The organism is Rhodospirillales bacterium, assembly GCA_023898765.1.
Lineage (GTDB): Bacteria > Pseudomonadota > Alphaproteobacteria > Micavibrionales > Micavibrionaceae.
The window spans coordinates 798,215-913,557 of the sequence record CP060238.1 but is presented as its reverse complement, the minus strand read 5'-3'; the positions used below and the strand labels follow the sequence as shown (position 1 = coordinate 913,557).

At 54.5% G+C, this 115,343-nt stretch carries 110 protein-coding genes and 2 tRNA genes (2 of these 112 running past the window's edge); 46 read left to right on the top strand and 66 right to left on the bottom strand.

Annotated elements, in window-relative coordinates:
* The 13 genes from H6853_04420 to H6853_04360 form a co-directional block, all read right to left on the bottom strand.
* Window positions 1–126 carry the 5' end (the start) of an AAA family ATPase gene (locus H6853_04420; GenBank protein USO04514.1) on the bottom strand. The gene continues 1,116 nt to the left of window position 1, outside the view, so only the first 126 of its 1,242 coding nucleotides appear in the window; its start codon is at window positions 124–126; its stop codon lies beyond the left edge, outside the window.
* A 51-nt stretch (window positions 127–177) separates the two neighbouring features.
* Window positions 178–834, bottom strand: coding sequence for a hypothetical protein (locus H6853_04415; protein ID USO04513.1), 657 nt, complete (start codon window positions 832–834; stop codon window positions 178–180).
* Window positions 835–845: 11 nt separating this feature from the next.
* Window positions 846–2,282, bottom strand: coding sequence for a type II and III secretion system protein family protein (locus tag H6853_04410; protein ID USO04512.1), 1,437 nt, complete (start codon window positions 2,280–2,282; stop codon window positions 846–848).
* 39 nt (window positions 2,283–2,321) lie between these two features.
* Window positions 2,322–3,182 carry a Flp pilus assembly protein CpaB gene (gene cpaB, locus H6853_04405; GenBank protein USO04511.1) on the bottom strand — a complete coding sequence of 287 codons (861 nt, stop codon included), beginning with the start codon at window positions 3,180–3,182 and terminating at the stop codon, window positions 2,322–2,324.
* A 192-nt stretch (window positions 3,183–3,374) separates the two neighbouring features.
* Complete coding sequence (locus H6853_04400) at window positions 3,375–3,926, bottom strand: prepilin peptidase (protein ID USO04510.1); 552 nt, start codon at window positions 3,924–3,926, stop codon at window positions 3,375–3,377.
* A 127-nt stretch (window positions 3,927–4,053) separates the two neighbouring features.
* The gene (locus H6853_04395) at window positions 4,054–4,221 is read right to left on the bottom strand and encodes a Flp family type IVb pilin (protein ID USO04509.1); all 168 of its coding nucleotides are present in this window, start codon (window positions 4,219–4,221) and stop codon (window positions 4,054–4,056) included.
* A gap of 497 nt (window positions 4,222–4,718) precedes the next feature.
* On the bottom strand, window positions 4,719–6,197 hold the full coding sequence (locus H6853_04390) for a hypothetical protein (GenBank protein ID USO04508.1): 1,479 nt from the start codon (window positions 6,195–6,197) through the stop codon (window positions 4,719–4,721).
* Window positions 6,198–6,234: 37 nt separating this feature from the next.
* A complete protein-coding gene (locus H6853_04385) occupies window positions 6,235–6,786 on the bottom strand; it encodes a pilus assembly protein (protein USO04507.1) in 552 nt (183 codons plus the stop codon).
* A gap of 9 nt (window positions 6,787–6,795) precedes the next feature.
* Complete coding sequence (locus H6853_04380; GenBank protein ID USO04506.1) at window positions 6,796–7,281, bottom strand: pilus assembly protein; 486 nt, start codon at window positions 7,279–7,281, stop codon at window positions 6,796–6,798.
* Window positions 7,282–7,478: 197 nt separating this feature from the next.
* Window positions 7,479–8,015: a hypothetical protein gene (locus H6853_04375; GenBank protein ID USO04505.1), complete on the bottom strand. Its 537-nt coding sequence runs from the start codon at window positions 8,013–8,015 to the stop codon at window positions 7,479–7,481.
* Window positions 8,016–10,106 carry a hypothetical protein gene (locus tag H6853_04370; protein ID USO04504.1) on the bottom strand — a complete coding sequence of 697 codons (2,091 nt, stop codon included), beginning with the start codon at window positions 10,104–10,106 and terminating at the stop codon, window positions 8,016–8,018.
* 141 nt (window positions 10,107–10,247) lie between these two features.
* The gene (locus H6853_04365) at window positions 10,248–11,543 is read right to left on the bottom strand and encodes an adenylosuccinate synthase (GenBank protein ID USO04503.1); all 1,296 of its coding nucleotides are present in this window, start codon (window positions 11,541–11,543) and stop codon (window positions 10,248–10,250) included.
* A gap of 5 nt (window positions 11,544–11,548) precedes the next feature.
* Window positions 11,549–12,640, bottom strand: coding sequence for an ATP phosphoribosyltransferase regulatory subunit (locus tag H6853_04360; GenBank protein USO04502.1), 1,092 nt, complete (start codon window positions 12,638–12,640; stop codon window positions 11,549–11,551).
* 277 nt (window positions 12,641–12,917) lie between these two features.
* Here H6853_04360 and H6853_04355 point away from each other — a divergent pair, with 277 nt between their 5' ends.
* From H6853_04355 to H6853_04345, 3 genes are all read left to right on the top strand, one after another.
* On the top strand, window positions 12,918–14,024 hold the full coding sequence (locus H6853_04355; protein ID USO04501.1) for a hypothetical protein: 1,107 nt from the start codon (window positions 12,918–12,920) through the stop codon (window positions 14,022–14,024).
* Between the two features lie 110 nt (window positions 14,025–14,134).
* Window positions 14,135–14,899 carry a hypothetical protein gene (locus H6853_04350; GenBank protein USO04500.1) on the top strand — a complete coding sequence of 255 codons (765 nt, stop codon included), beginning with the start codon at window positions 14,135–14,137 and terminating at the stop codon, window positions 14,897–14,899.
* A gap of 122 nt (window positions 14,900–15,021) precedes the next feature.
* The gene (locus H6853_04345; protein ID USO04499.1) at window positions 15,022–15,963 is read left to right on the top strand and encodes a M23 family metallopeptidase; all 942 of its coding nucleotides are present in this window, start codon (window positions 15,022–15,024) and stop codon (window positions 15,961–15,963) included.
* 6 nt (window positions 15,964–15,969) lie between these two features.
* Here the strand turns inward: H6853_04345 and mdh are convergent, their stop codons facing one another.
* From mdh to H6853_04330, 3 genes are all read right to left on the bottom strand, one after another.
* Window positions 15,970–16,920: a malate dehydrogenase gene (gene mdh / locus H6853_04340; GenBank protein ID USO04498.1), complete on the bottom strand. Its 951-nt coding sequence runs from the start codon at window positions 16,918–16,920 to the stop codon at window positions 15,970–15,972.
* A 79-nt stretch (window positions 16,921–16,999) separates the two neighbouring features.
* Window positions 17,000–17,503 (bottom strand): L,D-transpeptidase family protein, encoded by a 504-nt coding sequence (locus H6853_04335; protein ID USO04497.1) that lies wholly within the window; start codon window positions 17,501–17,503, stop codon window positions 17,000–17,002.
* Window positions 17,503–18,768 carry a DUF2336 domain-containing protein gene (locus H6853_04330; GenBank protein USO04496.1) on the bottom strand — a complete coding sequence of 422 codons (1,266 nt, stop codon included), beginning with the start codon at window positions 18,766–18,768 and terminating at the stop codon, window positions 17,503–17,505. Before H6853_04330 ends, H6853_04335 begins: the two co-directional genes overlap by 1 nt.
* Window positions 18,769–18,947: 179 nt before the next feature.
* On the opposite strand from H6853_04330, the gene H6853_04325 reads away from it, so the two are divergent.
* Together H6853_04325 and H6853_04320 are read left to right on the top strand one after the other, a co-directional pair.
* Complete coding sequence (locus H6853_04325; protein USO04495.1) at window positions 18,948–19,817, top strand: transporter substrate-binding domain-containing protein; 870 nt, start codon at window positions 18,948–18,950, stop codon at window positions 19,815–19,817.
* Window positions 19,818–19,951: 134 nt separating this feature from the next.
* Entirely contained in the window at window positions 19,952–20,653 is a 702-nt protein-coding gene (locus tag H6853_04320) for a hypothetical protein (GenBank protein USO04494.1), read from the top strand.
* Between the two features lie 71 nt (window positions 20,654–20,724).
* Here H6853_04320 and H6853_04315 read toward each other — a convergent pair whose 3' ends face one another.
* The 10 genes from H6853_04315 to H6853_04270 form a co-directional block, all read right to left on the bottom strand.
* The gene (locus H6853_04315; GenBank protein ID USO04493.1) at window positions 20,725–21,825 is read right to left on the bottom strand and encodes a cell division protein ZapE; all 1,101 of its coding nucleotides are present in this window, start codon (window positions 21,823–21,825) and stop codon (window positions 20,725–20,727) included.
* Window positions 21,822–22,562, bottom strand: a complete 741-nt coding sequence (gene tatC / locus H6853_04310; GenBank protein ID USO04492.1) for a twin-arginine translocase subunit TatC — start codon at window positions 22,560–22,562, stop codon at window positions 21,822–21,824. Before tatC ends, H6853_04315 begins: the two co-directional genes overlap by 4 nt.
* Window positions 22,555–22,848 carry a twin-arginine translocase TatA/TatE family subunit gene (locus H6853_04305; GenBank protein USO04491.1) on the bottom strand — a complete coding sequence of 98 codons (294 nt, stop codon included), beginning with the start codon at window positions 22,846–22,848 and terminating at the stop codon, window positions 22,555–22,557. Before H6853_04305 ends, tatC begins: the two co-directional genes overlap by 8 nt.
* Before the next feature lie 3 nt (window positions 22,849–22,851).
* On the bottom strand, window positions 22,852–23,040 hold the full coding sequence (gene tatA / locus H6853_04300) for a twin-arginine translocase TatA/TatE family subunit (protein USO04490.1): 189 nt from the start codon (window positions 23,038–23,040) through the stop codon (window positions 22,852–22,854).
* Window positions 23,037–23,696 (bottom strand): SMC-Scp complex subunit ScpB, encoded by a 660-nt coding sequence (gene scpB, locus H6853_04295; GenBank protein ID USO04601.1) that lies wholly within the window; start codon window positions 23,694–23,696, stop codon window positions 23,037–23,039. The genes tatA and scpB overlap by 4 nt, the downstream gene beginning before the upstream one ends.
* Before the next feature lie 7 nt (window positions 23,697–23,703).
* Complete coding sequence (locus H6853_04290) at window positions 23,704–24,573, bottom strand: segregation/condensation protein A (GenBank protein USO04489.1); 870 nt, start codon at window positions 24,571–24,573, stop codon at window positions 23,704–23,706.
* The gene (locus H6853_04285) at window positions 24,533–25,504 is read right to left on the bottom strand and encodes a glycoside hydrolase family 3 protein (protein ID USO04488.1); all 972 of its coding nucleotides are present in this window, start codon (window positions 25,502–25,504) and stop codon (window positions 24,533–24,535) included. The genes H6853_04290 and H6853_04285 overlap by 41 nt, the downstream gene beginning before the upstream one ends.
* Window positions 25,488–26,444, bottom strand: coding sequence for an SPOR domain-containing protein (locus tag H6853_04280; GenBank protein ID USO04487.1), 957 nt, complete (start codon window positions 26,442–26,444; stop codon window positions 25,488–25,490). The genes H6853_04285 and H6853_04280 overlap by 17 nt, the downstream gene beginning before the upstream one ends.
* A gap of 258 nt (window positions 26,445–26,702) precedes the next feature.
* Entirely contained in the window at window positions 26,703–27,218 is a 516-nt protein-coding gene (locus H6853_04275; protein ID USO04486.1) for a hypothetical protein, read from the bottom strand.
* A 41-nt stretch (window positions 27,219–27,259) separates the two neighbouring features.
* Complete coding sequence (locus tag H6853_04270) at window positions 27,260–28,492, bottom strand: deoxyguanosinetriphosphate triphosphohydrolase (protein USO04485.1); 1,233 nt, start codon at window positions 28,490–28,492, stop codon at window positions 27,260–27,262.
* Between the two features lie 21 nt (window positions 28,493–28,513).
* Here H6853_04270 and erpA point away from each other — a divergent pair, with 21 nt between their 5' ends.
* Entirely contained in the window at window positions 28,514–28,840 is a 327-nt protein-coding gene (gene erpA / locus H6853_04265) for an iron-sulfur cluster insertion protein ErpA (GenBank protein USO04484.1), read from the top strand.
* 11 nt (window positions 28,841–28,851) lie between these two features.
* Here the strand turns inward: erpA and H6853_04260 are convergent, their stop codons facing one another.
* Together H6853_04260 and H6853_04255 are read right to left on the bottom strand one after the other, a co-directional pair.
* Entirely contained in the window at window positions 28,852–29,103 is a 252-nt protein-coding gene (locus H6853_04260; protein ID USO04483.1) for a hypothetical protein, read from the bottom strand.
* Window positions 29,104–29,138: 35 nt separating this feature from the next.
* Window positions 29,139–29,834, bottom strand: coding sequence for a hypothetical protein (locus H6853_04255; protein USO04482.1), 696 nt, complete (start codon window positions 29,832–29,834; stop codon window positions 29,139–29,141).
* Between the two features lie 56 nt (window positions 29,835–29,890).
* Here H6853_04255 and xth point away from each other — a divergent pair, with 56 nt between their 5' ends.
* Window positions 29,891–30,655, top strand: coding sequence for an exodeoxyribonuclease III (gene xth, locus H6853_04250; protein USO04600.1), 765 nt, complete (start codon window positions 29,891–29,893; stop codon window positions 30,653–30,655).
* On the top strand, window positions 30,652–31,275 hold the full coding sequence (locus H6853_04245) for a hypothetical protein (protein USO04481.1): 624 nt from the start codon (window positions 30,652–30,654) through the stop codon (window positions 31,273–31,275). Before xth ends, H6853_04245 begins: the two co-directional genes overlap by 4 nt.
* On the opposite strand, the gene H6853_04240 is transcribed toward H6853_04245, so the two are convergent.
* Window positions 31,272–32,840 carry a sulfotransferase gene (locus tag H6853_04240; protein ID USO04480.1) on the bottom strand — a complete coding sequence of 523 codons (1,569 nt, stop codon included), beginning with the start codon at window positions 32,838–32,840 and terminating at the stop codon, window positions 31,272–31,274. The two genes, H6853_04245 and H6853_04240, sit on opposite strands and share 4 nt — an antisense overlap.
* Before the next feature lie 51 nt (window positions 32,841–32,891).
* Window positions 32,892–32,966, bottom strand: a tRNA-Thr gene (locus H6853_04235).
* 117 nt (window positions 32,967–33,083) lie between these two features.
* Between H6853_04235 and H6853_04230 the strand changes: the two genes are divergently transcribed.
* From H6853_04230 to H6853_04185, 10 genes are all read left to right on the top strand, one after another.
* A complete protein-coding gene (locus H6853_04230; protein ID USO04479.1) occupies window positions 33,084–33,221 on the top strand; it encodes a hypothetical protein in 138 nt (45 codons plus the stop codon).
* Window positions 33,199–33,831, top strand: a complete 633-nt coding sequence (locus tag H6853_04225; GenBank protein USO04599.1) for a dCTP deaminase — start codon at window positions 33,199–33,201, stop codon at window positions 33,829–33,831. Before H6853_04230 ends, H6853_04225 begins: the two co-directional genes overlap by 23 nt.
* A 61-nt stretch (window positions 33,832–33,892) precedes the next feature.
* Window positions 33,893–35,164: a UDP-N-acetylglucosamine 1-carboxyvinyltransferase gene (murA, locus tag H6853_04220; protein USO04598.1), complete on the top strand. Its 1,272-nt coding sequence runs from the start codon at window positions 33,893–33,895 to the stop codon at window positions 35,162–35,164.
* Window positions 35,165–35,235: 71 nt separating this feature from the next.
* Window positions 35,236–35,901 carry a hypothetical protein gene (locus H6853_04215; GenBank protein ID USO04478.1) on the top strand — a complete coding sequence of 222 codons (666 nt, stop codon included), beginning with the start codon at window positions 35,236–35,238 and terminating at the stop codon, window positions 35,899–35,901.
* A gap of 72 nt (window positions 35,902–35,973) precedes the next feature.
* Entirely contained in the window at window positions 35,974–36,627 is a 654-nt protein-coding gene (locus tag H6853_04210) for an ATP phosphoribosyltransferase (GenBank protein ID USO04477.1), read from the top strand.
* A gap of 6 nt (window positions 36,628–36,633) precedes the next feature.
* Window positions 36,634–37,125: a UPF0262 family protein gene (locus H6853_04205; protein ID USO04476.1), complete on the top strand. Its 492-nt coding sequence runs from the start codon at window positions 36,634–36,636 to the stop codon at window positions 37,123–37,125.
* Between the two features lie 97 nt (window positions 37,126–37,222).
* The gene (infA, locus tag H6853_04200; protein USO04475.1) at window positions 37,223–37,441 is read left to right on the top strand and encodes a translation initiation factor IF-1; all 219 of its coding nucleotides are present in this window, start codon (window positions 37,223–37,225) and stop codon (window positions 37,439–37,441) included.
* 961 nt (window positions 37,442–38,402) lie between these two features.
* A complete protein-coding gene (maf, locus tag H6853_04195; protein USO04474.1) occupies window positions 38,403–39,002 on the top strand; it encodes a septum formation protein Maf in 600 nt (199 codons plus the stop codon).
* Window positions 38,999–40,234 carry a ribonuclease E/G gene (locus tag H6853_04190; protein ID USO04597.1) on the top strand — a complete coding sequence of 412 codons (1,236 nt, stop codon included), beginning with the start codon at window positions 38,999–39,001 and terminating at the stop codon, window positions 40,232–40,234. The genes maf and H6853_04190 overlap by 4 nt, the downstream gene beginning before the upstream one ends.
* A gap of 99 nt (window positions 40,235–40,333) precedes the next feature.
* Window positions 40,334–40,409: transfer RNA gene (locus H6853_04185), tRNA-Phe, on the top strand.
* A gap of 30 nt (window positions 40,410–40,439) precedes the next feature.
* Here the strand turns inward: H6853_04185 and H6853_04180 are convergent.
* Both H6853_04180 and H6853_04175 read right to left on the bottom strand, forming a co-directional pair.
* Window positions 40,440–41,369, bottom strand: coding sequence for a hypothetical protein (locus H6853_04180; GenBank protein ID USO04473.1), 930 nt, complete (start codon window positions 41,367–41,369; stop codon window positions 40,440–40,442).
* Window positions 41,370–41,376: 7 nt separating this feature from the next.
* Entirely contained in the window at window positions 41,377–42,027 is a 651-nt protein-coding gene (locus H6853_04175; GenBank protein ID USO04472.1) for a hypothetical protein, read from the bottom strand.
* Between the two features lie 123 nt (window positions 42,028–42,150).
* Between H6853_04175 and H6853_04170 the strand changes: the two genes are divergently transcribed.
* Complete coding sequence (locus tag H6853_04170) at window positions 42,151–42,582, top strand: hypothetical protein (GenBank protein USO04471.1); 432 nt, start codon at window positions 42,151–42,153, stop codon at window positions 42,580–42,582.
* Window positions 42,583–42,854: 272 nt separating this feature from the next.
* Here the strand turns inward: H6853_04170 and H6853_04165 are convergent, their stop codons facing one another.
* Genes H6853_04165 through rsmI form a run of 4 tightly spaced genes read right to left on the bottom strand, consistent with a single transcriptional unit; the run spans window position 42,855 to window position 45,660 of the window.
* Entirely contained in the window at window positions 42,855–43,691 is an 837-nt protein-coding gene (locus tag H6853_04165) for a transglutaminase family protein (protein ID USO04470.1), read from the bottom strand.
* Window positions 43,688–44,359: a BON domain-containing protein gene (locus H6853_04160; protein ID USO04469.1), complete on the bottom strand. Its 672-nt coding sequence runs from the start codon at window positions 44,357–44,359 to the stop codon at window positions 43,688–43,690. Before H6853_04160 ends, H6853_04165 begins: the two co-directional genes overlap by 4 nt.
* 57 nt (window positions 44,360–44,416) lie before the next feature.
* A complete protein-coding gene (locus H6853_04155) occupies window positions 44,417–44,788 on the bottom strand; it encodes a YraN family protein (protein USO04468.1) in 372 nt (123 codons plus the stop codon).
* Window positions 44,785–45,660: a 16S rRNA (cytidine(1402)-2'-O)-methyltransferase gene (gene rsmI / locus H6853_04150; GenBank protein ID USO04596.1), complete on the bottom strand. Its 876-nt coding sequence runs from the start codon at window positions 45,658–45,660 to the stop codon at window positions 44,785–44,787. The genes H6853_04155 and rsmI overlap by 4 nt, the downstream gene beginning before the upstream one ends.
* Window positions 45,661–45,687: 27 nt before the next feature.
* Here rsmI and H6853_04145 point away from each other — a divergent pair, with 27 nt between their 5' ends.
* Window positions 45,688–47,001, top strand: a complete 1,314-nt coding sequence (locus H6853_04145; protein ID USO04467.1) for a penicillin-binding protein activator — start codon at window positions 45,688–45,690, stop codon at window positions 46,999–47,001.
* Between the two features lie 9 nt (window positions 47,002–47,010).
* Here H6853_04145 and H6853_04140 read toward each other — a convergent pair whose 3' ends face one another.
* The 3 genes from H6853_04140 to aspS form a co-directional block, all read right to left on the bottom strand.
* Window positions 47,011–47,802, bottom strand: a complete 792-nt coding sequence (locus H6853_04140; GenBank protein USO04466.1) for an alpha/beta hydrolase — start codon at window positions 47,800–47,802, stop codon at window positions 47,011–47,013.
* Between the two features lie 65 nt (window positions 47,803–47,867).
* A complete protein-coding gene (nfsB, locus tag H6853_04135) occupies window positions 47,868–48,533 on the bottom strand; it encodes an oxygen-insensitive NAD(P)H nitroreductase (GenBank protein ID USO04465.1) in 666 nt (221 codons plus the stop codon).
* Window positions 48,534–48,555: 22 nt separating this feature from the next.
* Window positions 48,556–50,379 carry an aspartate--tRNA ligase gene (aspS, locus tag H6853_04130; GenBank protein USO04464.1) on the bottom strand — a complete coding sequence of 608 codons (1,824 nt, stop codon included), beginning with the start codon at window positions 50,377–50,379 and terminating at the stop codon, window positions 48,556–48,558.
* 63 nt (window positions 50,380–50,442) lie between these two features.
* Between aspS and rnd the strand changes: the two genes are divergently transcribed.
* Window positions 50,443–51,600, top strand: coding sequence for a ribonuclease D (gene rnd / locus H6853_04125; GenBank protein ID USO04463.1), 1,158 nt, complete (start codon window positions 50,443–50,445; stop codon window positions 51,598–51,600).
* Here the strand turns inward: rnd and H6853_04120 are convergent.
* From H6853_04120 to H6853_04110, 3 genes are read right to left on the bottom strand one after another with little or no spacing between them, the layout of a single operon-like run.
* A complete protein-coding gene (locus H6853_04120; protein USO04462.1) occupies window positions 51,597–52,274 on the bottom strand; it encodes a DNA replication protein in 678 nt (225 codons plus the stop codon). The two genes, rnd and H6853_04120, sit on opposite strands and share 4 nt — an antisense overlap.
* Window positions 52,267–53,370 (bottom strand): AI-2E family transporter, encoded by a 1,104-nt coding sequence (locus H6853_04115; protein USO04461.1) that lies wholly within the window; start codon window positions 53,368–53,370, stop codon window positions 52,267–52,269. The genes H6853_04120 and H6853_04115 overlap by 8 nt, the downstream gene beginning before the upstream one ends.
* Window positions 53,371–53,393: 23 nt before the next feature.
* Window positions 53,394–54,560, bottom strand: a complete 1,167-nt coding sequence (locus H6853_04110) for a DUF2066 domain-containing protein (protein USO04460.1) — start codon at window positions 54,558–54,560, stop codon at window positions 53,394–53,396.
* A 44-nt stretch (window positions 54,561–54,604) separates the two neighbouring features.
* Between H6853_04110 and H6853_04105 the strand changes: the two genes are divergently transcribed.
* Complete coding sequence (locus H6853_04105) at window positions 54,605–55,711, top strand: phosphoribosylformylglycinamidine cyclo-ligase (GenBank protein USO04459.1); 1,107 nt, start codon at window positions 54,605–54,607, stop codon at window positions 55,709–55,711.
* Between the two features lie 180 nt (window positions 55,712–55,891).
* The gene (locus tag H6853_04100; protein ID USO04458.1) at window positions 55,892–58,915 is read left to right on the top strand and encodes a response regulator; all 3,024 of its coding nucleotides are present in this window, start codon (window positions 55,892–55,894) and stop codon (window positions 58,913–58,915) included.
* A 12-nt stretch (window positions 58,916–58,927) separates the two neighbouring features.
* On the opposite strand, the gene ndk is transcribed toward H6853_04100, so the two are convergent.
* The 3 genes from ndk to alaS form a co-directional block, all read right to left on the bottom strand.
* Window positions 58,928–59,350 (bottom strand): nucleoside-diphosphate kinase, encoded by a 423-nt coding sequence (gene ndk / locus H6853_04095; GenBank protein ID USO04457.1) that lies wholly within the window; start codon window positions 59,348–59,350, stop codon window positions 58,928–58,930.
* Between the two features lie 546 nt (window positions 59,351–59,896).
* Complete coding sequence (locus tag H6853_04090; GenBank protein USO04456.1) at window positions 59,897–60,175, bottom strand: hypothetical protein; 279 nt, start codon at window positions 60,173–60,175, stop codon at window positions 59,897–59,899.
* 397 nt (window positions 60,176–60,572) lie between these two features.
* Window positions 60,573–63,236: an alanine--tRNA ligase gene (gene alaS, locus H6853_04085; protein USO04455.1), complete on the bottom strand. Its 2,664-nt coding sequence runs from the start codon at window positions 63,234–63,236 to the stop codon at window positions 60,573–60,575.
* 58 nt (window positions 63,237–63,294) lie between these two features.
* Here alaS and H6853_04080 point away from each other — a divergent pair, with 58 nt between their 5' ends.
* Window positions 63,295–64,056 (top strand): histidinol phosphate phosphatase, encoded by a 762-nt coding sequence (locus tag H6853_04080; GenBank protein USO04454.1) that lies wholly within the window; start codon window positions 63,295–63,297, stop codon window positions 64,054–64,056.
* Here the strand turns inward: H6853_04080 and H6853_04075 are convergent.
* Together H6853_04075 and H6853_04070 are read right to left on the bottom strand one after the other, a co-directional pair.
* Window positions 64,046–65,977, bottom strand: a complete 1,932-nt coding sequence (locus H6853_04075) for a lytic transglycosylase domain-containing protein (GenBank protein ID USO04453.1) — start codon at window positions 65,975–65,977, stop codon at window positions 64,046–64,048. The genes H6853_04080 and H6853_04075 overlap by 11 nt on opposite strands.
* Before the next feature lie 147 nt (window positions 65,978–66,124).
* A complete protein-coding gene (locus tag H6853_04070; protein ID USO04595.1) occupies window positions 66,125–66,946 on the bottom strand; it encodes a uracil-DNA glycosylase in 822 nt (273 codons plus the stop codon).
* 124 nt (window positions 66,947–67,070) lie between these two features.
* Here H6853_04070 and H6853_04065 point away from each other — a divergent pair, with 124 nt between their 5' ends.
* From H6853_04065 to H6853_04055, 3 genes are read left to right on the top strand one after another with little or no spacing between them, the layout of a single operon-like run.
* Complete coding sequence (locus H6853_04065) at window positions 67,071–68,669, top strand: electron transfer flavoprotein-ubiquinone oxidoreductase (protein USO04594.1); 1,599 nt, start codon at window positions 67,071–67,073, stop codon at window positions 68,667–68,669.
* Window positions 68,670–68,684: 15 nt separating this feature from the next.
* Window positions 68,685–70,451 carry a tetratricopeptide repeat protein gene (locus H6853_04060; protein ID USO04452.1) on the top strand — a complete coding sequence of 589 codons (1,767 nt, stop codon included), beginning with the start codon at window positions 68,685–68,687 and terminating at the stop codon, window positions 70,449–70,451.
* 18 nt (window positions 70,452–70,469) lie between these two features.
* Entirely contained in the window at window positions 70,470–71,342 is an 873-nt protein-coding gene (locus H6853_04055) for a 4-(cytidine 5'-diphospho)-2-C-methyl-D-erythritol kinase (protein USO04451.1), read from the top strand.
* Here the strand turns inward: H6853_04055 and H6853_04050 are convergent.
* The gene (locus H6853_04050) at window positions 71,332–73,272 is read right to left on the bottom strand and encodes an SEL1-like repeat protein (protein ID USO04450.1); all 1,941 of its coding nucleotides are present in this window, start codon (window positions 73,270–73,272) and stop codon (window positions 71,332–71,334) included. The two genes, H6853_04055 and H6853_04050, sit on opposite strands and share 11 nt — an antisense overlap.
* Before the next feature lie 167 nt (window positions 73,273–73,439).
* On the opposite strand from H6853_04050, the gene H6853_04045 reads away from it, so the two are divergent.
* Entirely contained in the window at window positions 73,440–73,673 is a 234-nt protein-coding gene (locus tag H6853_04045) for a SlyX family protein (GenBank protein ID USO04449.1), read from the top strand.
* Here H6853_04045 and H6853_04040 read toward each other — a convergent pair.
* Window positions 73,667–73,912, bottom strand: a complete 246-nt coding sequence (locus H6853_04040) for a GIY-YIG nuclease family protein (GenBank protein ID USO04448.1) — start codon at window positions 73,910–73,912, stop codon at window positions 73,667–73,669. The two genes, H6853_04045 and H6853_04040, sit on opposite strands and share 7 nt — an antisense overlap.
* Window positions 73,913–73,988: 76 nt before the next feature.
* Here H6853_04040 and H6853_04035 point away from each other — a divergent pair, with 76 nt between their 5' ends.
* A complete protein-coding gene (locus tag H6853_04035) occupies window positions 73,989–75,836 on the top strand; it encodes an ATP-binding cassette domain-containing protein (GenBank protein USO04447.1) in 1,848 nt (615 codons plus the stop codon).
* A gap of 5 nt (window positions 75,837–75,841) precedes the next feature.
* On the opposite strand, the gene H6853_04030 is transcribed toward H6853_04035, so the two are convergent.
* From H6853_04030 to H6853_04020, 3 genes are all read right to left on the bottom strand, one after another.
* The gene (locus tag H6853_04030; protein USO04446.1) at window positions 75,842–76,873 is read right to left on the bottom strand and encodes an ROK family protein; all 1,032 of its coding nucleotides are present in this window, start codon (window positions 76,871–76,873) and stop codon (window positions 75,842–75,844) included.
* Between the two features lie 169 nt (window positions 76,874–77,042).
* Complete coding sequence (locus tag H6853_04025) at window positions 77,043–77,852, bottom strand: hypothetical protein (protein USO04445.1); 810 nt, start codon at window positions 77,850–77,852, stop codon at window positions 77,043–77,045.
* A 78-nt stretch (window positions 77,853–77,930) separates the two neighbouring features.
* The gene (locus tag H6853_04020; GenBank protein USO04444.1) at window positions 77,931–79,151 is read right to left on the bottom strand and encodes an AGE family epimerase/isomerase; all 1,221 of its coding nucleotides are present in this window, start codon (window positions 79,149–79,151) and stop codon (window positions 77,931–77,933) included.
* 137 nt (window positions 79,152–79,288) lie between these two features.
* Here H6853_04020 and H6853_04015 point away from each other — a divergent pair, with 137 nt between their 5' ends.
* From H6853_04015 to H6853_03970, 10 genes are all read left to right on the top strand, one after another.
* Window positions 79,289–80,503, top strand: coding sequence for a class I SAM-dependent methyltransferase (locus tag H6853_04015; GenBank protein ID USO04443.1), 1,215 nt, complete (start codon window positions 79,289–79,291; stop codon window positions 80,501–80,503).
* Between the two features lie 182 nt (window positions 80,504–80,685).
* On the top strand, window positions 80,686–83,550 hold the full coding sequence (locus H6853_04010; GenBank protein ID USO04442.1) for a hypothetical protein: 2,865 nt from the start codon (window positions 80,686–80,688) through the stop codon (window positions 83,548–83,550).
* The gene (locus tag H6853_04005) at window positions 83,547–86,501 is read left to right on the top strand and encodes a hypothetical protein (protein USO04441.1); all 2,955 of its coding nucleotides are present in this window, start codon (window positions 83,547–83,549) and stop codon (window positions 86,499–86,501) included. The genes H6853_04010 and H6853_04005 overlap by 4 nt, the downstream gene beginning before the upstream one ends.
* A complete protein-coding gene (locus H6853_04000; GenBank protein USO04440.1) occupies window positions 86,498–89,509 on the top strand; it encodes a hypothetical protein in 3,012 nt (1,003 codons plus the stop codon). The genes H6853_04005 and H6853_04000 overlap by 4 nt, the downstream gene beginning before the upstream one ends.
* Before the next feature lie 190 nt (window positions 89,510–89,699).
* A complete protein-coding gene (locus H6853_03995; protein USO04439.1) occupies window positions 89,700–91,385 on the top strand; it encodes a TolC family protein in 1,686 nt (561 codons plus the stop codon).
* A complete protein-coding gene (locus tag H6853_03990; GenBank protein ID USO04438.1) occupies window positions 91,382–92,233 on the top strand; it encodes an efflux RND transporter periplasmic adaptor subunit in 852 nt (283 codons plus the stop codon). Before H6853_03995 ends, H6853_03990 begins: the two co-directional genes overlap by 4 nt.
* A complete protein-coding gene (locus tag H6853_03985; GenBank protein ID USO04437.1) occupies window positions 92,233–93,627 on the top strand; it encodes an HlyD family efflux transporter periplasmic adaptor subunit in 1,395 nt (464 codons plus the stop codon). The genes H6853_03990 and H6853_03985 overlap by 1 nt, the downstream gene beginning before the upstream one ends.
* Before the next feature lie 16 nt (window positions 93,628–93,643).
* Window positions 93,644–95,791 (top strand): efflux RND transporter periplasmic adaptor subunit, encoded by a 2,148-nt coding sequence (locus H6853_03980; GenBank protein USO04436.1) that lies wholly within the window; start codon window positions 93,644–93,646, stop codon window positions 95,789–95,791.
* Between the two features lie 93 nt (window positions 95,792–95,884).
* Window positions 95,885–97,087 carry a 5-demethoxyubiquinol-8 5-hydroxylase UbiM gene (gene ubiM, locus H6853_03975; GenBank protein USO04435.1) on the top strand — a complete coding sequence of 401 codons (1,203 nt, stop codon included), beginning with the start codon at window positions 95,885–95,887 and terminating at the stop codon, window positions 97,085–97,087.
* 138 nt (window positions 97,088–97,225) lie between these two features.
* The gene (locus tag H6853_03970; protein ID USO04593.1) at window positions 97,226–98,209 is read left to right on the top strand and encodes a fatty acid desaturase; all 984 of its coding nucleotides are present in this window, start codon (window positions 97,226–97,228) and stop codon (window positions 98,207–98,209) included.
* Here H6853_03970 and H6853_03965 read toward each other — a convergent pair.
* From H6853_03965 to cysQ, 3 genes are read right to left on the bottom strand one after another with little or no spacing between them, the layout of a single operon-like run.
* Window positions 98,206–99,369: an NnrS family protein gene (locus tag H6853_03965; GenBank protein USO04434.1), complete on the bottom strand. Its 1,164-nt coding sequence runs from the start codon at window positions 99,367–99,369 to the stop codon at window positions 98,206–98,208. The genes H6853_03970 and H6853_03965 overlap by 4 nt on opposite strands.
* Window positions 99,353–100,678 (bottom strand): oxygen-independent coproporphyrinogen III oxidase, encoded by a 1,326-nt coding sequence (gene hemN, locus H6853_03960; protein ID USO04433.1) that lies wholly within the window; start codon window positions 100,676–100,678, stop codon window positions 99,353–99,355. Before hemN ends, H6853_03965 begins: the two co-directional genes overlap by 17 nt.
* Window positions 100,678–101,496 carry a 3'(2'),5'-bisphosphate nucleotidase CysQ gene (cysQ, locus tag H6853_03955; GenBank protein ID USO04432.1) on the bottom strand — a complete coding sequence of 273 codons (819 nt, stop codon included), beginning with the start codon at window positions 101,494–101,496 and terminating at the stop codon, window positions 100,678–100,680. The genes hemN and cysQ overlap by 1 nt, the downstream gene beginning before the upstream one ends.
* 233 nt (window positions 101,497–101,729) lie before the next feature.
* Between cysQ and H6853_03950 the strand changes: the two genes are divergently transcribed.
* Window positions 101,730–102,083, top strand: a complete 354-nt coding sequence (locus H6853_03950) for an Hpt domain-containing protein (GenBank protein USO04431.1) — start codon at window positions 101,730–101,732, stop codon at window positions 102,081–102,083.
* A gap of 6 nt (window positions 102,084–102,089) precedes the next feature.
* Window positions 102,090–102,485 (top strand): response regulator, encoded by a 396-nt coding sequence (locus H6853_03945; GenBank protein ID USO04430.1) that lies wholly within the window; start codon window positions 102,090–102,092, stop codon window positions 102,483–102,485.
* A gap of 10 nt (window positions 102,486–102,495) precedes the next feature.
* On the opposite strand, the gene H6853_03940 is transcribed toward H6853_03945, so the two are convergent.
* The 11 genes from H6853_03940 to fabD all read right to left on the bottom strand — a co-directional run bounded on the left by H6853_03940 (window position 102,496) and on the right by fabD (window position 112,742).
* Window positions 102,496–102,951: a response regulator gene (locus H6853_03940; protein USO04429.1), complete on the bottom strand. Its 456-nt coding sequence runs from the start codon at window positions 102,949–102,951 to the stop codon at window positions 102,496–102,498.
* A 118-nt stretch (window positions 102,952–103,069) separates the two neighbouring features.
* Window positions 103,070–104,212 carry a glycosyltransferase family 4 protein gene (locus H6853_03935; protein USO04428.1) on the bottom strand — a complete coding sequence of 381 codons (1,143 nt, stop codon included), beginning with the start codon at window positions 104,210–104,212 and terminating at the stop codon, window positions 103,070–103,072.
* Entirely contained in the window at window positions 104,202–105,128 is a 927-nt protein-coding gene (locus H6853_03930; GenBank protein USO04427.1) for an NAD-dependent epimerase/dehydratase family protein, read from the bottom strand. The genes H6853_03935 and H6853_03930 overlap by 11 nt, the downstream gene beginning before the upstream one ends.
* Entirely contained in the window at window positions 105,125–107,080 is a 1,956-nt protein-coding gene (asnB, locus tag H6853_03925; GenBank protein ID USO04426.1) for an asparagine synthase (glutamine-hydrolyzing), read from the bottom strand. Before asnB ends, H6853_03930 begins: the two co-directional genes overlap by 4 nt.
* A 29-nt stretch (window positions 107,081–107,109) precedes the next feature.
* Window positions 107,110–108,114, bottom strand: a complete 1,005-nt coding sequence (gene mltG / locus H6853_03920) for an endolytic transglycosylase MltG (GenBank protein USO04425.1) — start codon at window positions 108,112–108,114, stop codon at window positions 107,110–107,112.
* A gap of 2 nt (window positions 108,115–108,116) precedes the next feature.
* Complete coding sequence (gene fabF, locus H6853_03915) at window positions 108,117–109,391, bottom strand: beta-ketoacyl-ACP synthase II (GenBank protein ID USO04424.1); 1,275 nt, start codon at window positions 109,389–109,391, stop codon at window positions 108,117–108,119.
* Window positions 109,392–109,465: 74 nt separating this feature from the next.
* Window positions 109,466–109,705, bottom strand: coding sequence for an acyl carrier protein (locus tag H6853_03910; protein USO04423.1), 240 nt, complete (start codon window positions 109,703–109,705; stop codon window positions 109,466–109,468).
* 120 nt (window positions 109,706–109,825) lie between these two features.
* Entirely contained in the window at window positions 109,826–110,497 is a 672-nt protein-coding gene (locus H6853_03905) for an HAD family phosphatase (protein USO04422.1), read from the bottom strand.
* 52 nt (window positions 110,498–110,549) lie between these two features.
* On the bottom strand, window positions 110,550–111,287 hold the full coding sequence (gene fabG, locus H6853_03900; GenBank protein ID USO04421.1) for a 3-oxoacyl-[acyl-carrier-protein] reductase: 738 nt from the start codon (window positions 111,285–111,287) through the stop codon (window positions 110,550–110,552).
* A 35-nt stretch (window positions 111,288–111,322) separates the two neighbouring features.
* Complete coding sequence (locus tag H6853_03895) at window positions 111,323–111,745, bottom strand: GNAT family N-acetyltransferase (GenBank protein ID USO04420.1); 423 nt, start codon at window positions 111,743–111,745, stop codon at window positions 111,323–111,325.
* Window positions 111,746–111,785: 40 nt separating this feature from the next.
* On the bottom strand, window positions 111,786–112,742 hold the full coding sequence (fabD, locus tag H6853_03890; GenBank protein ID USO04419.1) for an ACP S-malonyltransferase: 957 nt from the start codon (window positions 112,740–112,742) through the stop codon (window positions 111,786–111,788).
* A gap of 338 nt (window positions 112,743–113,080) precedes the next feature.
* Between fabD and H6853_03885 the strand changes: the two genes are divergently transcribed.
* From H6853_03885 to H6853_03865, 5 genes are all read left to right on the top strand, one after another.
* On the top strand, window positions 113,081–113,383 hold the full coding sequence (locus H6853_03885) for a hypothetical protein (protein ID USO04418.1): 303 nt from the start codon (window positions 113,081–113,083) through the stop codon (window positions 113,381–113,383).
* 231 nt (window positions 113,384–113,614) lie between these two features.
* Window positions 113,615–113,983 (top strand): 30S ribosomal protein S6, encoded by a 369-nt coding sequence (gene rpsF / locus H6853_03880; protein USO04417.1) that lies wholly within the window; start codon window positions 113,615–113,617, stop codon window positions 113,981–113,983.
* The gene (locus H6853_03875; GenBank protein ID USO04416.1) at window positions 113,983–114,300 is read left to right on the top strand and encodes a 30S ribosomal protein S18; all 318 of its coding nucleotides are present in this window, start codon (window positions 113,983–113,985) and stop codon (window positions 114,298–114,300) included. Before rpsF ends, H6853_03875 begins: the two co-directional genes overlap by 1 nt.
* Before the next feature lie 35 nt (window positions 114,301–114,335).
* Entirely contained in the window at window positions 114,336–115,094 is a 759-nt protein-coding gene (gene rplI, locus H6853_03870) for a 50S ribosomal protein L9 (GenBank protein USO04415.1), read from the top strand.
* A gap of 174 nt (window positions 115,095–115,268) precedes the next feature.
* Window positions 115,269–115,343, top strand: partial view of a replicative DNA helicase gene (locus H6853_03865; GenBank protein ID USO04414.1) — the 5' end (the start) only. The gene runs 1,410 nt beyond the window's last position; only the first 75 of its 1,485 coding nucleotides appear in the window; it begins with the start codon at window positions 115,269–115,271; its stop codon lies off the right edge, out of view.

Sequence of the window (115,343 nt, the reverse complement as noted above, 5' to 3'; positions counted from 1 at the left end):
GCGGGCGAAGCGCCAGTCTTTCCCCATCTCTTTCGCAGACTCGGTCGTCTCCGCATCACGGATAAACAAATCCACTCCCGCAGAAGGAAGAAGGATATCCGTTTCTTTGTTAACCTGCTCACTCATACCTTTTTTGCCCCGTGTTTTTCATTCACACGAAAGCTTCCCCCTCTCTTTTTATTCGCCAGAGATCTCTTCGCGACCAAAAACCTCCAGCTCGGACCTCACACGCTCCGGATCGACCGTTCTGTGAACCTCCACGATACTTGTCGCCCGGCGCGCATCGGCGCTGCCTGTCGTTTCTTTTCCACGCAAATCGCCGGGACGCGATATCTGGCGCGCCAGCATGGTTTCAACGCCGCACCCGAAACGGTATCCGTTAATATCCCGCGACGTATTATGATCTCTCAGTGCGGGCATTTCACCGCAATCCGACGGCGCCTGCGCGTGAACGGTATCAAAGGACACCATCAAAACGGGCTCCTCCCCCTCAACGGGCATCGTCGCCGTTTTGACGTTTACAATACCCTTTTGAGCCAACGTCCTGTTGATCCTTGCAAGTTCCGAAACGGCCTTCATCGACGTGAAGGATTTCGATTTCGGGTTATAGGTCATGGTCAGATCTATCGGCCCGTCTCCATACCGGTCGTACTGCGCCGCCAGAGACGACAAATAGCCGTCATCCACCCCGGACAGGGGAACCTGTTCCATGCTGGTCTGACTTACCAGTTCCGCGCGGGACGTATTCATCATGGACGGGGTGCTCTGGTGGATGCACCCTCCCAAAACGAGGCATCCCGTCAAGGCCGTCAAAAATATTTTTGTTTTTTCCATCTTCCTGTCCCCTAATCGATAATATATCCAAAGCTACCGGTTTCCTGCAGAAGGTCTTCCGGCGCAGAGGCCCCGTAAGTCCGGCGAATATTATTGCCGAAGATCCCTGTCATCTGACTGCTTTCCCGGGAAGGTTCTTCCGGAACGTCCTGCTCCTGCGAATTGTTTTGCGCAAAAGGCTCTACCAGATACGGTGTAATCACGACAACCAGTTCGGATTCATCCCGTTGGAACGTGTCGGATTTCAAAAGATCCCCCAGAACCGGAACGTCGCCGACACCGGGAAGCTGCGTCAGGCCGGAAATCGTATTGGACTCCAGCAAGCCCGCAATCATCAGGGTCCCGCCGCTCGGAAGCTCTACCGTCGTTTTCGCGCGGCGCACATTGAAGGTCGGCACGTTAATACCGTTAAGCTGCAGGTTCTGTTCGAAAGAGGTGGTCGAAACTTCCGTCGTAAGCTCCAGATTGATCCGGTTGGACGACATCACGATCGGACGGAAATTCAAAGATACCCCGAACGGACGAAATTCATAGACGAGGTTTCCGTTGCGGTCAATTTCCGTTGGAATCGGGAATTCACCCCCGGCGAGGAATCCTGCCTGTTCACCGGAAATAGCGGTCAGGTTCGGCTCCGCCAGCGTGTTGACAATCCCTTCTTCCTCCAGCGCACGCACGAGGAAATTCAGCGGCCCAAAGCCGTTTCCGGCATAGGTCAGGGCCATGACGCCAAGCTGGGCCGGCGCGGTCAGTCCAAGGGCCGTCGCGGCGGTCGTCGCAATACTGGTCGCATTGTCAATGTTACCCGTGTAGCTCGTTTCCACGCCCAAATCCTTCAGGGCGCTGCGCGCGGCTTCGACGATTTTCACACGGAGCATCACCTGCTGCTCTCCGCGCACGGACAGCATATTGGTGACAATTTCATCGGTCGTTCCCTGGGCGCCCGAAACTTCCGCCGCGTATTGCGCAACCAGAGTCGCAATCGAATTGGCAACGGACGGCGTCGAAACATCCCCGGTCAACACAACCTGATCGCTCAGGATGTTTAGCTGGACCTCTTCGTTCGGATAGAGTTTGCCCAACATGACTTCCAGTTTTTCGATATCCATCTGGACGTGGACATTCAGGCGCTTCACAATATTTCCCGCCGCATCCAGCGCCATAATATTCGTGTCCCCCAAAGCCGTCCCGACCAGATACAGGCGGTTGGAGCGCACAGCCATCACATCCACAATGGAAGGATTGGCCACCAGGATATCGGAAACAGGGCCGGAGATTTCAACCATCTCGGCCTTGCCCAGCATGATGTCCACCGTTGGATCATGCGGTATGCCAACCAGACCGGCGAAATCCGCCTTGCCCGCCAGCGCCTGACCGCAGGGCATCAGCACAAAAAGCGCCAAAGCCATCAAGCTTAAAACCGTTTTTCTGTTTCTGAATGTATGTTCCATGGTGCTCACCTTGGGTTCTTTCAAATCTTCTTTTTTTGGTTACGGGCTCGTCCGGCGAACAGCCATATTGGTCGCCGTGCCGCCATTATAAATACGGACCATTCCACTTGCGCCGCCTCCGCTGTCCTGCGCTTCGGCAAGACCTTTGAGAACGCGGCTCATACTTACATCTGTCGTCATTTGTTCATTTCTGGAGGACCCGTTGTCCCCGATTCCGCGCAGGGACAAAACGAGATCTCCCATTTCAGCGGCCAAGGCCAGTTTCTCGGCCCCCGCCCCGTCCACTTCCAGCGTCACCGTACGAGCAACCTTTGCCTGATCCTCTTCCCGTTTGGCTTTCTGGTCGGCCGCCAGAACGCGGACATTCTCCAGAATCGTTTCCGTGGCAAACTTGCTCACCATGGCCTGAACGGCGGGATTATCCTTGTCCTGAACTTTGACCTTGTACGTCACGATGACGTCCACACGGTCTCCCGGCCCGACAAACCCGCCGGCCATCGTCTGGGCTTTCACGGAAACCGCAACGGCCCGCATCCCTTCTTTCAACGTCGCCGCCAGAAAATTCCCCTTGTCTTCGCTGACAATAAAGGCGGGATGGATAGGCTGCCCCGCCGAAACGGCCTGCAACATCCTGCCGGATGCCGCGTCGCTTGCTTTCTGATCGTCTTCCCGCACAATCGCGCCGGAGAACATCGCGTCTTCCGGCCATTTTTGCCACTTCAGGTCACTTGCCCCGATTTCTTTTCCAACGGCCAGATCCCGCGCCGCCACAAGAATTTGAATCTGCGAGCCTTCCGCGCCTTCCGTTTTTTTGCCGCCTAAAGAAGCCTGCACGAGCACAGCCACGAGAATGGCAATCAAAAACCCGCCGCCCAGAACTATCAAAACATTTTTATTCATTTCAAAACCTCTTAAAAGCTTTGGCAAAACCTTGTCTGGTTTGCTCGCGTAAAATCCCGCAAAAAGCAAAAAACTTCAGGAAAACAGAGAAACTCAGAGTGAAACTCGGACGGTAAAAGAAACGTAGAAAGAAACTCTACCTTCCAAAAAATACGCTGTAAGCCTTAACAAATCGTGAACGACCGGAAAGCTTTATTGCCCCTTTGCAAGGGCCGCGAGTGCCGCAAGGTCAAAATACCCCACCTGATAAAATGCAACAACCGCGCCAAAAATGATGGCTATTCCATAAGGCACGGCGCTCACGCCTTCCTGCGCCCTGGCAAGCCAGCTCCCCTCCGGCGGGGCCTTGAAAGGCTTTGTCTTCTGGACCATAATGGTGACAAGCCCCAGAACGCCGCCAAAGAGCGTCATAAAGAATAAAAACGACAGCAAGCCGCCCATTCCGACCCACAGCGCATAGACGCTCGCCAGCTTCGAATCTCCGGCCCCGAGAACATTCGTAAAAAACAGCAAAAAACTGACGCCAAACACAAGGAAAGCCGCCAAAAGATGCGATTTCCACGAGGCAAAATATGCCACCTCCGGCGCCATCCAGTGCAAAATTAAAAAGGCCGGCACAAAGGCCACAACAATGGCCACGGAATAAAGATTGGAAATGGTAAAGCCGTTAAAGTCGGACCAGGCCGCCGCCAGCCCAAAGCCCAAAGCCACAAGAACACAAAAAATGACGATAAAAACGAGCATGGGGAAGCACCATCCTTTTTGCATTTGTATATTTTACGGAATCAAAACAGGGAGAAAAAGAAATCCCGCCAGAACGTATGAAACGTATGACCGGCGGGATTTCCGAATAAATTATAACCCGAGAATCTTAGCCACCGGCCAAGGCGGTGCTCATGTCTTCAAACAGGCCTGACAAATCAGCGCCGAATGCAAATACCGCAGCCATAATGACAAGAGAAATTCCAGCGGCAATCAGTCCGTATTCAATAGCTGTCGCCCCGTCTTCTTTTTTTAGATATGAGAGAAGTTTTAACATATATTGGTCTCCTTCGTTTCCTGCTAAGTTTCTTTATTTTGGTTACCCACACTTCAAATGAGAGAGATGAAGCGAACCGTTAAGTTTAGAATATACCATAACCTTTTAATAAGGGGTTAAAAAAAGTGCCTTTTTACTACATTTTTTAAAGAAAACAGCGGTTTATCCATAATTATTACTTCGAATTTTATCTTTCCGCCTATAATATTATGGTAAAGACAGGGTGATTACTTCAAATTTTACGTAAATTATTGAATATCGCCCTTTTTATTAAGAATAACCTCCGTTTTTTAACACCCCTCAATTTCGTCATCGCGAGCGACCATCGGGAGCGCGGCGATCCAGAATCTGCGGAAAACACAAATATTCTGGATTGCTTCGCGGAGTTTATCCCCGCGAAAGCGGGGGCTCGCAATGACGGAAGGAGCGAGATTCTTCGCTGCGCTCGGAAGGACAGGATGGAACCGGCCTTAAGCGATGAACGCTTTAGATAAACGCTACTGCTTGATATGCAGGTTGCTGAGTTCGCGGCTGATTTGCTCGAAAACCTCGATCAAATCCTCCTGCGAAGGCGCATCGTGATATTTCGTGATGTCCGTCGCACACGCCCGGTAGAAATCCTTCGTCTCTTCATCCACACCGGAATAGAAGGTGACGGTGTAGATAATAATCCCCTCTTCCTTGATCGCATCGCAGACTTCGGCAAAACGGTCGTTCAGATCGTCCGGCGAAATGCTGTGCTGGTTTGTCTTGCCATAGGCCGTATACGCATGGTTCATCGTGTTGACCCCGTCGGTCATCATCAGGATGGCTTTATCCCACTCATTGTCATCGTATTCTGCGCCTTCGGTAAAAGGCTCCTCCGGCGAGATCACGCGCCACCCCCAGACCATGCCGTAATTCCCGAGGGTAAAGCCGTCCGCCGTCATATTGTTAATAGAATCCACCAGCAAATCCTGATCGCTGCTCAGCGGCACAATCGGCTGCACCGGACAGTGATATTTCGGACCGTAATAGGTGTTGTAGTAATCCGCATAGGTCATGTACGGACTCCATTTGTACACATTTCCGGTGTAGTAGCTGCTCGTGGAGCCATTCCAGTCATAGCGGTACATCTCCCACGGGCCGCTGTGATCGGTCGTGTCGGCAGGGTAGTCATGCGCCAGAACGCAGCCGTGCCACTGGCCTTTTGCGGAAGGATCATATTCCAGATCTTCCGCCGCAATCCCGTAATTGCTGCCTGCATAAGGGCCGTACGAACTCGTGTAGGCCGTATACACATCCGATGCAGGGTTCGTTATAAAAGGCGTGCCGTAATTATTCCCGTCCAGATCAACACCCCAACCGTAAGGGCCGACATTCACCGAAGAGCTGTAAGGCACCAGGCCAATCCGCACATCCTCGGGATCGTTGACCCGCTCGAAAAGAATATTGACGAAATTCTCCGAGGCGTCCTTTAACGCCCCGATATTGTTATTGGTGCTCATAGACCCCGTATTATCCAGAACCAGCACCACTTCAAGACCGCGGATTTCCCTTTGGACAACCGTTTCGGCCATCACGTCAACTTCGTCTATGCCGAAAATGCGCATAAAGGCCGTATCAAGCTGCGCATAGGCTTTCACGTAAAGCTCGTTTCCGTTCACTTCGACCACAATCCCGTAAGTCGCCCCGATTTCATCGGTCGGATAGTTGATATCCATGAAATCGTTCACCTTCTGCTCGATCTCCGTCTGATCGTTCGAAGCCATCGCGGCAGCCGCCAAAGCGGCGGCATCCAGCGCACGGGACAAACGTTCATGCACCAGATAACTCTGCGCCATATCGACAGAAACACCGACCGCGCTCACCACAACGGGAACGGTCAAACCAAAGATAAGCGCCATGGCGCCCCCCGCGCCTAAAACGTAAAGCCTGACACGGCTTGCGATTTTCCCGGAGAGTTTATCGACTGTGTTTCTTATCTTGTTTTTCATTTGGTACACCCACATGTTTTTTGTTATGACTTTTTTGTTACGATGGACAATCCGTACAGGCAATCGTCGCGCTCTTACGGCCACGCAGAAAAGCGACTTCCCGCATATCAATCTGGTCTACGACAAAATCGGCAAAAAACGGGGTGTATTCATAAGCGACGCTTACGACTACAAGCCCCTCCCCTTCCTCGGCAAAGCCCGCAGTGCTCGCCACGGCGGTATCGTTGGCGGGCATGCCTTGCGTCACGCGCCACAAAACGACCGGGTCGCCGTCCTCGTCAAACTCAATGCTGGCGATATCGTACCCGAATGTCCCGGTCGGATAAGGCTCCAGAGCCATTTTCCCGGCCAGAATGATATCGTTGACAAGATCCATATTGACCACTTCGTAACGCGTAATCAGATCTCCCACCACCTGCGAAGCCGACATGACTTTCTGGTTGACGACAACCCCCTGCCCCAGATCGTAAACCCCCATCAAAAGAGACAACAAAACCGGGAAGAGAATGGCAGCCTCCGTGAGCGCAACAGCTTTGTCTTCGACCCACCAGGCCAAAATTTTCGTCCGCATCAGAAAACTGTTCAACATATCCATTTTTTAATTCTCAAACTGATAGGGCTCTGTTTGCAACACGATCGTAGACAGCATCGTCCGGGTGCTCCCGCCCGTATTGGTCAAAACAGGCTGCATCAACGGCGTCACAATATTGTAATTATATGCCACGCGGATCAAAACCACGTCATTCACCCCGCCCGGCGAAAAGCCCTGATTTTGAAGATTGCCGTTTTCGTCAAACGTCGCATCCGGCAAGTCGTCCGCCGCCCCGAAATCCTCCAGATCAAGCACCTGAAACTGGATATCGTCACACGGAATTAAAATCGCCGCAAAGTCACAAACGGCATTTCGAAACGTTTCTTCCGGATCGCCGGCCCCTTGCTGAATCTGGCCCGTACGGATCAAACGGGCCGCCGTCGCGGTCGAAGCCGACAAAAGGCTTTGGGATGTAAACATCAGAGCCGTCTCGATCGTGCCGATAATCATAAAGATAAAAGGAAGGGACACGAAGCTGAATTCCACAGCCATCGAGCCATTTTCCTTTTGAAACCAGGATCTTAATAATTTTAGCAAAATAAGAGCCTCTTTTACTTGGTATTTAATTACAATTTTTTCTTTTTCCTAAACGTAAAAAAGCATGCCCGTTTAATCCATTGAGCATGCTTTTATCCACCCTCCATCATAGAACATAAGTCTTAAAGACGGCTTAAAATCAAAGGCCGGTCCTAAGCATCCTCTTCCTTGTCTTCTTCTTTGTCTTCTTTGGTTTCAAGAGGAAAACCGTAGGGATCGAGCGGAATTTTTCCGGTAACGGATTTTCCCCATCTCCGGATCAAATCCTCGCTGATTTTATCAATTTCCTTCAGCCGCATCTTTCCTTTTTCTTTCATCACCGCCATAACGATACCGATCATGGCCCACTCAATGAGATAACCGATCGCCGCCGCAAAATACATGACCACAATCGTCCGGGGCTGCATAATATAGTCCATCGCCGTTTCAACCGTATGGCCGCGAATCCAGACCTCCAGAACGAAAGGAACGCACCCGGCCAGATTCATGGCCCCGACGGTAAATGTCTTCGTCTTTCCTTTCGTCCGGTCCACCAGAAGGACGACAAAAGTCGGCAGCATTCCAACCGAAAGCAAGAGCGTCGTCGGATGAAAAACGACGGCCAGAATGATAATAAACACCAGAAACAGGTTTCTTTTAAACCCGAGCTTTTTGGTTTCCTGTTTTTTCTTTTGAGTCTTCTTCGCCACTTAAAAAATCGTTCCCCCCTTTACGAAAGCCAGAAAAGCGGAAGCCAGAATAACAAAAGCGGCCACAACCGCCGAAACAAGCGCCCCTGCCCGCTGCCCCGTCGCCTGCCCAAAATTATCGCTCCGGGTCAGTTTCAGGTTCAGAGCGACAGCCTCTTTTTCCAGATCAAAAAACATTTTTTGCGCACGCACGAAGCCCTGATGATCCTTCTCATACCGTTTTACACTGTCAAACTCGGTCGCAATTTTAACCAGGTCCCCCGTTTTTTTGAGTTTTTCAACCCGTGCCTTTACACTTTCCCGCAGTTCAATATCGTGAAAGCGCAGATAGACGGGATCCAGATTTTCAGCGATCCAAGACGCAATCCCCGGAAATTTCCCCATGCAGGATCTTTTTTGAATCGTCGCAAGCGTTTTAAGCTCCCCCATAACCCGTCTATAGGGCTCCTCGGCCCTCAAATCCACAAGATACGGATCTATGTTTTTACGGTCCTTGACGGAGAGGAACGCAATAATATGCCGATCGAAAAGAGACACCGGCCGATCGGAAGAAGCCGAAACGCCTTCAAGGGCATGCATCATGTCTTCCGGCGTGCGGACAAAATAATCTTTTACCTTTTCACTTAAACATTTGCTTTCCGGATTGAGAAAATAAATACAGCGCTCGATTCCAAATCCGATGGCATCCTGACGCAAAAAATTACGGCAGCTATCCGACTTTCCTAAAATGGCTCCCACGTCCAAATACTGATGGGGACACATGTCCACCCACTGCCCGACAAAGTACCGTTCAAAAACCTGCTGGTAGTCCTGAACGTTTTTTTTCAAAAGGTAAGCCTCGGTGAACGCTTTTCCAAGCCCTTCAGGGAAAACGCACACGCCCTTGTAGCGCAAGGGCGCGTCAGGATACAAGGCAATGGAAAGACGCGTGGCCAGATTATCAGGAGACCCGGTTCCCCCTCCCTGCACAATTAAAAGCGCTTTTTCCACTCTCTTTTTGAGATCCTCATTATCAATGGCCCGCTGAAGCCAGTTGTCCAGTTCTCCACTGTCAATCATATGGGCGCACTCGGCCGGGTTTTCTTTCAGGGCATACGCCAATAGCTCAGGACGCACGTATTTTTTTCCATTAAAAATAATAGGCCTGTTTGCCTTGATCCTCTTTTGACCGCGTTTGGGAGAAAGCCGTTCCCCTGCCAGCCACTCTTCGACTTCACTGAGCGTCCAGCGTTGCGAGAGGTCGTCCTGCAAGAGTCCGCGCAGCAAATCCAGAATAGATCCTTTAAAACGATCCTGTCCGATTAAAGCGGGAAAACTTCCATGTTCCATTTTATATTCAAGGATTTTCCTGTCGCTTTTTCCCTCCAGAGGATTATGCGTTCGCAAAATAACGGCCAGCGAAGCGCCAAAGGCGTACAAATCATCCGAAAAAAGCCCCTCTCCTCTGCCCACCGGATCGGCAATCCCCCGCTCAATCGTTTCATATAGAACAGGCTGCGCAAGAGAAGCGGGACAGGACAGGCAATCACCCAGAATAACGCGGTCCGGATTCTTCGATCCCCCGTTAAAGATGTTCGAGGGTCTAATATCTCCATGAATAATGGATTTATCCCTCAAATCCATGAGAACGCCGATCATGGGACGGATAATGCTTTCCATGGCGACATCCACTTTCCAGCCGAGCCCGCCGGAAAGATCATTGGGCATGATGGACTTTCCCAAATTGTTTTCATAAATAAAAACATAGCGTTCCCGCCGCTCCGGAGGCCAGTAGACCGGCCCGGAAGCTACGAGTTTTGCCATCGCGAGATTAATAATGGAGGAATATTTTGCGGAGACGAGACTCCGGGGCGTTAAATGATCCTCGCAAAGAAGGGCGAAAAGATTGTGGCTGACCTTTCCGCTCCCGCGGGCAACATATGCCTGAACAGGCCCTTTATCGAGATGTTTCAGGCGCTTGGTTGCGTCTATATAAATACTGTCGTTAAATACGGCTTCTGTTGAGACGGGACCGCTTTCCCTGGAAGGAGAAGCTCTTCTTTCTTCTGTTTCGTCCTGCGGTTCATCCTGAACCTTGTTTTTGTCTTCCATCGTCAAAAAACCATCCTGAAAAAACCCAAAAAGACTGATAGTCCGTATAAGAAAGAAATACGCAGCAGAAAAACAGGCCGAACGGCCTCCTTCCCTATTGTAAAGGCGTTTGAAAGGAAAGTAAAACCGAAGAAGGCTTTGTTATCCCGCAAAGGGGTCATGTACAAGAATCGTGTCTTCCCGCTCCGGACTTGTGGAAAGCAGGGAAACGGGCGCTTCGATCAGCTCTTCCACCCGCCGGACATATTTAACGGCCGCCGCCGGAAGATCGGCCCAGCTCCGCGCACCCTGCGTACTTTCACGCCAGCCCGGAATGGTCTCGTAAACGGGTTTCAGCAAGGCCTGCTCTTTCTGAGAGGCCGGGATATAGTCTATTTTTCTGTTTTCCAGCTCATAGCCCACACAGATTTTAAGCTCATCGAACCCGTCCAGCACATCCAGTTTTGTCAAAGCGATTCCATCAATCCCGCCAAGCTTGATCGACTGGCGGACCAGCGCGGCGTCAAACCATCCGCACCTGCGCTTGCGCCCGGTGGTCGTGCCGAATTCGTGCCCGCGCTCGCCAAGCCGGTCCCCGTCCGCATCCTTCAGCTCCGTGGGAAAAGGCCCTGTTCCGACACGGGTGGTGTAGGCCTTGGTAATGCCGAGCACATAGCCGATGGATTTGGGACCGACACCCGCACCGGTCGCCGCCTGCGCCGACACAATGTTGGAGGAGGTCACAAACGGATAGGTTCCATGATCGACATCCAGCATCATGCCCTGCGCCCCTTCGAACAGGATTTTCTTTCCCGCCTTGCGGGCGTCATCCAGCGTTTTCCAGACCACATCCGCATAGGCCAGAAGGCGCGGCGCAATCTCCATCAAATCCCCATACACTTTTTCAGGATCAATCGGCGCGGCATCCAGTCCTTTCAGCAGAGCGTTATGATGGACCATAAGCCGCTCCAGTTTTTCTTTCAAAAGCTCCGGGTCACGCAAATCGCACAGCCGAATGCCCCGCCGCGCGACTTTATCTTCATAGGTCGGGCCAATGCCGCGTTTGGTGGTTCCCAGCTTGTCTCCCCTGCCTCTGGCGGCCTCCAGCGCGACATCCATCGCCGCATGGCAGGGTAAAATCAGGTTTACATTCTCGGCGACTTTCAGATTTTCCGGCGTAATTTCAATCCCATGATCCTGAAGATTTCCTATTTCTTCCAGCAACGCCCAGGGATCCACGACAACGCCGTTCCCGATAATCGAGAGTTTTCCTTTCCGCACAATGCCGGAGGGCAGGAGATGCAGCTTATAAACATTCCCGTCAATGACGAGCGTATGGCCGGCGTTATGGCCGCCCTGAAAGCGCACCACGACATCCGCACGGCTGGAGAGCCAGTCCACAATTTTTCCTTTTCCCTCGTCGCCCCACTGGGACCCGATCACCGCAACATTCCCCATATTTCCTACCCTTCTTCTCTGAAAACCTTCCACCCCTGATCCTGCAACGTCTTTACCTCTTTCCAATTCGCATCGGCGGAAACCGTTTTTATTTTTTCCTCTTCCGCTTTTGGCAGCGCCGGTAAAATACTATCCATGTAAAGCGTAAAACCGGTCGCCGTATCGTCTTCCCCCCCGGCTTTCTTCATGCCGAGTTTGTAACGCCCGCCGCCGCCGACCTCTCCCCGCACACCGGCAGCATACAGGGTGAAGCTGACGCCGGTTTCATAAGTCAATCCGCGATGTTCGAGCGGGTCCACCGTGATGTTCGCCTTCAGCCCGTAAACCGCCACAGCCTCTTTCAGGCTTTCATAGACGCAGATCAGGGAAGACACCTCCTCCTCCGCCGCTGCGCCGGAAAAACGCATTTCGCGCAGGCAGGAAACAGCTTTTTCCGCCTCTCCCGCCGCTTCCAGCAACGGCGCAAAGCACCGGACCGCGCCGTCCCGACATTTCTCAAGCGCTTCACGGTCCCGCTTTTTAAGAATTTCAAGGATCTCCGCACGATCTTCTTTTGCAGTTTTTTCCGCGTCAAAAATATGGCCGGCAAGCGCCGGAAGGGACAAATCAATGGTCAAATCTTCAAGACCGACCGCAGACAGGGACTTTAGGGCCAGAAGCGCAACTTCGGCATCGTTCTTAGGCGAAAAAGCGCCGATAAATTCGCACCCGACCTGGCAAAACTGCCGCGCCGGACGAAGCTGCGTCCCGTTGACCCGCAGCACATCCGCCGCGTAAGACAGGCGCAAGGGACGTTTTTCCCCGGAAAGGCGGGAGGCCGCGATGCGCGCGATCTGGGCCGTCGTATCCGCGCGGACCCCCATCATCCGCCGGCTGACCGGATCCATCAGGCGAAAGGTCTGCGATGCCATCGCCTGCCCCGGCCCGGCCGTCAAGAGAGAGTCTTCAAATTCGACCAGCGGCGGTTTCACCTGACGGTAGCCGAAAGCGGCAAATTCCCGCATCAGCATATGGGTGGCCGCCGCCTCTTTTCCCGCCTCCGGCGGCAAAAGATCGGACAGTCCGTTCGGAAGCAATGCGGGATGTATGTCACTCATAATCCAGCTGTTTTAACCGTCAAAAGCCCCCCTGTCCACCGAAGCCTCCCGCAAGGCAACAACGAAACGAAGCAAAACGACAACCGGTTGATTTTACTTCGTTTTTTGAAAAAATGGTGCCCGCAGCCATTTGAACCAAAACACATATGGAACAAGGGAAGCTCCCCTTTTTGAATTTTTTTACCCGCTTATGGTAGAATCTATTCATGTTGAAAAGTGTGCGTAGAAAGGCCTTTATTTGAGCTTCCATCAGGAAATTGCCGCTTTAAAAAGCGAAATGTTTCGACCGGTTCCGCCTGTTCCGGAAGAATTGGCTATGGACTCCGGCCTGCCGCCGCACGCGCTTTTTGCCGAAAATGCGCAGCACGTTTCCCAGCCCTCCCCTTCCTCTTCTTCCAGTTCTCCCAGAGAAATGTCTTTTCAGGAGCACCAGCTTCGCGCCGGTTCCGGTGAACAGGACGGCGGCGGAAAATACGGCAACCATTATCTGCAGCAGGGAAATAACGGCAACGGCCCCCGGGGCGAGGAAGAAAAAAAGAAAGAGCGGGAAAACCAGCAAACCTACCGCAGGATGATGGTCGCCATGGGCGGCTCCATCACCATGGAGCAGTATAACAATCTGCTGGAAGCGACGGACGAAACGATCCAGGAGCTGGAAGCCAAACAGAAAGAGCTTGAAGTCAAGATTGAAGAATCGGACAAAAAAATAGCCGTCTATGAACAAAAAGAACTGACCCATGAAGAGAAACTGGAACAACTCAATTCGGAAATGGAAGAGCGCCAGGAAGCACTGAAGACAGAATCAGAACTACAAAGAGCTCTGGGAAACTCGGGACAAAAACAACATTCCGGTCCACTCAAAGAATTGATGGAACGGGATAAGAAAGAGATTGAAAGAATCGAAAAAGAAAGAAAGGCCACTGAAGAGGCTTCAAAAGAGAATTCCGAAAACCTCCAAGAGAAAAAAGGAAATAACAGGCAGCTAAGGCAGAAACATCGGCATGGCGAAAACGATGTGAAACATGCAAGGCAGTTTCGCGAGAAAATACACGAACTTAGAGAGAAGGCAGAAAACGGAACGCTCACGGCAAAGGACGTAGAAGATGTTCCCGAAAGAGCGCTGGAAAAGCTGAGAACAAAAGATCCCGAATTCTATCAGCAAATTAAAGATGCGCGGCAACAATCCCCCGCCGTCGAAAATTCAGAGCGAACGGCAAGCCTGACACAAGACGGGCAGGGCGTTCAATCGGACAAAAAACTCGGAAATTCTTTCGCCGCCGCAACGCAGGGACAGCAGCCTTCGGCAGATCCTGCTCCCGATATGGACCAAACCTACCGCCCCTCTATTCCCAGTGGCACGGGGGGCATGGCGCTCCATAGTTAACCCGCCGTTTTTGCGCCGTACGGTTCTATGGAAAGCATTTGGCGTTTGCGGAAATCTCTGCTATACTCCGCGCATATTCAGAACATAGAAGAGCGCATATAGAAGAGCATATGGACACGTCCGAAAAACAACCGAACAAACCGCTGACCTTCCAGCAGGAACAGCTCCTCGTGGCATCCGGGCAAACCGGTTACACCCGCGTCCATCATTACCTTCACCCGGAAAATCTCGACGAAGACGGGGACGGCGTTCCCGACAGAAAGCAAAAGAAAAACAAAAAAGGGTGTGCTGCAAGCTTTCTCTTCGCGACCCTGTCGCTTCAGAAAAGCATGGAAAATATAAGGACATTTGGAAAAATGCTCTCCGACCTTATGTCCTCCGGTTTTTCGAAAGCCTCTGCGGCCCCGAAAAAAAGTCCGGCGCCGAATGATCTGGCGGTGTGCTTCGCAGAACAGAGCCTTGCCGTTGAAACCATTGGAATAAGCGAACGCGCCGCCGCCGAAATTGAAACGGCCCTTGCGGATATCCGCCTGTGGGAGCAAAAGCGGAACGCCATTCCATCAACCCAGATGGGCCCGTATGTGGAGGACCTTCAAATCCATGTACTGAAAACGGAATTCGGACTGAAAGCGCATCCCGAAACGGGCGCCTATATCCCTTCCCTGCACGTCCTGCAGGAAAAATTCGATCTTTCCGCCACCGGACAGGCCTGCACGATTCAGGTGCACCGCCCCATGACGCTGCGCGAACAGCTCCGCGAGCAATACAGATACGCGGCAGCGCCGGTGACGACACTGGACGCCCCTGCCCCTGTCCCGAAAGTCGTTGCGCCGGCCCCTTTTGTGCTGCGCCCGCCAGCCTACACGCCCGTATAGCCTGAAAATCAATATTCCGCACCCCCGCAATCCCTTATCCAGAGCGGAATACAGCCGCATTTTTGCTTTTTTAACCCCCTTTTTTGTATAATTTACTCATTCGGTAAACAGGAAGAGTATTGATGGCAAAACAGCAGAAAAAAGAGGCACAGACCGGCGGAGGCGGAGCGGGATTAAGTAACGTTTTCATGCTTACGTCCCTCCTGCAGAGAAATGCCGCCGGGCACGCTCTTTCCCAAGGATTCAGTATTGAAGCCCTGCAGAGACACACAGCGGACACCTACACTCCCCGCACAACCCTGCCGCCGCGCGAACGCCTTTCGGAGCCGCCGGAAGGATGGAAGATGGGAGACGATCCTGTTGTCCTGACGAATCCGGCCTCCTCCTTTAGAGTTTCCGATGAATTCCGGCAGAGAAGCGCCGTGCGCATGCATCAGGGAATGGATATCGCAGCACCGGTCGGAACGGAACTGAAAGCCGAAACGGATTCCCAGGTCGCCTATTCCGGATGGTCGAACGGATACGGTAACATCGTTATCCTCAACCATGGGGACGGCGTATACAGCCTGTACGCCCATCTGGACGGCGATAACGTTCAAACGGGCGATTATCTCCGTAAAGGCGAGGTTTTTGCCAACACCGGAAATTCCGGCATCGGGACGGGTGCGCACCTGCACCACGAAATCTGGATACAAAAGGGCGATAACGCATATGTCGTAGACCCCCAAAAAGCCTTCGGAAAGGATTTATCCCAGCAGAGCACGCAGGATTTTCTTATTCAGGATGCCGGAATTGTCGCACAAGGACTCAAAAAGGGATCCGGCGCATGGGGCAGGGTCGCGCAAAACCTCCGTCATGACGGCCACGACCATGACCACGAGGATCACGATCATGACCACGAAGGGCATGACCACGATCATGACCATGATGTAAAAACGGCCGGGCTGTCGGGAGAAATGAACAAGGCGACCGGTCTGGCCGAAACCCCGGACGCCGCGCAGCCCGCCCCTGCGGAGCGGGTCGCCGCAATAAAAGTGGACGTCGCGCAGCCTGCCCCCGTCTAAAAACGCTCAGGCCGCTTTATCGACCGCTTCGACGAGGCCCTTCACGGCGTTTACGGAGCCGTCGAACATTTCCTGTTCTTCAGCGGAGAGTTTGATCTCGATAATCTTCTCAACACCGCCTGCGCCAATCACGACAGGCACGCCGATATAGAGCCCGTCGATTCCGTACTCGCCCTTAAGTTTGGCCGCGCAGGGCAGGACCCGTTTTTTATCTTTCAGGTAACTCTCCGCCATTGCAATCGCACTGGAGGCCGGCGCGTAATAAGCCGATCCGGTTTTGAGCAGGCCGACGATTTCGGCCCCGCCATCGCGCGTGCGCTGGACAATTTCATCCAGCTTTTTCTGCGTGGTCCAGCCCATCTCCACCAGATCCGGCAAGGGAATGCCAGCCACCGTGGAATAACGGACAAGCGGCACCATCGTATCGCCATGCCCGCCCAGCACAAAAGCCGTCACATCTTCGACGGACACGCCGAATTCCTGCGACAGGAAATAACGGAAGCGCGCCGAATCCAGAACGCCCGCCATGCCCACGACTTTATTCGCGGCAAAGCCGGTCACGCGCTGCATCACCTCCACCATCGCGTCGAGCGGATTGGTAATCACAATCACGAACGCCTCCGGCGCATGGTTTTTAATATTTTCGCCAACGGTTTTGATAATGCCGGAATTGATGCCGATGAGATCGTCGCGGCTCATGCCCGGCTTGCGGGGAACGCCCGCCGTCACAATCACCACATCCGCGCCCGCAATCGCGCCGTAGTCGTTGCTGCCGACAAAGGCGGCGTCAAACCCTTCCACGGGAGAGGATTCGGCCAGATCAAGCCCCTTGCCCTGCGGAATGCCTTCGGCGATATCGACCAGCGCCACATCCCCCAACTCTTTCAAACCGGCCAGATGCGCCAAGGTTCCGCCGATCATGCCGGCTCCGATTAATCCGATTTTTGCCCGTGCCATATCTCATATCTCCTGCGTTCGCGTTTCAAGTGACAAGATTGTAATCCCGCAGCCTGCGGCGCGCAACGTGTAACTGGCCTTAAGGCAAAATCAGAATCGGGGTGTTGACATCCACGGCATTCCATATCTGGTTCATATCGGAATTTCCCACGGCGATACAGCCATCCGTCCAGTCTTCCCGTCTTTTAAAACGGCTGGAAAACGAAATGCCGCCGGGAGAACCGTGTATGACGATTCCGCTTCCCGGCTTCACGCCGCGTTTCCTGGCGTTGCGGACATCTTCTTTATTCGGATAGGAAATATGGATGGATTTATAATACTTGCTGTTCCTGTTTTTAAAGTCGAGAACATAGCGCCCTTCGGGCGTGCGCCGGTCCCCTTCCTGCTGTTTGTGACCTATCGGATTATCCCCCAGGACAATCGGAAAGCTCTTGAAAATTTTATCCCCTTTTTTGAGATAAAGCATACGTTCGGATTTATCTACGATGACCATATCCGCCTTTTCGCCCGCCAGCGCCGCGCCGGAAAGACAAAGACAAAAACAAAGAGCGCATAAGGCACATATGTTTTTCGCCCAAAACATCAGGCCGCATCCAGCCCCAGAAAATCAATCTGCCAGTTCATGTCCTCTTTACTCAGGGGATAATCCGTCCCCCCTTTGGGATAAATCAGTTCCTTGGAGGGAATTTTCCCGATCTCCTGTTGAAGCCGGAGCGCCATACGCATGGACAGCCCCGCCTTCCAGCACACGGCGCAAATCCCTTTGGGCGTTTTCATGTCGAAAACCTTCCGGATATTCGCCGCGCCCGTTCCCGCCAGCGCCGCCAGCGCCACAATCACAAATTCGTGATCCCGCATCGCCAGCGCATCAGAAATAGCCGCCTCCTCCAGCCCTCCCTCTTCCGCAAGCCTGCGCACACGCTCTATTGCGCTGCCTCCGGAGCGTTTTTCGGCCCCTTCAAACTCAATCCGGCGGCGCACGACTTCCGCGATTTCCTCTGTCGTTTCCGCGTCAAACCTGCCGTTTACCAGCAAGGTTTCCCGCACTTTTTCATCAACGAATCCCGCCAGCTTTTTTGCCATTTTGGGCGGCAGGACCTGATGGGTGACAATGGACTCATGCCATTCGGGATATTCACGGGCCCGCTCGACAATATGTTCCAGAAGCGCCGGGGTAATCTGCGCCCCCTTGTTCTCAATCAGAAACGTCCCCGCCGAAACATTCCCGCTATCAATCACCGCTTCCGAAACGGGCGCGCTCACGATATCGCGCTGCGCGATCACCTCGACCGCCCACCCCGCCGGATGCGTTTTAATGATATCCAGCAGATCGGAATCCTCGAGCGCCGCGCAAAAGCGTAAAATCGGCTCGGCAACTTCACGTTCAATGTCGCGGGCGAGTTGCCCCGCAATTTTCGGCGGGGCATGCGCATGGTCTTTCAAGGTGCTCGCCAGCGCCTTCCGGACTTTCAAAACTTCATCAAGCGCCAGCGTTGCAAGAGCCTGCACCGTATAGGCATAAAGCTGGCTGTGCCTGTCATGGGACAACTCGGGCAAAAGCCCGACCAGCCGCCCCGCCAGCGCCATGCGCACATCCACGTCCTCGTCAGAGGCCAGAATAGTCCCCGCATGAACCGGCGTAGCTTTATTCCGGGCCACCGCCTCGCGAACTTTGGCGCTCGGATCCTTTTCGGCAAGATAATAGAGGATTTCCTGATGCGTCCGGCTGTTTCTGGCCAGAGACAGCCTGCTTTTTTCGCTGCCCGTCTTCGCAATCTCTTTTTCCTTGTCGTATTGCTTTTTGGAACGTTGGGAAGGGAAAAAACTTTTTCTTAAAAAATTCAGCATCACAAAGCCACTTTAATATAACTTGGCCGCCTTAACACCCTAAAATCCTTCCGGCGAAACATCCATGTGTCGTTCCGGTGTCGTAAGCCCGTATTCCCCGATGGTTTCTTTACCCGTTAACCGCTTTACTCTATGGTTAAAACATGAATATACCCGTAACTTAAGCGAGAATCAGTCTTATGAAAACTATCTTTTTGTCCGCCCTTCTTGCCGTTATCGCTGCTTTTGCCACGGTGAAATTAACCATGCCTGCGGGCATAACGGCTACCCCCAAGGAAACCGCTTATGAACGGGTCATGCGCACGGGAGTGCTGCGCTGCGGTTACGGGGCCTGGGCGCCGTTTGTGTTGAAAGATCCCGTGACATCTGAAATGACCGGGTTGTTTGTGGAGCTGACGGAGGCCATGGCACAGCTGAACGGTATTCGCGTAGAGTGGACGGCGGAAGTGGATTGGGGCAGCATCCCTGCCGAATTAAAAAGCGGCAAAATTGACGCTCACTGTGCGGGTATGTGGCCGGACGGGCACCGGGCGCAGAAAATGGCTTTCACCGCGCCGTTTACGTTCCTGAATGTGGGACTGATCGCGCGGGAGAACGACTCCCGCTTCAACACAGGTGCTTCTATTACCCTGGCGACTGTCAATAAGCCGGAGTTTACCGTGGGCGTGGTGGAAGGCGATGCGACAGAATTCATGACCAAAAGCGCACTGGACAAAGTGACCGTTTATGCCCTGCCACCCATGGCTAATTACGGTAACTCCATTGCCGATTTGGAAGGTGGACGCACCGACTTCTTTCTAGGGCCAAAAATCATTGAACAGCCACTGCGGGACAGCGGAGCCAAGGTGAAATTCATCCCCCTCACCGACCAGTTGCAAACCAATGGCGATGTAATTGCGGTAGATATTTATGAGCACGAGCTGTGGCAATTCCTGAACGCCAGCGCCAAAGACCTGCTCAACAATGCCGCCTACGACCGCATTATGACCAGATACGAGCAAGAATACCCCGGCAGCCTGCTGCGTCCGGCCAAGATGTATCAGGAGTAATCCCGTCCCCTTAAACACCCTAAAATCCCTGTTTTCAGCGTCTAAAAACAGGCAAAAAAGTATTTGCATAAAACAATTCCTTCTGCTACAAGCCCTCATAAATTGACATAAAACAAAAGAGAGGGTGTTTCATTATGAACCTGACAAAACGAGTTATAGGTGTAAGCGCCGCCTTGCTAACAACAGGCGGACTTCTGGGCTGTGTTCCAAAAAACATTATCGATAATCTTCCAAATGGCGGCGGGATTCCTTCCGCTGACGGCGTTACAAGACAGGCTGTCAACGAGGGGGTTGCGTATGGAAAGGCCGAACTCCAAAAGAGGCAAAATCTCCATACAGACGGCGTCACAGGGTTAACTTTTGACAAAACCACCGGACTCATCGTTGCGCCGGAAAACGGACCGGACAGTTGTCACGCCTCGAACATCGGGCGCGCCAAAATGGGAGACCTCCTGAGAGAACGCAAAGACATAGAATACAAAAAAGAAGTCTCAACCTCTCTTATCGAAAAAGGAAAGCTGACTTTTTCCTACGGTCGCAATGCCACGGAAAGACAAGTCGCCATGAACAGCTATGAAAGCGACACGCAAGGCTGCGTCAATTTCAACGCTTCGATTGAACAAGGACAAAATAAACTTTCCTGCGCCTTTCAAAGTGGCGGCGTTTACACCCAAAAAGGACTGGTACCGACCAGTACGGCCGCGTGTTTCGACAAGGCTTCCTCCACAGCGAAAAACTACGCCAGCCGGTTTGATGAAATCCATGGCGGAGAATACACCGAGACATACGGGAAATATTTCCGCAATCCGGGAAGCCTGCCGACCCTTCAGCGGTAGCCGGTTTCAACAAACATAAAATTTTTTAAAGGATAAGGCCCGATTTGCAACCATGTAAACCGGGCCTTTTTCTATGATCGTCCATAGGCGGAAGACTGCATTTCCCGCAGGCGGCTGACCGTCCGGTCAAATTCGAACGCGTGGTCGTGCCCGCTATATAAGCGGTCCGGCGGAGCATCCGCCGTGACTACCAGATGACGGCCCTTATCATAAAGAACATCCACAAGACTCATAAAACGCTTCGCTTCGTTCCGGCGGTCATACCCCAGTTTGGGCACCCCTTCCAGAAACAGCGTATGATATTTATCCGCAATCCGGATATAATCCTCCGCGCCGCGGGGTTGCTCACAGAGCTGTGAAAAAGGACATCTTGCAACGCCGTTTGCCGCGCGGATACAAATCTCCCGCCCCTTGACCTTCAGAATTTCTTTTTCCGGAGGGGCGCAATCCGTCAGCCCCGCGAATAAATCGTCCGCTTTCTCGCTCGCACCATGGCCCAGCGGCCAGAAATACATGTTCCTGTCCTGTTCAAACACGGCGCGGTAGTCCCTCTCGCTGTCCAGATGCACAACGTCCATCCGTTCCTTCAGCAGCGCGATAAAAGGAAGGAAAAGATCCCGCTGCAACCCGCCTTCATAGAGGCGTTCCGGCACCCAGTTGCTCGTCACCACAATGGCAACGCCGCGCTCAAACAGCGCCGTAAAGAGCCGCGATAAAATCATCGCGTCCGCCACGTCGGTCACAAAAAATTCGTCGAAACAAAGGACCTCCACATTTTTTGCCACATCGCGCGCATAGGCCGGGAGAAGATTATCCACGCGCCTGCCCCGCTGCGCATGCAGCCATTCATGCGTCTCGATCATAAATGCGTGAAAATGGACCCTGCGGCTTTTTTTCTCTTTTTTGACGGCGTCGAAAAACAAATCCATGAGCATGGATTTTCCGCGCCCGACCCCGCCATGCAGGTAAACGCCGTTTAAGCCCTTTTCGTTCTTTGTCATTCCGAGCACAGCGAAGAGCTTTGAAAAACACCGTGAGATCCTTCGCTTCCGCTCAGGATGACAGATTGATTGATAAAGGCGATCCAGCGCCTGCACGGCTTTTTCCTGCTGCGGGTCGGAACGAATGTCACCCTTGTCCAGCAAATCCTGATATTGCGCCAGCAAACTCACTTCTTTTTTTCCACGCGGCGGACAAGAAAAACGGACAGCTCGTACAAAAGCAAAATCGGGATAGCCAGCCCAACCTGCGAGATCACATCGGGCGGAGTCAAAAACGCCGCAACGGCAAATGTCGCGATGACCGCATATTTGCGTTTCGCCGCCAGCCCGTCAGCGGACACAAGCCCGGCCTTTCCCATGAGCGTAAGTAAAACCGGAAGCTGGAAACACAATCCAAACGCAAAGATCAGCGTCATAATCAAATCCAGATACTCCCCCACCCGCGCTTCAAGCTGGATGGGCAAAACGGTTTCGCCGCCGCTGCTTTGAAAGGACAGGAAAAACGGCCAGGCCATCGGAATAACGCCGTAATACACAACCGCACCGCCCATAAAAAACAGGACCGGCGTGGCAATCAGATAGGGCAGGAAAGCGCCCTTCTCGTTTTTATAAAGTCCCGGCGCTACAAAAAACCAGATTTGCGCGAGCAGGACCGGGAAGGTCAGAAAAATGCCCGCAAAAAACGCAACCTTCAGATAGGTGAAAAACGCTTCCGTCAGCCCTGTATAAATGAGGCGGTTGGTCCCGTCCGTCCCCATCGCATCCGCCAGCGGCTGCACCAGAAACCCGTAAAGGGGCTCCACAAAAAAGAAACAAATTCCCGCCCCCGCAAACATCGCGGCGAACACCCAGAGGAGCCGCCTGCGCAGTTCGACAAGATGGCCGGTGACCGGAAGAGCCTCAGTCATTTTTGCCCTCTCCCTCTTCCTTCGGCGGCAACGGAGCCACGGCCTTTTCATCCGCTTCTTTTTCATCCGTAACAGGCGCTTCGAAATTCACGCCCCTGCGCAGCTCTTCTATATCGCCGGCTTTGAGCACATCATCAAACTGCCGGGAGATCGCAAAACGAACATACTGGAACCGGCGCACCAGCCGCCCCAGCCCGTACATGATTTTGGGAATATCCCGCGGCCCGACAACCAGAACGGCCACGGCCACAATAACCAAAAGCTCCGCCCAACCGAAATCAAACACGGCCTAGTCTTTCTTGTCTTCCGGCTTATTTTTTTCCAGCGCTTCCGGTTTTGTTTCCTCGTCACCGATTCCCTTTTTGAAGGACTTGATGCCCTTGGCGATGTCCTCCATCACGCGCGGCAAACGCCCCGCCCCGAACAAAAGAAAAACCAGGGCAACAACAATCAAAATCTGCCAGATACTCGGGCTCATTCTTCATCCTCCTCTTCCAGTTCCTCTGCCGCATCGCGGTCCGCATCGTCAAATAAATCCCCCGTATCGGGGATCGTGTCGATCGCCGGGCGGCGGTCCAGCAAGCCGGACGCCTTCAAGTCATCCAGTCCGGGAAGGTCCATGATAGTTTCCAGACCGAAATGGTCAAGAAAAGCGTTTGTGACCATCCATGTCAGCGGGCGTCCGGGCGTTTCCCGCCTGCGGCCCGGCTTGACCCACTCCATTTCCATGAGCATGTCCAGCGTGCCCTTGTGGGTCGCCACCCCGCGAATATTTTCAATCTCGGCCCGCGTTACGGGTTGGTGATAGGCAATAATCGCCAGCGTTTCGAGCGCTGCGCGCGAGAGCTTGCGCTCCACGTCTTTTTCGACCGTGAGGGCGCCGGCGACCTCCTGCGCGGTCCGCAAGGCCCATTGCCCGCCGGTTTCGACAAGCTCTATCCCGCGCCCCGTATAGGTTTCCTTTAGCTCGCCCAGCAGGACGTTTAAATCCGTCCCTTCCGGCAAACGTTCATGCATCATCTTCGGCGAGAGCGGCTGCGCACTGGCAAACAGCATGGCCTCCAGTATGTGCAAGGGAGAGATGCCCGATTGTCCTCCGGCCTCTGCGGTCCCGACATCCAACGGCTCTTCCATTTTCTCTTCAGTTTGTTCCGGAATCATAATTTTCCTCTAATGTTATCTCATCCACCGCAGGCGGACGGTTGGACGTCCGCAAATAAATGGGCCGGAAAGCCCCGTCCTGCCTGATTTCCACGCGCCCCTGCTTGGCCAGTTCCAGCCCCGCCGTCAAGGTCGAGGCCAGCGAAGACCTGAAATACAAACTGTCACGGATATTTTCCGGCAGAAAACTCTGCAGCGTTGCCCAGGCGCTATACGGGCCGGAGCGCGGCAGGTTCCCCAGCATTTTGTTCATGCGGTCCACGGCTTCTTCCATGGACATGATATTGAACACCGGCAGCTCGTAGTTGCCGTATTCTTTCCGCCGCTGAATATCCCCGTACGCCTTCAAAAGATCGTAAAGACTCACCTGCCAGTGTGTCTGGAAAGACGTCCCGAGACCTTCGGGCATACCGCGTGCAAAAACGCTGTATCCCAGACGCGGGCGCGCCATGAGTTTGTCGGCCGCCTCGCGCATCGCCTCCAGACGCCGGAGCTGGAACTGCAGCGCTTCGGCCATAACCTCGCCGCTTGGCTCCCCTTCCGCGCCTTCGTCCTGCGGCAAAAGGAGGCGGGATTTCAGGTAAGCGAGCCACGCCGCCATCACCAGATATTCCGCCGCCAGATCGAGCCGGAGCACCTTCGCGCGCTCGACAAAATTCAGATATTGCCGCACAAGCTGGAGAATGGAAATTTCCCGCAAATCCACTTTCTGATGACGGGCCATTTCGAGCAAAACATCGATCGGCCCTTCATAGCCGTCAATATTCAAAAGCAGCGCGTCCGCATCGTTCTCGTCCGGGAGAATATCCCTACGCGGCGGGTCTTCTTCGAATTCGTCGGCTTCGTTCATAACGCTCCAAACTTTCAGGCCGCAGCGCAGGCAGGCAGGCGGCGATTTTCTTCATCTCTTCAAGATTGCCGGCGCAGTATAGCGCAATATCGCATCCCGCCTCCAGCATAGCTTTGCATCTATCCTCAAGCGGCCCACAAGAGTCAAGAGCGCCCATAGATATATCATCACTCAAAAGCAGTCCGTTCCATCCGATATCCTGCCGGATAACCTCTATAACCCTGCGCGATACGGAGGCCGGACGGTCCGGATCAATCGCCTGATAAACAATATGGGAGACCATCCCCCACAAGGCGGGCGCGAAAGGCTCTGCCAGCAGCCCCTTGAAAGGCACGAAATCCACGGCCCTCAAGTCCGCCAGTGACGCCGCCACAACGGGCAAATCATGGTGGGAATCCTGCGCGGCGCGGCCTTGCCCGGGCAAATGTTTCAAAACGGGCGTAACGCCCCGTTCTAAAAACATCTCGCAGGTTTTTTTGCCCCGGCATAAAACATCGTCGACATCGGACGAAAAAGCCCGGTCGCCAATGGCTTCGTGAGTCTGTTCGAACAGAACGTCCAGCACCGGCGCGCAATTCACATCAATGCCAACCGCCGCCAAATCCTTTGCAATCCCGCAAGAAACCGCCGCCACCTCTTCCGTGCCGGCGCAGCACCCGGCCGCCGGATAAGCCGGCCAGTGCGGAGGCCCCATCCGCTGCACCCGCCCGCCTTCCTGATCTATCAAAACGGGGCATTCCCACCCGGCGCACTCCCGCAGACGCCGGACCAAAGCCGCAAGCTGCGCGGGATCTTCGATATTTCGTTTAAAGAGAATAAAACCAAACGGCGCCGTTTGAGAAAAAAACGCACGCTCCCCTTCCGTCACACACGGCCCGGAAAGGGAAAAAATAACGGCTTTCGAAAGAGCGGGACTATTGCCCGACGACAAGGCACCCTCCGGGCGTAACCTGTTGAATGGAACGGCACGTGGAAGACGCCGATTCCTTGCTCACGGGCCCTGCCTGAATCCGATAAAAGACGCCTTTGTCCCCCAGATCCGCGCGCTGCACGCGGTGCGAATACCCGCTCAGCTCGGAACTGTATTTCGCGCGGATTTTTTTCCACTCGCTTTCCGCACCGTCGGAAGACTTCACGCTGCCAAGCTGCACATAGAAGCTGCCCGCCGCCGGACCGCCGGCGGCAGGTTCGATCTGCGACGGCGACGGCGCAGAAGAAACGGATTCCTCCGTTTCCACGTTCCTCGCCGGCTTGCTGGCAGGTGACGGCGCGACAACAGCTATCTTCGGAGCCGTTTGCGTTGTCTTTTCTTCGGCTGCAGGCGTCTTTCCCTGAATATCGTCCAGAGCCGTATCCATCATTTCATGAGGTTCCAAAAGATCCGGAATGTCCTGTGGCTCTTTTTCCTGAACGGAAGACGCACCGGCCATTTTGTCCTCGGCTTTATCTTCGGCCAGACCGCCTTCTTCATTCACCACCGCCCTGGGCTGCGGAGGAATATCATCCGTATTCAAGCCGGCAAAAAGCTGGGACCGCGGCAACGCCTCTTCATCGCCCTCCTCGTCCAGAAGATTTTCGATCTCCTCGTCCTGACCGTCCATCGCGCCGAAAACGGTCGAATCGCGGTGGGAAACCTGCATGCCGCCGGGATCGGCCGGCTCAACCTTAAAGCCTTCCGCATCCGCGCGAATAATCGGCACCGCCGAGCCTTCACCGGCCCCTCCGCCGGGATAGCCCTGCCAGAAAACGCCCGCCAGCACCAGAAGGGCGATAATCACGCTGGCAACAGCCACTCTGGGCCCTATCAACGAAGAAAAACGGCGCGTCACGCCACCCTCTTCCCCGTAATCAAACTCGTCACGATAATCCATGAGTCTTATGCTATGAAAAAAAGAAGAGCCGCTCAAGACTCTTCTTCAATTTGTTCACCGGCTGCCTTAGAGCATTGTGCCTTTACGTTGACTCTCTTTTGCCGTCATCCCCGCGGCGATGCGCAGCATCGCTTAAACGGCGGGGATCCTGAATGTACCAAACGACGAAGATTCCTCGACTTCAGGCCGCTTGCGCGGCCCTTCGCTCGGAATGACAGGAATATTTGTCTCTCCATAGCTGGAGTTAGTTAGAGAATCTTAACGAAGCTGGGGCCGAAGATGATTTGTCGTCTCATACGCTGCGCTAATAGCCTTATCAAGACACACACCGCCCTCCTGACACTCTTTTTTGGCACGGGAGACGGCTTCGGACGAAAAGCCCGCGATACTCAAACGATACGCCGCAGAAATAAACTTTTCCCTTAAATTTTTATCGCGCAAAAATGTTGCCTCGTCAAAAACGGCTGCCTGAAAACTGAGCGACGTCAATACCCCCAGTTTATCCGGCGTCCACAGATTCGGTTTTGAACTGCGAAACCATCCAGCGCTCCGGGAAGCCCATTCGAGCATCTCGTCGATATGTCCGGAAATACCAAAAGCCCCCCGGGCGGTTCTCAACGATATTTTTTCTACAGAACACCCTGCGTCCGCGACTTTTCTGGCCGCCTGGAGAAAAGCGTCCTTCACCCCTCCGTCCTGTAACGATCTCAGCTTTTTAAATACGGCCGCCTTAAAAGAGACACTTTCCAAGGTCAGTTCAGCTTTTTGCAACATAGTCTTTACTCCCTGCGCTGTTATTTACGTAACAAAGGTTTTTATCTCAAATCCCAGTAAAGGTCAAACAGTCTTTCATGCTCCCGGATCGCGTAGCGGTCGGTCATGCCGGCAATATAATCGCACACGATGCGCGCCTGCGCGATATTGTCGATGAGGCCCCCCGCCTCCTCGACCCTGCGCTGCCAGTGATCGGGCAGCAAATTGTAATGTTTCATGAAGGTGTTAAAGAGGTCGGGAATAATCCGCTCCACCTTAATCCAGATGCGGTTGACGGTATAATGGCGGTACATGCGTTTATGAAGGAAGGCCCGCAGCTCCTCGACCTGTCTGGACATGTCCTCGGAAAACGCCACCATCTGGAACCCGGCCCTGCGCACATCGTCCGGACTTTGGGGATTCACGTCCGCCAGGTTTTTCTGCGTCTGCGCCAGCACATCATGAACCATGGCCCCGATCATTTCGCGGATGGTTTCCTGAATAATGTAATGCTCGCTGATATCCGGCCAGTCCTTGCGCACCTTGCCGATGATCCGCCCCAGCAAAGAGAGGTCTTCGAGATCTTTGAGCGTAAACATCTGCGCGCGCAGGCCGTCTTCCACATCATGGTTGTTATAGGCGATATCGTCGGAAATCGCGGCCACCTGCGCCTCCAGCGTCGCATGAGTGCGAAGCTGCAGGTCGGTTTGATGCTGGAGTTCGGACAGGGTGACGGGCAAATCGTCCCCCGTCACCGGGCCGTTATGCTTGACCACCCCTTCCAGCATTTCCCAGCTTAAATTCAAACCCGGCCAGCCCGGATATTTGCGCTCCAGCCTGCTGACCACGCGCAGGGACTGGTCGTTATGTTCGAACCCGCCAAAGGGCGCCATGCATTTTTGCAGGAATTCCTCCCCGATATGGGCAAAAGGCGTGTGCCCCAGATCATGCGCCAGCGCAACGCCTTCGGCCAGATCCTCATCTATCTGGAGCGCGCGGGCCATGGAACGGGCAATCTGCGCCACCTCCAATGTGTGGGACAGGCGCGTGCGGTAATGATCGCCCTCGTGATACACAAAGACCTGCGTCTTGTACTTCAAACGGCGGAAGGCGCTGGCATGGATAATCCGGTCGCGGTCGCGCTGGAACGGGGTGCGGGTCGCGCTATCGGGCTCTTCGTAAATCCGTCCCCTGCTCTGGTCCGGGCGGCACGCATAGGCCGCCAGCGGCAGGGCGCAATAACTATAATCGGCCTGCGCCTCTTCGGAAGGGGTTTCCTGTTGTTTTTTACTCATGGCATACCGTATAATTTTTTTATGACCTTAGCACTGACAGACGCCCTTGTGAAACGCATTAAAATATTGCGGGACCGGGAAGGAAATCCGGCCCTCATGCTGCGTGTGGCCGTGGAGGGCGGCGGCTGTCAGGGATTTGAGTACCGTTTCGAACTCACCGAAAGCAAAAACGAAGACGATAAAATTTTTGAAAAAGACGGGGCAAGCGTCGTCGTCGATTCCGTATCCCTGCCTTTTTTGAAAGACGCCGAGATTGATTATGTAGACGATCTGATCGGCGCGGCCTTTAAGGTCAACAATCCCAACGCCGCATCCTCCTGCGGCTGCGGCACGTCTTTTTCCGTGTAAGCCTGTTATATTTACGGCGCCAGTATCTTCGGATCTGAAATGGAGCGTCTTCCCGAAACAACCTGCTGAACCACAACGGACATGACCCGGTTCAACGTATCGATGTCGCTGCTTCGAATCTGAAGCTGGTTACCCCCCACAAGGGCGGGAGGAGAAACGCCGACCTCTTCAAAAAAACGGCGAAGGGAGCCCGAGCCAAGCGGAACAAGGTTAAATGTTCCCCCTTCTTCAAGGGTTATGGTCTGCACAAACATACTCATCATTTCTGTCTTTCCCTAAAAAAGTAAAAGTTTTTACCCTAGCCCGGTCGGGGCGCGGGATTTCCGGGCCGCTCAACAAGCCGCCTGTAATCTTCGAGCTCATTTACATCCTTCCAGAACTGAACGACATGATGCCCCTGCCCCCGCACCAGCGAAGATGTTTCATAGCGCATAATTCCTATCCCCTGACCGCTCAGGGACGATCTCCAGCACATATCCATGGCGAACATGATATCTTTCAAAAAGAAGGCTGTAATCAAATCTTTCTTTTGCACATTTTCCTTAAGATTTTTCTTGTATTCCGCAACAGGCATACCGCCCGCCAACAGTTCCTCGTCCGGGCCGAGAGTCTTTTCCTGCGCCTCTATGTAGGCGGCCACCTCTTTGACGGCCACTGCAAGATACTCGGCCGCATTTTCCTGACTTCTGCCGGACAACGCGTCAAAAGCAAGAAAATGGACCGGAATTTCCTTTAAATCGGACAGTTGATACAAAATATCCTCTATTTTTCGGCCGCCCACGCCAAATGTCGCCGCAAAATTCTTGCCGTGCGCCTTCATCGCCGGGGCAACCGCCGCTTTAAAAAAATCGGGAAACAAAACAAGGGCGCCGGGAGCCAGCATGGCTTTCTGCCGGTTGATCTGCCGCCGGTCTTCCTCGTATTTCCGCATCTCTTCCCTGTATTTCCCAACGGCCCTTCGAAACCAGGTTGCCAAACTGAATTTTCTTGTCATTGTACTCTTTCATATCTGTCGGAAACCGGAAATAGCAAGAAGTTTTGATTATGTCAATAAAAATCGCGTCATGGAACGTCAATTCGATCAAGGCCCGCCTGGACCACGTCAAAAACTGGCTGGCGGCAAACCGGCCGGACGTCCTGATGCTTCAGGAGCTTAAGGGGCTGGACTTTCCCGCCGGCGAATGCGAGTCCCTTGGCTACGGCTCCGAATATGTTTCCCAAAAAGCCTATAACGGCGTGGCCGTCCTGTCGAAAAAACCGGTCCGTGCCGTTCTGGACCGCCTGCCCGGAGACAAGACGGACGAGCAGGCGCGCTATCTTGAGGTGGAATATGACGGCCTGCGCCTCATCAATATCTACCTGCCCAACGGCAACCCCGCGCCCGGTGAAAAATTTGATTACAAGCTCGGCTGGATGGAGAGGCTCTACGCCCGCCTGAAAGAATTGCGCGATGGAGAAATCCCCTTCCTTGTCGGCGGCGATTTCAACGTGATCCCGGAGGCGCGGGATTGTTACGACCCGAAAGGATGGGAAAGCGACGCGCTCTATCGCCCGGAAACCAGAAGCCGCTTCCGCAGCCTTTTAAATCTCGGCCTGACGGACGCGTTCCGCATCCATAACGAAGAGAAAGGCCAGTATAGCTTCTGGGATTATCAGGCCGGTGCCTGGCCGAAAAACCACGGCCTGCGTATCGACCATTTTCTTTTATCCCCCCCCGTGACAGACCGGATGGAATCCTGCACCATTGATAAAAGCCCGCGCGGGGAAGAAAAAGCCTCCGACCATACCCCCATTCTTTTAGAGATTGCCGCATGAAATATTTATTCGCTTTAACATTGTTCTTCCTCAGCGGCTGCGCGCAGGACTTCAAGACTTATCAGAGATATCTGGCCTCCAAGAATATTCCCGCCCCCACGCTCGAACAATTTCCGCACTGCCACAGCTATGGCTGCCCCAAACACGATCTGGTGGAACTGAACAGGCAGCAGTGGAAACAGATTGATAAGATATTCCCCGCCCCGTCCAAAACGGCCGCGCAGGAACGCGCCCGTATTGAAAAAGCGATCGGCGTTTTTGAAACCGTCGTGGGCGCCATGACCGGAACGGACAAGGATATCCACGGCACCTTTATCAAAATGGGAAAAGGACAGCTCGACTGCGTGGATGAAAGCACCAACACCACCATCTATCTGGACCTGCTGCGCCAGCGCGGACATCTGGCCTTCCACGAAATCGAGCAGCCGCAAATCCGCCTGCCCTTTATCGGGGGCGGACGCTGGACCCACCAGACCGCCACCATCCGCGAGGTAGAAACCGGCGAAAGATATGCCGTGGACAGCTGGTTTGAAGATAACGGCTTTCCGGCCCATGTGGTGCCGCTGGACGCATGGACCCATGGCTGGCGGCCTCCTGCGAAAGAAAAACCGGCCTCCTAAAGATCAAGTATCTCCGGCGCCAGAAACTCTTCGTAGTTTTTCCAGGCGCCGCGCGCCCCCTTATAGATAGGCTTGCGCACCTGCGCGGCGCTGGCCGTCGTCACCGCCCGCTGCGTCTTGTGAAAATCAAGGCATGAGTCCTGCCACGGCAGCCCGCAATAATCCAAAAGAACCCGCGTCCCTTTTTCCTGATCCCCGATTAATTCCTCATAGTGAAAATCCAGAATCTCCCCCGGGAACACACGATGCCAGTGCGCCATCATCTCACGATACAGGCCGTAATAGCCCGCAATATGAACCTGGTCATACGCAAAAGGCAGCGACCCGACAAAAAGCTGTTTAAAGATGGACAGGCAGGTATCGCGCGGATCGCGGATGCAGTGAATGATCTTCGCCTGCGGAAACATGGTTTTGATAAAACCGATATAGCGGAAATTCAGCGGCATTTTATCCGTGATGAATCGAGCCGCCGGATCGTGTTTCCGCAAAGACGCCAGATACGCCTGCGCGCAAGCCGTGATTTTATCCTCCGTCAGGGCCGCAAAATGCGCCGCGTAATCCTGCGGCAGAAGATTGAGCTCCTGCGCAAACAGATGAAACACGTCATGCAGTTCCCCCGCGCCGTAGACATCGGCATGCGAGGCCAGTATCTGTTCCGCCAGGGACGTGCCGCTGCGGGGCATCCCCACGATAAAAACCGGCGTTTCGTCGCGCAGCCCGGCCCCTTTGTGCGCGTCAAAAAATGCGCGGGTAAAAGAGCCGCAAATTTGCCGGAAATACGTCTCAACGCGCGGCAGCGAAAAACGGATCGCAGCGCTTACCATGGCATTGCCCGTTTCATAATTCGCAAAGGCCGCTGGGTAATCCCCGAAATCCTCACAGGCTTTCCCCAGCGCGAAATAGAGCCCTGCCTTCGTTCCCACCTGCAAACGCGTGTCTTTCAGCGCCGCCTGCATCGCCTGAATATGGGGATCGTCCGGCCCTTCATATTTTTTAAAAGACGCAAGGGACCGGTGATAAGAGACATTCAGAGGCTGCGCCGCCAGCGCCTTTTCCAGATTTTCAACCGCCTCTTCCCGGCGGCCCAGCAACGCCTGCACCGTGCCGAGATTGCCGCGCACATCCGGATGTCCCGGCTCTATTTCAAGCGCTTTTTGAAGAACACCTTCCGCCGCTTCACTCTGCCCGGCCAGATTCAGGATTTTGGCCTGCACCAGATAAACGGGAACGCAGGCGGGATCGATCTCCAGCCCCTGCCGGCAAACCGCCTGCGCTTCTTCAAGCCGGTGCGCCTCGCACAAAGCCAGCGCCAGATTCTGGTAGGCCGGCAGGAAAGAGGCGTCCCGGGCGATAGCGTCCCTGAAGCACGCGATGGCCTTTTCCGCCTGCCCCGAAGAAATATGGGCCACCCCCAGTCTGGAATGAACCTGCGCATCTTCCGGACGCAGCGCCAGCAGTTTTTCAAAACAGGCAACCGCCTGTTCAAACCGGCCCGCCTGCAAAGACTCCTCGCCCGCCCGGAATAAATCCTGAGGATCGTTCGAATAAGGCGCGGGAGAAGACATCACGATTTTTTTTGCTTTGTTTTAACCTGTCTCGCTTCGTATGGCGCAGGATGGTGCCACGAGAGAGGATTGAACTCTCGACCTCACCCTTACCAAGGGTGCGCTCTACCACTGAGCTACCGCGGCCTGCCTTAAGGACAGGGCGGACGGTACAATAAAAACTCTGGCCTCTCAAGCGTGTTTTCGCCTATAGTCCCTCTTTAATTTTGGTTTATTTCGGAAACTGGCCACAGGAATGCCACAATGACGCAGCAAAAAGAGACTCCGGCCGCCACGCAAAGCAAGGCCGACCTGCGCGCGGCCGCCCTGCGGGAAAACCTGAAAAAGCGCAAAAACCAGGCGAAAGAGAGACAGGATGATGGAAAATCGCAAAACCGCTAAACACACGGCAAACGATGACGAGGTTCAGGCTGCGCTCACCCGTGGCGGGTTGCCGGGCCTTCTGGCCGATCATCAAATCCGGGATCTGGCGCTGAGCGAAGGCATGATCGAGCCGTTCGAGGAAAAACAAAAAGCCGACGGGGCCATTTCCTACGGCCTGTCCTCTTACGGATACGATGCGCGCGCGTCCCGCGAATTCAAGATTTTTACAAACGTGGACAACGCCATTGTCGACCCGAAGGATTTTTCCCGCCAGAGCTTCGTCGACCGCGAAACGGATGTGTGCATCCTTCCGCCCAACAGTTTTGTGCTGACGCGCTCCATCGAATATTTTCGCATTCCCAAAGACGTGCTTGTGATTTGCCTGGGCAAGTCCACTTACGCGCGCTGCGGCCTGATCGTGAACGTCACACCGCTGGAGCCCGGCTGGGAAGGCCATGTGACACTGGAAATTTCGAATACGACGCCCCTGCCTGCCAAGGTTTATGCCGGCGAGGGCGTTGCGCAATTTTTATTTTTTAAAGGATCAACCCCCTGTGAAACAAGCTACGCAGACCGAGACGGAAAATACATGCGGCAGACCGGCGTCACCCTTCCCCGGCTTAAATAAGGAATCGAACGATTCCCCGCACCTCGTCGCCTTTACCCACGGAGAGGTCAAACCCTCCGGGCTGGACAAGCTGCGTCTGCACGGCGGCAACCGCCTGAACGGCACCATCCCCGTCAGCGGCGCCAAAAACGCCGCCCTCAAGCATATGTGCGCGAGCCTTTTGACGGACCAGCCGGTCCAGCTTGAAAACATGCCTGTCACGCTGGGAGACGTGCGCACGCTGGCGCAGCTTCTCGACCATCTGGGAGTCGACGTCGCCCTGCGCAGCGACAATATCGCCTTCCTTCGGGCCAAAGAGATTAAATCCCACATCGCGCCTTACGATCTGGTGCGGAAAATGCGCGCCGGCGTCCTGGTCCTCGGCCCCCTGCTGGCCCGTCACGGGCAGGCCGAAGTCTCCCTTCCCGGCGGCTGCGCGATCGGCACACGTCCTGTGGACCTCCACATTATGGGCCTCAAAGCCATGGGCGCACAGATCGAAATCGAGGACGGTTATATCAAGGCCAGAGCGCCGAAATCCGGCCTGAAAGGGGCGCATATCACCTTCCCCAAAGTGTCCGTCGGAGCCACCGAAAACCTGATGATGGCCGCCACGCTGGCAAACGGGGAAACCGTCTTGTCCAATGCGGCGCGGGAGCCGGAAATCATCGACCAGGGCGAAGCCCTGATAAAAATGGGCGCAAAAATTGAGGGGCTCGGCACACCGGAAATCCGTATTCAGGGCGTTTCCTCCCTGCACGGCACCACCCACAGCGTCCTGCCCGACCGCATAGAGACAGGAACCTACATGTGCGCCGTCGGGCTTATCGGCGGGGATATCCGGCTGAAAAACACCCGCACGGACTTTCTCTCGGCGCTCATTGCCCCGTTGCAGGAGGCCGGCATTGAAATAAAGCAGGACGGCCACGACGTCCTCGTTCACCGCAACGGCAGCAAGCTCAAGGGCGTGGACATCATGACCGAGGCCTATCCCGGCTTCGCCACCGACCTGCAGGCCCAGTTCATGACCATGATGACCCTGTGCGAAGGCGCCGGCATGATTACCGAAACCATTTTTGAAAACCGTTTCATGCACGTGCCGGAGTTGGTGCGCATGGGCGCGGATATCACGACACAGGGAAATTCCGCCATCATTCGCGGCGTGGAAAAGCTCAAAGGCGCGGAAGTCATGGCCACCGACTTGCGGGCGTCTGTTGCCATGGTGCTGGCGGGACTGGTCGCGGAGGGGCAGACAACCATCAACCGGATATACCATCTCGACCGCGGCTACGAAAACATCGTCGACAAGCTCACCGCCGTCGGGGCGGATATCGAGCGAATCAGGGGGGAATAAACGCCCCCTTGACTTTTAATGTTTTACATATATTTATTACGTTTGCGTAAGTAACGGGTTGGAGTATTTCTGTGAAAAACATAACGGGCGCGTTCGGCGGTACAACACAAGGCACACAGGGAGATGAGGATTACAGGCTTATACGGGCGCTGCATCTGAGTCCTCTAAATAAAAACGACGCCCTCCTTTGCGAAATCGCAAACGAATTGCTGTTCAAACGGCATTTCCGGACGCTCAGCATAGATAAAGCCTACCGGGACATCACAACGTTTTTTGACCCGGCGACAAAAACGCCGCGAAGAATAGAGCCGCCGTGTTCTCTGGGCATACTGGGGCTTGAAATCTCTTCCCCAACCCTGCGCAGCCGTCTCTTTCCGCCACTCTTCGTAAACGTGCAAACGCCGGAACAGGAGCAGAAATTTGCAGAGGAATCGGCTATATACAAGGCGCAGGCCCTGGGCTTCTTTCAGAAGGAAGTTGGAAAATCCTTATTCATCTGCAAAAAGACAGATTCCTGGTCCGACGACACCATATCAACCTTTGAATGGATCAGGCGCAATCTTCAGGGCGGGGAAGACATTCTGGAACAGATTCATACCGTATCCAATACCCTCCGTAACATGGGACACAGCCTCAGGGACGGCGCCCTTCTTCGGGAAGCCGTTTGCCTTGAGGAGAGAAGGGCAAAGCTTTCATTCTATATGGGCTATACGGGCTTAAAGCCGATCGTCCGGTAGAGGGCGAACAAAACACGGCACGCCGTGAATTTTCCTTTGTCTTTTGTCCCTTTTTTTCGCTACAACACCCCTATGGCGGATAAAAAACGCATCCTGGCCGTACCCAAGGGCCGAATCCTGGAAGAGCTTCTTCCGCTCCTCCGCAAGGCGGGGATTGAACCGGAAGCGGCTTTTGCCGACCCGGAATCCCGTCTTTTGCGCTTTACCACCAACCACGACAATCTCGATATTATCCGTGTGCGGGCGTTTGACGTGGCCACGTTCACGGCCTTTGGCGCGGCCCATCTCGGCATTGCCGGATCGGACGTGCTGGAAGAATTTGATTATGAAGATCTCTACGCCCCCATAGATATGAAAATAGGCCATTGCCGCCTGTCCGTCGCCATGCCGGAAGAACTGGCCGCAAAGGACACGCCCGCAAGCTGGAGCCACATTCGTATCGCCACAAAATACCCGAATCTCACCCGCAAATATTTTGCGCAGCGCGGCGTGCAGGCCGAATGTATCAAGCTTTCTGGAGCCATGGAGATTGCGCCGGGACTGGGGCTTTCGCGCCAGATTGTCGATCTGGTTTCCACCGGCTCGACACTCAGGGCCAACGGTCTGGTTGAAGTTGAAAAAATTCTCGATGTCTCCGCCCGGCTGATCGTCAACCGCAGCGCGATCAAAACAATGCCGGAAGAGATGCAGGGCTGGATCGAGGCCTTCCGGAAAGCGGTCCCCTGAGACGATATGACCGTATCCAAAAGCGCTATCTCCCATATTACATTACGGTTTCCGGACCGGAACGGCACCCCCGCGCAGATGCTCAGGGAAAGCGATACGGCCATTTCGGATTTAATAAAGGAAAGCGTTTTCCAGCCCTTAAATAACGATAACGGCCCGTACCGTATTGAATTATCCATTCAGAATAACCGACTGATTTTTCAGATACAAAATGACGCCAAGGAAGACCTCCCCTCTCTGATCCTGTCTTTAAGTCCCTACCGGCGCATTATCCGCGATTACTTCCTGATGATCGAAAGTCATGAGACAGCGCGCAAAGCGGGGCAGCGCGCAAAGCTGGAACCGATCGATATGGCGCGGCGCGGCCTGCATAACGAAGCGGCCGAAATCATGATGGAGCGCATGGAAGATAAAATTGAAATGGATATGGAAACGGCGCGGCGGTTTTTTACCCTGATCTGCGCCCTGCACATCGGGCAGCCGCGATTGTGGCGGTAAGATAGCGCCCCCGGAAACACCGGAAAACAAAACCCCTTTGCATCGGAAGGAAAACTCCGCTATACCAGAGCCCTTGCAGATAACTTGAACCGTTGAAATGTCAAAAGAAGAACTACTCGAATTTAAAGGTGTCGTCACGGAAATCCTGCCCAACGCGATGTTCCGCGTAAAGCTGGAGAACGATCACGAAATCCTGGCGCATGCGGCCGGGAAGATGCGCAAACACCGTATCCGCGTCCTGCAGGGCGATTCCGTTGTCGTTGAAATGACCCCTTACGACCTCACCAAAGGCCGAATCATCTTCCGCGAGAAATAAAAAGAGCGGATTTACGGGCAAAAAAAAGCCCGCTATCAGCAGGTGTAAGCTCTCTTATTCATAGGGTGTTTCGGGGTTCGCCCCTTCAGGCCGTTTCGCCCCTTTTTATACTTCCACGGCGAAAGCTGGATTGCGCCGCTACCCTCGCCTTCCTGATTATCGTCTTCAGAGTCTATAAGGGAAGCAACCGATTGAAAAATCGATTCAATACTGAAAGCTAGCATAAACCACACACCTTTATTTGCTAAAACCTCACGCGTTCTTTGTGATGTTTTTTCGTCCCGAAGTCAATTCGTTTTTGACTAAAGTCAAAAAAATATCCCGCGTTTTTTTATGTGATTTTTGGCCGGGTTGTTTACGGCTTTTACGGGGTATCGCAATCCTGCCGCAGATGTCATCCTGAGCGGAGCGAGCCTTGGCGCGCGCAGTCGAAGGATCTTCATAACGTTAAATTTAAAAGATCTTTCGACTACGCGCCGGATTTTTATCCGGCGCTTCGCTCAAGATGACAATGTTCGGTGTTTTAATGTCTTTACAGGCAACCCGGCTGAAAATGACACTCCAGACATACAAAAAGGACGCCTCGAGAAGCGTCCTTTTTGTAGTATAATATCGGGGGGAAACCTATGACGGCTTTGCGCCCCATCCAATCTTGAAAAACGACCTGTCTTTAAGCTGGAACCACCGGCGGCCTTCGCGATTACGTGCCATCGTCAGCAACCTGCCTGTCGTAAGGGACCCCATCGCGTTATATCTGGCGCCGGGAATTCCTATAGGACTCCCCAAATTCGTTACGCCCTTCATTTCCCTAGGATAACCCGCCGCTTCCGTAAAGGGAGGACGAACCCGTATGCAAAACGCTTCAGCTGCTGCTGACATTTTAACCCTCTATTTCAAGTTTTCGGAAAGACACCATTATTGAAGATTTACAAAGCCAAACCACGGTTTTACTCTATATCTTATGTCTTTTTTCCAAACCAGTGCCCTAACCCTAGCATCTTCGTCGCCCAGACGTCTAGAACTTTTGGGAAAAATCCACATTGCGCCGCAAAAGGTTGTCTCCCCGGAAATAGACGAAAAACGCCTTAAAAAAGAAGGCCCTGAGGCCCTTGCGCGGCGTCTGGCCGTTCAAAAGGCCCAAAGCGTGTTTGAAAAAGAGAAGGAAAATCAATGCTTTATTCTTTCCGCCGATACCGTTGTCGCCTGTGGACAAAATATCCTTGAAAAACCTCAAAATGCCGCCCAGGCCCGCAAATTCCTTGAAAAACTCTCCGGACGGCGCCACCGGGTCTATGGCGGAATCGCCGTCATTTCACCCGGCGGAAAGCTCGTTTCCCGCGTATGCGAGACGATTGTGCAGTTCAAACCCCTCTGTCCGGCGGAAATAGACGCCTATCTCGATTCGGGCGAATGGGAAGGAAAAGCGGGCGGATACGCTATTCAGGGACTCGCCGGATCCTTTATCAAACACCTCTCCGGCTCATATAGTAATGTGGTAGGACTCTCCCTTTATGATACAGTGCAAATGCTAAACGGGTTGGGTTTTCGGACGAAGGGATAAGAACGCTGGATATTCTGATCGAAGAGTTGGATGGGAGCCTCTGGGTCGCCGCCATATCAAGCCGCGAGCTTCAGGGGCTGGAGGTCGATCCCGTGCACGAACAGGTGCGCTGGGGCGCCATTTACTGGGCAAAAGTCACCCGCATTGACAAGGCGATGGACGCCGCCTTCCTGGATCTGGACGGCGAGAACACAGGGATTCTTCACAACAAGGATGTCCGGATCGAACAAAAAAACGGCGCGGTGAAAAAAGGCGGAAAGGAAGAGATCGGAAAAATCCTCACCCCCGGCCAGATGGTCGCTGTGCAGGCCAAAAGCGGATATCTCGCGCGGGAAGAGGATTACCTCCTCCCCAGCGAAGAAAAATCCGCGCTCGTGAGCATGGATATCACGCTGCAGGGGCGCTATCTGATCTTCTCCCCCATCATGCCCGACAACCGGGTGTCTTCGCGCATCCGGGACAAAAAGCTCCGGCGGCAGCTTCTCAGGATGCTCAACGCCACCGAAAGCATCAAGGGCTGCATCCTGCGGGCCGCCGCCGCCAACACGCAAACCGACATCCTCCGGCGTGAGGGAAAAATCATGGGCGCGATGTGGGAACAGATACAAGCGCACCTGTCCGGCGACGCCCCCGCCCTGATCATGGAGGGGCCGGACGCGCTCCAGCGCACCGTCAGCGACCATGCCGGCAAAACAATCGACCGAATCGAAATCGTTACGATGGAGCAATTCGAACATGTGGAGGAATGGTGCGAAATTTTCGCCCCCGACCTTGTGACCAAAATCCGGCCCGTGGAGTTAAACGATCCCCATGCGGAGCTGGCTTTGTTCGAGGAGCGGGACATCCTTTCCAAGATCGAGGACCTGTTCCAGCCCTACACGATTTTAAAGCAGGGCGGCAATATCATCATTCAGGAAACGACGGCCCTGACCGCCATTGACGTCAATCGCGGGACAGACGGCCGCCCCGCAATGGAAGTCAACCTGGATGCGGCCGGTGAAATCGGACGCCAGCTTCGCCTGCGCAATCTCGGCGGCATCATCGTCGTCGATTTCCTGAAAATGAGAGGCAAAAAAGACCACAAAACCCTGCTGGCCGCCCTCGAAACGATCTTTGAGAAAGACCCCTGCACCGTCCAGATCCACGGAATCACGGGGCTGGGGCTGGTCGAAATCACCCGGAAGCGCCGCACGCCCGCCCTGCAGGAGCGCTTTTCCACCGCATTCGAGTAAGAAAAAGCGGGAAGAAGGAATAAGAAAGGGACAAGAGAAGTCTGGACAGGAAAGGCTCTTTCTTCTATAAGCCCTTAGTCGGCTCCCCGGAGCCCGCAAGCCCAGATAGCTCAGTTGGTAGAGCAACGGACTGAAAATCCGTGTGTCGGCGGTTCAAGCCCGCCTCTGGGCACCATTTACAGAGAGCTTGTCCTGTATTTTCGTTTTATTGTTTGGATTTAAACTTTGCGCGAACACCTTCTTGCAAAACACGACCCTCTTGCATACACACTATCTTGCTAATCAATTGCTCAGCAAAATAAGAAGGAAGCCCTTTTTGTTCTAATCGTTCCTTCAAAATATCTACCGTTTGTTTCGGATATGCACGCCCCATTTTTAAGATCATTGCAAACGCAGTACAAGGCTCATGCTTTCCAACGTCAGGCGTATAAAGCATTTCACAAAGAGCGGGTAAAACGTTGGGAGGCGGCATTCTCATTACGGCATTGACCAGCGTCTTATCTTCTCTAAAAAGCATATCCCCATATGCTATAATTTCCTTGTATAACTTCCTTAAAATAGAAGCCTGCTCATCTTGCAACATTGATAAATGTTGTTCCAAATCAACCTTTTTTTGGGGGCGCATAACTTTATGCAGTTGTAAAACAAGCCACTCATCCGTCAAATTTGTAAGAGAGTGGTAAAACCCCGTACCATCGGACTTTACGACATAAAAAGGTGCTTCACCTGATGAACGTTCCTGATAAGCAAAAATAGAATTTGGATCATTGCGATCAAACTCCAGATAAGGTTTATCCAGATGACTGACAGCCCCTTGATTATCAAAAGAAGTTACAAGCAAACAATTCTTTACCTTACTAAAACCCCTTGTACCCTTTCTAACAGTTCCCTTAATCTCAATCTTCGCGCTTTCTACAGCATGGAAGCAATTGGTCTGGTTAGGCTTATTAGACGTATACCCCTTTGGCGGCAAAATAATCAGTCTGTTTATATTCCGTTCATCTTCTACGCCGTCTTTCAGCTTCAATATAAAAGCGGCAGGGCGGCGAATAACCTCAAAATCTTCACCAAGAACGTGCGTCACAAGAGCTTTTACAAAACTCTGACCTAATATTATCTCCAAAACATCTAGCATTTAATTTTTACGCCCCTTTGACTGGAAGCGTTTCATGCTCCCATGCAATTTCATACAATACTCTAAAGCTATCCGCTAATTCCGTTTCGTTAATAACGGTAATTCGTATGTTATCCTCTTGAAAATTCAATAAACCAAGCTTCGGACCATAAGCGTAAAATATAATATCTTTCCATTTGTCTTTTGGAATCCAGCGATATTCAGCAATAGGAAGAATAAAGGATTCATCGCTTTCTCTGATAGCTATACGTACCCTGATACGGTCCCCCAAGCCTTTCATACGGCGCGTGTGCATTGCGTACCATTCTTCGCCCAAATATTTTGGCCAGAGCGTTGGCTGCGTATTAAATAAACAGATATCCCCCCCGTATTTTTTGGCAGTTTCATAAACGTCATCCATGAATGTTTGGAATCCCTGCCTGCCTTCATAAGTAATGATATCGGACGTATTCGGATTGACGCCGCCTTGTTCCGTAAAAACAATACCAGCCCCTTCAAACCATTTTTGAATTTCTCCAAGTCTGCCGGAAGGAATCGAGGCTTTACCCGTAAAATAAGAATTAAAAGTGCTTTTGTTCAAAGCAATTTTATCTGCAAAGTCGCTCCTGCTCATTCCCAGAAGCCCCAACGCGGCGTCAATCTGTCTTAATGTAATCATCTGGCCGCATCCACTTATTTGGAATATTTTCCACTTTTTTCTATTTTTTAACCTTTTATTAATACTTTGTCTATAAAAATCACCTCATCAGTGATTACGTCAATTTGTCAAAAGGTAAGAAAAATGGATACGCAAACAAAACAACAGGCGCAAAGCCGCAATCAGGACTTGCAGGAAGAGCTGGAAAGCCGCTACGGGCCGGCCATCGCGCAGCAGATCGTGGACGAAATCAACAAGGCCGAAAAAACCGCCCATGTCCCGGACTTTATGGCCGTCAAAGCCGTATCCGAAACCATGGAGCTTTTCCGGGAGGAAGCGCAAAAAGCCCTTCGAAACCTGAAAGGCCGGAGAAAAGCCGCCAACGACGATGTCGCGAACCTGGACGAAAAGCGCGCGCGGCAGGAATTTGAAAAACTGTTCGGCCTGTATATCGCCGCCCAGCACAATTTTTATGAGATGTACCGCAAGGCCATGACCGCCCATCTGGAAGAAATCCCCACATGGAAAAAATACAAAAAAACAAATCAGGACCCGGAAATGACCACGGTCGCGTAAGACCCAGACAATGAAATAGAACGAGTGGCCTGACCTTCCCCAACGTCAAGCGGCTTGAAACCGGCGGCCAAGGGTACCCCACATCCCTTGGCCGCTTGCCTTTTCCGAAGACAGGAACAGGAGCAGACCAGACGTCTGGGGATTTCTACGATCAGATCGAGCACAATCTGTTTTGTCATCCTGAGCCGAAGGCGAAGGATCCCAAAATTTACCGGAGATTCTTCGCTGCGCTCGGAAATGACAGGAAGGAACCGGCCCTAAACGATGAACACCTAATTGTCCTTAAGCTCCTGGAGCAAGAGGGCGGCTTCGCGGAACGCCAGTCCCTGCGGGGCGCGCGCCAGATAGGCTTCCAGCGCCTGCACGGCCTCCTCTTTTTTCCGGAGGCGGGCGTAAAGAACGCCGGCATCCAGAAGAAGCCTCCATTCGTCCGGATCAATCAGGCGCATCTTTTCAACCGTCCGGACCGCAGAGTCATACTCCCCCGCTTCGATCTGGCGCAGCTTGATGTTGTTCTGGAGCCGGATAAGAATCTCCCGTTGCGCCGAAACCTCGTAATAAGAGGAAGACAACTCCGCCTGCGGCCCCATCAGCCTTTTCACCAAATCCCTTAGATCCGGCGCCTGCATAATCCGGCCCCCTGTAAACGGATCAAAAATAAGGCGCACGCCGTCTTTTTCGATCCGGCAAAGCATATGGCCGGGGAATCTCAGCGCCCGGACATCCCACCCCTGCGCCGATCCGGCATGGATATACAGGAGGGAAAGCGTAATAGACAGGCCCTTCCGGCGGTCAATCACGCGCATTAAATCGGCATTTTGCAGATCGTCATGCGTTTGTGTGTCGCCCGTATAGCCGCAGGCTTCAGACAAAACGTCCGTCAGGGCGGCGAGCTGCGTTTCCGCGCTGTCTTCTCTTCCCTCCTGTAAAAGAAATTTATGCCGCTGCGCGACGTCCTGCGCCAGTTTTTCCAGATGGCTTTCATAGCGCCCGATGGAAATGCCCGGATGAGCGGCCGCCGCAAGCGCCAGTCCGGCCCGCGCCACATCTATTTTTTCGTCGGGCAAAAGACCCGTTTGTCTTAAAAAGGAATCGGGATCGAACGTCATTCGGAAGAAAGCGGCTCGGACTCAACGGCATCGGGCGCGGGAGCGGCTTCGGAAGACGGCGCAGAGCGAATTTCGCGCATCTTCTCCTGTTCCCCCACCAGCTTGACGTAGCTCACCACCTGCTTGACATGCGGAATGGTGCTGGCTTTTTCGATCACATACTCCAGCTCTTCACGCCCCTGCGCAAAGCCCATCAGATAGACAACGCCCTGCACCGTATCAATGGAATAATTGATGGATTGCACCTTGCGGTCAAAGGTCAAAGACGTGCGCAGCCGCGTGGTAATCCAGCTGTCCCGCACATACCCTTTGATCCCTTCGCTATCGGCCACACGGATTTCGTTAATGACCTGTTTCACGCCTTTCACCTGCCACGCCAGCCGGACGGCCTCCACACGATGCTGCGGGTCCTGCACCACGCCCGTAATCAACACCCGCCCCTGAGTTACCGTCGTTCCCAGTTTGGAAAACATTTTCAGATCATGCTTGAGCCACGCATCGTTAATCAGCGCCTGAATTTCGGTATCGCTCAGGGCGCGGCTGATCCCGCCCTCCTTCGCCGCCGAAACGCCGATCGTCGCCCCGGCCCCGGTTGCAAGCCCCACCGGCGAACAGGCGGGTAAAATAAAAAGACTTAAAAGAAAAAAAGGAAAAAGTTTTCTGATCATGATTTCGGCCTTAGGATTTGGATGTCGGGAAGCGAATCCCCTCCCGATTATGCCGCATTATGCCGCCGGACGCCATGCATTGTCCAGATGCCGGATAAAAAACGGCCAGCGCACGGCCATCACGTCAAAACGCAAATCACAGGCCCCGTGTTCCGCATGGCGCTGCATGTAATACAGGGCCGCCTGTTCGATCCGCCGGCGCATTTTCGGCGTGACAGACTCCAGCGCGTCTTCCACGCTGCCGCGCTGCTTTACCTCCGCAATGACCAGCGTTTCGCCTTTTCTGGCTATGAGGTCGATTTCCCCCACCGGCGTTTTGAAACGCTGCGCCAGAATGTCATACCCCTTTATTTTAAGAAAAACCGCCGCAAGCTTTTCGGCCTTTAGTCCCCGTTTATAGGCGTCTTGCTTGCCGGGCAACGCGCTCATTTTCTACCGGACAATTTCAGCGCAAGAGTGTAAATCGCTTTTTTCGGCTTTCCGCTGGCGATCGAAACCGCCTCCGCGGCATCGCGGACGGACATTGTCTCCAGCGCTTTGGTAATCTGGTCTTCGAGGCGTTCGCTGGATATTTCCGGCGCAGCGCCCTGCCCGACCACCACCACGATCTCTCCTTTCGGCGGCTCTTTTTTGAGGCTTTCCGCAATCAGCGCGGACAGGCTTCCCCGCCGGACTTCCTCAAACATTTTTGTCAGTTCCCGCGCAACGCAGGCGGAGCGATCCCCCAGCACCGCTTTCATGTCCTTCAGGCTGCTGGCCAGACGCGGCCCCGTTTCATAAAACATAAGCGTGCCCGGCACATGCGCCCATTTTTCCAGCATTTTTTTCCGCGCCGATGTTCTGGCAGGCAAAAATCCGGCAAAACAAAAGGCATCGCTCGGCAGGCCGGAAAGCTGCAGGGCCGTGACGGCAGCGCTCGCGCCGGGAATGGAAGTCACCTTGATATTTTGCTCAACCGCGCCGCGCACAAGCTTGTAACCGGGATCGGAGATCAGCGGCGTCCCCGCGTCACTGACCAGAGCCACGGATTTCCCGTCCCTGATGTGCCCCATAAGAAGATCACGCTGCCGCGCGGAACTATGGTCGTTATAAGGCAGCATTTTCTTTTTAAGGCCAAAAGCATTCAGAAGTTTTCCCGTCACCCGCGTATCCTCGCAAGCCACAAAATCCACTGCGGCCAGAACATCCAGCGCCCGAAAGGTCATATCGCGCATATTGCCGATAGGCGTGGCCACAAGGTAAAGTCCCGCCGGCAAGGAAATCGATTCTGGTCCTTCCCTGTTTTTTTGTGTAGGCTTCATCATCATTCATTAAGAATAAACACCGCCATGTTCCAAATCCAGCGCCTTCACCCCCTTATCCCTGCCTTTATCATGCTCGCCGCTTTTATGGTTTTGTCCGGCTGCGTCGCCTCGGAACGCCAGGTGCCCTGGGCAAGCCCGGCCGCGCAAACAGCCGCCACACAGGCGCCGGATACGCTGCCCGCCCCGGCCCTTGCAAGCGGGCAGATACAGCAGGCGCTCCCCGCCGCCGCCACATCATCATCCGCCCGTTCCTATGCCGCGCTTCCGGCGGTCAAGGTCGCCATCCTGCTTCCCTTAAGCGGCAAGAGCGCCCCGATCGGGCAGGCCATGCTTCAGGCGGCGCAACTCGCCGTCTTTGATATCGGATACGACAATTTCCAGCTTATCCCCCGTGACACGCACGGAACGCCGGAAGGCGCGCTTCAGGCCGCCACCTCCGCGCTCAATAACGGCGCGGAGCTTATCCTCGGCCCCCTCTTCGGCCCGGCTGTGCAAGCCGTCAAAAATGTCGCCGCGGCACGGCGCGTCAACGTCATCGCCTTTTCCACCGACTGGACTCTGGCCGGCGGAAATACATATCTGATGGGCTTCATGCCCTTCTCGCAGGTCGCCCGCGTGAGCGCCTATGCCGCCTCCAAAGGCATTCGCACGGCCGGACTCCTCGCCCCGCGCGACAAATACGGCAATACCCTCGCCAGCGCCTTTGAAACGCAGGCGCAGCGCAGCGGTATCCGGATTACGGACCGCTTCCGCTTCGCCGCCGGTAACAACAATATCACCGCGCAGCTCAAACCCTTCACCCACTACGATCCGGCGGCGCAACAAGAAAACCCGAACCTGCCGCCGCCTTACCAGGCCGTATTCATGCCCGTGGGCGGACAGCAGGCCGACATGCTCGCCGGAGCGCTGGGCTATTACGGCATTACGCCGGACAAGGTCAAAAAACTCGGCACAGGGCTCTGGGACGACCCGCAGGTGGCAAGCCTGCCCCATATGCAAGGCGCGTGGTTCGCCGCGCCTTCGCCGTACATGCGCAAAAAATTTGAAGACAAATACAGCCAGACCTACGGACAAAAGCCGCCGCGCCTGTCTTCCATGGCCTATGACGCCACGGCGCTGGCCGCCGTTCTGGCCCGCACGGGATTCCAGCAGGCGGGCCGTCCGGCCTTCGACCGCGCCGCCTTGACCAACCCGAACGGCTTTGCCGGCATGGACGGCATTTTCCGCTTCGGCACCGACAATCTGGTAGAACGCGGGCTGGCCGTTCTGGAAATCCGCCACCGCCGCATCGTCGAAATCGACCCCGCGCCAAAAACATTCCAGACGGCGCGGCCATAAGAAAGAAACTCAGTCGGCCTTACTTCTTACAAACGCCGCAAGCTTTTGCGCCAATATGCCGTCCGGCATATCGTTATGGCCGTAACCCTCGAGAGAAACCATCTCTTTCGGATCGTTCGCCGCAGCAAAAAGCCTTTGACCGAAGGACGGGGCAACCACCCTGTCTTTCATCCCCTGCAACACCAAAAGCGGCGCCTTCACCTTTTTGATTTTGGACAGGCTGTCGAATTTATCCTTCATCAACAAACGGACCGGCACGAAAAAATAGGTTTTGGCCGCCACGTCCGGCAGACTCGTATAGGGGGATTCCAAAACGAGCGCCTTTACATCCGGATATTCCAGCGCCATCTGAACCGCCACCCCCGTTCCCAGCGACTCCCCGTAGAGGATAATATTTTCCGCCCTTACGCCCCGATTGACCAAAGCATGCATCCAGGCGCGCGCATCGTTATACAGCCCCTCTTCGGAAGGTTTTCCCGGATTGCCGCCATAGCCCCGGTATCCCGCCAGTAAAAAACCGTACCCCTTATAAGCCTGCGCCATGGCCTTTTCGATCCGCGTGCCGTAATGGGACGCATTGCCGTGAAAAAACACCACAACATCTTTTTGAAAAAGCGGCGGCTTGAACCAGCCCGACAGCGTCAGGCCGTCAAGGGTCCGGACGGACATCTGCGTGACATTGTTCTGCGCGTAAGCCCCGATATCCGGCTTTTGCGTATCGGGAAAATAGATCATGGAGCGCTGCGTGAAATACAAAACGGCCACAAAAGAAAGGTACAGCAAAAGAAAATGAAAGAGCATTTTCTTCGCCTTTCTTTTCATTTTTTATCCTGACCTTCCTTGGGGGCCCGCGTTTTCCGGCCCTGTCAAACTTCCGTCAAAATGTCCGAACAGGGCAGGCGGGATTTCGGCAGCTTCGCATTGTAATCCTTCTCAGGGTCGCTATAGCCAAGCGCTACGACCACAAGAGCGGCATAGCCTTTTTCGCGCAAACCAAATTCTTCATCCAGAACCTGCGTATCAATCCCCTCCATCGGCGTTGCCGCGATGCCCATCGTCGAAACCCCCAGCAAGAACGCCCCCAGATTGAGATAAACCTGCCGGGCCGTCCAATATTTTACATCCTTCCTCTCTTCCTTATGGAGAGCGACGAACCTGCTGCGCCCGGCATTCATTTTTTCTTTAAGAGACGGGTCCGCATCGAAACGGCCGTCTTTTTCTTCCTGCGCCAAAAGCTTCTTCAGGAAGTCTTCTTCCATATCAAGCCTGCCGCAAAACACCACGACATGCGACGCGTTCCGGATGAGAGGGGAATTAAAGGAATAAAGCGCATCCGTTGACCTGGCGATTTTTTCCCTGGCGCCCTCCGACGAGGCCAGAATAAAATGCCAGGGCTGCCCGTTCACGCTGGAGGGGCTGTAGCGGAGAAGCTCCTTTATTTTTTCGATATCTTCATCGGGGATTTTCCGGCCCGGATCGTAAGCCTTCGCCGTATAGCGGCCCTTGGCGTAATCTGTAATGTCAAAGCCCATCTTTTTGCCTTCTATTATTTTTTTAAGCCGCTTCGTCTTTTTTGACTTTGGCCTTGGGCAAATCGAGCCTGATATGCAGGTCCTTAAGCTGCTCCGGCGTGATGTCACCGGGCGCGGACATCATCTGGTCTTCATACTGGCCGTTCATCACAAAAGCGTAAACCTCGCGCAGGTTCGGCTCGTCCGCCAGCAGCATGACAATCCGGTCGATGCCGAACGCGCAGCCTCCGTGCGGCGGCGCACCGAATTTAAAGGCATTCAGCATCCCGCCGAATTTGGCCTCCAGAACGGATTTATCGTACCCGGCAAGGCTGAACGCCTTTTCCATGATGTCGGGCTTGTGATTCCGGATCGCGCCGGAGCACAGCTCGAACCCGTTGCAAATGGCGTCATACTGATACGCGTAAATGTCTTCCGGATCTTTGTTTTCGAGATCCTCCATCCCCCCTTGCGGCATGGAAAAGGGATTGTGGGAAAAGTCGATCCTGCCCGTGTGTTCGTCGCGCTCATACATCGGGAAATCCACCACCCAGCAGAATTTATAAACGCCTGTCTCACGTGCGGCCTCATGACCTTCGGGCAGGGCGTCGCAGATGACATCACGGGCAAGACCCGCAAACTTGGCGGCAGCCAACTCTTTATTGCACACAAAGAAGATGGCGTCGCCCTCTTCCAGCCCGGCAAGTTCCTTTAACTGTTCCTGCGCAGCTTCAGGGATAAATTTGGCAATCGGTCCGGCCCCAACGCCGTCCTTAAAGACCACATAACCCAGACCCGGCGCGCCTTCGCCCTGTGCCCAGCTATTGAGCTTGTCAAAGAAGCTGCGCGGCTGGTCGAAGACTTGAGGCGCGCGGATGGCGCGCACCACGCCACCTTTTTCAACCGTGCCTTTAAAGGCTTTGAATTCCACATCGTCGCGGGCGAAAACTTCCGTCACATCCACGATCTCCAGCGGATTGCGCAGGTCCGGCTTGTCGGTCCCGTATCTGAGCATGGCGTCTTCGAAACGCAGATGCGGAAGCCATTCGACCTTGTGCCCGGCGCCGGTAAAGTCGTTGAACTGTTCAAAAACGCCCTGAATCACCGGCTGCACGGTATCGAACACATCCTGCTGGCTGACAAAAGACATTTCCATGTCGAGCTGGTAAAACTCCGCAAGCCGGTCCGCGCGCCCGTCTTCATCCCGGAAGCATGGCGCGATCTGAAAATATTTATCGAAGCCCGACACCATCAAAAGCTGTTTGAATTGTTGCGGCGCCTGCGGAAGCGCGTAGAATTTTCCCGGATGCAGCCGCGAGGGCACAAGGTAGTCCCGCGCGCCTTCCGGGCTGCTCGCGGTTAAAATCGGGGTCTGGAATTCCTGAAAGCCCTGCGCGTGCATACGCTCGCGAATGGAAAAAATCACGTCGTTTCTAAGGCGGATATTTTTCTGCATTTTTTCGCGGCGCAAATCCAGATAGCGGTATTTCAGGCGGATATCCTCCCCCGCCCCGTCATCTTCGGCCACCTGGAAGGGCAGCACATCGGCGGCGCCCTGCAGGGTTACTTCATCAATATACAGTTCGATCTCGCCGGTAGGCATATTGGGATTCTGTGTTTCGCCCGGGCGGGTCCGCACCTTCCCCACCACCGTAATCACGGACTCCACACGAAAGCCTTCCACCTGTTCCAGCAGGGGAGAGCCTTCATCCACCACACATTGGGTTATGCCGTAGGTATCGCGCAAATCGATAAACAAAACCCCGCCATGATCGCGCTTGCGGCCAATCCAGCCGGAGAGTTTCACCGCCTGCCCTTCATGCCCTTTTCTAAGTTCCCCACAATGATGTGTTCTGTAGCTGTGCATTTTCTGTTCCTTTAATCAAAACAAGCCTTTATAACGGGGCAGACAAAAAGGCACAAGAGCTACATGATTATTCAAACGCAAGACGATCTTGAGGATTTCTGCGCCGCGCTGGCCCGGGGCCCGTATCTCACGATCGATACGGAGTTCCTGCGGGATAAAACCTATTATTCAAAGCTTTGCCTGATCCAGATGGCCGGACCGGACGTGGAGGCAAGGGCGCTGGATATGATCGGCACAACCCTCGACTGGACGCCGGTTTATGACTTGCTGGTGAACGAGAATGTTTTGAAGGTGTTTCACGCGGCGCGGCAGGATCTGGAAATTTTTTACCAGATCAACGGCAAAATCCCCCACCCCATTTTCGATACGCAGGTGGCCGCGATGGTGTGCGGCTATGGCGATTCCATTTCCTACAGCGCGCTGGTGCAGGATATAACCGGGCATCCCCTTGAAAAAAGCGCCCAGTTTACCGACTGGTCCCGCCGCCCCTTAAGCCAGAAACAGCTTACCTATGCGCTGAACGACGTGACATACCTGCGGGAAGTCTATGAGAAGCTGCACGACACCTTGCGGAAAAAAGGACGGGAAAGCTGGGTGAACGCCGAAATGACGATTTTAACCACGCCCGAAACATACGACTCCCACCCGGAAAACGCATGGGAACGCATTAAAATCCGCTCCGACAAACCGGAAGTGTTCGCCATCTTAAAAGAACTCGCCGCATGGCGCGAAGCCACTGCACAAAAAAAGGACGTGCCGCGCGGACGCATTTTAAAGGACGAAACGCTCGCAGATCTGGCGCTCTACAAGCCCAAAGACATGGAAGGTCTTTTACGCGTGCGCTCCCTGCCCAAGCCCGTCGCCAAGGGGGAAACAGGAGAAAAACTCGTAAAGCTGATTAAAAAAGCCGTCCAAAGCCCGAAAGACACATGGCCACGGCGTGAAAACAGCCGCCCCTTCCCAAAAACCGCCCGCTCCACACTGGAAATGCTGAAGATGCTTCTCAAAATCAACACGGGGGAAGCGGACGTCACCCCCAAAATCATCGCCAGCGCACAGGACATGGAACGTCTGGCCGCGGAAGACGCCCCCGACATTCCGGCCCTCAAAGGCTGGCGGCATGAAATTTTCGGGAAAGACGCCCTCAGGATGAAAGCGGGAAAACTGGCCCTGACCCTTCAAGACGGGGAAATCCGGCTCATCGAACTGGAGGAAAATTAAGCCAGCAATTCCCGGATAAGCGGCACGGAAATAGCGCGTTTCTGAACCATGGCAGCCTGATCCGCTTTTTCGATCAAATCCCGCGCCGCCCTGAAAGAGCGTTCGATGCGCGGCAGGATGTAAGCGATCACCTCTTCGCTGACACGCAACTGACGGTCATTGAAAAGTTTGACCAAAAGCGCCGAGAGCAAAAGATCGTCCGGTTCCCGGATCGCGACGCTCGGCGCGGCGCGCAGCCTGGACGCCAGATCCGGCAGGGCGAACTGGCGGCGGACCGGCGGCGCTTCCAAAACCATCAGGAAACTGCGCTGCTCCTCTTTAAAAATATTATACAGATGGAACAGGCCCTTTTCGCACGCCAGATTTCCAATCAGATGATCGGCATTGTCGAGGATCAGATGTTCGTATTTTTCCGCCAGATCCCGCGCCGAGCCTTCAGACAATATCGACGGATCCACGCATACGGCATGGGACTTTTCTCCCCACACGGCGGCCAGATGGCTCTTTCCGCTCGCCGCCTGCCCGTACAGGACAAACGCAGGCGCCGGCCATTGCGGCCACAGGTCCAGCCAGGCCACGGCGTCTTCATTGCTGGGGGCGATCAGGAAATCCTCCCGGCCCAGCGCAGTCCGGTGCCCTAAATCCAGAGGGATCTGTACAGCCGGTTCACCCATTTTTCTTTTTCTGTTTCTCTTTTGGTCTTTTGGAAGGGAGCTTTTTATACAAGGGGCTTTTCTTGTACTGCAAAATCGCAAACCCGACGAGCACCCCTATAACGGCTGCGACGGGAACCGCCAGAAGCATCCCCAAAATGCCGAACAGGCTGCCGCCCGCCATCAACGCAAACACAATCCATAAAGGATGAAGCCCGACGCTGTCCCCGACCAGCTTGGGCGTGAGGATATTGCCTTCGACAATCTGCCCGACGATAAAAATGGCCGCGATAATGGCCACAAAGCTCCATTCCCCCGTCTGGAACCACGCCACGCCGACGCCGACCACCAGCCCCAAAGCGGAGCCGACCATGGGAATAATCGACAACGCGCCCGCCGCCAGACCGATAAGAAACCCGTATTTCAGCCCCGCGATACTTAAGGCCACGGCGTAAATCACCCCCAGCAGGAAAGCGACGGACAGTTGCCCGCGGACAAACCCCGCCAGTTTTTGGTCAATCTGTTTGAATAAATCCCGTATCACCGTTTCATGCTCCCGCGGGTAAAGCCCCTCTATCCAGTCTGTCAGATACGGCCATTCCTTCATCATGAAAAAGGCCGCCAGCGGTGTAATCACGAGCGCCGTCATAAACCCGGCGACCGCCTGTCCGCCGGACGCCAATCCTCCCACAATTCCGCCCGTTACGGTAACGATTTTACCGACATTGTCGCGCAAAAAAGATTTTATGCTTTCGAGATACCCGTCGCCGAGACGATCCTGAATCCAAGAAAGATACGGTTCGGAAAAATTAAACAGCACATCCATGTATCCGGGAATATTCTCGATCAGGGAAACGGACTCCCTGTAGGCCGGCGGAATGGCCACCGTCAGGACAACGCCGGCAAAAACGAAAAAGAGCGATAGAATCAAAAGCGTTCCCAAAAGCCTCGGCAGGCCGGCTTTTTCCAGACACGACACCAGGGGATTGAGAAGATAGGCAATCGAAAATCCCAGCGCAAAAGGCATCAAAACCCCTTTGAACACGCAGACGAACCCGAAAAACAGGGCAAAAGCCGCGCCCCAGAACAAAAGCTGTTTTTGAAAATTAATGGCCATCGACAACCATCTCCCCTTTTAACCTAATAAGGCCTGCGCCCCATGGACAGATCGTAAACAAGACTGCCGGCGGCCGCATTGCTATACCCGGGAACATAGCCCGCCTGCTGCCCGTATCCGGCCTGCATCACAATGCCCGCGCGCTGCAACGCCTGACGCAAATGGTCTTCGTCGCCCGCATATTGAAGCTGGACCTCCGCCTGCTTGGGCTTCAGCCCTTTAATCAAAATCGTTTGCATCCCGGGCAAACGATCCAGAACATTCTTGGTTTTGACCCATTCCTGCACCGACGTAAAATGAACGCGCGCCTCAAAGAACCGGATCTGTGCGGGCGTAATCACCCTTTTTTGTTTCCAGTTTCCGCGCAGCATGTTTTTAACTTCGCGCACCGAACGGTCATAAAAGGCATCCCTGCCTTCTTCGGGCAAAGAGTCGATGCTCACAGAGCGCATATATTCCGGCCCGCTTTCCCCCACTTCGTAAAGCCTGACATCCAGAGACAGCGGCGCATCGGCCTCAACGCCCGTCCTTTTGGGCGCCGCGATCAAAATAGCGGCCTCCTCGGCCTCGTAGCGCGCCATCATCCGCTTCATCATTTCGGGCGCATAAGTGAGGGCCTGATCGTCCCGCACCTGCGAGACATCCAGCAAATCCCCCATGGGAACGATCGTCAGGGACTCCGCCTCACCCTCTTGCGGCCGGACCCAGGCTTTCATCCATTCGTTGGACGGCTCCCACAAAGTCATGCGCGATCCATATTGATAGAACGGAAACACAAGCAGGGAACCGGCCTGCACAACATCTTCGACATAGGGCGTCCCCCCCGCGGCCAGACGCGAACGCATGGCGCCGGGACGAAAACGCACCGTAAAAACGCCTTTATAGCGAACGGCGGAAAGCTGTTCGTTGGTGACTTCGAAATCCTGAACCAGCGCAGAAATAGTCGTGGAATCGGGCGTTTCAAAGACTTCGAATTCTTCCGGCGGCAGCAGTTTTTCCGCCAGCATCCGGTAGGCTTTGACCTGCGCTTCCTCCATCGCATTTTCCCGCGCCTGCACGGCATTGTCCGCCGTCACGTCCACCTCGACATTTTCAACCGTGTAAATATCGTCCTGCGCAAGGGCCCCGCAGGAAAAAACCACACAAAAGACTGTATAAACCAATGCAAAATGTTTATAGAATGTCGCCATCCGATGTACTTTCTTTGGGAATTGTGGCCTTTTTATAACACTGAATGAAAAGAAATGAAAAGAGAATGAAACAGGGCGCCTATAAAGAAGCCGGTGTCGACATCCATGCCGGCGCCGAACTGGTTGAACGAATCAAACCGGCCATTAAAAACACCCACAGAAGCGGTGTCATGGGCGGCCTTGGCGGATTCGGAGCCCTGTTCGATGTCAAAGCCTGCGGATATAAAGACCCGCTTTTGGTCAGCGCCACAGACGGCGTGGGCACAAAGCTCAAAATCGCCATTGATACCGGGAAGCACGACACCGTCGGCATCGACCTCGTGGCCATGTGCGTGAACGACCTGATCGTGCAGGGGGCGGAGCCTCTCTTTTTCCTCGACTATTTCGCCTGCGGAAAACTGGACGTGGCCAGGGCGGAAAAAGTGGTGTCCGGCATCGCCGCCGGATGCAAGCGGGCCGGATGCGCTTTGATCGGCGGCGAAACGGCCGAAATGCCCGGCATGTACAGCGAGGGGGATTACGATCTGGCGGGCTTTACCGTCGGCGCGGTGGAGCGCGACCAGGTGATTACCGGAGACAGGATCAAGGCCGGAGACGTTATTCTGGGCCTTGCCGCCAGCGGACTGCATTCCAACGGCTACTCCCTCGTGCGCAAGCTCGTGGGAACAGCCGGGGGCTGCAGCTATGACAGCCCCGCCCCGTTCGAGCCCGGCGCCCTTTTAGGGGACGTCCTGCTGACCCCCACCCGCATCTACGTCAAACAAATTCTGAACGCCCTGAACATAAAGGATCAGGAAGGATATAGCGCGATCAAAGGCCTCGCCAACATCACAGGCGGCGGCCTGATCGAAAATATTCCGCGCATCCTGCCCAAGGACCTTTCGGCGCGGCTGGATGCCAACGCATGGGATCTGCCGCCCCTGTTTGGATGGCTGCAGGAAATCGGGGATCTGGCGCCGCAGGATATGGCCCTCACCCTCAATTGCGGGATCGGGATGGCCCTCGTCTGCGCCCCGGAAGAGGCCGGCAATATAACGGCCGCCCTCACGGAACAGGGCGAACGGATGTACACGATCGGACAAATCGAAGACGAAAAGCAACAGGCCCAAACCGTTCATATCGACAATATGGACACCGCATGGAAGCGCTGATTCAGGCGTCTTTGACCGCCCGTCACGTCCATCTGTAAAATACACAAAATATTTTTTACATAAGAACATTTAAGGTGCCTTGAATGTGCTTTTATTCATTTTTTAGTAACCATTTTCGGCGCATCATACAGGAAGGACATCGTTTTCAGAGACGATTCCGTTCGGGGACTTAAAAAGCATATGAGAAACAAAGACTTAAAAAACGGCTTGCACGATAAAGCCAGCATGTTTCGTCCTGTAAAAGTTCTTTTTGCAGCGCTGGCGGTTTTGTGCTTTTTCCTGCCGTTTGCCGCCAAAGCCCAGACATATGAATTTGATGACCACATACCCCTTATTCTGGGCGATAGCGAAAGTCACTATTTCCTGGGGGCCTATACGTATCTGATCCCCGATCCGGACGAGAAATTTACCGCGCAGGAAATTCTCGAAAAAGCCAAAAACCTGTCCCTCTCCCAGCGAAACACCCGGGACATTATTGATCTGGGATATCTGGGCGAAAAAAAATGGCTTGTGTTCAAACTGCACAACACCTCTTCCGAAACAGACTGGCTTTTGAATTTCGGCAGCACGCTGGAAGGGCGCTACGGGTTTCTGGATAAAATAGATATATACAGCTATATCCCCCAGCCTCTCGTCTCCGCTGCGGATACCAAAGAAGGCGTTTTAACCCCGATCACAAAACGGCTCGACAAAACGATTCCCTTAACGCTGGAAAAAGATCAGGAGGTCATTCTGATTATGCCGCTCCAGTCCACGAGCGGCGTCCCGCTGACGTTAAACCTCCAAATCCAGACCCGCGATTTTTCGATTCTGCAGGGCGAGAATCTTCTGGGGGATTTAAATATCCTGATGATGTTCCTCGCGGGCATGGCGTTTTTCTTTCTCTCTGTTTGCCTGTCGAAAAGATCCTGGAACTACCTGCCTTTTTCCGTCTATTACGCCGTTCTGGTTTTGCTCTTCCACTGGAACAATGTCAGCGTCTTCAGCCTCCTGCCCCTTCGCGGAGAAATCCTGCCTTTGCTGATGGGGCTTTTGGCGGTCGGCTCCGTCGGCCTGACGAAAGTCTTTCTCGATATCCGAAAATATGATTACACCGAAAGATATACCCTGAACGGGCTGGCCCTTCTTGTCTTTGTCTGCGGCACGGCGGGACTTCTCCCGCTGGAAACGAACCCCCTCATAAAAACAGCCCTTTTTTACGGCCCCATCGTTTTTACCTTTACCGTTCTGCCGCTCCTGTGCTTTGCGCAGGCGCAAATCCGGAAAGACGAAGCCTATCCCCTGATATGGGCGTGGCTGTTCCTTCTCGCCGGCATTATCATCTCCGCCGCCGCGTTGTCGGGATTCCTCTCTTTGTCCGGCATTACCGTCAACGCCTTCTGGATCATGCTCTTCCCGCAGGCCATCTTTTTCATTTCCGCGACGCTGAAAAGAATCGAACGCCAGCAGGACATCCTCTTCGAAGAAAAAGCACAGGAAAACAAGGAAACCCTCTCCCTTGTCCGTCTGCGCCATACAAAAGAATCCGCAGAACAAAACCGCCTGCTCAAGGTGATCGAAAAAGAGCGCCAGCTTCTGGCCCAGATGCGGGAAAGGGAAGCCCGCAGGACAGAGGAAATGCGGGTCGCAAAAACGGCCGCCGATGAAGCCAACCGCGCCAAATCCGCGTTTCTGGCCGTTGTGAGCCATGAAATCCGCACGCCCATGACCGGCATCATGGGCATGGTCCGCCTGTTGCTCGACGGAAATCTGAGCAAGGAACAAAAAGACTATGTCATGACCATTCAGGATTCCGGCGACGCCATGCTGACGCTTCTGAACGATATTCTGGATTTTGAAAAAATCGAACGCGGCAAAATGGACCTGGAATATATCTCGTTCGACCTGCCGCGTCTTATCCAGGGGATCGCCAGACTGATGTCCGGCCATGCCGCCCAGAAGAATGTCGGGCTGAAAGTGAATATCGAGGACAGCGTCCCCCGCTATGTCATGGGAGATCCGAACAGGCTGCGCCAGATCCTCCTGAACCTGACAAGCAACGCCATCAAGTTTACCTCTGAAGGGGATGTAACCCTCCATCTGCGCGCGGAAAAAGGGGAAACGGACAAGGATTACAATATTTATTACGCCGTCCATGACAGCGGGATCGGCATTGCGCAGGACGTGCAGGAGTATCTCTTTACGCCTTTTGCACAGGCCGATTCCAGCATCTCCCGAAAATTCGGCGGCACCGGTCTGGGGCTCGCCATCTGCAAAGGTTTAATCGAGGCCATGGGCAGCGTCATCCGTGTGAGCAGTGAAGAAGGACACGGCAGCACCTTTTTCTTCACCCTTCAAATGGAAAGAGCCAAAGAGGAGGGGGAAACGGAATCTTCCGAAACGCAGGAATCTCCTCCCCCGGCCGCTGCCGCCCCATTGGACGCAAAACATGTCCTGGTCGTTGACGATAACGAAATCAACAAAAAGGTCATTTTAGGCTTTCTGGACAAAATGAACTGCAGCGCCGAAACGGCGCAAAGCGCCGAACAGGCCATAGAGATGATAAAAACGGGCACCTACGATGTGGTTTTAATGGACATCCAGCTCCCGAACATGAAAGGGGACGAAGCCACGATGGTCATCCGCCAGATGGAAGACGTCCGGAAAGCGAGCCTGCCCGTCATTGCCCTCAGCGGGAATGTTTTGCAGGAAGATATCGAACGCTTTTATCAGGCGGGAATGGACGGCTATGTCGCCAAACCGATCGACCCCGCAAAACTGGAAAAAGCCGTGATGTCCTCCAGACCGCACGTCGCCCCCTCCCCTGGTGCCCCCGCAGAGGAAACGAAAGACATCACATCCGAATCCGGTATTTTCGACGCCGAAATGCTTGGCGTCCTGAGAAACAATCTTGGAGAGACACAGTTGCAGGAACTGCTGGACGGATTGATCGTGAAAACGCAGGAAATTGTCGAGGCCCTTGTGAACGCCTCAAAAGAAAAAGATATGAACGAAATCGCCGCCCGCGCGCATGACCTGAAAGGGATGGCCGGAAATTTCGGCCTTTCGGAAATCAGCACGATGGCGGAAAACGCCGAAAAAATCGCCAAAGGAAGTCCGCCTGACGCCGCGCCGCCGCAAGAAGACCTGAACGAACTGATTTCCAGCCTGCCGGACGCCAGCCTGCGCGCCAAAGAAGCCCTTAAAAGCTGGATGCGCGCTTAAAGACGAAAGCCCCTACCCGACGATTTCGCCTTCCGGAAAGAAATATTCGATTTCAATTTTGGCATTTTCCGCACTGTCGGACCCGTGCACGGAATTTTCGCCGATACTCAGGGCGAATTCTTTCCGGATGGTGCCGGCCGCAGCTTCTTCCGGATTGGTCGCGCCCATCACCTCGCGGTTTCTGGCCACAGCGTTTTCCCCTTCCAGAACCTGCACCACCACGGGCTCGGAAATCATGAAGTCCACCAGTTCGCCAAAGAAAGGCCGGTCTTTATGGACGGCGTAAAAGCCTTCCGCCTGCGCTTTGGTCATATGAATGCGCTTCTGCGCCACAATCCGCAGCCCTGCCGCCTCCAGCTTCGCATTGATCGCCCCCGTCAGGTTCCGCCGCGTGGCATCGGGTTTCAGGATAGAAAAGGTACGCTCTATGGTCATCACTTGAATTCCTTCTGATTTTCTGTCGTGAGGCTTTATATCGGGCGGGCTCTTTCAGGGCAAGCCTCTAAAATATTAAAAATTTCTTAAAAACCCTCTTGACTTTCCATAATTATAATAGTATAACTTCTGAAATCACAAAGACGGCCTTTAGGAAATATACTTTCTTCCTTGCCAGCTCTTTGGATTTTTTGTTAACGTAACGGAATTAAAGTTTTACTGCGGAGGGAAAAAGAAATGGCTACAGATACATACGGAAGACAAGGCGGTTCAGGATATGGAGACCCGCAACCTATTAACGCTCAACAACTGCTGGCTAACCACTTTAGGGCCCCGCATGAAGTATCCGGTGCAGATGCAGCCCCTACTGTCTGCAACCCCGGCTTTAAAGGGTTTCAAACTCAGGATAAAAGATTCTGTGGCCACCGCCCGACCTCTCAGCCTACTATCTAGTTTGACTGTTAAGATTTAAACACGCTCCACGGGGAAGCTTTCTGCAAAGCTTCCCCGTTTGCTTTTTTGGGGTAAATACAAACGAATGGAGCCTTAACCGCCGTGACGGGGGCCGGCAGGACCGTTAGGACGCGGAATTTTGGCATTTTCCTTATCGTGTTTTCTTCCCCAGACAACAAGCCCCCCAATGAGCCCCCCTGCGATCCCCACAGCCGTGCCGAGAGTCACCAACACACCCTGACCCACGTTTTCATGACCTGTTTTTTTATGCCCCTCTTCCGCATGAGAAAGCGGAGAGCTAACCAATAAAAACCCCGCCGTCAGTGCCCTTGCCGCTTTATTAACGGCCGCTTTTGTAAATATCTTTTTCATTTTTCACACCCTTTTTTTTGAACATGAACCGTCTTCGAAAAGGGCATACGCCCCTCGAAAAGGTTATGTCAAGAGAAACCGGATCCATGAAAGAAAAATCAGGTGGCTTATTGCCACTCTTTTTCTGAAAATGACTTGTTTCCCGTCATTACGAGCGACCAACGGGAGCGAAGCAGAACCGGTTTAATGTCATCCCGAGTGAAGTCGAGGGATCTTGTATATATCTACCGTCAAAGATCCTTCGACTGCGCGCCTGACGGCGCTACGCTCGGGATGACAAAAAAGGGGGGCTTTTTGGACTGCCGCACCTGCCTGGGCGAAGCCAGAGATTCGCTTCGGCGAAGGCAGCTCAGCCTTTTGGCCTCCTCGCAATGACGAAATTGAGGAATACCAAGAATCAGGCGGATATGGCTCTTTCAACTGCCTGCGCCGCATCGTTTGCCGCGCTGCCGTTCGGGCCGCCCGCCTGCGCCATATCGGGACGTCCGCCCCCGCCCTTGCCGCCCATCGCTTCCGCGCCGGCCTTGACCAGATCCACCGCGCTGAATTTGTCCGTCAAATCCTTCGTAACCCCGACCACGATAGAGGCTTTCCCCTCGCTCGTCGCGATCAGGACCACCACGCCGGATCCGACCTTGTTTTTCAAGTCGTCCGCCATGGGTTTAAGATCCTTGGCCGGAAAATCCGGCAGGACCCTGGAGATAAATTTAATCCCGCCGATATCTTTTATGCCGTCATTCGAGGACCCGCCGCTGCCGCCCGTCGCCAGTTCCCGGCGCAGGTTGGAAACGTCCTGCTCCAGTTTCTTTTTTTCTTTCAGCAAAGACTCCACCCGCTGCCCGACCTCGCTTGCAGGCACCTTCAATGCCTGCGAGACCGCCCGCAAAAGATGATCCTGCTGCTCGAAATAACGCAGGGCCCCTTCGCCCGTCAGCGCCTCTATCCGGCGAATACCGGCGGCCAGCGCGCTTTCGGATATGATTTTAAACAGGCCGATATCGCCCGTGCGCCTGGCGTGCGTGCCGCCGCAAAGCTCGATAGAGAAAGGTTTGCCTTCGGCCTCTTTTTCACGCCCCATAAACAAAACGCGCACTTCATCATCATATTTCTCCCCGAACAGGGCCGCCGCCCCCATGGCCCGCGCGTCATCAATGGGCATGATGCGGGTGATGATTTCCGTGTTGGCCCGGATTTCATCATTCACGATTTCCTCGACGCGGCGGATTTCTTCCGGCGTGATCGCATTGGGATGGGAAATATCGAAGCGTGTGCGCTCTCCGTCCTGCAGGCTTCCTTTTTGCGCCACGTGATCGCCCAGCACCTGTTGCAAAGCTTCATGCATAAGGTGTGTGGCAGAGTGATTGGCACGGATGGCGTCGCGCCGGGCTTCGTCCACCTGCATTTCCACCGTATCGCCGACATTGAGCGCGCCCTTGTTGCATTTCGCCTGATGCAAAAAGAGTTTTCCGAGCATCTTTTTGGTGTCGGTGACGGCCAGCGCCCCCCCTTCCGCCGAGAGTGCGCCGGTATCCCCGACCTGCCCGCCGCTTTCGCCGTAAAAAGGAGTCTGGTTGGTAATAACCATGCCTTCCTCGCCTTCTTTCAATGCGTCCACGCGCTGGCCGTCTTTGACAATCGCCAGCACCTGCCCTTGCGCCTTCGTGCTTTCATATCCCAGAAATTCGGTCGGGCCGCATTCCTCCAGCAGATCGAACCAGAGCTTTTCCGTGCCCGCATCGCCGGAGCCGGACCATGCGGCGCGGGCCGCTTTTTTCTGCTCTTCCATGCAGGCGTTAAAGCCGTCCATATCAACGGAAATCTTTTTGACTTTCAGGGCGTCCTGCGTCAAATCGAGCGGGAAGCCGTATGTGTCATAGAGCTTAAAGGCCACGTCGCCGGAAAGTGTTTGGCCTTCGCCAAGTTTTTCCGACTCCTCATCCAGAATTTTTAACCCGCGATCCAATGTTTTCTTAAACCGGGTTTCTTCATTCTTAAGCGTATCGGTAACCATCGATTCCGCGCGCTTCAGTTCAGGATAAGCGTCTCCCATCATCGACATAAGCGTTGGGAACAAGCGGTACATCAACGGGTCCTGTGCGCCCAGAAGATGCGCATGGCGCATCCCGCGGCGCATAATCCGGCGCAGGACGTACCCCCGCCCTTCGTTGGAGGGCATCACCCCGTCCGCCAGCAAAAAGGCCGAGCAGCGCAAATGGTCTGCAATCACCCGGTGGGAAGCGGCCTGCGGCCCGTCCGGGTCCACGCCCGTCAGGTCGGCGCTGTGTTCGATAATAGAGCGCAAAAGGTCGATATCGTAATTGGACAGCTTGCCCTGCATGAGGGCCGCCATGCGCTCCAGCCCCATCCCCGTATCGATGGAAGGTTTCGGCAAAGGCTTGCGAACGGGCTTTCCATCTTCCCCCGGCTCCTGTTCAAACTGCATAAACACAAGATTCCAGAACTCAAGGAACCGGTCGCCATCTTCATCAGGAGAACCGGGAGGGCCACCTTCCAGCGCCTCACCCTGATCGTAAAAAATCTCGCTGCACGGACCGCAAGGGCCCGTATCCCCCATCTGCCAGAAATTGTCATCCGTGGGAATGCGGATAATTTTATCGTCGGGAAATCCGGCGATTTTCTTCCACAGCCCTGCGGCCTCCTCATCCGTGGAATGCACCGTTACCAAAAGCCTGTCTTTGGGCATACCGAAATTCTTGTTCACCAGCTCCCAGGCGAAGGAAATCGCTTCTTCCTTGAAATAATCGCCAAAGGAAAAATTCCCCAGCATCTCGAAAAACGTATGATGGCGCGCGGTATAGCCGACATTATCCAAATCGTTATGCTTTCCGCCCGCCCGCACGGATTTCTGCGCCGTCGTGGCGCGCGTGTAGGGCCGCGTTTCCACACCCGTAAAAACATTCTTGAACTGGACCATGCCCGAATTGACGAACATCAGCGTCGGATCGTTCTGCGGCACCAAAGGCGAGGAATCGACGCGCCTGTGGCCGTTTTTCTCAAAGAACCCTAAAAATTCTGTCCGAATGTCATTGACCGTTTTCATAATTTTGTGCTTTATGTGTATTTAAAGAAGTCCATATTAATCCGCAAAGGCCGCGAATATGCAAGAATTTATTAACCTCGCCAACTATATGGCGGATGAGGCCGGAGAAATTATCCACCGACATTTCCGCACAAGCTTTGATGTGGAAACCAAGGCCGACGAAACGCCGGTGACAATTGCAGACCGGGCCGTAGAGCGCGCCCTGCGTGACATCATCGAACGGCAGCGGCCCGAAGACGGCATTCTGGGCGAGGAATACGATTCCAGAGAAGGCCAGAGCGGCTACATATGGATTTTCGACCCGGTTGACGGCACCACAAAATTCGCCGTCGGTTGCCCTACCTTCACCACCCTGATCTCCCTGTGGAAAGACGACACGCCCCTGCTGGGCCTTATCGACCAGCCGATATCAAAGGAGCGCTGGCTGGGCGTAAAAGGACAAAAAACAACCCTTAACGGACGTGATATCCAAACACGTCCCTGCGCGTCCATTGGCGAAGCTTTTGCGTCTGCGACCACACCGGTCATGTTTAAAGACCGCGGCGCGACACTGGAGAAAGCATGCAAGTCTTTCGTCTGGGGAAAAGACGGCTACGCTTACGGCCTTCTAGCCAGCGGCTTTCTGGACGCCGTTGCGGAAAGCGATATGGGCCCCTACGACTACGCAGCCATGCCCCCCATCATCGAAGGCGCGGGCGGCCTGATGTGCGATTGGAACGGCGCGCCGCTGACATTGACGAGCCCCAAAGAAAAATCAAGGGTTCTTGCTCTGGGAGATCAGCGTCTCAAGAAAGACATGCTTAAACTGCTCAACGCGTAGCGTAACGCAAGCCTTCATTCGTATCCATCGCCGCATAACGCGCCCAGCGGCCCGAAGTCACCGCATCCAGCGAAGGGGTCGGCTGCTGAAACCGCATCCGGTAAATCCAGTAGTTGGACAGCACACGCTCCACAAACGCGCGCGTTTCCGTGTAAGGAATGCTCTCGATAAAAAGAAGCGGATCGGAAAGGCCCGCCCGCTCTTTTTTCCAGCGCGAGAGTTTGCCCGGCCCCGCATTATAGGCAATGGTTAAAAGCAGAAGATCCCGCCCCACCACGCCGTGATCCAGCAACCTGTTAACGTAAGTCTGGCCGATTTCAAGATTAACCTGCGGCTCCCTCAAGCGCTCCATGCCGGCTTTATCCTCGTAAAGGCTTGTGCCGGCGACATAGCCGGCGGTCGCGGGCATAAGCTGCATCAGCCCCGTCGCCCCGCTCGGATTTTTAGCCGACATATTGAAACGGGATTCCTGACGCACCAGCGCATGAATCAACGCCTTGTCCACCTTGTATCCGCTTTCGGGAACCCACGGAAGGAAGGGGTAAAGCGCGGCGGCATACGGCTCTCCCTCCGAATTTCTAACCGTATTTCCAAGGCGCAGCGTCAAAGCCGGCAGATCATTCTGAACGGCATAAGCCAGCAGCGCTTTTTTCTTTTCCCCGGTTGAAACAATGGAGCGCCGGTTCAGTTCGGCTTCGGCCATATCCACCTGTCCGGCGCGCAACAGGGCCTCGGCTCTTTTTCCCGCCGGGAAAGAAAGAATATACGCCTTCCTTTTGCCCGTCAGGTCCGGCACATCCCAGGAAAATTCCGCGTCATAGCCCAAAGCCCGCTGCGCAATCAGGCCGTAAAAGGTCCTCGGATGCGCCGCCGCCTTCCGGAGCCAGCGGCTTACTTTTCTCTGCTTCCCGCCCTTCATATGGGACCGCGCCGCCCAGTAAGACGCCGCCGACACCATCCAGCCCGAAGCGTAAGGCGAGGACGCCGCGCTTGCAAACCCGGCGGCGGCCTCGGTAAAATCCCCCTGCTCCCAGTTCGCAAGACCGTATATCCAGCCGGCCTGCGGCACTTTTTCCCCCGACCGTTCTAAAGAGGCCAGCGCATGCCTTTCCGCCTCGTCGATTTTGCGCGCATATAAAAAACCCGACGCCACCACCGCCCGCAAACCGTCATATTCAACCTTGTCCAGATATTTCGCTTCGGCCAGACGTTGAAGCCCCTGCGTCGGTTCATCATTTTGCGCGTGAACCCGAATGGCATGGGACAGTTTCGAAAGGGCTGCCTCCTGCGCCGCACTCCGGTGTTTGCGGCTTTTATATTTTTTCCGGGGCGGGGCGATTTTACCCAGATTTCCGCCGATAGGACTGATCTCCTGCGGCTTTTGAAGCGACTTTTCCGCGCCGGAGGGCGCGCGCATCAACGCCAGTTTGTAAATTTTTTCCGCCTGCGGATGGTCTGTATAAAGATCGAGCCAGTCTTTCAGTTCCTGAAACGTCGCCCTGTACCCGGTCGGGTGCAAATAACGCTGCGCCAGCACATGCCCCATCAAAAGACCGTTCCCGAGTTCCGGCACAAGCGCGGCGGCCTGCGCCATCTCCCCCGCCCTTTGATACCCGAATATTTTTTTGTAAAGCGCCGCATCCCCGCCGGAAAGCGTATCCGCGACAGGCCCGTGAAACAGCCTGATCCCTGTTTGAGATTTTGTTTGAGGTTTTGTTTGAGGTTTTTGGCCCGGAACGGGCGTATGTTCGCCCCCTTTAAAAAGGCCGTGCAGGGAAGCAGGCAGGGAAGGCTTTGAAGGTTTTTCCGGCGGCAACGGCATAGCGCCGCGAGACAAGGAGGACACAGAAGCGCGCGGCTTCGGCGCAGGGACAGGAACCGTGTCCGCCCGCCCGGCCTGCGTGTAAAGGAGCGCCGCCAAAAGAAGCCCGACACCCCCGACAAGGCCAAATCTCCGTCGGACATATCGCCCTGTGACACATGGCCTCGAAAATCGTCTTGTTAAAACGCTGGGCATAATGGCGAGGATATAGTGGATTTTCGCCCAACGGTCAATATTTATGAAAATTTACGAAAGCGCCGTGTCCCGGATGTGCCGCTGCAACATCAGCATATCGGCCCAAACGGCTTTTTTCTGGGCCGGCGTGCGCAAAAGATAGGCCGGATGATAGGTTGCCAGCGCGGGAATCGGGGCCAGCCCGCCGCCTATCCCGTCCGTCCGGGGGTGATAGTCGTGGAGCTGCCCGCGCAGCCTCGAAATCCCCTCGCTGCGCCCCAAAAGCGCCTTGGCGGACACCCCGCCGCAGAAAATAAGGACTTTGGGCGCGACGAGCGCTATGTGGCGTTCAATGAAGGGCAGCGCAATCTCGATCTCCGCCGGCGTCGGCGTCCTGTTGCCCGGCGGGCGCCAGTTCAAAATGTTTGAAATATAAAGCGCGTTTTCCGGGCTTTCGCCCGTCCGGTCCAGCCCGACACACTTTAAAATACGGTCCAGAAGCTGGCCGCTCACCCCCACAAAAGGCCGCCCCAGACGGTCCTCGTCCCCGCCCGGCGCCTCGCCGACAAGCATCACATGCGCCTTGGGATTGCCGTCGGCAAAGACGATCTGTGTCGCCGTTTTCTTGATCGCCAGCCCGTCGAAATCCTGAATGGCCTGTTTGAGCTCTTCGAGCGTCTGACACGCCTGCGCCCGTGTAACGGCTTCGCGTCTGGCCGCCGCCGCGCCGGGCAAATCCGCCGATGCCGCCGTGATTTCGGGAAGATCGGGCTTTCGGGGCAAATCCGGCGCTGCCGTCCGGTCGACCGGCCCGTCCACAAGCGCTTCATCCGCGCCCGCCTCGAGGTGCCACTCCAGCGCCGCCTTCAGCAAAATATGTGGTGCCGTGCCCATCATCACAAAAAAACCTTATATTTCCTCTATAGTCTCTTCATATCTATCGTGTAAACTAACCGGAAACAACTGCCGAAGGATATTTGCCCCCATGACCACCCCCCTCCGACCCGACCGCGAAGCCATGGAATACGATGTCGTCATTGTCGGCGCGGGTCCGTCGGGGCTGTCCTGCGCCATTCGCCTGAAACAGCTCGCCGCGCAGTCCGGCAAGGATATCTCCGTCTGTCTTCTGGAGAAAGGGTCCGAGGTCGGCGCCCATCTGATCTCCGGCGCGGTTTTCGAACCCAGGGCGCTGGAAGAGCTGATCCCCGACTGGAAGGACAAAGGCGCGCCGCTTCACACAAAAGTCAAAAAAGACCGGTTTTTATTCCTGACAAAAACATCTTCCTTTCCCCTGCCCACGCCGCCCCAGATGAAAAATCACGGCAATTACATCATCTCCCTGGGGGAACTGGGACGCTGGCTTGCCGGTCAGGCCGAGGAGATGGGCGTTGAAATCTTTCCCGGCTTTGCGGCCTCCGAAATTCTATACGGAGAAAACGGAACCGTCACAGGAGTCGCCACAGGGGATATGGGCATCGGCAAGGACGGGCAAAAAACGGATATGTTCGAACCCGGCGTTGAACTTCACGCCCGCCAGACCGTTTTTGCCGAAGGCTGCCACGGCTCCCTCACCAAAAAGCTTATCCGGAAATTTGCGTTAAGGCCGGAGGGCGTTTCCCAGACATACGGTCTGGGCATCAAGGAGCTCTGGGAAATTCCCGCCGGAAAACATGAGGAAGGGCTGGTCGTGCATACGGCCGGATGGCCCATGGATTCGAAAACCTATGGCGGATCGTGGCTCTATCACATGAAAGACAATCTTGTCTCCGTCGGTTTTGTCGTGGGGCTGGATTACGCCAACCCCTATCTCTCGCCCTTTGAAGAAATGCAGCGCTTCAAAACGCACCCGGACATCCGCAAGACGCTGGAAGGGGGACGGCGGATCGCTTACGGCGCCCGCTGCATCGCGGAAGGCGGCCTGCAATCCCTGCCGAAACTCTCCTTCCCCGGCGGGGTCCTTACCGGCGACACGGCAGGTTTTCTAAACGTGCCGAAAATAAAGGGAAACCACACGGCCATGAAATCCGGCGTGCTCGCGGCGGAGGCCGTCTTTGCCTGCCTGCAGGACGAAAACGGTCCGGCCGAATGCCGCACCTATCAGAAAGATTTTGAAGCCTCATGGCTTTATAAGGAACTCTACAAGGTCCGCAATATCCGTCCCGGCTTTCACAAAGGATTCTGGTTCGGATTTTTGAACGCCGCTTTCCAGACCTTCGGCGGCTATCTCCTGCCCTGTACGCTCAAAAACCATGCCGATGACAAGCAGCTTCAAAAAGCGCAAAACACGGCGCCGATAGATTATCCCAAACCGGACGGCGTCCTGACCTTCGACCGCTTGAGCAGCGTGCAGCTTTCCAACACCAACCATGAGGAAAACCAGCCCTGCCACTTAAAACTGAAAGACCCGGACATTCCCGTTAAAAAGAACCTGCCGGATTATGCCGAGCCGGCGCAGCGTTATTGCCCCGCCGGCGTTTATGAAATCGTTGAAGGAAAATTCGTTATCAACGCGCAGAATTGTGTACATTGCAAAACCTGTGATATCAAGGACCCGGCGCAAAACATTGACTGGACCCCGCCGCAGGGCGGAGGTGGTCCCAATTACGCCAATATGTGATAAGATGAAGACAAGATGCCTGTAAAATCGCTTTTAGGATTGTGTATCGCCGGTTTCATCGGAAATTGCGGCCCGGCTCCGGTTGATGAAACCGCAAGCGCCATGCAGCGCGCGTTCGCGCCGCCGCCTGTTGCGCGGCAGACTTTGTCCGGCAATTATCTGGCCGGACAATTCGCCCAGCATCACCGCGACTGGGAAACGGCGACACGTTATGTCGGGCGCGTTCTGGAATACGATCCCGACAATCCGGAATTGCAAAAACGGGCCATGATTCTGGCCATGGGATCGGGGGAAACAAGCCGCGCCATTTCGCAGGCCCGTGAAATCCTGAAAACGGACCCACAGAATGTCCTGGCCATTTTATTTGTGACCATCGATTCTTTTTCGCGTCAGGATTATGCCGCGACAATCCAGACTCTTTCCACCATGCCCGAAGGCGGCATGGCGGACTTTGTCCGTCCCCTTTTACTTGCATGGGCCAAAGCCGGGCAGGGAAAAACCGAGACGGATGCGCTTGCGGAAAACAGTCCGCTGCACGCCTATCATGCCTTCCTGATCGCCGACTATCTGGGCAAGACGGACAAAATCGACAGCTATCTGGAAAAAATACTGCAAGACACGGCCATCGATATTTATGAACTGAAAAACATTGCGGATATTTACGCCAAACACGGCAAAACGGACAAAGCCAAAGAGCTTTACGAAACCATTTTGGCCACGCAGCCGGACAACGAACAGATACTGACAAGACTGGCACGGATCAAAGAAGGAAAACCCGCCGCAAGTCCGGGCGACCTTACGCCTGTCAGCTCACCCGAACAAGGCGCCGCCGAAGCCATCTTCGACATGGCCCGCGTTTTGTTCAGCGAATACAGCGACGACAGCGCCATGGTCTTTTCCCGCATGGCGCTGCACCTGAACCCCGCTTTAAGCGAAGCCAGAATCCTTCTGGCGAATATTATGGTCCGCAATAACCGGCTGGACCGGGCCATTTCATACTACCGGTCCCTGACGCCGGACGATGAAAACTACATCCCCGCGCAGCAGCGCGCGGCAGATCTTCTCGAACGCGAGGGCCGTTCGGAAAAAGCCGCCGAAATTTTGAAAAAACTGTATGACCAGAAAAAGGATTTGAACACCCTGATCCTGACGGGGGATATGTACCGCCGGGCCGAAGACTATGAGTCCGCCGTCAAAATCTACAATCAGGCCGCCGAAGCTCTGGGAGGGAATATTCCCAAAAAATACTGGCACCTGCTTTATACGCGCGGCATTGCCTATGAACGGCTGGGCGAAACAGAGCGCGCAGAAAAAGACCTCAAAGCCGCCCTGTCCTTCCAGCCGGACGACCCTTATGTCCTGAACTATCTCGGATATAGCTGGGCCAACCGGGGCGAGAATCTGGAAGACTCCCTCAGGATGATTGAAAAAGCCGTGACGCTGCAGCCCGATGACGGCTATATCGTCGATTCCCTGGGCTGGGTTTTATACCGCATGGGCAAACATCAGGCCTCGGCCGAAACGCTGGAGCTCGCCGTTGAACTCCAGCCTTACGACCCCACGATCAACGACCATCTGGGAGACGCCTATTGGCGGGTAGGCCGGAAAAGGGAAGCCCGTTTTCAGTGGGAACGCGCCTTAAATTACGCCGGCGAGGAGGGGAATACCTCTGAAGAGGGGATGGAAGAAAAGCTCCGCGCCAAACTTCAAAACGGCCTGAGCGAAAAAGACCCTTCTTTGAAAGAAGCGAAAAATGCAGGGGAAGACCCCTTAAAACGATAACGGCAACGGTAACGGCCCATGATTTTTTTTGCCCCCGCGAAACTGAACCTGTATTTGCACATCACAGGGAAAAGACCGGACGGATACCATCTTCTGGATTCCCTTGTCGCCTTTACGGATATAGGGGACGAACTTTCCGTTGAGCCCGCAGATAATTTTTCCCTCCGGATAAAGGGCCCTTTTGCAAAACAGCTCGAAGACCGGGAGAGCCCGGAGAACAATCTGGTGACGCGAATGGCCAAACAGGCCGCCGCCCTTTTTCAAAAACCTTTGAACATTCAGGCAATCCTGACGAAGAATCTTCCCCTCGGCGCAGGTCTGGGAGGAGGGTCCACCGACGCCGCCGCCATGCTGCGCGCGCTCCTTCTGCACTGGAAGATAGAGCCGGACCCAAACACCCTGGACGAACTTTTGCTGGATCTGGGAACCGATCTGCCTGCCTGCTTTAAAAGCACGCCTTTGCGCATGCGCGGCATCGGGGAGAAAATACAAAGCGTGCCCCCCCTTCCGGCCCCGCTTTTTATTGTTCTTGCTTATCCCGCAAAACACAGCGACACCGCTTCCGTTTATCGAAACCTGTCCTCTTCTTTCATCCCGGAGATCAGGATGCCCAAAGCGTTTGGAACCGTTCAGGATTTTACCGGCTTTTTACAAAGCTGCGGAAACGATCTCACGCCGGGCGCCATCAAAGGAACGCCGGAAATATCGGAAGCCCTGGACGCGATGGAACGCCAGCCCGGCGCGCTTCTTACCCGCATGAGCGGCAGCGGATCGAGCTGCTTTTCGCTTTTCGAAAAAGAAGAAGCGGCCCAAAAAGCCGCTTCAAACATCGCCCGCGAAAACCCGTCATGGTGGGTAAAACAAGGCCGTATTGCCGCCCTTACTGTTTAGACGCGTTCTTATCAGCCGGCGGACCGGCCCGGCGGCCCGTTTGCGCCTTGTTGATCGCCTGCATCCGCTCTACCAGCCGCTCCACATCATCCATGCCGATCTGCAGAGATTTTGCGAGCCCTTCCAGCGCTTCTTTGGCATCAGAAGACCCGGCATCCGCTGCAATTTTATACCATAAAAGCGCTTCCTCCGGCTTGCTCTCCGCCAGAAGCCCGTTTTCATAGATCAGCCCCAGATTATAGGCCGCTTCCACAATCCCGCTATTCGCTGCCTTTTCAAAAAACGCGGCCGCAAGCTGCGGATTATAATCCGTTCCGATGCCTTCGATATACGCGATCCCGAGATTGTACTGGGCCTCCGGATGTCCGAGGCGGGCGGCCTCCCGGTACCAGTAAAGCGCCCGGTCAAGATCGCGGTCCACCCCGAGCCCCTGATGATAGAGAACACCGAGATTATACCGCGCATTGGCAATCCCGTTATCCGAAGCTTCCCGGAACCAGAAACGCGCTTTTTCAAAATCCTGTTTTACGCCGCCATGCCCGGCCGTATAAATGGCCGCCAGATCGTGCTGGGCTTCGCCGTTTCCGGCCAGAGCCTGCGTCTGGATTTCCTGCACCCTGTCTTCCAGCGCCGGGTCCGCTTTCACGCGATCTTTAAGAGGTATGTTGCCTTTTTCGGCTTTGATCTCTTTTTGAAGCGCCGGTTTTTGAGCAAAAGCGATTTTCTCAAAATCTTTCATCGGCGGGGACAGAGTGATGTTTTTTTCTTCCAGACCGAGCTCCGCGCCGACCGCCGGCGCGATTTCGTTCAGGCTGTCCGCCAGTTTTTCAGGGTCTTCGGACAAGGCGGCCAGAATTTCATCGTCATTATAATCAAGGACTTCCTGCGCGGCCGGTGTCTGCACGCTTCCTTCGGACAGCGTTTCCGGCTGGAGAGAAACCTCCGTTACAGGCTCCGGCAAAGAGCCGGCCTCAGGCTCAACGTCCCCCAAACGCGCCGTCAATTTTTGCTCTTCCAGATCATTGACGGACGAAAGGTCCGCAGGAGGCGGCAGCGAGTCCGCCGCCGCGTCGTCATCTTCTCCCTGCACAACGGCCTCCCAGCGCTGGTTGTCGAGGTTAAGCCGCGCAAGGCCGCCGCCTTCCAGAACGGCAATCTGCGGAATCTCCGGCTGCTGCACCTGATTAATCGCCCAGCCGAGCAGCAACGCCGCCATAATCATCGCGGCCATCCCGACCGACTGCATGTGAACGCTGCGGCGCCACCACGGAAGGGAACCGCCGTCTTCCGCCTCCAGAGGATCGCCCTGCCACGCCGGAAGACGGGGCAAGGCCCCCTGAACGGCCGCATTCTGGTCGGTCAGCAGGACAAGCGCCTTGGCCCGCAAGGTTTCCTGCGTTTCCATCGCGACTTCTTCCAGACGCTCAATTTTACGCAGCATGCGGGATTTTTCCTGCGAGACTTTATCAAGCTGGCGCGCCAGACGGGTTTGCTCCACGACAGATTCGTCCAGACGCTGGTTGATCGCCGTCTGGCTGTCTTCGTTGTCCCGAAGCTGTTTGCTGACCAGGGCCTGCCCGGCGGCGGCCTTGACCAGTTTTTCCTCCGCCTCTTTCATGTTCTTTTCGAAGCGGGCCTGACGCTGGGAAATCTCGCTTTCGAGTTTCTCCCTCATCTGAATTTTATGTTCCAGAGATAAAAAAGCCTTGCCGGAGCGCTCCGTCTTGTCTTCAAGCGCGGCCAGCGCCTTGCGGTATTCCCGGAGTTCCCCCAACAGCTCATAACGCTCGGCTTCGCTGCGTTTCAGTTTGTCGCTGATCTGCGCCAGCGTGCGGATAATCTGGATATTCTGGCCATCCCGCCTGTACCCGTCATCCTGCTCCGGAGAACGGACCACGTGAACCCTGTCTGGAGCGCGTTTAGATCTCATGACGCCTTGAACCCCTGTAATTAGTGTACATAATGAATGACTCGGACTATATAGATTTTGGAAAATAGAGCCAAGACAAATAATGGGATATATCCACAAAGCCTTTAGGGGGATCAGGCCTGTCCTTTTATCTGTCCTGCGCGCATCCTCCTGTGTTATAAGCGCATATGCTTGAAGACGACTTAAACCGTATCCAGGAAGTGCTGACCCATCAGGAAAAGCAGATTTTCGACCTGAACGACATGGTCACGCGCCAGTGGAAGGAAATCGACCGGCTGAAAGCGGAGCTTGAAAAGACCAGGGCCAAGCTGAACGTCCTTGAGGAAACGGCGGCGGAAGCGATGGGAGAAAAATTGTCCGTCAGCGAAGAAGCCGCGCGCAACAAACCCCCGCATTATTGAGAGCGGCAAAGTTCCATCTTCTCTTCCCTCTTCAGGCCCTTGATGACCCTCTCGCGCTTCGACGCCCTGCTGCGGTCGCCGCATTCCTCATAATACAAAAGCGTAAAAGGCCCGCGCCCTTTGGTATATTTGGCGCCCTTCCCGCTTTCGTGCGCTTCGAGCCGCGCGCTCAGATCATTGGTAATGCCGGTATAGAGGCTCCCGTCCCCGCATTCCAGAATATACACGCCCCAAGCCATCCCCTATCCTGCGTCTGTGCAATCGCCCGGACATATGATACAACCCGCTTTCTGAAAGGAAAAGAGATCATAAAGAATGCCGCCGCCGCTTTTATTATCCGTCAAAGACGCCTGCGTCCGCTACAGCGAGGTGCCGGTCTTCGAAAACCTGACCTTCAACATCCATGAAGGGAAGCGGATCGCGCTTGTCGGGAAGAACGGCGCGGGCAAATCGACGCTCATGAATATCATTACCGGCGCGCAGGATCTGGATGACGGCGAGCGCTGGGAAGAAATCGGCGTTACCACAGGATACCTGCATCAGGACATTCTCCCCGAAAAAGACGAAACGGTCTTTGACTATATCTTCAGCGAAATCAAAGAGAACGAAAAAGACCTCTACGCCTATAAGGTCGATATGGTCGCCGAAGCGCTGCACTTAGATACCCGGGCGCAGATGACCCGGCTCTCCGGCGGACAGCTCCGCCGCGCAGGGCTCGCCAGGGCGCTCGTGGAAGAGCCGGACATCCTGCTGCTGGACGAGCCGACGAACCATCTGGATCTGGAGGCTATTGAATGGCTGGAAGGATATTTGAACGCCTGGCGCGGCACGCTGCTGTGCGTCAGCCACGACCGCACCTTTTTGTCCAACATCACCAATCAGGTGTTCTGGCTGGACCGGGGACAATTACGGGTCAGCCCGCGGGGATTCAAATATTTCGACGAATGGTCAACAATGCTTTTGGAGCAAGATGAACGGGAACTGAAAAACCGGAAGGCAGCGGTCGCGCAGGAAGTCGAATGGGCCAACAAAGGGGTCAAAGCCCGCCGCAAGCGCAATATCCGGCGGCTGGAGCAGATGCGCGAAGCCCGCGACAAACTGAAAGCGGATGAATCCGCTTTCCGGCGTGCCACGGCCAAAGTCGAACTCAAACCCCTCAAGGATATTGAAGACAGCGCAAAAACCGTTGCCGAATTTTATAACGTCCATAAGCGTTTTGAAAACGATGGAAAAACCATCCCCATTCTGGATAAATTTTCATTGCGCATTTCCCGCGGGGACCGGATTGGAATCCTCGGCAAGAACGGCTCCGGCAAAACCACCTTTTTGAAACTTCTCATCGGGGAACTGGAGCCGGATCAGGGCCGCGTCAAAAGACGCAAAGAGCTGGAATTTTCCTATTTCGACCAGAAACGAAAAGACCTTGACCCCGATTCAACGCTCCAGAAAGTCCTCGTCCCTTCCGGCGGGGATTATATCGACGTCATGGGAAAGCAGCGCCATGTCTGCGGCTACCTGAAGGACTTTTTGTTCGACCCCGGACGCGTGCAGGACAAAGTCTGCCAGCTCTCCGGCGGGCAAAAAAACCGCCTGATGCTCGCCAAAATTCTGGCCAGTCCGAAAAGCTGCCTGATCCTTGACGAACCGACGAACGATCTGGACATGGACACGCTCGATATGCTCGAGGAAATTCTGTCCCAGTATAAAGGCACGCTCATTGTCGTGTCCCACGACCGGGATTTTCTGGATCAGACCGTGACAAAAATCCTGGCCTTTGAAGGCGATGGAAAAATTGAAAGCTGCATCGGCGGTTACAGCGACTATCTTGAAAAGAAAACCCGGAACGGCCTTCCCCGCGAAAACGGGGAGCTTACAAAACCCGATAAAAAGGCCCCTGCGCCTGTGCAAAAGACAAACGATTCTCCGCCGAAGAAACTGACCTACAAACTGGAGCGCGAACTGTCGCTGCTGCCTGAAAAAATTGAAGCCGCCGAAACGAAAATTGCCGAAATGTCACAGGCCCTGAGCGATGCGGATTTTTACCGGCGCGATCCGGACGGTTTTCACGAAGTCACCAAAAATCTGGCAGAGATGCAGGCGAAGCTGGAGCGCTATGAATCCCGCTGGCTGGAGCTGGAAGAAATGAAGGCGGAACTCGCCTGACCCCTTTACCAGAGCCAGGCCGCCCCGCGAACGCCGGAGGAATCTCCATGACGGGGCGGACGCAGGGATGTCTTGCAGCTATCCGAGAAAACATATCTGTCCCAGATCTTCGGAACGTCTTCATAAAGCCGTTCCACGTTGCTCATCCCGCCGCCCAAAACGATCACATCCGGATCCAGAATATTTATAATCTGCGCCAGCGCCCGCGCCAGACGGTCCGCGTACCGGTCCAGAGCCGCCACGCATTTCTTGTCTCCCTCCTGCGCCTTGGCGACGATATCGTGGGTGGATAAAACCTCCCCCGTTACCCGCGCATAATCGTTTTTGAACCCCGTGCCGGATATCCATCTTTCCAGACAGCCGCGCTTGCCGCAATAACAGGCCGGGCCCGGATATTCGTTCCATGAAGGATCGTCCGTTATATATTCGATAGGGTCCTTATGTTTGTATATCTGCGCCGTTTCCATGTTCCCGCCCAGCTCATGATCGAAATATTCGAGCCACGCCGCACTTTCCTTGCCGGAGAATTTCAGGGAAGGAAGAGGATTGTGCCCCCACTCCCCGCCGATGCCGTTGATACCGGAAACGGGCTTTCCGTCAATCGAAATCCCGCCGCCGCACCCTGTTCCTATAATCACGCCGAACACAATTTTGGCGCCCTTTCCTGCGCCGTCTATGGCCTCGGACACCGCAAAACAGTTCGCGTCATTCTGGATGCGGACTTCCCGCCCCAGCAGGCCGCTCAGATCTTTTTGCAGGGGTTTGTCGTTCATCCAGACGGAATTGGAATTTTTAATGCGGTTTGTATCCGTGGAAACGGTTCCCGGAATCCCCATGCCTACCGTTCCTTTCATGTCCAGACTGGCCTCGGCCTCTTCCACCAGAGACACAAAACTGTGCAGGGTCTGGTCGTAATCGTCCCGGCGCGTGGGAATACGCTTCCTGTAGAGCTCCTTCCCGTTCCGGGCGTCCAGACCGATAATCTCGGTCTTGGTTCCGCCAAAATCAATTCCCAGTCTAAGTCCCTGATCCGTCATAAAAAGCACCCATCCTTAAAAAGGCCTCATTTGGCGCAAATTCGCGTCCAAAACCTAGTTAAATTTTTTAATGACTTGAACATAGAGGATAGAGGATTCGAATTCCACCCTTGTTTTTAAGGGATAAACAGGCCGGGAATTCAACGTTTTCTCCCGGACACCTTTCCTTTTACACGGCGGGAGAGGGAACCAGAATTCCGGGTGCAGGCAAAAGAATCAGCGTTTCCTGCGCCGGCGAAGCCGCAGGCCTCGAAAGCTCTACCTTCAGAATTGCAGAAATCGCGCCCTGACACTCCTGCATCGTTTCCACGCAATGGCCGGCCTCGGGATGAGGAGAAGCCATATCCGTAAACTGTATGATCTGCGCTGAATTCCCGGTAAATGCAAGCCCGGCCTCTACACCCGTCGCTGAATCCTCTATAATGACGACCCTGTCCAAAGGAATGGAACCAAACTTGTCGCCCGCCAGTTGATGCGCGTATGCAAACGGATCGCTGCTGGGTTTTGGCTGTTTTCCGGCGGAGAGAATATCGGTCTTCGTAACAACGATCGGGAAAATATCCTCTCTGTCACAGGCGACACACCCGAAAGCCTCCGAAAGCCCGTTATAGACGGGACGGTCTTCGGAATTCGTAACCAAAACGGACATGATGCCCATGCGCTTCAAATCGTAGAGGGTTTCAACCATCTCTGCCCGGGGAGAAAAATCGGGTATCATGGCAAGATAGCCTTCGCGCGCACGCTCCTCGAAGTCTTTCGGGGTAATGTAATCCGCTAACTGATGAAATCCGTTACCGCAGATAATCCGGTGAATATGCGTCTCCGGCCTGCCGTTACACAGGTCCCACGGGATAATATAATCGACACCGGCCGCAGAAGAAAACTCGGACACAATACCTTCCAACACAGCCCTGTTTCTGAGCTCTGTTCCCGGTATAAAGGTCCCGTCGTTATCCACCAACAACAGCCCCTGCACCATAGACACACCCTCACATTTATTACTATTTTATTTTTAGTATGTGAATTTTTTATAATTGTAAAACAAATAAGTTAATTGTTATGTATAATTGTGAACTTCTTTCATTCCCTTCCCGGACTGCCGGAATTTCACAAGCGCCTCCGCGTCCCTGATCGCGGGAAAAATATGATACGGCGTCGTCCCCGGACGCTCGTTGCCGTTTGCCGACAGGTCGCGATTCAAACTTTCCGTCCATCTTCCGCCGGCATCGATATAGTTTTTCCGCAACAGGCCGATCATGCCGGACAGCGTTTCTTCCGCCCGTTCCCGGTAACCATCGACACCGGACATGACGGACGCGGCCCTCAATGTTTCCAGTACGGGCCAGATTCTTTTACCGGTGTCTTCGGGCTGTCCGTCGCGGCGCTGCGCGTTAAAAATCCCGCCATATTTTTTGTCCGTGCCGCGCTCAAAAACAAAATCGAAAAGGGATTTCATCGTGCGCAAATGACGCTCTTCCCTTTCCCCTGTTACGTCCTGATATTTTTTCAAGAGCCAGATCCACTCGGCATGATGGCCCGCCTCGACCAGATGTCCTTTCTCCCCGGACGGGGATAAATCCGCCTCGAAGAACTCGCCGATCGTCTGCGTCGCCGGATCCAGAAACCTGCCGTAGAACAGATCCACCATTTCATCCGCCACGGCTTTGTATCTTTCGTCCCCTGAGACCTCGAACATATACAGGCACCCTTCGAGCAAATGCATATGGGGGTTTTGCCGCCTCGGTCCGGAAAGAACCTCCAGCGTATTCCCCTCCAGCCCTTCCGCAAACCCCGCATGATCCGCATACCGGAAATGCCGCGTTATGAATTCGAGGGTCCTTGCCGCGTCCTCCAAAGCCCGGCCGTCGCGCGTCGCCTTATAGTAACAGGCAGCGGCCAGCAGGAAGAAAGCATGCCCGTATAAATCATACCGGCCATCGCACAGGCTTCCATCCGCGTTGAGACTGAAACGAAAGCCGCCTGTTTTATCCCCGCGGTAACGGGAAACAAGATGCGCATATCCTTCCGTTATTTTTTCCAGATAGTCCCCGCGCCCGCTATCCGTATAAGCCTGCGCGTACACGATGATTTGCCGGCACTGGGTCAGCAGCCGCCTGGGCACATCCAAAGGCCGCCCGTCCGCACCAAGCCGTTCATAAAACCCGCCTTGCGGGGCGGAAAAATCCTTAAACCACGCCGGGACCCAGACATGAAGCGCCTCGTCATACAAAGCCTCCAGGGCCGCATAACCGGCGTTTTTTTCTGTGAAACCGTTCATATTTCCAGTGAATCCCGAAGCCGTTCCGAAGTCAAGAATGGAAAAGCGGCGCAAAATCGCCTGACAACCACAGGCAAGCTTGTTATTGTACCGCCATTCCTATTGAAACGATTGATCCAAAACGGAGGCGACATGCGATGTTTTTACTCTCCCATATGCTGAAAAAATTTATCCGGAAAGGCAGCCTGCAGATTATAGATGCCGACCAGAAAACATATATTTTTGGAAATGGGACCGCTCCCTTTGTCGTCCTGCGCTTTCACGATAAAAAACTGCCGCTGAAACTCTTTTTGAACCCGGAATTGCGGGCCGGCGAAGCCTATATGGACGGCAGCATGACCTTTGAAACAGGCGGCGTTTACGACCTTCTGACCCTGTTCGGCCTGAACCGCACGGCGCTGGGGTCCTATCCCCTTCAATCCCTCCTGCGTAAAATCTGGAAAGCCTTGCGCGGATTGCAGCAATACAACCCCGTCAAAAAATCGAAACAAAATGTGGCGCATCATTACGATCTGTCAAAACGGCTTTACGAACTTTTCCTTGATAAGGATCTCCAATATTCCTGCGCCTATTTTAAAAGCCCGCAAGACACGCTGGAACAGGCGCAGGAAAACAAAAAAGAACATATCGCCGCAAAGCTGCACCTGAAGAAAGGGCAGAAAGTTCTGGATATCGGCTGCGGATGGGGCGGGCTGGCCCTCTATCTGGCCCGACACGCCGATGTCGAAGTGCTGGGCGTGACGCTCTCGACCGAACAGCTCGACGTGGCGCGCGCCCGCGCAAAAGATATGAAGCTGGATCACCGGGTGCGTTTCGAACTCATGGATTACCGCGATGTGAGCGGCTCTTTCGACCGCATCGTTTCGGTGGGCATGTTCGAACATGTCGGCGCGGGGCATTACGATGAATTTTTCGCCAAGGTCAAAGAGCTTCTCACCGATGACGGCATCGCCCTCCTCCATTCCATCGGGCATATGTCCCCCCCGGGCACCACCAGCCCGTGGATCAGGAAATATATTTTCCCCGGCGGTTATTCGCCCGCCCTGTCCGAAACTTTCGCGGCGACGGAACGGAACTATCTCTGGGTCAGCGATGTCGAAATCTTACGCCTCCATTACGCCGAAACGCTGAAAGCATGGCGGGAACGTTTTGAAAAAAACAGGGCCGAAATCGCCTCCCTTTATGACGAGCGCTTTTGCCGCATGTGGGAATTTTACCTCATCAGCGCCGAAATGGTTTTCCGGCAAGGCTCTTCCATGGTGTTCCAGATGCAGCTGGCCAAAGACCGCGCCGCCGCGCCTCTGGTGCGCGTGTACGAAAACGACATCGAGCCGCTCGCCTTGTCGGCCTGAAAGGTATAATTTTTACATAAGTTATTAAAATTAAAAGATAAATTTAAGGCCTCCTTAAACCCTTTCCTATAGAATGGACAAGAATGGGTAGGTGTGTTTGCGTTTTTTGCATCGTCAACAAAAACAAAGGGTAAAAGCTTAACGTTTTGATTTTAAACAAGAAAAAAACATTGCGGCGTTCTTTGGAAAAAAGATTGATGCTGGATGCCTCCATCACGGCGATCGGCGGCAATGTTTTGTGGCTGGATGCCGCGGATCAGACCACCATTATCGACAATGACGGCGACAGCGTTTCTTCCGGCAATTTCGACGGTCAGGTGGCCCAGTGGAATGACAAATCCGGCAACGGGAACAACCTCTCCCATGCAACAGGATCAAACCAGCCGACCTATGTGGCAGGCGGGAAAAACGGCAACGATATCCTCAGCTTCGATGGAAATGACGCGCTGTATATCACAGACGCTGCGCAAACCGGACTGGATCTGACCGGAAACGGCATGACGCTGATCGCCGTGACCAACCCGACGACGACAGGCGGCGCCCGCATCCTCATAAACAAGGAAAGCTCCTATGAAGTCGCGTTTCAAGGCGGAAAATACCAGGCCGCCGTTTCAACAACCGCGCCGGGCGGATGGGCATGGGGCGGCACGTCCGCCATTACGACGGCCTGGCATATCACAGGATTCACCCATGCCGATACGGCCTGGCAATTTCATCAGGAAAGAGCGCTCTCCGAACAAATGGTCCCCGCCAACAACCAGACCGGAAATATCATACCTTCGAACCAGATTTTCACTGTCGGCGGAAGGGGAGGAGCCATCCCGACAGGCTCGTATTTTCAGGGAGACATGGCTGAAATTATTCTGTTCGACCGCGCTTTAACCGATAGCGAGCGTCTTGATATCGAAATTTACCTTTCCAACAAATGGGGAATTGCGCTCAACAACGCAGCGCCCACCGTTACAAAAGCCGCCGGAGATCTGGCTCAGGGCGCAAGCATAACAATCAATAACGGCATGCTTTCCTCGACCGATTCCGACGACCCGGATGCCGACCTGATCTACACCCTTTCGTCTTTGCCCACGAACGGCACATTGAAACTCAGCGGCATCGCCTTAAACACAAACGACACGTTCACGCAGCAGGATATTCTTGATAACAAACTCACTTTTACCCATGACGGAAGCGCGGCCGCCGGGACGTTCGACTTTACCGTGACCGACAGAATGGACACGACCGCCGTTACAAGCTTTTCCCTCGGGTTTACGCTTTCGGAAACCGCCAACAACCCGATCAGCCTCAATGAAGGCGGGTCTGTGACCCTCGGAACGGCAGACCTTGAATTCGGGCCGCCGCCTGACGCATGGTACGACGCTAACTGGCTCTACCGCCAAAGAATTACGATCGACAAGACCAATATTGGGTCGGACCTGACCGACTTTACCGTCCTTCTGACAGAAGCCAATATGAATGCGGGATTCTGGACGGATGTCAAAGCCGACGGCTCCGACATTGTCCTGACCGCCGCGGACGGCACGACAAAACTGTCCCGCGAACTGGTCCATATCGACACGGTTCTCAAGACGATGGAACTGCATGTCAAACTGCCAACCGTCGATGCGGGATCCGATACGAATTTCTATCTTTATTTCGGCAATGCCGCCGCCGCGGAAACAAACGATCCTGCCACATGGAGCGCGGATTATGCCGGCGTCTGGCATTTGGACGAAGCCGCCGGGAATGCCATCGACGCCACAGGAAACGGCTATAGCGGCACGATGCAAAACGGCGTTATCCAGGGCGTTGCCGGGGCCATCGGCAAAGGAGTCGATCTGGACGGAAGCAATGATTACATCAATGCCGCGATCAACAAAGGCACCTCCACCACCTTTAGCCTCTGGGCCACATGGGACGGCGGCGCAAACGACATGCTGTTTCTGGCCGGAAATTACGGCGCGGGGCCGGATCTTTTCTTCGTGCCCGGCGTTAACAAAATCAGCTGGAATACGTGGAACAGCTCTGCCAATGCGTTCGGCGCCATTCCCGCAAGCGCAAGCGACGGAAATTTTCACCACTACGTCGTGGTGATGGAACCGTCCGGCGGAAAATTATATTATGACGGCGCGCTTCTGGGCACAGCCGTATATGCCGATCCTTCCGGCACGACCTTTTTTAGAATAGGAGGGGGGGACCCCAACTACACATGGGGCGGAATGATAGACGAGGTCCATGTCGCCACAACGGCCCGCAGCGCCGACTGGGCCGCGGCAGAGTACGCCAATCAGAAAACGCCTTCGTCCTTTTACAGCGTAAGCGCCATTCAAACGGGCGCAACCCCCCTGACCTATACATTGACGGACGCGGTCGATAACGGCGTCTTGAAACTGGGCGGCGTTACCCTGAACGTCTCCGACAGCTTTACACAGGATGATATTGATAGCGGACTGATAACCTACGTGCATAACGACAGCAACACGACGTCCGATTTTTTCAGCTTTACCGTCTCGGACGGGCTGGGGAATATTACAAATATCCGCGACTTCACCTTTGACATCACCCTCGTGGATGATGAGGGGGGCGGGCACATCCCGGCAGAAAATCCAGAAAATGAAAATAATAAAAACAGGGTCTCCGGTGATACGGCAGCAAATGAACATCCTAAAACACCCTCGCAGCAACTGATCCGCTCCACGTTTTCCGGCGAGGGGCTGTCCGCCTTTTACGGCGGCGCGTTAAACGAAATCGTGCGGGAGGGCGCCACCGCGCAAATCCGCCAAACGCTGGAAGAAATGGACGGAGAAAGCGGCGCCGAACTTCCCGACGGCACGCCGCATATTCTCAGCGCTTTAGAAAAAGAATTCTTCCCCGCGCAGGATCATCCCCTCCGGCAGTTCCTTCAAGACGCCGCCCCTGAAGAAAACGGGGATATGCCGGAAGAAGAAGGCACGCCCCTTTCCGGACAAACGGACGGCGCCCTCCTGCTGGAACAAGGCAGGTTCGACCGGAATGTCCTGAGCTTTTTGGAATCTATCGGAGGGCAGGCATGAAACCGCGGCTTCCCGGAAAAACGCTCGCCCGTGTCCTTGAAAAAAGGCTGATGCTCGACGCGGCCCTGATTGCCGAGATCGGCAACGCCCTGGTATGGCTGGATGGAACGGACCAGAGTACCGTTTTAGACGCGGAAGGCGATGATGCCGCTTCCGGCGCCGCCTTTAGCGGCAAGGTTGCCACATGGCAGGACAAGTCGGGCAACGGGAATCATGCCCTCCAGAGCGACAACTCCAAACGCCCGACCTATCTGGCCAACGGGCTTAACGGGATGGCCTCCATAGATTTCGACACCGCCAATGACGTTTTGCAATTCGGCGTGGCCGGTATCAATGTCGGCAGCGACTACACCGTTTTTGCCGTTTTTGATGCGCCCCTGCCCGGTACAGGCACGTGGCGCACCCTTTTCAGGGGCGTTCCCAACGATCATCACATTATTGTCCAAAGCGATGGAAAGCTGGGGATGTATGACAACAGCAGCGGCGGATTCCGCGACAGCGGTTTCGACATGGACACACTGGCTGCAGGAGGCCATCTCATGTCTTCCCTCATGTCCGGCGGACAAACCCTCTTTGATATAGACAGCCAAACCATCGGCACCTCTGACAGCCAGGGTGATTCGAACATCACCTACTTTGGAAACTATCAGGGCGGGAACCAGCGCTTTGGCGAAGTTGGCGAGCTTCTTATTTTCAACCGTAGCCTCACAGTCGAAGAACGCCACGATATTGAAAATTATCTGGCCGACAAATGGGGCATTGCGACCGCAAACCTTGCGCCTTCCATCGTCAATAAAAGCGCCAGCGCCAACACAGGGGCAACCGTTACCTTCACAGGCGCCGATCTTACCTCGACAGATGCCGACAACACGGATGCCCGTCTGATCTATACCGTTTCGACTCTCACGGCAAACGGAACTCTAAAATTGAACGGCGTAAATTTGAATATCGGAGACACGTTTACGCAAAGCGATGTGAACAGCAACCTGCTGACCTACACACACAATGGCGGCGGCACGACCACGGACAGTTTTGACTTCACGGTGAATGACCGGGCCGCAACCTCTGCCGTTAATACGTTCAGTATCAGCATCGACAACACTTATGTAGATACCCCGCCGGTGCTTTCCACCAATACAGGTATTGCGGCAATGATCGGCACAAGCTCAACCATTACAACCGCGATGCTGGAAACGACAGATGCCGATACGGCGGACTTCAATCTCGTTTACTCTTTGATCTCCGATGTCACAAACGGCAACTTAAAATTGAATGGCGTGCTTCTGAACACAGGAGATAGTTTTACACAAGATGACATCGCCAATAATTTGCTGACCTATACACATAATGGTTCCCCTATACTTGCAGACAGTTTCGATTTTACAGTCAGCGACGGCGTGACAACACTTCCGGTTAATACGGCGAATATCACCGTAACCGATGCGATTACGTCTCTGGCCCATGTCGGCGGAAAAGCGACAGGGGATTATACAGTCGTTGCAGGGGGCGAAACTTTCATCGGACATATCGACAATGACGGAACCTCTTCATGGCTTTTGATCGGGCGCGGGCGTGAAGGATGGGAATTCGATTCAGACGGGCAGGGCGCCACGGCGGATATTGTGACGGGCCTTGGCACAACAGCCGGATTTACACCTGCCGCCTATAACACGACCATCATCAGCGATCTCATCAACTATGCCGGACTGGATCTTTCCAATGTGGAAATCCGCATAAAACGCGCTGCCGACACTCTCGGCACCAGCTACCAGGAAGTGCGCTGGAACGCCCTTTCCCAGACAACGTGGACATGGCAGTTCGATACCGCCGATCTTGACATTCAGCACGATGTCCGGGCATCCGTTCTCGGCGGGGCCTTCCTGGACACGACCGGGAAAACACGCGATGCCATGAGCACGCCGGGCAGCGATTCAGGCAATAATTATCAACGCATATTCACCTGGGGATGGGGCAGCCACGCCAGCAAAAAAGGATTCGCGTATGGCAGCACTGTAAGCGGCGTGAACGGAAATGATCCCAACACTTTTCTCTGGGAAAATACAACCGAAAACCATGCCATTCCCTACGCGGAAGTTTATATCCGTTTTAAGGGCGACCACCCTTCCGTAACCAGACTGAATACGGGGACCGTGCTTTTAAAAGGCACATCCGCGATACTCGAAAACACAATGCTGGATACGGACGATATCGATACGGCAGACACATCCATTCTCTACCGCATCACGGATATGGCCGATAACGGCACACTTTATAAAAACGGCGTGGCCCTGGTCTTGAACGACACCTTTACGCAGGATGACATTAACAATCATCTGATTACTTACGAACATGACGGGTCAGCCACCGCAGCAGACAGTTTTGACTTTACGGTAACAGACGGCTCAACAACCCTGAGCACGAACAGTTTCAGTTTTTCCATTACAAAGCCGCCGGCAAGCGAAACATCTTCTACCGGGGCCTTGCCGGACGCCCCGCAGGACCCCGCTGCCAAAACGGGGCAAAGAGAACATGCTTCCACATCGACACAAAAAGAAACGCGCCCTGATGCGCCCTCGCAGCAACTGGTCCGCGCGGCCTTTTCCGGCGAGGGGCTGTCCGCCTTTTACGGCGGCGCGTTAAACGAAATCGTGCGGGAGGGCGCCACCGCGCAAATCCGCCAAACGCTGGAAGAAATGGACGGAGAAAGCGGCGGCGAACTTCCCAACGGCACGCCGCATATTCTCAGCGCTTTAGAAAAAGAATTCTTCCCCGCGCAGGACCATCCCCTCCGGCAGTTCCTTCAAGACGCCGCCCCTGAAGAAAACGGGGATATGCCGGAAGAAGAAGGCACGCCCCTTTCCGGACAAACGGACGGCGCCCTCCTGCTGGAACAAGGCAGGTTCGACCGGAATGTCCTGAGCTTTTTGGAATCTATCGGAGGGCAGGCATGAAACCGCGGCTTCCCGGAAAAACGCTCGCCCGTGTCCTTGAAAAAAGGCTGATGCTCGACGCGGCTGCGGTCAATGCCATTGCCGGCGCCATCAATTATTTTGACGCACAGGACATAGATGGGGACGGAAACACAGGCAACCAGCCTGCAAACGGCACAGCCGTTTCGAACTGGGACGACATTAGCCCGAATGATTTTGACTCCGACCAGACCACCGGGGGAAACCAACCCCTTTTTGACACGAGCGCCCTGAACGGCCGCGGCGGCATCAGGTTTGACGGCATCAACGATATCTCGATTATTGCCAACGACGCCCAGATCAACACGGGATCTTATACGGAAAAATCTTTTGCTTTTGTTTTTGAAACGGGCGCGGACGTAAACGGCGTACAGATTATTTATGAACAGGGCGGCAGCTCCAACGGCTACCAGCTCTCGATTGTGAATGGGCATCTTTACGCTTATACATGGGCCGAAAGTTACTGGGCCGGCGGCGATCGATATAAATCCATTGATCTGGGCGCCGTCAGCGCCAATACGAGCTATCGCGCCGTGATGATTCACGATGCCACCGACCCAAACATCAACAACAAAACATGGTCTGCCGGCCTGAACGGCGGCGCCCTGCAAACCCTGACCCGCGTAGACACCATGGGCGCGCATAGCGGAAACAACGCGCTGGGCGGCGTGGGGGACAGCTCCCAACATCCGGTGACGGATGCCGACCTCGCCACCGGGTCTTATTTTAAGGGCGCGATCGGGGAATTTCGCGCATGGAATCATGTCTTAACAGCCGGGGAACAGGCGGATATTGAAACCTACCTTTATCAAAAATGGTTTGGCACACTGGCCCTGACCACCAATAACGGTACGACCCTCAACGAAGGCGCAAGCATCGTGATTACGACGGGAGAACTGGACGCCACGGATACGGACACCCCTGATTCAAACCTGATTTACACCATCACCTCCGCCACAGGAAACGGGACCCTGTTCAATGGAACAACCGCACTGGGTCTAACAGGCAGCTTCACACAACAGGATATTATCGACGGCAGGATTTCCTATACCCATGATGACAGCGAAACAGATACCGACAGTTTTTCTTTCAGCCTGACGGACGGCGGTGAAATTGTCACCGGCAGTTTCAACATGACCATAAACGCTGTTTTCGATCCCGCCGCTAACATCAACACCGGCGCAAGCCTTGATGAAGGCGGAAGCACCGTCATACAAAACACGCAACTTTCCTATGACGGCACAGGCGGAGATACAACAACTTGGTATGATACGAACTGGCTTTACCGCCAGAAACTCACCATAGACAGCACACAAATCGATTCCGATCTTACCGATTTTTCCGTCTTGTTTACCGAGGCCGGTCTGAACGGAAGCTTCTGGAGCAACGTTCAGACCAACGGAGCGGACATCGTGATAACGGCGGCAGACGGCACGACAAAACTGGACCGGGAACTGGTCTCTCTTGATACCGTCGGCAAGACGATGCAGCTCTATGCCCGCACAAACCTGTCTTCGACCATCGATACGGATGTCTATATTTATTTCGGGAACGCCGCAGCAGCGGAAACCAATCAGGCCACTACATGGCGCAATGAATTTACGGGCGTCTGGCATTTTGACAGCGACTTCGATGTCTCGGTCGCAGACAGTTCCCAGAGCGCCAATACCGGGTTTACGCGCGCCGGCTTTAATTCCGGCAATCAAATAGCCGGCGTTACGGGCCAGGCGGGGCAATTCAACAACAGTGAGTATCTCGCCCTGAATTACGCCTATAGCGGCAACAACACCCTCCCTCAGGTGTCCGTCAGCGCATGGATCAACACAACGGAAAGCGGTGGAAACTGGAATGACAACTGGGCACTTATTGACTTTGACCGCAGTGAGTTCTTTGACGTCTTTATCAATACAGATGGCACCGTTGGATTTTCCACGGCCGGAAACGGCCTGTCGGTCCATGATTTCTACTCTGCCGCAACAGTCAATGACGGCACGTGGCATCATATTGCAGCCGTTTATGACGGAACAGATAAAATCCTTTACGTGGACGGCGTAGAATCCGCCCGCAGCACCAACACACATGGCGGGCTGGCGCTTGGAAAAAACACACGCTACGGCTTTATCGGAGACGGGTCTGAAGCCAGCACCTTCGATACCGCACGCAACAGTCTTTACTATGACGGGGCGTTCGATGACATGCGTCTTTATGAAGGCACAATGAGCAATGCCTGGGTTGCGGCCGAATACCGGAACGCAAACGACCCTTCTGCCTTTTATGCCGGCGGCAACATCCAGATGCAGGACAGCCAGCTTGTCTATACTGTCGACGTCCTTCCGGATAACGGGGTTATTGCACTGAACGGGATCGCCCTGAATGTAAACGATACGTTTTTGCAAGACGACATCGACAACGGCCGCATCACATATATCCATGATGACAGCGAAACAACTTCGGACTCTTTTGAGTTTACGGTCGGGGAAAGCGCGGGACTTGGCGCAACAGGGCAGATCTTTCTTTTTAATATCCGGCCCGTCAGTGAATTTTCAACGCCCGACGACCCGTCTGACGCACATGCAGAACATGAAACGCCTCACAAAAACGGGCCGAAAGAGATGAGAACGAGCCCACAACTGATCCGCTCCACGTTTTCCGGCGAGGGGCAATCCGCCTTTTACGGCGGCGCGTTAAACGAAATCGTGCGGGAGGGCGCCACCGCGCAAATCCGCCAAACGCTGGAAGAAATGGACGGAGAAAGCGGCGGCGAACTTCCCAACGGCACGCCGCATATTCTCAGCGCTTTAGAAAAAGAATTCTTCCCCGCGCAGGACCATCCCCTCCGGCAGTTCCTTCAAGACGCCGCCCCTGAAGAAAACGGGGATATGCCGGAAGAAGAAGGCACGCCCCTTTCCGGACAAACGGACGGCGCCCTCCTGCTGGAACAAGGCAGGTTCGACCGGAATGTCCTGAATTTTCTCCGTGATATTACATAACGTTAATTTCCCTCGTTCTTTTTGACATTATTATTATGTCAGGTACACTATTCTCAGGGTTTTTCGCCCTTTCTTTATGAGTCTTCTAAAACAACAACTTAAGCCAATGGGACAAAGGAATTTTTCCAGAATAATTTGCGTTCTCATCGTCGTAACGTGTCTCTCCGCTTGCAGTGCCGCATCGGGGCCGTTGACGCTGTCCGAACAGTTAGAAACGCTGGAAGAAGATTTGCGCGCCCTTTTTGAGACGAAAGAGGTTGAAAAGCCCATCACGCTCTATCAGGCGATGGCCCGCGCCCTGAAATATAATATGGACCACAGGCTGGCGGTGGCCGAAGAATCCGTTGCCAATGGGAATGTGGCGCTCGCGCGTCTGGGCATGTTGCCCTCTCTGGAAATGAAAGGCCAATATATCGGGCGAAACAATCAAAGCGCGTCCTCCAGCCAATCCTATGTCACAGGCACGCAGTCTCTGGAATCTTCCATATCGACGGAAAAACACCGGCGAACGGGCTCTCTTGAAGCAAGCTGGGACATTCTGGATACGGGGCTGGCTTTTGTGGAATCCCGTCAGGAAACGGACCGCGCCCGCATTGCCGCCGAACGGCGGCGCAAGGTCATCCACAATATCGTGCAGGATGTCCGCTATGCCTATTGGCAGGCCGCCGGGGCGCAGGAAATGCTCGCCAAAATCGACAGCCTGACAAACAAGGGAAACGCCATCATCGAAAATATCCGTAAAGCCGAAGATGCAGGCGTCAAATCGCCGGAGGAATCGCTGAAAACCCAGTCGCGCCTTTTGGGCACAATGGATGAATTGATGACCATGCGCTCCCAGCTTTCCTTTGCCCGCATTGAACTGGCCAGCCTCATGAATGTGCCGCCCGCCGCGGCCTTTACACTGGCGACGGATGCAAAGGATCTTCCCTTTAAAAAAACGGCGATACCCGGTCTGGACGTACCTGTCCGCGATCTTGAAAAACTGGCGCTGGTTATCCGTCCGGAAATCCGGGAAGAATCTTTCCAGAAACGGATTGCAGCCAACGATATCAGTCTGGCCGTTCTTGAAACTTTTCCGGGCATGGATATCCTCCTGTCCCAGAACTACGACGACAATAAATTTCTGGCGCACGACAAATGGGCCAGCTTTTCCCTTGGGTTCACGCAGAGCCTCATCCGCCTGTTTACGCTTCCGGCCCGCCTTGAACAGGCCAGAACAAAGCAAAAACTGGCAGACCTGAAACGTCAGGCTTTGGCCGTTGCCATTATCGCGCAGGTTCACGTCGCCGACGCCCGCTTCGGCCTGTCCAGAGACCGCCTTAAGCTCCTCAGGCGCATCCATGCCGTAAACGAAAAGATGGCAACCGTCGCCCGGTCCCAAAAAGTTGCGGAAACCCTGACAGAGGGGGAACTTCTCGAAGTCGAAATGGGGCTTCTTCTCTCGCGCATTCGCACCTATCTGGCCTTTGCCGAAATGCAAAACGCTTACGGGCAGGTGATAAATTCCCTTGGGCTGGACCTCCTTCCGGAAGAGGCCCTTGAAAAAGAGACGGACGAACTGGCCGGTTTATTGCAGGGCAGCCTCTCGCGACTGGATAAAAATTCTTTGACGGATATCATCTCCCACATCAAAGAAAAAAGAAAAGACAGAGGCATGGACGTTATGGAAGCCGCAACAGAAACGGAAGTAAAAAACGCCGTCCAAAAAAACGGCGTCGAAAATCCGGCGCCAGAAGCCGCCCGGACGGCTTCTATCCCCCTCCCGCCCAGAAAACCGGACATGGCGCATCTTGCCCGGACACAGCCAAAACGGAAACAACGCGATACGTCTTTCATGAGCTTTAAAGGCCTGTATCAGGAAGCCTCCCTGCAATGATTTTTTTCAAAAAAACGCCGACTCTTTTTATCGGGACCCTGTGCGCCCTTTTGGCTGCTGCGCCCGCGCACGCGCAAAATGAAAGATCCATCCAGACGGTTTTGGTATCCGAGCAGGAAGCCACCATCGCCAGCCCGATAAACGGGCGCATCACCATGCTTTCCCTGCATGACGGGGATACGTTCCAGAAAGACGACGTTCTGGCCGCCTTTGATTGCGCCATCGAAAAAGCCCAGCTTGAAAAAACGCAGGCGCAGCTCGAAACGGCCAATGCCCGCCTGAAAGCCCAGGAAAAGCTGCAGGAACTCAAGGCCGGATCAAAAATCGACTTTCTCATTGCCCGCGCGGAGGCAAGGCGCGCCGGTGCGGAAGTCAACGAATATAAATCCCGCCTGGCCCTTTGCACGATCAAGGCCCCGTTTGCAGGACGCATCACGGGCCGCAACGCCAACCCGTTTGAATCCATTGCCGCCGGCACGCCGCTTTTAAAAATCGCCTCCCTTGAAAACCTTCAGGCGCAGCTTCTTGTCCCCTCGAGCTGGCTGGCGGATATCAAAATCGGCAGCAGCCTGCAAATCAAAATCCATGAAAATAAAAAATCCTATCCCGCGCATATCATCCGCATCGGCGGCGCCGTCGATGCCGTCAGCCAGTCCATTCTGATGGTCGCGCAGCTTGACGAAGCGCAGGAAGAACTCCTGCCGGGCATGAGCGGCACCGCCCTGTTCGAACAGGCCAAAACGAACGGGCAACCCGCGTCCTCTCCCGTCACGGATTATGAGCCGGCCGTCCCCGTCCCTACGCTTGAGATCATCCCGGACCATATCCTCCTGCCGGAGAGCGAATAATGGCCGGAGAAACCGCAGACAGCCTTCCGGTGCATGATGAGCGGCTGGTGGCGCTGACAACCCTTTTGCTTCTGGAACAGGAGGCAAGGCACAAGAAAGACGTTTCCTCCCTCGCCTTCCTGATGGTCAATGAAACGCACCGCCTCTTTCCCTACCGTCAATGTTCGTTCTGGGAGACGGATGCGCCGGGACACGTAAAAATCAAGACCGTCTCCGGTTTATCCGTCATTGATCCGGATGCCCCTTATCTCGTCTGGCTGGAAAGACTCATCGAAAAAGAACTTAAACAGGAAAAAGGCCGGGCGGACGACAACATGGCCGCGCTGAAGACGTACACGCCGCAGGATTTCAACGAAGAAACCCAAAAGGATTTAAAAGAATGGGGCGTGCGGCATGCCGCCCTTTTATCCATGAGCACCACAAGGGCCGGCTACAAATGCGGGCTGTGGCTGGACCGGGACACGCCGTTTCAGGAAAGGGAGCAGCACCTCCTGTCTCAAATAGCCGATTCCTACGCCCACGCGCTGGACCGCCTCCTGCGGCAACATGACAATTGGAAACGCCAGTTGCTCTCATATCTTTCCTTAAGCCGCGTTCACAAAATCTTCGCTCTTCTGGTTCTGGCCGTTCTGCTTTTTCCCGTCCGGCTTTCCGTCGTTGCGCCAGCGGAAATCATCGCCCGCGACCCTTTTATCGTAAGCTCCCCCGTTCAGGGTGTCATCGCAGATGTGAATGTCCAGCCCAATGACACGGTGAAGGAGGGCGACCCGCTTATCCGTATGGAAGACACCGTTTTAAGGAATCAGGTTACGCTCGCCGCCAAAGCGATGGAGATTGCGCAAACCGCCTACACAAAAGCCTCGCGCGAAGCCTTTTCCGACCCGAAAATCAAAGCCCAGCTTGCCATGCTTCAGGCGGAGATCGAGTCCAAAAAGCTGGAGCATGATTACGCGCTGGAGCTTTTATCCCTTTTAACCGTTCCCGCGCCGCGCAGCGGCATCATTGTATTCACCGATTCAAATTCCCTGCGCGGGCTGCCTGTCCAGCCGGGCGAACGTATCATGTCTCTGGTCGATCCGAAGGACACCGAAGTTTTAATCCGGATTCCGGCAGAATCCGTTATTCTTCTTGAACCGGATATTCCGGCGAAGCTCTTCTTAAACATTTCCCCCCTGCGCCGCCTGGAGGCGGAAATCAAAACGGTCAGCTACGAAGCAACGCCCGATCCCGACGGCCTTCTCACCTATAAAGTGCGGGCGGTGTTTCCGGAAGGCGTCCCGCGCCCCTCTATCGGGCTGAAAGGCACCGCACGGCTTTATGGCGGCTATACCCTCTTCGGTTACCAGATGCTCCGCCGGCCGCTGGCAACGCTTCGCCGCACGACAGGGCTTTAGTGAAAAAGGAGATTCTATGACGGACTCTCCCCTGGATACCGCGCCCCCGAAACTCCGCAACGACCTTATCCTGCATCGCGGCCCGGCCGAAGCCGATGGCTCTCCCACATGGACACTCTACGATCCGTCGGGCAACCGGTTTTTCCGGATCGGCTGGCTGGAGTTCGAATGCCTGTCGCGGTTTGGCGCCTATAAAACCATTGGCGAAGTCGCAGAGGCCGTTGGACGGGAAACGGCGCTGGAGGTAACGCCCGAAGACATTATGGAGGTGGCGCGCTTCCTGACCTTAAGCGAACTGGTCGTCATAAGCGGTCCGGACGCTTCAAACATTCTGGAAAAAAAGAGCCGGCTCCAAAAAAAATCTTTCTGGAAAAAAATCCTGCACAGCTATCTGTTCTTCATTGTCCCGCTGGTCAACCCCGACCGTTTTTTACGCAGGACACTTCCCTTTGTAGGCCCCCTTTATACCAAAACGTTTTTTCGCTTCCTTCTTGTCCTTCTGGCATTCGGCCTGTATCTCACCGCGAAAAGGTGGGACGAATTCTGGAACACCTTCCTGAATTTCTTCTCGTGGGAAGGCCTTGCCTTTTACATCGTCGCAATCGCCTGCGTTAAAATGCTTCACGAACTCTCCCACGCCTATATGGCCGCCAGGCAAGGGGTGCGCGTGTCCTCCATGGGCGTGGCCTTTATCGTGCTTTACCCCGTCCTGTTCACCGAAACAAGCGGCGCATGGAAACTGCCCGAACGAAAAGGACGGCTTCTCATTGGCGGCGCGGGCGTTCTGGCGGAACTGTCCGTCGCGGCCATAGCCCTCATGCTCTGGCATATGGTTCCCGACGGGCCGGTGCGCAGCACAGCCTTCTTTCTGGCAACGGTTTCGCTGGCAGGCTCCCTCCTCATCAATCTCAATCCCTTTATGCGCTTTGACGGCTATTACCTGCTGGGCGATGCGCTGGGCGTGGACAATCTTCAGGCCCGCGCCTTTGCGCTTGCGCGCTGGAACATGCGCCGGATTCTTTTCGGCTGGTGCGACCCCGTGCCTGAAACCTTTGAGCGCCCCTTGCATCTTGCCCTTTTGATTTATGCCTACGGCACATGGATTTACCGTTTCTTCCTGTTTCTTGGAATCGCCGTTCTGGTTTATATGTTATTCTTCAAGCCGTTGGGACCCTTCCTGATGGCCGTTGAACTGATTTTCTTTCTGGGGCTTCCCATTTACCGCGAAATGAAAAGCTGGTGGACGATGCGTGAAAAAATGAACTGGAATATACGGACAGGACTCTCAAGCGCCTTCCTAGGGATTGTCATTCTTGCGCTGATTGTTCCCTGGCGCGGACAGGTTGACGTTCCGGCTGTCATCCAGGCAAACGACTACCGCAACCTGCATGCGCCCGCCCCGGCCCGCATTGACAGGCTGCATGTCTCGCAGGGACAGCAGGTCCAAAAAGGCGCACTTCTTCTGGAACTCACCTCCCTTGAACTGGACCAGAAAATTCTCGCCGCGCGTCAAACGCTCGAAGCGCTGAAACGCCAGAAAACACGGGAGGAAACCGACCGGAAACTCGTGCAGCGCCGCCACGTCGTGGATCGCTTGATCGCACAGGCGCAAAGCACGCTGGCAGGATATGAACGGCAAAGACAGGCGCTTAAAATCCATGCGCCCTTTGACGGCCGGATTGCCGATATCTCGCCAAATCTGCACAAAGGACGATGGGTCGGCGAAGACCTGCCCCTGATCCGGCTGGTCAATTTTGACCGCAGTATCCTGCATGGCTATATCCACGAAAAAGACGCCGGGCTGGTTCGTATCGGCAATCAGGGCACCTTCTATCCGGACAATGGCGGCGTCCTTAAACCGCTGCGCGTGAAACTGACGGATATGAATCAAAACAATGCCGCCAGCCTCGACCGCGCCGACTTTTCCGGCCTGTATGGCGGTCCGGTAGCCGTTCAGGATCATGACGGCGCGGGCGCCGCAAAAGGGCTCCTCCCGCGCGACACCCTCTATGCCGCAACGTTCGTGCCGCTAGACAGCGAAAACCTTAAAGCGCCTCCCTACCTCCTTCGGGGGCATATCCGGCTGAAAGGAAAGAGGGAGAGCCCCCTGTATCGCCTGTTTCGGCACAGCGCCGCCCTCCTTATCCGCGAATCCGGCTTTTAAAGCATTCAGGACTTGATATAAATCAACCGATTGCGTTTTATCTTGCTATAGAAAGATTAGTCGGAAAAAAACAGGGCAACACAGGAAAACACAATGAGCAAAAAAACAGCGAAGCATTACGACGTTATCATTATCGGCGCCGGCCCTGCAGGCCTTAGTTTCGCCCGCGCGCTCGCAGAGACGGATTTGAGCATCCTCCTGATCGAGAAGCTGCCGAAAAAGGTTCTGGCAAACCCGCCCGTCGACGGCCGCGATATCGCCCTGACCCATTTATCCGAGGAATTGATGAAAGATCTGGGCATCTGGCAAAACATGCCGGCAGAAGAAATCGGAAAAATAAAGGAAGCCAAAGTCCTCAACAGCGATTCCCCCTATTCCCTGCATTTCGACCACCACGACACCAGCAAGGACACGCTGGGTTATATTGTTTCCAACCACATCATCCGGAAAGCCGTCTATGACGCCGTCAAGGAATTTTCAAATATCGAAATCGTCCCCGAAACCGAAGTCACCGACCTTAAAACGGATGAAAGGGACGCCCGCGTCACCTTATCCGACGGAACGACCCTGAGCGCCCCTCTGGTCGTGGCCGCAGACAGCCGTTTTTCAAATACCCGCCGTAAAATGGGCATATCGGCCTCCATGCTGGATTTCGGACGGGTCTGCATTGTCTGCCGTATGACGCATGAGGGCGATCACAATAACGTGGCCTACGAATGTTTCCATGACGACCGGACACTGGCGGTCCTGCCCCTGTCGGAGAAGACGTCCTCCATTGTCATCACCCTGTCCGCGGATGAAGCCGATTCCGTTATGGCTATGGAGGAAGCGGCCTTTAACGCCGACGTTCAAAACCGTTTTGAAAACCGTCTGGGCCGGATGAAGCTGGCCGGCGAAAAGCACGCTTATCCCCTTGTCGCCGTTTACGCCAGGAATTTTGCGGCAACCCGCTTTGCGCTGATCGGCGATGCGGCGGTCGGTATGCACCCCGTCACCGCGCACGGATTCAATCTGGGACTGAGAGGCGCCGTCACGCTGGCGGAAGAAATCAAATCGGCGCTGGCCCTTGGCGGCGATATTGGCGCCCTGAATCTCCTGAAAAAGTACGAAACAAAGCAAAACCGCGCCGCCAGACCCCTTTATCTGGGCACAAACGCGCTGGTGCGGCTTTACACCAAAAACACCCGGCCGGCCAGAATCTTGCGGGGAGCCATGCTCCGGCTGGGCAACAACCTGCCTCCCGTCAAGCGCCTGATTATGAACCAACTCACCGAAATACAAAAACTTTCGGCCTGACCCGGACGCCGCAGACGCCATAAAGCTGTTATTTAAACGACCTCTTCCCTTGCCGGGGAGCCTTTGTCTTGAAACAATGGTCCGTGAATAAAGGAAAAAGGAAAATTTATGAGTGTTTCGCCGGAAGTGAAAGAAAAGATGAACCAACTGGCCCGTCACTGCAGCGCTTATCAGGGGGCCGATACGCGCCGCAGCCTTGTTCAGTTCGCCACGACCTTCGCCCTCTTTCTCGTTTTCTGCACCGCCATGTTCTTCAGCCTCGAATACGGATACTGGCTGACCCTTTTATTATCCCTTCCGACCGGCGGATTGATGGTCCGGCTTTTTATTATCCAGCACGATTGCGGGCACCGCTCTTTTTTCAACTCCCGCAGGGCTAACGACACGCTCGGACGCCTGATCAGCATCCTGACGCTCACGCCTTACGATTGCTGGCGCAAGGGCCATGACATCCACCATGCCACTTCCGGCGATCTCGACCGGCGCGGCGTCGGCGATGTGGATACGTTTACCGTCGAGGAATACAAAGCCCTGCCGAAGCTGAAACGCCTGAAATACCGCACCTTGCGCCACCCTGCCGTCTTTTTGCTGTTTGGCGCGCCGCTTTTTCTCCTTTTGAACCACCGCTCTCCATTCGGACAATCCCTGCCCGCCCGCGATATCTGGAAAAGCATTATGGGGCTCAATCTTGCCATCATCCTTGTCTATGGCGGCATCGGGCTTTTGATCGGCTTTAAAACACTGGCGATGCTTTACCTGCCGGTCCTTTGTTTTACGGCATGGATCGGCGGATGGCTTTTCTTTGTCCAGCATCAGTTTGAAAACACATACTGGGAACGCAAGGAAGAGTGGCGGTTTCAGGATGCCGCCGTTCTGGGCAGTTCCTATTACGCCCTGCCGCCTATCGTGCAATGGTTCACAGGCAATATCGGCCTACACCACATCCACCATCTCTGCGGGAAAATCCCCAATTACCGCCTGCAGGAATGCCTGGAAGCCAGCCCGGAGCTGCAAAAAATCAACCGTTTGACCTTCTGGGAGAGCCTGAAATGCGCCCGCCTGGCTTTATGGGATGAAGACAATCAAAAACTGGTGGGGTTCAGCGCCCTGAAAACCGCTTAAGCGGGACGCCCGTCGGGCCGCGGCGACCAAAGGACGGGGCCGTAGAAAAGCGCGTAACTTCCAAAACCTGCGCCCCATAAAATCCCGGAAACCGTAACCCAGACAGGATGGGCGTCCGGCATAAAAAGCGGCCCAAAAATCCGCAGAAACGCCGCGCCCTGTATCAGGACGAACATAAAAACGGTCATCTTCGAGGCTATCAGATTGCGCCCCGTATGCCCCAGAGCCACCCGGCACATCATCCCGATCGTCATGGAGCCGATCGCCCCGGCCGTCGCCGCATGCAGGGCGATCGTCAGGGGCACCAGCGAAACCCCGGCCAGAGACATCAGGAACAACGCCGCCACCAGCCAGCCATAACCCAGATGCAAAATCCACAGCATCGGGTCCCGCCAGACAAGGCGCGTATGATACACGCGCATACGGAGGGCATGGATAAAGGAAGACAGCAGGGCAACCCCGCCCGTCAGCGCATGGTCCGGCCCGATCAAAACCGTGCACAAAATCAGCGTGAACAAGGATGCGAGCGCCAGAATATCCTTTTTTGGCTGGTCCGTTTGAAAAACCTCCCGGCCGCTGCGGCGCAACGCCGCCACGGTAAAGGCCGGGATCACCCGCCCGCCGATCAGGGAGATCATACTCAAAACAACCAGCAACGCGACATAAAGCGCCGTCATATTTTCCGTGAGATAAAACGCCGCATTGCAGGCGAAAAGAAGGCTCAGCAGCCCCAGAAAAACGAAATTGCGCCTGCTCCGGCTGCGCAAAAGAGGAATGGCCAAACTCACGGCCAAAGCGGGCAGGAAGGCGCAATCCACCACTGCCGCCGTTGCCAAAGGCAAAATATCCGTATTGACGGCCAGGCGGCCCGCCAGCCAAAGGAGGCATAAAGCCGCCAGATGAATCTGGCGCGCCGGCGCGCCGCCCGTCCAGTTGGCCACCGCCGTCAGCAAAAAACCGGCGACAATCGCCATAACGAACCCGTAGACCATTTCATGGGCGTGCCAGAAAACCGGGTCGGAAAAAACGGAAAGAGGCGCCGTCCATCCGGCATAAAAACCGCTCCAGACAAAAATACTAAAGCTTGCATAAAGCGCGCCCAGCAAAAAAAACGGGCGAAAGCCCCGCGCCAGAACAGGAGCCTCAAACAGCGCGGGCATGGCGTCCCTCGACGGCTTTAAAATAAGCGTCAAACGCGCACGCGACAACGCGCGTAAAAGGCCGTCCCTTTTCCGTGACCTTTAAACGGTTTCCTGCAATTTCAATCAGGCCGTCTTTTTCCAACGCCGCAAGTTTTTCCGGCACATCCGGGAACGCGCCAAAATCCGCTTCAAAATTGCACATGACCTGTTCAATGGCGGCGCGGCGCGCCAGATCGTCCTGCGTAGCGCGGCAGCCCCGCGCAACCGGCAGGCTGCCGCCGGCCAGCGCCTTTTGATAAGCCGCTGCCCCCGTGACATTCTGCACATAAAAACGGGCAAAACTGCTGATCGAAGACACGCCCATCCCGATAATGGTGTCGCATTTTTCATCCGTGTAGCCTTGGAAATTCCGGTGAAGCTTCCCGGCCTTTAACGCCTGATAAAGCGAATCTTCTTCCCGCGCAAAATGATCTATGCCGATCGCCCGGTAGCCCGCCGACTCCAGTTTCCTTTTAATTGCCTCGTTCATCTCAAAGCGCTCCAGCCCTTCGGGAAAACCGTATTTTTCCAGAATTTTCTGATGCTTTTTCATCCACGGCACATGCGCGTACGCAAAAACGGCAAAGCGGTCCGGTTCCAAAGACACCGCCTGATCCATGCTCTTTTCAATGCTTGAAATTGTTTGCAGCGGCAGGCCGTACATCATGTCAAAATTGATGCTGCGCATGCCGCCCGCCCGAAAAGCGCGCGTACATTCAGCCACCTTTTCGAAAGGCTGAACACGGTTCACCGCCTCCTGAACCTCCGGATTAAAATCCTGCACGCCGAAGCTGACACGGTTCACGCCGCCGGAAACATAGCCCGCGATTTTTTCTTCCGTTAAAAGCCGCGGATCCATTTCCATGGCAATGTCCGTCGCTTCGGACAGCGCAAAAACAGACCCCAGCTTTGCAATCAGTTTTTTAAAATCCTCCGGCGTCAGGAAGTTCGGAGAGCCGCCGCCAAAATGAATGCAGGCAACCGGAACCGACGCAGACAGGGCCTTTCCGATCATCTCAATTTCCTGATAAAGCGTCCGGAGATAGGCTTCCATCGGCTTGTAGGAATTCACGACCTGCGTATGGCAGCCGCAATAATGGCAAAGGATGTGACAAAACGGGATATGGAGATAAAGGGAGACAGGCTCTTTTTTATCCAGCCCCGCCAGAATTTGAACGTAGTCTTCCTGCGAAAAATTTTCTTCAAACTGTACCGCCGTCGGATAGCTTGTATAACGCGGCACAGGCCGGTCATATTTTCGAATGAGATTTTCCGTTTCCTGATCCATCAATCCAGATATCCGCTTTTCGCAATAAATTCAGGGTTTAGAAATTTCGGGTCCGCGCCGCCATAGGCCAAGGGCCGCCCTTTTATATCCGTCATTTTCCCTCCCGCGCCCAGCAGCACCGCATGGCCCGCCGCCGTATCCCATTCGCAGGTCGGCCCGAAGCGCGGATACATATCCGCCTTCCCCGCCGCCACGGCGCAGATTTTAAGCGAACTGCCGCGCTTGATTACTTTGCGCACCTTATAGCCCGACAGGAATTTATCCAGCTTTTCACCGCTTCCGTGCGATTTGCTGGAGACGATCACCAGACCCTCTTTCGGCGGAGGCCGCACGGAAATCTGCTTTTCCTTGCCCGTGTCTTCCATCCAGCGAATGGCCGTCCCGTCTCCATATGCGGCATAAAGCTCCCCGGGAACGGGCGCATAGACCACGCCAAGAACGGGCACACCCTTATGAATCAGGGCGATATTGACCGTGTAATCGCCGCTGCCGGAAATGAATTCCTTTGTCCCGTCGAGCGGGTCCACCAGCCAGAAATAGGCCGCGTTCGAAAGATCGGGCCTCTGCCCTGCCGCCACGGCCTCCTCCCCGATGATCGGCACGCCGGGCAAAATGTCTCTCAGGGCTTTTTCGATGAAGTCTTCGGCCTTTTGGTCCGCCAGGGTTACAGGCGAACCGTCGCCTTTGACATCCGCCCCCTGATATCCGCCTTCGTCAAAATATTCGAGGGTCAGCTCTCCCGCTTCCAGCGCAATCCGCCGGACCATATGACACAAGGCCTTTGGGTGGCTTAAAAGTTTATGGGGAAGATCGTTCATCTGGCCTGCCGTTTTTCCTTGGAGCGAACATATTAAAACCTGATATCCGGGGCGTTTATAGCAGCATTTGAACGGCTTTAGAAGCCGTTCCTCCTTTTCCGATTTCCTAAAAAACAAAAAACCATGCTATCGCAGGGAAAACGTCTTTATCGCTCGAAAAACATAGGGAAATCCTGTATAGTCCAAGCCTGTTCTTTTGTCCAAAAACCCCGATACAAACACTCCTATAAACGATGATATCTCTTCCGGAAAACGAATTTGACGAAAACGCTTACAACGACCTGAAAAATGCGGTCGGCCCGGCGCTTCAAAAAATTACCGAAACGTTTTTAAGCAATTCAAAAGAAGATTTTGCGGCCCTTCAAACGCATTTTTCAAATGACGATCTGGATGCAACCTCCAGAGCGGCCCACAAACTGAAGTCTTCCAGCGGCTATCTCGGGTTAAAACATGTAAGCAATCTGGCCAAAGAGATTGAATTTGGCGCCAGAGAAGGAAAACCGGCGGAGGATTTGGCCGCTTTGGTGCAAAAAATGCGGGAAGCGCTTTCTTCCGCATGGGTTTTTCTGGAATCCGGGACGCATTAAAGCTTCATGAACACACCCTTCCCCAAACGCATCATGCATGTTGAAGATGATGCCCTTGTGCAGAAAATCGCCCGCATCGCGTTGACACAAGGCAGCAAGCACACTCTTTTAAGCTGTTCGAGCGGAAAAGACGCGATTTTTAAGGCGGCGGCCTTTGGCCCCGATTTAATCCTGATGGATTATTACATGCCGGATATGGACGGGCCGGACGTGCTGAAAATATTACAACGCACAAAAGCCCTGCAAACCGTTCCCGTCATTTTCATCACCGGACGCGAAGACAGACAGACTTTCCGCAATCTTGGAAATGCCGCAATCATTGGCTCCATTGAGAAGCCTTTCAACCCTGCCCAGCTCAGCCAGAAAATAGAGTCCCTCTGGAAAGAGCATTTTACGGATTAAAACGCCGCGCTTATAAGGCGTTTTCTTCCCTTTCCTCCGGAGAATCGTCCCCGACAACGGATAAGACGGGAGAAAGGGACTCCACAAGGCCCAAAGCCTTTTTCACGCGCACACGAAAATCATCCATTTCAAAGGGTTTGACAATATAGTCTTCCGCGCCAAGGCACAGGCTTCCGACAATTTCGTCCGCCTTGTTGGTTGCCGTGAGCATTACAACAGGAATATCCTTCGTTACCGCTTCCTCTTTCAGGGTTTCAAGGACTTCATTGCCGTCCAGGCCCGGCATTTGCCGATCCAGCAGGATCACCCCCGGCTGCGCCGCACGAGCCATTTCCAGCCCTTCTTCGCCGTCATACGCACACAGGACGCTAAGCCCGACAGCGTTTAAATTGGCCTTTACAATTTCGAGAAGCGTTTCATCGTCATCAATGACCAAAACTTTCGGACGGTTCCCCACATCTACCACGGCAAAAAATCTCCCTTTAAAAAAATACAATCACAAGCTGCATACTTTTTACAGTATACCCTTTAAAAGAGAGTTAATACATTCAAAAAAGGAAAAAATCCCATACGCGTGCATGGAGCTATAGAACACGATGATAAACGGCAAGAGTCTGCGCATTCACGCTTTCCACATTGAAATCCTCCTCCACCCGCCGGCGGCCCGCTACGCCCAATTTTTTCCGCAACACCGAATCATCCAGTAAACGCGCAATGGCCGCCGCCAGGCTTTCAGGGTCTTTGGGCGGCACAAGAAGGCCGTTCACGTCCTGCTCCACCGCCTCGCGGCAGCCGGGCATATCGCAGGTAATGATCGCACGGCCGGTTGCCGCAGCCTCCAGCAGAACCTTCGGCACCCCCTCCCCGTAATAAGAGGGCAGGACGACCATCGTACTGGCGCGCAGGGTTTCCGGCATGTCGCGGCACTGGCCCAGCCATTCGATCAGCCCCTCTTTTTCCCAGCCTTCGATTTCTGCGCGGGCAATCGAATGGGGATTTCCGGCATCGACACTCCCCGCCACCTGAAAACGGGCAGCGACGCCTCCGGCCTTCAGAAGGCGGGCGGCTTCTACAAAATCACAGATCCCTTTTTCCTTTAAGAGACGGGAGGCAAACAGGATTTTTGGCGGCGCGTCCGTTTCCTCTTCTTCCTGCGAAAACGGGAATTCCGACAGGTTAACACCGCTGCCGCGGATGACTTCTGTCCGGTCTTCACGAACAATGCCCGCCTCTAAAATAAGGCGCCGGTCATCTCTGTTTTGAAAAATCAGGAAAACATTTTCCCGTGAAAAAGCAAAACGCAGGAGAGGTAAAACGCCCAGCCGGATCAAACGGCTTTTCAGCGTCTTATGCGTAAAAAGCGTCCCCAGCCCTGCAATCGTAAACACGAGCGGTTCCTTCCCGCCCGCCATACGCGCCGCCAGCGCCGTGTAAAGCGCGTAGCGAACGGTCATCGCATGGATGATATCCGGCCTGACACAGCGAATGGTCTTTGCGATGCCCAGGACAATTGCCAGATGTTTAAACATGTTTACCCCGCGGGCGGAGGCCGGAAGGTCATGGGGAATCACTCCCGCCTCTTTTACCCTCAGGTCGGACCCGGCCGCCGCCGCCGCAAGATGAAGGGTAAAACCTTCCCCCTGAACGGCTTTTGCCAGCGGCAGACGATGCGACCAGAACCAGGCCATATCGTTAATCACCATTAAAAATGTCGGGTTAGAAGTCATGCGCAATCATACGGGCGATTCCGTCTTCCAGAGAAAATTCCGGCTTGAATCCGGCCGCGCGGCATTTTTCCGCCGCGCTTGTCGTATCGGCGCAGAATTTCCGGACGCGCACCGCGCTGACCGGAAAAGATTTTCCGGTGATGCGCGCCAGAACGTCAAACGTATAGCCCGCCAGCATCCCAAGGGCATAAGGAAGGCGCAAGGCGCTCTTCTTTTTGCCCAGCGCCGCATAAACGACATCCGTTAGCTCTTTTGTTCTGTAATCGGGCTTGTCCGCATAGTTGTAAATCTGCACGCCCGGTTTTTCATGCAGGCAGAATTTTAAAAAGGCGGCAACATTCTCAACATAGGCCATCGACTTCCTGTTTTCTCCTTGGCCGATCATCACGAATTTTCCGGCCGAAATCTGGCGAATGAGCGTGTAAACATTTCCGCGATTGCCTTCCCCGAACACCACGACAGGCCGCACGATCGTCAGGCTGCGCGCCGGGTCCTGCGCCGCCCAGTCTTTTAACGCGTCTTCGGCTTCCAGCTTGCTCTTGCCGTAATCGTTAAACGGCGCAGGCGCGCTGTTTTCATCCGGCGTTTTCGCGTCCAGCCCGTAAACAGCAAAACTGCTGGTAAAGATAATTTTAGAAATATTATTTTTTTCCGCCGCATGAATAACGTTTTTTGTGCCCTGAACATTCACGTCGTAATAACGCGTGCGCGGGAAAATATCGTCCCGGTGCGCGGCGGCCAGATGATAAATCGCCCCGCACCCTGCGCAGGCGCTCACAAGGGCGTCCCGATCCTCGATATCGACGGGCGTCTTTCCCGCCAGATCCAGACCGGCGACGTCATGGCCTTCCGCTTCAAGCCCTGCCTTCAATCTGGCGCCGATAAATCCGGCGGCCCCTGTAATTGCGATTTTCATTTTTTGCCTTTCACCATCCAGCGTTCATACCAGGCCTGAAACATCAAAACCGACCAAAGATGCATCGAATTGGCATCGACCGTGACGCCCTTTTGATGTTTTTCCCATGCGTCCCCGACAATCCCGGCATTTAAAAACCCCTGATCCTCCAGCTTCTTTTTGTCCAGCAGCCCCGCCCCCCAGTTTTTAAGCGGCCCGCGCAGCCACTCGCTCACCGGAATGCCAAAGCCCATTTTCGGGCGCTCGAACAGCTCTTCGGGCACATGACGTTTGAGCACTTGCCGGAGAAGCCATTTCCCGTTCATCCCCCGCACCTTCATATCATGCGGCAGGCGCCATGCATATTCGCACAATTTATGATCCATAAGCGGGGCGCGCAATTCCAGCGCCACGGCCATGGAAGCCCGGTCGGATTTCACCATCAGGTCGTTGGGCCGGTAGGACAGCGTATCGCCGTACATCATCCTTTCGGCAAAAGACAGCCCCTGCGGCTGCCATGCCGGCTCGTTCAGGGGAATAGAAGGCACCTTTCCGCCCGTCACCACTTCTTCCGGATTGGGCCACGCCCCGACCAGATAGGCGTAAACATCCTCCGGCGTTTTCAGGCCGGTCAAGCGGGCCAGCCGGTGCATCCGCCGTCCGAATTGCGGATAACCGGCATAAAGAGAGTCGTAAACGCCTGCGGGAACGGCGCGGACCAGCGCCCCGGCCGCACGGCGAAGCGGATAAGGCATCCAGCCGATTTTTTCCCACACGGCCGGAATATGGGTATGGCGCTGATAGCCGCCCAGGATTTCGTCTCCTCCATCGCCGGTGAGCGCCACGCTGACCTCTTCCCGCGCCAGCTTGCTGATAAGATATGTCGGAATCTGGGAGGGGTCCGCAAAAGGCTCGTCATAAATATCCGGCAGTTTCGGAATGACGTCCAGCGCATCCTGCGCCGTCACGTAAAATTCACGGTGCTGCGTGCCAAGGTGCCGGGCGATCCTTTCGGCATGGACGGCTTCGTTATACCCGGCCTCTTCAAACCCGATGGAAAAGGTTTTGACCGGCTGTCCGGAGCCGCTTTGCATCATGGCGACCACAGCGGAGGAATCTATGCCGCCCGACAGAAAAGCGCCCAGAGGGACATCCGAGATCATGCGCTGATACGTCGCCTCCCGAAACATCTCTTCAAACTCTTCTATGCATTCGGACGCAGGCTTGACATTCGGATGCGCTTTTGCCGCCTCGACGATATCCGGCAAATACCAGTAAACCTCCATCCTGCCTTTCAGGTCCTGCCGGGATGGAAGGGACTCCATATCCAGAGTCATCCGCGCGCCCGGAAGAAGCTGCCACACGCCTTCAAAAATGCAGTGCGGCGCGCAAACATAGCCGTAGCGCATATAAAGGGCCAGGACGTCGCGGCTGATTTCCGGCGTAAAATCCGAATGGGCATGAAAGGCTTTCAGTTCAGAGGCAAAAAGAAGGCTCTCTTTCCCCCATCCCACATAAAGCGGTTTTTTTCCGAAGCGGTCCCGCACCAGATGAAGCTTGCGCTCCTGCCGGTCCCAGAGCGCGAAGGCGAACATGCCCTCCAGCTTTTGCAGGGTCCGGTTGACGCCCCACTGCTCGAAAGCGCCGAGCATGACTTCCGTATCGCTGCGGCTTTGAAAGGCACGGCCCGCCGCCTCCAGATCCGCCTGAAGGCTGCGGTAGTTATAAATTTCGCCGTTGAAGACAATGACAAAGCGGCCCGTATGAGAGGCCATGGGCTGGTGCCCGCCGGCAGACAGGTCAATGATCGACAGCCTCCGGTGCCCCAAAGCCAACGGCACATCCGGGTCCTGCCAGACATCGGAATCGTCCGGGCCGCGATGGGCGATGGCGTCCGTCATCGCCTTGCAGGCGCGCCGCATGTCCTGACGTTCCGGCGCACCGAAGCTGTAAAATCCTGCTATGCCGCACATGTGAACACATCCATCCTTATATTCGCCCCTTACCTGTTCCGGCGGATTTTACGCCATTTGAGAACGTTTCGGTTATGCTCGGCCAGACTTTTCGCAAAGACATGCCCGCCCGTGCCGTCCGCGACAAAATAAACATACTCATGCGCTTCGGGATGAAGCGTCGCCTCAAGCGAAGCCCGGCCCGGATTGGCAATCGGCCCCGGCGGCAGGCCCGCATATCTGTACGTATTATAAGGCGAGTCTGTTTTTAAATCTTTCAAAAGCAGCCGCCGCCCCAGCGGCCCCTGCCCTTCGTTTTTCACTTTCCCCTGAGTCAAAGCGTAAATCACGCTAGGATCGGTCTGCAGCGGAATGCCGCGTTTCAAACGGTTCACAAAAACCCCCGCGATCCGCGCCCGCTCGGACGGAACCGCCGTTTCCTTTTCCACGATAGAGGCCAGAACGAGCGCCTGCTCTTTTGTCTCGAAAGGAAGGCCTTCCGCCCGTGCAGGCCACAGCTCCGCCAGAACGGCGTCCATCGCGCTTTGCATTTCGCGCAGTTTTCCGGCTTTCGTATCGCCCGTGACAAACCGGTAAGTCTCCGGCAGCAGGGAGCCTTCCGGCGGGATGTCCGGCACCTCCCCCTGCAGTTCGTCCACTCCTGCCAAAATCTGCACGATCTGATAACTGGTCAGCCCTTCCGGAATGGTTACTTTCCGGTCGTAAACGTCTCCCTCATGCAGCATGAGCAAGGCGTCCGCCACCGAAACGCCCGCGGGGAACTGATATTCTCCGGCCTTGAGACTGCCGTGCAATCCGGTCAGGCGCGCGGCGACTTTAAACAGCAGCGCGTGTGTTATGACATTTTGATCTTCCAGCGTTTGAGAAATTTTAGACACGCCGCTGCCCCGCTCGATCAAAACAAGCTGCGGCGCTTCCAGCGGACCGGGAGACAGATAAAGGTAGGCGCCATATCCCACGCCGGCGGCCAGCCCCGCCGCACCCAAAAGCAAAAAACTTAAAACGGAAAGAAAGAAATGCGGCCTGCCCGGCATGTCTATGAAACAGCCCGGAGGATTAAAGACGCATTCGTGCCGCCAAACCCGAAGGAATTGGACAGAACGGTTTTGAGCGCTTTTTCCTTTGCCACCTTCGGCACCAGATCAATCCCCTGACAGGCTTCCGACACTGTCTCCAGATTGAGGGTCGGCGGCATGATCCCGCTCTCCAGCGCCTTCACGGCGTAAATAGCCTCGACTGCGCCTGCGGCGCCGAGCAAATGCCCGATGGCGGACTTGGTCGAGGACATGGACACGCCCGCGATATCGCTGCCGAACAAACGTTTCACCGCCGTGCATTCGATCCCGTCCCCGACGGGGGTCGAAGTCCCGTGCGCGTTGATATAATCGATTTCGGACGCCGAAATCCCGGCATTTTTAAGCGCCGCCCGCATGGCGCGATATCCCCCGTCTCCGTCTTCCGCCGGAGAGGTGATATGATAGGCGTCGCCGGACAGGCCATAGCCGATCACTTCGGCATAAATTTTTGCGCCGCGTTTTTTCGCGTGCTCGTATTCTTCGAGAACCACCACGCCGGAGCCTTCCGCAATCACAAACCCGTCCCGCCCTTCATCGAAAGGACGGCAGGCCTGTTGCGGCGATTCGTTGTAAGACGTTGACAAAGCCCGCGCCGCCGCAAAACCTGCGACGCCCAAAGGCGTTACGGCAGCCTCCGCGCCGCCGGCCACCATCACATCGGCATCGCCCAGCATAATCAGGCGCGCCGAATCCCCGATAGCGTGCGTGCCTGTCGCACAGGCCGTCACAACCGAATGGTTCGGCCCCTTAAAACCGTATTTGATGGACACATGGCCCGAGGCCAGATTAATCAGCATCGAGGGAATGCAAAAAGGAGACAAACGCCGTGGCCCGCGTTCCTTCAGCGTAATGGAACTTTCATACATGGCCGTCAGGCCGCCGATACCGGAACCGATCAAAACGCCGGTGCGCTCCCGCTCCTCGTCGCTTTGCGGCACCCAGCCGGATTCTTCAACGGCCTCGGCGGCGGCGGCCAGACCGTAGGAAATGAAAGGGTCGATTTTGCGCTGTTCTTTCGGCGGCACATATAAATTAACGTTGAAAGCTCCGTCTTGCGGATTTTCGTCTTCCGTCTTTGGAATCAGCCCCGCCACTTGCGAGGCCATGGCGGAAGCGTCAAAATGGTCGATCTTGCGAATACCGCTCCGGCCTGCCGTAATGGAGTCCCAGTTGCGCCGAACCCCCACGCCCAGCGGAGACACCATACCCATTCCTGTCACAACGACTCGTCTCATATCATCCGTATCCTAGATAAAATAAGGGCGGCATGGAAGTGCCGCCGCTTAAATAGATATAAAAACAAACCGAACTACTCGGCAGCGTTTTCTTTGATGAAGTTTACAGCATCGCCGACCGTCTGGATTTTTTCAGCGGCGTCATCCGGAATCTCAACTTTGAACTCCTCTTCGAAAGCCATGACCAGCTCTACTGTGTCCAGAGAATCCGCGCCCAGATCATCAATGAAGCTTGCGCCTTCCTGAACCTTATCTTCGTCAACACCAAGGTGTTCGACAACAATCTTTTTTACCCGGTCTGCAATGTCGCTCATCGCGTTCCCCTTACCTTTGTTTGTTATTCACTCAAAATCGGGTCGGACTTTACCAAGCGGGCGTGCGAAATCAAGTCCTTTTGTGTCACCGGGACAAGAATGTGATTTTTTCCTTTTTTATCAAATACCTAGGAGAGAAGGGATGTGGATAAGATGTTCGATCACCCGGTCCGCACCGGCATTTTTGAGAGAAATTTCCGCCCGTTTTTTATCAGGACAAACCCCTGTAAAGCCCCAGACATCCATTCCGGCTTCCTTGCCTGCGATGACGCCGCTTTCGCTGTCTTCAATCACGAGACAACGCCGCGGCGCGGCGCCCATTTTACCGGCGGCAAATAAAAACAAATCCGGCGCCGGCTTGCCGTTTGGCACCTGAACTTTGGTAAAAACCGTTTCGTCGGAAAAGACGTCCAAAAACCCTGTGAGCCGAAGAGACTCCAGCACATTGCTGCGCTCTCCGTTCGACCCGACACACACCTTTAAATGCCGCGCACAGTTTTTGACGACCTCCATGGCATCGGGAATCGGTTTTAAATGGGTTTTTTGAAGACGCCTGGCGTTTTCGATATAGCGCGACACCGTATCTTTTGGAAAAGAAAAGCCCGTTTCCATCTGAATCATCAGCAGGATATTGCTGACCGTTTTGCCGACAAAATTTTCGAGCGCATACGCCACGTCATATTGCGGCAGGCCGTATTCGCACAGCAGGTCGCTCAGGGCTTTATTGTTCAGATATTCGCTGTCGACCAGCGTGCCGTCGCAATCGAAAATGATGAGATCGAAATTATTCATGAAAATTTCTTATACGTCATCCCGAGCGAAGTCGAGGGATGACAGGCAAAACCTACACCATCGCCATGCCGCCATTGACGTGAATCGTGGCGCCGGTGACATAGGCGGCTTCCTCACTGGCCAGATACACCGCCGCCGCCGCAATATCGTCCGCAGACCCCATGCGGCCCATCGGAATCGTGGCATTGATTTTTTCTTTTTGATCGGGCGTGAGCGCCTCGGTCATGGCCGTAGAAATAAAGCCCGGCGCGATGCAGTTCACCGTAATGCCGCGGGAAGCAATCTCCATGCCCATGGATTTGGTCCAGCCGCTCATGCCCGCTTTGGAGGCCACGTAATTGCACTGGCCCGGATTCCCGGTCGTCCCGACAACGGAGGAAATATTGATGATACGGCCAAAGCGGCGCTTCATCATGCCGCGCTGAACGCTGCGGGCCAGCTTGAAGGGCGCGGTCAGGTTTACATCCAGAACCTCCTGCCATTCCTCGTCTTTCATCCGCATGGAAAGGTTGTCGCGGGTCAGGCCCGCGTTATTCACGAGAATGTCGATCTGCCCCATGGCCTCTTCAGCCTCTTTGACCAGCGCGGAAATCGCATCCGTGTCCGACAAATCCGCGGCGAAAACATAAACGCGTTCCTTCAATTGCCCCGCCAGCAAATCGAGCTTGTCCCTGTTCCGGCCCGTGATGCCGACGGTTGCGCCCTGCGCATGCAGCGCTGCGGCAATGCTGCCGCCGATCCCGCCTGTCGCGCCCGTGATTAATGCTGTCTTTCCCGTTAAATCGAACATTTATTTTCCTCTTTTGTTTTTTAAACGCAAAATTTCTATGTCAATTTTTTGCTTAAATGATAACGGGAAAACTCGCCGAAAATATTATTCAAAACCTGAGTAACTTCAAATCCATGTTTTTTATAAAATTCCGGTGCTTCCCATTCATACGTATCCACAAAGGCGCTGTGACACCCGTTTTCCCGGCCTTTTTGCAGGGCCCTATCCAGAAGTTTCGTTCCCAGCCCTTTATTTCTGTTGTTTTCGTCTACCCACAAGAGTTCAACGTACAACCACCTCCCCCGGCATTTCGCACAAAGCCCGGCAATAATCTCATCGCCCTGCGTTACTTTTAAATCAAATTTTTCCGGAGGACGGTAGAGTTCCTGCCCCAGATTATTTTCAGTCAGGCGAGATAAAACAAGCGTCCTGAATTCTTCATCCCTGTCCGCTTCAATAATATTTTGTTCTTCGCTCATGCCTCTTTGCACAACTTTGCGCCCTTTGCTTTTAAAAAAATCACTTAAGTTTCTTAATAAGCTCTTTCACCTGTTCCGGCGTTCCAACAGAAGATGTTTCGATGTCCTTGTCAATCCGGCGGGCGAGACCCGAGAGAACTTTTCCTGCGCCCAGTTCGATCATTTCGGTCACGCCCTGATCTTTCATCCAGATCACCGACTCGCGCCAGCGCACCATGCCCGTGATTTGCTCCACCAGCAAGCGGCGGATGTCTTCCGGGTCCGTAACCCCCCGGGCAACGACATTGGCTACGACAGGCACGCAGGGGCTTTTAATCTCCGCCCCCGCCAGCGCCTCTTCCATTTCCCTGGCCGCCGGGCCCATCAGGGCGCAGTGAAACGGCGCGCTCACCGGCAAAATCACCGCGCGTTTGGCTCCCGCTTCGGAGGCCATATCCACGGCGACCTGCACGGCGGCTGCGTGGCCCGACACCACGACCTGCCCCACGGAATTGTCATTGGCCGATTCGCATATGAGGTCCGGCCCAGCCTGCGCCGACGCTTTTTCCGCGATTGTCTGCACATCCGGCAAATCCAGTCCGAGAATGGCCGCCATGGAGCCGGCGCCAACCGGCACCGCGCGCTGCATCGCCTGCCCGCGCAGCTTGAGCAATTTCGCCGTTTGCGAAAGCTCCAGAGCCCCGGCCGCCGTCAGGGCCGAATATTCTCCCAGAGAATGCCCGGCCACAAACTTCACCGCCTTATCCATTTCAATCCCGCCTTCACGGGTCAGGACATTGACCACCGCCATAGACACGGCCATCAGCGCCGCCTGCGTATTTTCCGTCAGGTTCAGGTCCTCTTCCGGCCCGTCGAACATCAGGGCGGAGAGATTCTGGCCCAGCGCGTCATCGACCTCCTGAAATGTTTCTTTCGCGGCCCCAAATGATTCGGCCAGATCCTTTCCCATTCCGACAAACTGGGACCCCTGACCCGGAAAAACAAACGAACGATTCATATTTTTGACCTGATGCACAAGTTATATGGATAAAACCTGTGCGCCAGAATGGGGGGAAAGTCTTTATGCGTCAAGTTCTTAGGATAAAATCCGCAGTATATAAGCTCTTTCGGAATAATGCGCCGCAACGCAGAAAAAAGTACATTTTCTTTCAAAAATAGGGTAGTCTTTGAAACATACGGATAGTTAGTAATGGAACAAAAACAGTTTTCTTATGGTTTTAGTTCCGGCCACGGCTTCGGGCGTTTTTTTTCGGTGTGGCTCGTGACGTGGGAGAGATGCGGAAGGATAGAGGGCTCATTTGTAAAACGGATACCCCCTGAAAGGAGGCGCTGATAGTGAGTTCTGGAGAAAACAAGATTGTACGACATGTGCTCGAAGAAACGGGTTATGCCTACATGCTTAGCTGTGAAACGAGTCCTTTGAACGCCGATTATGCCGAATACGCCAGTTCGCAGTCTCTGTCGGACTTTCAGGCGGCCCTGGACGATCCGGAGCTGACCTACGAACAGCTTTGTAAAATACTGCGCAAGGCTTCACACCGTGAAGCAAGCCGGAGTTGCAAGACGCCGTGGTCGCTCTTCATGGCGAATTGCCTGAAAAGGAGCAGTAACAATAACAAGGCACGCTGCGCCAGGTAGGTTTCCCGGGTTGCGTGCATTGAGGTCGTTTGAAGTAGAAAGTAAAAGTTTTTTCATCCTTATTCCTGGGAAAGCCCGCTCCGGCCGTAAAAGACCGGAGCGGGTTTTATCTGGCGATGTCGTTTTTCCTTGATTCGGTTGCCTTTGTAGGGGTATAACGCGCCTCAATATGAACCTCGCCGGCATAATCCAGGGCTAAATGGCCGGCTAAAACTCAAGAGGAGATAACAGATGCCTTACTATGAAACCGTGTTTATCGCACGGCAGGACTTAAGCGATGCGCAGGTCAAGGACCTGACAAGCGCCGCCGAAAAAATCATCACCGATGGAAAAGGTAAAATCCACAAAACGGAACATTGGGGACTCCGGACCCTCGCCTACCGCATCAAGAAAAACCGGAAAGGGCACTACGTCCTGATCGAAAGCGATGCGCCGGCCCAGGCCGTTGCCGAACTGGAGCGGACCTTGCGTCTCAATGAAGACGTCCTGCGCTATATGAGCATTCGTGAAGACGAACTCTCCAGTGGCCCTTCCGTCATTTTAGGCGGCGGAAAAGATAGAGACAGAGATGAAACAGACACGCAACAGGAGGCCGCATAATGTCCGCAGCAGATGCTCCCACGGTTAAAAAACCGTTTTTCAGACGTAAAAAATCATGCCCTTTTTCCGGCCCGAAAGCGCAGGCCATTGACTGGAAAGACATCAAAACGCTCAGCCGTTACATTTCGGAACGGGGGAAAATCGTCCCGAGCCGCATCACGTCGGTGTCCCAAAAGAAACAGCGCAAACTGGCGCAGGCGATTAAACGCGCCCGTTACATGGCCCTGCTTTCCTATGTCCGTCAGGATGGAGAAGGCAGCGGCAGCAGTTACGGCAGCCCCGGCGGCAGTTCTTATGGCGGCAGACGCGACCTGTAAGGCCGCAGGAAGAAAAGAAGAAAGGATTTTTAACGATGGCAACACAAGTTATTTTATTGGAGCGCATTGAAAAACTCGGCGCGATGGGAGATGTCGTGAATGTAAAGCCGGGCTATGCGCGCAACTACCTTCTGCCGCAAAGCAAGGCGCTTCGCGCCACGAAGGACAATATTGCTTATTTCGAGACGCAAAAAGACGCCCTTGAAAAAGCAAATGCCGAGCGCAAAAAAGACGCCGAAAAACGGGCCAAGGCGCTGGACAAACTCACGGTCTCGATTATCCGCCAGGCTTCGGAAACAGGGCATCTTTACGGCTCTGTGGCCGCCCGCGACATTGCCGAGGCCGTCAATGAAGCAACAAAGGAAACACTGACCCGCGGCATGGTGGCGTTGAACCAGAACCTGAAAACGATCGGCATTTTCCCTGTCGACATCGCTTTGCACCCGGAAGTCAAAGTCGAAATCACCATCAACATTGCCCGCTCCGAAGATGAAGCCAAGATACAGGCCAAAACCGGTAAAGCCGTGATTGCGGACGAACAGGCCGAAATCGAAGCTGAGAATGCGGCGAAGGCTGAAGAAGAAGCCAAAGCCAGAATGCTTGAGGACAGCGCGCTGGAAGCGGAAAAGGAAAAAACCGAGGAATCTGCTGTCAAAGAAGCGGCTGAAGCCGAAAAGGCGCAGAAAAAAGCCGCCAAAAAAGCGGCAAAAGCCGAAGCCAGGGCCGAAGAAGATTCCGAAGAAGCTCCTCAGCCGGAGGAGGCGTCTGAATCAGAAGACGCCAAGGCCGAATAAGTTTTTCTTTACAAAAAGAATTCAAAAACCCGCTTGTAACAAAGCGGGTTTTTTTACCTTCTCCCCGCTATCCCCGTTATTCACAGACCGTAGAACCTAGGCGGCCTTTATAATGTCTGATATCCTTTGCCGAATCACACATAGAAAATAGAAAAGTTTTGTCAGGTAAAACTCATGTCGAACGTCGAAGAACTCAGAATCAATCATGACGAAGAGCCGGAATACCGGATTCTTCCCCATAATCTGGAA

Excerpts from the sequence above, each read along its gene's own strand:
- H6853_04415 (USO04513.1), bottom strand. The coding sequence starts at position 834 with ATGGAAAAAACAAAAATATTTTTGACGGCCTTGACGGGATGCCTCGTT.
- H6853_04410 (USO04512.1), bottom strand. The coding sequence starts at position 2,282 with ATGGAACATACATTCAGAAACAGAAAAACGGTTTTAAGCTTGATGGCT.
- cpaB (USO04511.1), bottom strand. The coding sequence starts at position 3,182 with ATGAATAAAAATGTTTTGATAGTTCTGGGCGGCGGGTTTTTGATTGCC.
- H6853_04400 (USO04510.1), bottom strand. The coding sequence starts at position 3,926 with ATGCTCGTTTTTATCGTCATTTTTTGTGTTCTTGTGGCTTTGGGCTTT.
- H6853_04395 (USO04509.1), bottom strand. The coding sequence starts at position 4,221 with ATGTTAAAACTTCTCTCATATCTAAAAAAAGAAGACGGGGCGACAGCT.
- H6853_04390 (USO04508.1), bottom strand. The coding sequence starts at position 6,197 with ATGAAAAACAAGATAAGAAACACAGTCGATAAACTCTCCGGGAAAATC.
- H6853_04385 (USO04507.1), bottom strand. The coding sequence starts at position 6,786 with ATGTTGAACAGTTTTCTGATGCGGACGAAAATTTTGGCCTGGTGGGTC.
- H6853_04380 (USO04506.1), bottom strand. The coding sequence starts at position 7,281 with ATGGCTGTGGAATTCAGCTTCGTGTCCCTTCCTTTTATCTTTATGATT.
- H6853_04370 (USO04504.1), bottom strand. The coding sequence starts at position 10,106 with ATGGAAGACAAAAACAAGGTTCAGGATGAACCGCAGGACGAAACAGAA.
- H6853_04365 (USO04503.1), bottom strand. The coding sequence starts at position 11,543 with ATGGGGAATGTTGCGGTGATCGGGTCCCAGTGGGGCGACGAGGGAAAA.
- H6853_04360 (USO04502.1), bottom strand. The coding sequence starts at position 12,640 with ATGAGTGACATACATCCCGCATTGCTTCCGAACGGACTGTCCGATCTT.
- H6853_04355 (USO04501.1), top strand. The coding sequence starts at position 12,918 with ATGTTTCGACCGGTTCCGCCTGTTCCGGAAGAATTGGCTATGGACTCC.
- H6853_04350 (USO04500.1), top strand. The coding sequence starts at position 14,135 with ATGGACACGTCCGAAAAACAACCGAACAAACCGCTGACCTTCCAGCAG.
- H6853_04345 (USO04499.1), top strand. The coding sequence starts at position 15,022 with ATGGCAAAACAGCAGAAAAAAGAGGCACAGACCGGCGGAGGCGGAGCG.
- mdh (USO04498.1), bottom strand. The coding sequence starts at position 16,920 with ATGGCACGGGCAAAAATCGGATTAATCGGAGCCGGCATGATCGGCGGA.
- H6853_04335 (USO04497.1), bottom strand. The coding sequence starts at position 17,503 with ATGTTTTGGGCGAAAAACATATGTGCCTTATGCGCTCTTTGTTTTTGT.
- H6853_04330 (USO04496.1), bottom strand. The coding sequence starts at position 18,768 with ATGCTGAATTTTTTAAGAAAAAGTTTTTTCCCTTCCCAACGTTCCAAA.
- H6853_04325 (USO04495.1), top strand. The coding sequence starts at position 18,948 with ATGAAAACTATCTTTTTGTCCGCCCTTCTTGCCGTTATCGCTGCTTTT.
- H6853_04320 (USO04494.1), top strand. The coding sequence starts at position 19,952 with ATGAACCTGACAAAACGAGTTATAGGTGTAAGCGCCGCCTTGCTAACA.
- tatC (USO04492.1), bottom strand. The coding sequence starts at position 22,562 with ATGACTGAGGCTCTTCCGGTCACCGGCCATCTTGTCGAACTGCGCAGG.
- tatA (USO04490.1), bottom strand. The coding sequence starts at position 23,040 with ATGAGCCCGAGTATCTGGCAGATTTTGATTGTTGTTGCCCTGGTTTTT.
- scpB (USO04601.1), bottom strand. The coding sequence starts at position 23,696 with ATGGAAGAGCCGTTGGATGTCGGGACCGCAGAGGCCGGAGGACAATCG.
- H6853_04290 (USO04489.1), bottom strand. The coding sequence starts at position 24,573 with ATGAACGAAGCCGACGAATTCGAAGAAGACCCGCCGCGTAGGGATATT.
- H6853_04280 (USO04487.1), bottom strand. The coding sequence starts at position 26,444 with ATGGATTATCGTGACGAGTTTGATTACGGGGAAGAGGGTGGCGTGACG.
- H6853_04275 (USO04486.1), bottom strand. The coding sequence starts at position 27,218 with ATGTTGCAAAAAGCTGAACTGACCTTGGAAAGTGTCTCTTTTAAGGCG.
- H6853_04270 (USO04485.1), bottom strand. The coding sequence starts at position 28,492 with ATGAGTAAAAAACAACAGGAAACCCCTTCCGAAGAGGCGCAGGCCGAT.
- erpA (USO04484.1), top strand. The coding sequence starts at position 28,514 with ATGACCTTAGCACTGACAGACGCCCTTGTGAAACGCATTAAAATATTG.
- H6853_04260 (USO04483.1), bottom strand. The coding sequence starts at position 29,103 with ATGATGAGTATGTTTGTGCAGACCATAACCCTTGAAGAAGGGGGAACA.
- H6853_04255 (USO04482.1), bottom strand. The coding sequence starts at position 29,834 with ATGACAAGAAAATTCAGTTTGGCAACCTGGTTTCGAAGGGCCGTTGGG.
- H6853_04245 (USO04481.1), top strand. The coding sequence starts at position 30,652 with ATGAAATATTTATTCGCTTTAACATTGTTCTTCCTCAGCGGCTGCGCG.
- H6853_04240 (USO04480.1), bottom strand. The coding sequence starts at position 32,840 with ATGTCTTCTCCCGCGCCTTATTCGAACGATCCTCAGGATTTATTCCGG.
- H6853_04230 (USO04479.1), top strand. The coding sequence starts at position 33,084 with ATGACGCAGCAAAAAGAGACTCCGGCCGCCACGCAAAGCAAGGCCGAC.
- H6853_04225 (USO04599.1), top strand. The coding sequence starts at position 33,199 with ATGGAAAATCGCAAAACCGCTAAACACACGGCAAACGATGACGAGGTT.
- H6853_04210 (USO04477.1), top strand. The coding sequence starts at position 35,974 with ATGGCGGATAAAAAACGCATCCTGGCCGTACCCAAGGGCCGAATCCTG.
- H6853_04205 (USO04476.1), top strand. The coding sequence starts at position 36,634 with ATGACCGTATCCAAAAGCGCTATCTCCCATATTACATTACGGTTTCCG.
- infA (USO04475.1), top strand. The coding sequence starts at position 37,223 with ATGTCAAAAGAAGAACTACTCGAATTTAAAGGTGTCGTCACGGAAATC.
- maf (USO04474.1), top strand. The coding sequence starts at position 38,403 with ATGTCTTTTTTCCAAACCAGTGCCCTAACCCTAGCATCTTCGTCGCCC.
- H6853_04180 (USO04473.1), bottom strand. The coding sequence starts at position 41,369 with ATGCTAGATGTTTTGGAGATAATATTAGGTCAGAGTTTTGTAAAAGCT.
- H6853_04175 (USO04472.1), bottom strand. The coding sequence starts at position 42,027 with ATGATTACATTAAGACAGATTGACGCCGCGTTGGGGCTTCTGGGAATG.
- H6853_04170 (USO04471.1), top strand. The coding sequence starts at position 42,151 with ATGGATACGCAAACAAAACAACAGGCGCAAAGCCGCAATCAGGACTTG.
- H6853_04165 (USO04470.1), bottom strand. The coding sequence starts at position 43,691 with ATGACGTTCGATCCCGATTCCTTTTTAAGACAAACGGGTCTTTTGCCC.
- H6853_04160 (USO04469.1), bottom strand. The coding sequence starts at position 44,359 with ATGATCAGAAAACTTTTTCCTTTTTTTCTTTTAAGTCTTTTTATTTTA.
- H6853_04155 (USO04468.1), bottom strand. The coding sequence starts at position 44,788 with ATGAGCGCGTTGCCCGGCAAGCAAGACGCCTATAAACGGGGACTAAAG.
- rsmI (USO04596.1), bottom strand. The coding sequence starts at position 45,660 with ATGAAGCCTACACAAAAAAACAGGGAAGGACCAGAATCGATTTCCTTG.
- H6853_04145 (USO04467.1), top strand. The coding sequence starts at position 45,688 with ATGTTCCAAATCCAGCGCCTTCACCCCCTTATCCCTGCCTTTATCATG.
- H6853_04140 (USO04466.1), bottom strand. The coding sequence starts at position 47,802 with ATGCTCTTTCATTTTCTTTTGCTGTACCTTTCTTTTGTGGCCGTTTTG.
- nfsB (USO04465.1), bottom strand. The coding sequence starts at position 48,533 with ATGGGCTTTGACATTACAGATTACGCCAAGGGCCGCTATACGGCGAAG.
- aspS (USO04464.1), bottom strand. The coding sequence starts at position 50,379 with ATGCACAGCTACAGAACACATCATTGTGGGGAACTTAGAAAAGGGCAT.
- rnd (USO04463.1), top strand. The coding sequence starts at position 50,443 with ATGATTATTCAAACGCAAGACGATCTTGAGGATTTCTGCGCCGCGCTG.
- H6853_04120 (USO04462.1), bottom strand. The coding sequence starts at position 52,274 with ATGGGTGAACCGGCTGTACAGATCCCTCTGGATTTAGGGCACCGGACT.
- H6853_04115 (USO04461.1), bottom strand. The coding sequence starts at position 53,370 with ATGGCCATTAATTTTCAAAAACAGCTTTTGTTCTGGGGCGCGGCTTTT.
- H6853_04110 (USO04460.1), bottom strand. The coding sequence starts at position 54,560 with ATGGCGACATTCTATAAACATTTTGCATTGGTTTATACAGTCTTTTGT.
- H6853_04105 (USO04459.1), top strand. The coding sequence starts at position 54,605 with ATGAAAAGAAATGAAAAGAGAATGAAACAGGGCGCCTATAAAGAAGCC.
- H6853_04100 (USO04458.1), top strand. The coding sequence starts at position 55,892 with ATGAGAAACAAAGACTTAAAAAACGGCTTGCACGATAAAGCCAGCATG.
- ndk (USO04457.1), bottom strand. The coding sequence starts at position 59,350 with ATGACCATAGAGCGTACCTTTTCTATCCTGAAACCCGATGCCACGCGG.
- H6853_04090 (USO04456.1), bottom strand. The coding sequence starts at position 60,175 with ATGAAAAAGATATTTACAAAAGCGGCCGTTAATAAAGCGGCAAGGGCA.
- alaS (USO04455.1), bottom strand. The coding sequence starts at position 63,236 with ATGAAAACGGTCAATGACATTCGGACAGAATTTTTAGGGTTCTTTGAG.
- H6853_04080 (USO04454.1), top strand. The coding sequence starts at position 63,295 with ATGCAAGAATTTATTAACCTCGCCAACTATATGGCGGATGAGGCCGGA.
- H6853_04070 (USO04595.1), bottom strand. The coding sequence starts at position 66,946 with ATGGGCACGGCACCACATATTTTGCTGAAGGCGGCGCTGGAGTGGCAC.
- H6853_04065 (USO04594.1), top strand. The coding sequence starts at position 67,071 with ATGGAATACGATGTCGTCATTGTCGGCGCGGGTCCGTCGGGGCTGTCC.
- H6853_04060 (USO04452.1), top strand. The coding sequence starts at position 68,685 with ATGCCTGTAAAATCGCTTTTAGGATTGTGTATCGCCGGTTTCATCGGA.
- H6853_04055 (USO04451.1), top strand. The coding sequence starts at position 70,470 with ATGATTTTTTTTGCCCCCGCGAAACTGAACCTGTATTTGCACATCACA.
- H6853_04050 (USO04450.1), bottom strand. The coding sequence starts at position 73,272 with ATGAGATCTAAACGCGCTCCAGACAGGGTTCACGTGGTCCGTTCTCCG.
- H6853_04045 (USO04449.1), top strand. The coding sequence starts at position 73,440 with ATGCTTGAAGACGACTTAAACCGTATCCAGGAAGTGCTGACCCATCAG.
- H6853_04040 (USO04448.1), bottom strand. The coding sequence starts at position 73,912 with ATGGCTTGGGGCGTGTATATTCTGGAATGCGGGGACGGGAGCCTCTAT.
- H6853_04035 (USO04447.1), top strand. The coding sequence starts at position 73,989 with ATGCCGCCGCCGCTTTTATTATCCGTCAAAGACGCCTGCGTCCGCTAC.
- H6853_04030 (USO04446.1), bottom strand. The coding sequence starts at position 76,873 with ATGACGGATCAGGGACTTAGACTGGGAATTGATTTTGGCGGAACCAAG.
- H6853_04025 (USO04445.1), bottom strand. The coding sequence starts at position 77,852 with ATGGTGCAGGGGCTGTTGTTGGTGGATAACGACGGGACCTTTATACCG.
- H6853_04020 (USO04444.1), bottom strand. The coding sequence starts at position 79,151 with ATGAACGGTTTCACAGAAAAAAACGCCGGTTATGCGGCCCTGGAGGCT.
- H6853_04015 (USO04443.1), top strand. The coding sequence starts at position 79,289 with ATGTTTTTACTCTCCCATATGCTGAAAAAATTTATCCGGAAAGGCAGC.
- H6853_04005 (USO04441.1), top strand. The coding sequence starts at position 83,547 with ATGAAACCGCGGCTTCCCGGAAAAACGCTCGCCCGTGTCCTTGAAAAA.
- H6853_04000 (USO04440.1), top strand. The coding sequence starts at position 86,498 with ATGAAACCGCGGCTTCCCGGAAAAACGCTCGCCCGTGTCCTTGAAAAA.
- H6853_03990 (USO04438.1), top strand. The coding sequence starts at position 91,382 with ATGATTTTTTTCAAAAAAACGCCGACTCTTTTTATCGGGACCCTGTGC.
- H6853_03985 (USO04437.1), top strand. The coding sequence starts at position 92,233 with ATGGCCGGAGAAACCGCAGACAGCCTTCCGGTGCATGATGAGCGGCTG.
- H6853_03980 (USO04436.1), top strand. The coding sequence starts at position 93,644 with ATGACGGACTCTCCCCTGGATACCGCGCCCCCGAAACTCCGCAACGAC.
- ubiM (USO04435.1), top strand. The coding sequence starts at position 95,885 with ATGAGCAAAAAAACAGCGAAGCATTACGACGTTATCATTATCGGCGCC.
- H6853_03970 (USO04593.1), top strand. The coding sequence starts at position 97,226 with ATGAACCAACTGGCCCGTCACTGCAGCGCTTATCAGGGGGCCGATACG.
- H6853_03965 (USO04434.1), bottom strand. The coding sequence starts at position 99,369 with ATGCCCGCGCTGTTTGAGGCTCCTGTTCTGGCGCGGGGCTTTCGCCCG.
- hemN (USO04433.1), bottom strand. The coding sequence starts at position 100,678 with ATGGATCAGGAAACGGAAAATCTCATTCGAAAATATGACCGGCCTGTG.
- cysQ (USO04432.1), bottom strand. The coding sequence starts at position 101,496 with ATGAACGATCTTCCCCATAAACTTTTAAGCCACCCAAAGGCCTTGTGT.
- H6853_03950 (USO04431.1), top strand. The coding sequence starts at position 101,730 with ATGATATCTCTTCCGGAAAACGAATTTGACGAAAACGCTTACAACGAC.
- H6853_03945 (USO04430.1), top strand. The coding sequence starts at position 102,090 with ATGAACACACCCTTCCCCAAACGCATCATGCATGTTGAAGATGATGCC.
- H6853_03935 (USO04428.1), bottom strand. The coding sequence starts at position 104,212 with ATGACTTCTAACCCGACATTTTTAATGGTGATTAACGATATGGCCTGG.
- H6853_03930 (USO04427.1), bottom strand. The coding sequence starts at position 105,128 with ATGAAAATCGCAATTACAGGGGCCGCCGGATTTATCGGCGCCAGATTG.
- asnB (USO04426.1), bottom strand. The coding sequence starts at position 107,080 with ATGTGCGGCATAGCAGGATTTTACAGCTTCGGTGCGCCGGAACGTCAG.
- mltG (USO04425.1), bottom strand. The coding sequence starts at position 108,114 with ATGCCGGGCAGGCCGCATTTCTTTCTTTCCGTTTTAAGTTTTTTGCTT.
- fabF (USO04424.1), bottom strand. The coding sequence starts at position 109,391 with ATGAGACGAGTCGTTGTGACAGGAATGGGTATGGTGTCTCCGCTGGGC.
- H6853_03910 (USO04423.1), bottom strand. The coding sequence starts at position 109,705 with ATGAGCGACATTGCAGACCGGGTAAAAAAGATTGTTGTCGAACACCTT.
- H6853_03905 (USO04422.1), bottom strand. The coding sequence starts at position 110,497 with ATGAATAATTTCGATCTCATCATTTTCGATTGCGACGGCACGCTGGTC.
- fabG (USO04421.1), bottom strand. The coding sequence starts at position 111,287 with ATGTTCGATTTAACGGGAAAGACAGCATTAATCACGGGCGCGACAGGC.
- H6853_03895 (USO04420.1), bottom strand. The coding sequence starts at position 111,745 with ATGAGCGAAGAACAAAATATTATTGAAGCGGACAGGGATGAAGAATTC.
- fabD (USO04419.1), bottom strand. The coding sequence starts at position 112,742 with ATGAATCGTTCGTTTGTTTTTCCGGGTCAGGGGTCCCAGTTTGTCGGA.
- rpsF (USO04417.1), top strand. The coding sequence starts at position 113,615 with ATGCCTTACTATGAAACCGTGTTTATCGCACGGCAGGACTTAAGCGAT.
- H6853_03875 (USO04416.1), top strand. The coding sequence starts at position 113,983 with ATGTCCGCAGCAGATGCTCCCACGGTTAAAAAACCGTTTTTCAGACGT.
- rplI (USO04415.1), top strand. The coding sequence starts at position 114,336 with ATGGCAACACAAGTTATTTTATTGGAGCGCATTGAAAAACTCGGCGCG.